Origin of the sequence: Streptomyces sp. NPDC006393, from assembly GCF_040628575.1 — a bacterium.
Taxonomy (GTDB): Bacteria; Actinomycetota; Actinomycetes; order Streptomycetales; family Streptomycetaceae; genus Streptomyces.
The window spans coordinates 114,097-224,754 of the sequence record NZ_JBEXZD010000002.1; the positions used below are offsets into that span (position 1 = coordinate 114,097).

Below are 110,658 nucleotides of genomic sequence, written 5' to 3' on the forward strand. Positions count from 1 at the left end.
GTTCGGGCGGTGCGGTGGCTGGTGAAGAAGTTGAGGGCGCCGCAGGCTGTGTCGGCGGCCGGGCCGGTGCAGGAGCGTTGGCCTATGTAGATCACCGTGCTGGATGGCTGCCAGGTCAGGTGTCCGCCGCGGGAGGTGACGGTGATGGCGTCGCCGGTCATCGGGTCGGTGGAGGCGATCACGGCGTCGGTGCCGAGCATGGCGGGGATGCCGAGGGCGTCGATCGCGCACATCGCCGACACGCTGATGCCGCTCGCCAGTCGCACTCGGTGGGGCGTGGGTACGGCGGAGAAGGGGTAGGCGGCGCGGATGCGGCCGTGGTCGTCGAGGGTGAGGAAGTCCTCCGCCGCCAGGTCGGCCAGCACATCGGCGGCGCGGCGGCCGTGCGTGGCGGCGACGGGTCCCAGCTCATCGGCCGAGGGGGCGGCTCCGTTGGCCGCGAAGTGATGCAGGACGGCGTGCTGGACGGCACGCAGCCCGCCCGCCTGCGGGGCGAGACGGCCCTGGCCGTTGCGGCCGACCGCATCCATCGGCGGGCACTCGCAGTCCCCGGCGCCGTCCGCCCCCTTCAGGGCGCGCCCGAGATCGATGAGGCTCGGCGCCCTGTCCGCGGCGCCGTCCGGGCCGCGGTAGAGGCGACAGGAGACCGAGGCCGGGGCCCCCGGTACGGCGAAGGGGTCCACGCCGTCGATCAGGACGGTGGGCGAGCCGGTCATCCCTCGCCGCGCCGCCTGCTCCTCGCTGTCCACCTCGACCAGCTCCACCTGCGCGCTACGCCCGTCGAGCGCGCGAGCGATCCGCTCCCGGACCACGGGCGCGTTGGGACAGTCGGGCACGGTCAGCACGGTGATGTGCATGGCGTTGTCCTTCCAGGTCAGTGCCGCTGCGCCCGACGCTAGACCTTCCACCGCGCTGGAAGGTCAAGCCGTAACGTGGAGGCATGCGCATCAGCGAGCTGGCCGCCGACTGCGGCGTGACGGCCAAGACGATCCGCTTCTACGAGCAGTCGGGCCTTCTGCCGCCGCCGCCCCGCACGACGGGCGGCTATCGCGACTACCCGCCCGAGGCGGCTACCCGGCTGTCCTTCATCCGCGACGCCCAGGCGGCCGGGCTCACCCTCGCGGAGATCCGCTCGATCCTCACCGTGCGGGACTCCGGCCGGGCCCCGTGCGGTCACGTCAGTGAACTGATCCAACAGCATCTCGCCGACATCGAGCAACGGATGGCCGAGCTGCGCACCACCCGCACCGCCCTGCGCAGACTGGCAGAGCGCGCTGCCGACACGGATCCGAGCACCTGCTCCGAGGCCGACATCTGCAGCGTCATCGCCGGCCCGGCAACCAGGTGACAACTAGGAACTGTCACGGTCTTGGTCGCAATCTACGGTTGTCGCACGAGCGAAGAACCCACCGTGGAGCAGCTCATCGAAGCGGCCGACGCCCGTGCGCAAGACGGCGACGAACTCGCCCCGCTGGACGCCGTCATCGCGGTGAGCGAGAACGTGTCCGCCCACGCGGACGCCGCCGTCGACCAGGTCGTACGGATGGTGCGCGCCGCCGGGCACTCTTGGACGGTGATCGGTGAGCGGCTGGGTATCTCCCGGCAGGCCGCCCGCCAGGGCTACGCCGACCGAGTCGAGGAGACACCTCCGACGGTCGGTCTGATCCGCGGCCGTGACCTGGACAGCGCCCTGACCGTCGCGCTGGAGGTTGCCGAGGCCGACCTCCTGGCCGAGGCGGGCACCGAGCATCCTCTGCTGGGTCTGCTCACCGACGGCGTGGCCTCCGCCACGCTGGTACAGCCCGGCGTCACCCGCGAGGCCGGGTCGGCCGCCCACCATCAGCGTCGATCAAGTGGAAGCGGTCGTGGTCACCACGCTGGAACAGCTGCCGAAGAACGCCACCACTGGTCGCGGGCATCGATGGCCGAGCACAGTGGTCTCCCACAGATCCCGGGCGACCGCGACGATCGTCGGCACCTCCGGTCCCGCACACGCCAGCACGATCCGCGCGCGCAGAGCCAGAGCCTGGGCCGATGTCGCCCGACGCGCCCACCGATCCAACTCCGCCCGCTCGTCATCAGACAGCAGCAACGGCTTCAGTTTGGGCCTCGATGAGGAACTGACGCACCAGCAGTAGAAGTCACATACCAACTAACGATCAACTACTGGCGCAGGACACTAGAGGGCGGCGAGTGTCCCGGGGCACCCTCCACGCGCCCGTTCGCTACTCACCTGTCCCGTGCTCCGAACGATCCTCGGCGAGAGGCTCGTTGTAGGTGATCACGACCGGCGCGTTCGCCTCCGCCCGTGCGCGGTCGGAAGCCGCCGCGATCTCCTCGTAGGTCCATTCCTTGTACAGACGCTCTCCGTGGGCATCGGTGATGTCGATGACCAGGCCGGTCCACTCCTCGGCAGGCTGTTCGGGGACGAGTCCCAGTTCGTACGTGGCGTCCTGGAGAAGGGACTCGGTGACACGTATGCCGGTGAGTCTCTCGGCCAGAGCGAGGACCGCCGCCTTGCCGTCGACGACCGGGGCGCTCTCGTCGTGCTCGCCCTCGGGAGTCAGAGGGAAGCCGACTTCCCGCAACAGGGGAACCAGTTCATCGGGGCTGTTGCCGTCGCGCGCCGAGGGGCCCTCGAACGTCGTACGGAGCTCACCGTCCTCGAACCAGTGGAAGAAGTGCATGGGCTTGCCGCCGTTGCTCGAGTGCGCCACGACCCGGCCGCCCTCCGACAGCGTCTCCACACACGGCATCCCGAGGCCACCGTCGAATCCGAGGACAACTGTCCAGTCGCCGTTCTCGCCCGGAGCCTGGAAGGCGCCCGCGACGTAGGACTCGTCCCAGTAGTCGTGATCCACCTCGGCACGGTGAGCGTCGTCCGCCTCGATCAGCCCGGCCGTGCCCTCCCCAGTGCCACGCGGTTCCGCCTCGATCGCGCGCAGCACCTCGTGCGGGCTCCGCCCCCGTATCAGTGTCAAGGTGTATCCGCTCTCCATCATGTGGCGGAAGAGCGGCGAGGTGCGGATCCAGGCGTAGTCGTGCGCGGTCACCGAGTTCATACGGCGCAGTGTGCCTGATGCCTCTGACAATGGATGACGGTTCGGGCCGGTGCCGAGTTGGCGTCGCGCGGTGCTCATGACCGGCGGAACCGGCCACCGGCTTCAGTAGCGCCTGCTCTTGCTGCTTGTCTGTCAGCTCCAGCTCGGCGAGGGCCCGTGCGGCGGGTTGTAGGGGATCGGTTGGCCTGTCTTCGCGTCCAAGAGAACGCGGTCACCCACGGGGCGATCGAGCTCTACCGTCACTTGTTGCAACTTCGCCTGTTTGGTGCAGTTGTCTCCGCCCTTCCGCTGCTTGACCCAGGACGACAGGACCACGCTGAAGGGCGTTTCCAGCACCTCCACCGCCGGGTCGTCGTCGCAGACACCGTGGAGGGCGACCACCGTCACTGATCGCCCGTCCCCGGCAACGTCGACCAGCCCGTCCCATGCCTGGACGGGTACGTCACCACTCGCTCGGCCGATCGGCGATGAAGGGAGTTTCGACGGGGTGACAGCCGCCCGCTTGAGGGGGGAGGTGTAGCCGTCCAGGGTGAAGAGCCAGGCAGGGACAGTGGCTGGTCCGCGGCTGGTGGCCAGCTTCATGGTGCTCAGCTTCGCGCCGATCACGGTCAGGTGGGGCTTGCCTCCGGCGCCGCCGTTGGACAGGGACTTGTACGCATCCTCCGCCCCCGCCAGGGGGCGCTCGAGTGACCCACCGTCGACCCAGGCCACCTCGCCATTCCTCGGCCAGGTGGCGGGCAACTCTCCTCGCAGGATGAAGCTGTGATCTCGGTACGCCTGCTCATCAGCCTTGCTCCGCAGGCCGCCACGGGGCTGTTGGGTCACCTCACCCATCGGGTGGTAGCCGGCACGCCACGCGTCGGCCGCCGTCGACCTGTCCCACGCCGCGGCTACTTGCCGGGCGTGGTGCGCCACCCCTTCCGCGTCAGCACCGGCGTCCCCGTCGCGCTGACTGCCGCAACCCGAGACAGCCAGCGCGACGACGGCCACCGCGGCCCGCAGGCCAACAGTGTTCGTGGCCCTGATGCGCATGCGACCTCCTGGAAGAACAGCGAAGCGGTGGCGGCTCGTTCTTCGGACGCAGCCGATCCGGGACAGGTTCCGCGTGCAGCGGCGGACCTCGTACTCCGCCAGGCGGCACTCGTTCTTCGCGGCCTGGTCGGGTAGGACCGCCGCATTGCTGCAGCGGTCCCCCCTCAGAACCGTGCGGGCCCGTTGTCCGAGCACACGGCTCAAGCAAGCCCAGATGGCTCGCGGGTGTATGCAGGTGCTGGCTTGTGCTTGCGACGTCGTTCGGCCCAGTAGTCGGCAAGGGTTGGGTCGTCGACAGACGACGTGCCCTTGACCATCTGATGCCGGACGATCTTGGTCCAGGAGAACTTGGCGAGGTAGCGGCCGCTGTCGCGGTCGCCGAAGACCCACCGGTCCCGCCTGGCCTTGTTGAACATGCCGAAGTAGCGGGCGGTGACCCAGTGCTTCGGCTTGTTCGGGTGTGTGTGAGTTGCCCACTTGTAGACGAGCTTCCACACGTAGGCGTCCAGGGCATGGAAGATGCGGCTGGACACCGCGCTCCGGTAGTAGGCGGCCCATCCCCGGATGATCGGGTTGAGCTTGTGGATCACCGCTTCGGCGTTGGCCCCTCGCAGGGCCTTGACTTCGGCGGCCAGCCGTTTCCGGATGCGTCGCACGGCTGCCGCGCTGGGTTTGATCAGGAGCACCGTCCCGCCGCGGTAGCGGCGGATGTTGAAGCCCAGGAAATCGCAGCCCTCGTTGAGGTGGACGATGCTCGTCTTGTCCTCGTTGAAGACCAGACCTCTGGGTTTCAACCAGGTGGCCAGCCGCGCCTGGATCTGCTCGGCCTCGACTCTGGAGTGAGCGAAGGCAAGCAGGTCGTCAGCGTATCTGATCAGCACCGGCGAGCCCGATCTTGTTTCACCGGCGTGTGATCCGCCGGCGAAATAGCGGACTCCGGCAGCCTCTTCCATTCCATGGAGAGCAATGTTGAGCAGGAGGGGACTGATCACGCCGCCTTGAGGTGTTCCTTCCTCGGTGGCGGTGAAGCACTCTTTCTCGATGACTCCGGCTTTCAGCCATAGGGTGACCATTTCCGTCGCGGGAAAGGTTCCCAGCATCTCGATGAGGTGAACGTGATCGATACGGTCGAATGCCGCTGCCAGATCCGCGTCCAGTACCCACTTCCGCTTCGGGGCCTTCCCGTGCGCGACCGTGAATATCGCCTGGATCGCATCCTGACATCCCCTGCCCGGTCTGAACCCATAGGACTTCGGCTCGAACCGGGCTTCCCATTCGGGTTCCAGTGCATTGACTGTCTTGGCTTGCAAGACTCTGTCAATGATGACGGGAATTCCGAGGGGACGCCGCTTTCCATTGCTCTTCGGAATGTAGATGCGCCGGGCGGGTTTGGGCTTCCACGGAGCTGAGCTGCGCTGGACCCAGGTGACCAGTTCGGCCTTTCCCGGGTTTGTGAGCACGACTCTGCCGTCGATGCCCGCCGTCCGGCGGCCAGCGTTGATCTCCGTCACCCGTCGCACGCTGACCAGCGTGTTACTGCGGCTGCGGAGCATCAGTTTCTGCAAGTTGCGGACCCTCTTCAGGTCCCCTGCCTGCGATGCCGCGAAGATACGCTGGCGCAGACGACGTACGTTCCCCTCGGCGGCATCCCAGTCGATCGCATACCAGTCGAGCAGCTCGTCTTCGGGTCCGTTCACCGGGCCGCTGGGCGGCACAGCGTCTAACGTGTCCTTCAGTTCCATCGTCCTTGTCATCGTTCTCTTCACAGGCTCACCTGACCCACGTCAGCACCCTTTCGGGCCGGGTCACCTGGACCCTGTCCGGCCAGTTATGCGGGACGGCTGGTGGAGTGTCCAGCTGTTGTGTCCCGGTTTCCTGTTGCCTTTCGGCCACCGGCATTCGCTTCTTGGGTCATCCTGTTCCCGCTGGGGATTTGAGCTTTCCTTGCGGTCGGCCTACCCATTGCGCGATGGCAACAGGACCCCTGCGGGGTTTCCACGTTCTGCATGAGCGAGATGCGAGTGGGGTGGGTGCCCTCTCTACCCCGGGACGGCGGTGTTCTCCCGGCTGACTGCTTCTCTCCAGCCGGCGCCTGCCGCTTCTCGGCGGCCAGTCCTGTACCCCGCTGGAACATCCCATCGGCGGGGGTCGAAGTTACGAGGCATAGCCAAGGGTTCATTCGCATTCACCCGTCCACTCATTCCCCTTGCCTGTAACTCCCGGATGGAACAGGAGTCCTTGGGCTTTCCCCCCGGGCTTCGCACCCTCCCGTTACCAGGAACGCACGCCGGGGCGGGGACAGGCCCTGAACACTGGCCCGGAACTACACCTTCCTCAACGGAACCTCCTCTCGGTGAGTTCACTCAGCTCAAGCAGCCTCGTGTCGCACGAAGCACTCCTCGATCGCCCGGCGGCCGCCGGCCATCCGGAACGGGATGGTCGCCGGTGCCGGATGCTCGGTGCCGTTCGTCGCCCTGGACCGCGCGGGCACCGCCTCTGGCGCCTGGCCGCTTGTTCCCGGCCAAGCGGCAGCCCTGCTGCTCGTCTCCCGTTCGCGTGCCGACCGCGACTGTGGGAAGCGGACTGGCGCCCGGCAGCGCTGCCCACCGCGGTGGCCGGCCTCCTTAGCGGCGTCGCCAACCTGCTGTTTCTCACCGCCGCCGGACACGGCCGACTCACCGTGGTGGCCGTGATCACCGCCCTCTGTCCCGCAGCCACGGCGCTGCTCGCCCGAGTCCTGCTCGCCGAGCGCTCGACCCGCCTCCAGGCCGCAGGCCTTCTCCCCGCAACGGCCGCAACCGCCCTCACAAGCCCCGGATGACCCACTCACGCCAGGAGAAGAGGCCGGGCGGCGGGCCGCAGGACCGGGACGGGACCGCCCGACGCCGCCGCTCGGTGCGAGGACAATGACGGACGGGCCATGCCGAGGGTGCCGGGGCGTGTGTCAGGCAGGCTGTCGGTTCCGCGCCACCACGCGCAGCGTCCGGACCGACGGGTCGGCCGCGTCCGGGACGAGAACGCCGTGATCGGCGCCGGTGCGCAGGTAGGCGAGGACCTCTTCGGTGATCACCTCGCCGGGTGCGATCACGGGAACGCCCGGAGGGTAGGGACTGATCATCTCGGCCGCGATGCGTCCCGCGGCACTCTCCGCCCGGACATGCTCGACCTCGGCGAAGAACGCCTCGCGCGGCAGCATGGCCTGTTCCAGCTCCAGAGCCGAGGGGGCGGGCAGGTGGACGAGTGGTCGCCGTTCGATGGAGTCGGCTCCGTCGACGAGCGCCCGCAGGGCGTCCAACAGGACCTTCTCGGTTTCGTCGTCGTCGGCGTGGGTGATCGAGGCGCTGATACGGCAGGTGTCGGAGCCGCCGACGTCGACGTGCCGGTGGGCCCGTAGCCACTCGGCGGCCTGCATGCCGCTGATGCCGAGCTCCCGCACGTCGATCACGATCTTCAGTGGATCGAAGGAGGCCGCGAGCCCCTCCTCGACGACCTCCTGCCCCATGGGCCGCAGACCGGGCAGGTCACCGGCCGCGCCCCGGATGCGTTCGGCGCGGCGCAGCGCGGTGTCCAGGAGGTCGTGCCCCTGTTCGACCATCTGGCGGCGCCAGCCGTCGAGGGTCGCGTACACCAGGCTGGAGGCGCTGGTGGTGCCGAGCAGGTCCTCCCGCTGCTTGAGGGCCTCCGGCGACACCCGGTCGTACTGGAGGTGGAAGACGGAACTCTGCTCGATGGCGCCGCCCATCTTGTGCACGCTGGTCACGACCAGGTCGGCTCCGGCGTCCATGCCCCAGGGCGGCAGGTCGGGGTGGAACGGCAGATGGGCGCCCCATGCCTCGTCGACGATGAGGGGCACGCCGAACTCGTGGCAGACGCGTGCCACGCCCCGGATGTCGGCGCACGTCCCCCACTCGGTGGGAGTGATCAGCAGCATGCCCTTGGCGTCCGGGTGTTCGCGCAGCCGGTCGCGTACGTCGTCGGGCTCCGGCGGGTGGGCGATGTGCCGCTCGGTGTCGAACTTGGGGTGCACCCAGATCGGTTCGACGCCGTTGACCACGACGGCCGCGATCACGGACTTGTGCGCGTTGCGGGAGAGCAGCAGCTTCTCGCCGGGACCGGCAACGGCCAGCATGGCCGTCTTCACCGACAGGGAACTGCCGCACGTGGAGAAGAACGCCTGCTCCGCGCCGACCGCGTCCGCCATGAGATCCTGGGCATGGCTGAGCACGCCCTGGGACTCACGGCGGTCGTCCAGCCCGTTGAGGGCCAGGACGTCGGAGCGGAACACGTCGAGTCCGACGACGTCCACCACCCGCGGATCCGCGCCCCGTCCCTGTTTGTGTCCGGGTGGACCGTAGACGACATCGCCGCGGCGCCGGAACTCCTGCAACGCCTCCAGCACGGGGACCCGCGCGTGGTCCATCAATTCCTCCTCGGTCGGGCCGACGCTCGGCCTGCTGCGCTCGGGGTCAGGGGTCCGAAAGTGCTGTCGGACCTGTGGCGAGCCACGGGTACCCCCGTCGCCCGGCGAGCGAACCAGCTGCCTTGGACGGGCGGACCGACGGGGGTTTCGCCTGGCGACGACGGGAAACCCGGCCACGGCGATCAAGGAGGGGGTTTCCGGTACGGCCCGCCGGACGCGGGCCATCGAGCAGAGGGCCTGGCACATGGCATCCGAGGAGACGGCGGCATCCGAGGAGACGGCGGGTACGGCCGTGGTGACCGGAGCGTCGTCCGGCATCGGCGCCGAGTACGCCACCCGGCTGGCCCGGCGGGGCTGGGACCTGGTGCTGGTCGCCCGGCGTGCCGAGCGGCTCGACGCCCTGGCGGAACGGCTGCGTGAGCAGACCGGGGTCGCGGTCGAGTCGATGGTGGCCGATCTCGCCCGGTCGCCGGACCTCGCCCGGGTCGCGGACCGGGTCGCCGCCGACGACGTGGCGCTGCTGGTGAACAACGCCGGAATCAACGGCTACGGGCCCTTCGCCGAAGCCGGTCCCGCCCTGCTCACCCAGGTGATCGACGTGAACGTCGTGGCGCCGACGGTGCTGACCCGCGCGGCCGTCCCCCGCATGGTGGCGCACGGCCGTGGCGCGGTCGTCAACGTCGCCTCGCTCCTGGCGTTCGCCGGAGCCCTGCCGCCCGGTCCCCTCCCGCACCGGGCCGTCTACGGGGGCACCAAGGGCTACATGGTGGCGTTCAGCAGGACCCTCGCCGCCGAACTGGCCGGCACGCCGGTGCACGTCCAGGTCCTCTGTCCCGGGCTCACCGCCACCGAGTTCCACCTCGGCACGGGTGAGGCGCCCGTTCCCGGGGAAGCCCGGGTCCACGACGAGGGTGGAATGCCTGCCGCCGACGTGGTCACCGCCTCCCTGGCCGCGCTGGAAACCGGGGAAGTGGTGTGCGTGCCCGGCATGTCCGACCCCGAGGCCGTGACCTGGCTGACCGACGCGGAACTCGCCCTGCGCAACGGCTCCGGTGCCACGTTGGCGCCCCGGTACGCCGCTGCGGAACGCTCGCACGACTGAACCGGAATGTGGGTCGGCCGGACCGGGATGGGTCCGCCGGACCGGGACGGGCCCGCTGAACACGGAAGTGGGCCCGCGCACGACGAACCGCTCGCCACAGGGCGCTTCCCGCACGCCCTGTCCGCGGGGATAGCCTCGGGCGGTGACGAATCGAGCGGCGACGAATCGAGCGGTGGCAGCCGGAGTAGGGCTCGCACGGGTGATGGCGCACTGCGGTGGCAGCCCAGCGGCAGCCGTCCGCTGTCTGGCGGATGCCATCGCCTCCGCGCCCGACAACCCGGAGCCCTACGAGGTACTGGCCGAGTTCTGGACGGACAAGCCGTCGGAGCTGGCCGAGGTCGTTCAGGCGTCCAGCACCTTGAGGACGGTACTGGCGCGGTCGTACGTCAGCTTCCTCGACGGCGACATGGACGGCGCGGCGCTCGCGATCGGATCGGTCACGGGTGTGCGACCCGACATCGCATGGGCCAAGGCCCCCTGGTTCGGCGATGAAAGGTTTCTCGGTGGGGTGAGTGCCGACGCCCTGGCCGAGGCCGCGATGCGGACGATGGACCACGGCCGTCCGCTGGACACCGAAAGCATGCGGGAACGGTTCCGGCCCTGGTTCCGCGTCATCGACGTGGTCTCTGCCCGCCGGCCGGTGCCGGAGGCACTGGCCAAGATGGCGATCCTGCTGCGCGCATGCGGCCGCACCGATGCGTCGTTCGCCCTGTGTGACCAGGCGGACTCCATCGAGCCGATCATGCTGACGGAAGTCGTGCGAGCCGGGACGTGGCGCAAGCTGGGCGAGCCTGAGCAGACCGTGTCGGCGTTCGAGCGCGCTCTTGCCCTGGACCCGTCCAACTGGTCCCTCCACCTCGACCTGGCCGATGTACACGCCGAACAGGGCGACTTCGCCGCCGCGGTCCGGCTGATCGAGCGGGGAATGCGGCACGAACCGGCTGAGCCCACCCTCCGCGCGGCCGGGGCCGCCTACCGGGCACGGCTCACCGGATCCCCTGCCGACCTGAGCGAACTCATCGAACTGGCGCCGAATCTGCCGAACGACTCCTACCGGGACCTGCTGGTCGACCACGCATGTGCGGGGCCCGCTCTGCCTGCCGGACTCGTGGCCGCGGCCCGCCGCTTCAGGAACGGCTGAGGCTCCGCTCCTCGACGGGCGCCAGTTCCCGTCGGGGAGCTTTCGGCAGCTGATCTGCCACTACACTGCGCCTGGCACCGCAGGACATACACCAACTGGTGGAAAGCGAACGGGGAGTGGCATGGCTACGGGGGGATGGGGGCCGGGAAACGGCCCGGGTGGGCCCGGCGGCAACGGACCGGGGGGCCACGGCAACGGACCGGGAGGCCAGGGCGGCTGGGGCGCTCCCTACGGACCGCCGCAGGGTGGCCCGTACGGTCCGCCGCAGGGCGCCCCGTACGGTCCGCCACCACCGAATCCGGGCCCGTACCCCTACCCGAACCAGCCTCCGTACCCCTACGGCCCCCAGCCCACGAGGCCCGCCGCCCGGCGCCGCCGCGGCTGCCTGTCGTTCGGCTCTCGCTTCGGGCTCGTCGGCGCGATCCTGCGCTCCGCGCACCGCGTTGCCACCAGACTCTTCGCGCAGGAGGGCGACGGCCGGATCGAGGACCGCACCGTGGACCGCGTCCAACTGGCCCGCACGGTGCTCGGTGCCGCCGCCACCATCGCCCTGATCCTCGCCTACAACGTGGACCCGAACCGCTGGGAGGACGCGGCGTACGGCGGTGCCGCCCAACTCTTCGTCGCCCCGTTCGTGCTGATCATCGCCGCGCCCCTGGTCATCATCGGATTCATCTACTACGCACCCCCACACCTGCGGCCGCATCTGCGCTCCCGGCTGCGCGCTCCGCTCAAGGCGGTCGGCTGGTACGTGCTGACATTGGTCGTGATGGGCGGAATCCTCGTCCCGACGGCCCTGCTGGTCGACGCCGACGACGGGAAGAGCTGGTGGGAGTACGTACTGGCGGTCGCCTCGCTGATCGTGATCGTGTGGGGTTTTCCCTTCTTCTTCATGGCGTCGCTGTACTCGGCCCGCAGCGCCTTCAACAGTGCCCAGGTCCACCCGATGCTGCCGCCCGTCCTCACTCTCACGCTGGTGTGGGTGTTCGCGGCCTTCAGCCTGATCGGCGACGGCATGCCGGCGGGCCCGCCCATCGTCCAGTTCTGCTCCACGCTGGGCGGGCCGCTGTCGGTGACCGCTGTCTCGCTGTGGGAACTGCGGCGGATGAGGACCCGTTTCGGCGTCACCCTGCGCTCCTGATCCGGCTACGGACCAGAGGACCGTTCCAGGTCTGCCATTTCATGACGTTGGCGTCAGGGCCACGATCACTGCGTGGCGGGGTTGTCGGTGTCGTTGAGAAGGGGGCCGTAGCGTTCGGTGAGTGGGCCGACGCCGAGATCTTCACGCATGAGCTTGCGCATCTTGGCGGCTGCCTTGCCGCGTGCCTCCCAGCGGGCGCGATCCTCCGGACTGCTGACGGCGATGCCGTCGACGTAGCCGTCGCAGATGCGTCGCAGGCAGTGGAACACGCTGTTGGAGGCCTTGACGACGGGTTGGGGCGCGATGAGCCACATCCGTTCCGACGCGATGGCTATGCCCGAATCCCGGAAGGCCTCGCGCAGCGCGAGCTTCCGTTCGTCGTCGGAAGGGTGTTCTCGCTCGGCCAAGGCCCGCAGGGTCTCACCGAGGACCTTCACGGTGGTGGTGTACTGCGTGTAGATGTCGAGCCGCAGCCGAAGAACCTCTTTGACATCCTCGTGCTTCCACCGGTTCCGATCGGCGATGAGCGTAGCGACGATGCCGATCGCGGCCCCGGCCAGGGTGGAGAGCAGTGGCAACCAATCCATGAGGGCCAGCTTGGGGTATGCCGTGACGGCGGCGCCAGGTGGGCTTCGAGGACGAACGCTCCCTCGCCACGGTCACGTCGTTCTCGCGGACTGTCCGGGAAATGAGCGGCGGAGTCCGCCTGCTATGGTGCGCCGATGTCAGTGATCAAGAAGTTCCAAGTCACCTTTGACTGCGCGGAACCTGAGCGCCTCGCTCGTTTCTGGTGCGAGGTGCTGGGGTACGTCGTACCGCCGCCACCGGAGGGGTTCGCCACCTGGGACGATTTCAACGGCACCCTGCCTCCTGAGGAGCGGGGTTCGTGGTTCGCCTGCGTCGATCCCTCAGGCGTGGGCCCGCGCCTGTACTTCCAGCGCGTCCCCGAAGGCAAGATCGTCAAGAATCGGGTGCATCTCGACGTCCGGGTCGGCACCGGGCTGGTGGGGGACGAGCGCCTCGCCACGCTCGAAGCCGAGTGCGCGCGACTGGTCGCGCTCGGCGCCACCCATGTGCGAACGCTGTACGCCGACGAGGAGAACGAGTCGTGCATCCCGATGCTGGACATCGAGGGCAACGAGTTCTGTATCGACTGAGCCTTCTGAGAGCCGGGGACCCGCCGCCGTCGCCGCCGATCCACCACTCGTCCTGTCCGGCCGGCTGGAGCAGACGGTGGTAGCGGTTCGGGTCATCGCCCGGTATCCACGGCCCGCTTCCCGCCGGGTGGACCGGCCGGCCGAAGGCCGGCCGACACGGCCCGCGTCAGCCCTCGAGGGCCATTCGAACGCCGAGGAGGAGCAGCACACCGCCGGAGACCTGCTCGAGGCGCCTGCGGACCCCGGCTCGGGAGATGACCGTCTTCAACCGGCCGACGAACCACACGTACAGCCCGTAGTAGCCGACCTCGAAGATCGCCCAGACCGCCGCCAGGGCGATCATGGTGGGGAGATGGGGTGCGCCCGAGGGCACGAACTGCGGGAGGAAGGACATCGCGAACACCGCGGCCTTGGGGTTGGCCAGGTTCAGCAGCAGGCCCGAGCGGTACGAGGTCCACCCTGGGCGCACGGACGTTGCCTCCTCGTCGTCCTCCTCTCGATGCCCTCGACGGGCGTCCAGCAGCGCCTTGACGCCGAAGGCGACCAGAGTCACGGCGCCGGCGATCCGCATGATGTCGTACGCCAACCGGGAGGCCATGAGCAGTGCGGTGAGCCCCAGTGCGGCGACCACCCCCCAGATGAACACGCCCGTCTCGTTGCCCAGCACGGTGAGAAAACCGGCGCGCCTGCTGCGCAGGGACTGCCGGATGATCAGCATGGTGCTCGGGCCCGGCGAGGCCGCGACCAGTGTGCAGGCGCCGAGAAAGGCGAGGAGGGTGCTCAGCATGCACCCCATCGTGGGTGCCGCTGTCCCCCGTGTCCATGGAATGCGCCGCCTGTGACGGCTTCCACGAGTGCGTCGGCCACAGCGATGTGCGCAACGGGCCCGGCTTCAGCGGACATCCACGTGCCGCGGTGCGGGCCACCGCGCTTGCCGTTGCCTCTGCGTGGCCTGTGCTTCGCCGCGGGGGCACGGCCATCCTGCGGCGGCGGCGCCGTGCGCGACGTCGCGCCCACGCGGGAACTCTGGTCTCGCGCCTCACGCACACGGGGCGTCGGGGGCGGCGGCCTCCAGATCGGCGATGCTGCCCGACATGATCGTCCGCACGTGCTCGGTGATGTGCTCCGCGGGCCAGTCCCACCAGGCCACGGCCAGGAGCCGGGCGATCTCCCGGGCGTCGTAGCGGGTGCGGATGAGGCCGGCCGGGTTGCCGCCGACGATGCCGTAGTCGGGTACGTCGCGGGTGACCACGGCGCCGGTGCCGATGATCGCGCCGTGTCCGATCCGTACGCCGGGCATCACCGTCGTGCCGTGGCCGAACCACACGTCGTTGCCCACGATGGTGTCCCCGCGGTGGGGCAGTCCGGTGAGCAGGTCGAAGTGTTCCGACCAGGAGCCTCCCATGGTGGGGAAGGGGAAGGTCGAGGGGCCGTCCATACGGTGGTTGGCGCCGTTCATGATGAACCGAACGCCTGTGCCCAGCGCGCAGAACTTGCCGATGATCAGCTTTTCCGGTCCGTAGTGGTAGAGCACATTGCGCGTCTCGAACGCGGTCGCGTCGTCCGGGTCGTCGTAGTAGGAGTACTCACCGACCTCGATCAGCGGGGACTTCACCAGCGGCTTGAGCAGGACCACCCGCGGCTGCTCGGGCATCGGATGGAGGACCGTGGGGTCGGCGGGCGTCGGCATGGCGGGTGATTCCTCAGCGGTTGCAGGTGGTCGGTGCACCGGCCCATGATCCCGCCACCGAGCCGTCCGCGACACCGATTTGGCGGCCGGGGCCCGGCCACGCCAGGAGGTTCGCCAGCAGTTCCGCCTGCTCGATGGCGTCGTCCAGGGCGTGGTGGGTGTGCCGGCGCCGGGACAGCAGGTGTCGTGGCATCGTGCCCTTGGCCACCGCCCGCAACGGCAGCCCGGCCTTGGTGGCGTACAGCGTCTTCATGTCGAGGCAACCGGAGTGCCCGAAGGGGCTCTCGCCGGTGAAACGGATCAGGTACCAGTACAGGAACGTCCAGTCGTACGACGCCGGATAGCCGCACATCACCGGTTGCGCGCCGACGCTCACCTCGCGCACCCATGTGCTGAACTCGGCGAGCGCGACCGCGGGTTCGGCGCCCTCGGCCGTCAGCCGGTCCCGGTCCAGGCCGCTCACCGCCAGCGCCTCCGGGACGAAGTCGGAGGAGATGGGCCGTAGTTCGCGGTAGAAGGTGTGCTCCTCCGGGTCCGCCGGCGTGAAGCCGTCGGCGTCCTGGGTGCCGGCCACGGCCGCGCCGAGGCTCAGCATCGAGTAGGGCCCCGGGATCGGCCCGTCGGCCTCGATGTCGACGGAGATGCAGCGGCTGGGCTTGACGCGTCGTGCGGTCGGTCGTGCGGGCATGGGACCGGAGCATGGCAGCCACCGGCGGCGCCCGCATCCGAATTCAGGTGCGCGGTCCGGCCTGGCAGGGGCTGAGTGCGGGCAGCCGGCCCGCGAAGTACGAGCGGGGCGGGACGCCCATCAGGGACCGGAAGTCGGACGTCATGTGCGATTGATCGAAGTAGCCGGTCGCGGCGGCGAGTTCGGACCAGCGGGCGTCCGCCGCGCGGGTGACGACCGTGCGGACGCGGTCGATACGGGCGTAGTGCTTGGGGGAGACCCCGACGCCCTCCGCGAACAGGTTCCGCAACTGCCGCTCGCTGACGGCCAGTTCGCGGGCGACGTTCCTCACCTGCACCGGTGCCCGGTCCAGCCGTACCGACAACGCGTCCACGCCCGCCCGCAGCAGCGCCGCCCGGGACGGATCCACCGCGTCGGCCAACAGGCCGGGCAGCACCTCGGCGAGGTGCGGCAGCGCCTCCCGCGGATCCAGCCACCGCAGCTCGGCCGCGAGCCGGCGGGCCGCCCCGGCCGGCAGCCCGTCCAGCGCCACCACCCGGCCGACCAGCCCGGCGGCCGGCACGCCCAGCAGGGGCAGCGCCGTACCCGGCGCGAGGCACAGCTCCACGCACGAGACGCGGGCCTTGCCCTCGTGGTACGTGGCCCGCACCCGCGGCCCGACGGCCAGCACGTCACGCCGTCCGTCCGCCGTGACCCGCAGCACCACCTTGGTCGCCGCCTCGGGCAGCCGGACGAACGTCTCCTCGGGCGGCCCGGTGAAGGACAGGGTCCGCACCCCACTGATCCAGGGGCGCAGCACCTCGGGCGCGGTCGGCGGTTGCTCGGTTGTGGTGTACGGCACGCTTCCACGGTAAGCGCCCCGCACCGCCGTTCCGGCGGGCCGGCCGTGCCGGAATTTCCAAGAGCCCGGCGCGGCGGGCGGGCCACCGTGGACGTCATGATTCTGGTGACGGGTGCCACGGGCACCATCGGGAGTGACGTCGTACGACAGCTGGCCGCGCGCGGTGAGAAGGTGCGCGCCCTCACCCGCGACCCGGCGAAGGCGCGCGTGCCCGCCGGGGTGGAGGTGGTGCGCGGGGACTACCGCGACCCGGGCTCCCTGGAAGCGGCGCTCACGGGGGTGACGGCCGCTTTCCTGCTCCGGCCGCCCGGCCCCGACGAGGGTCAGGACGCCGCGCTGGTCGCGGCGGCCGGCGCCGCGGGCGTGGGCCGGCTGGTGAAGCTGTCCGCGATCGGCACCGGCGAGGGCGCTTCCGGTCCCTCCGCGCTCTGGCACCTGAAGGGCGAGCGGGCCGTGCGGGAGAGCGGGGCCGCATGGACGGTACTGCGGCCGTCGTCGTTCGCCTCCAACACACTGAGCTGGGTCCCGGCACTCCGGGCCGGCGAGCCGGTGCCCAACCTGACCGGAGACGGGGCCTCGGGTGTGATCGACCCCCGTGACGTGGCCGCCGTCGCGGTCCGGGCCCTGGTCGAGAGCGTGCACGCGGGGCGCACGTACACCCTGACGGGGCCGGAGGCGATCAGCGTTCCCGGTCAGGCCGCCGTGCTCGCCGCGGTTCTGGGCCGCCCCGTGCCCACTCGGGACCTGTCGCCGGACGAGACCCGCGCGTTCCTTCGTACCGCCTGGGGCATGGAGGGGGATCGGGCGGACGGCGTGCTGGCCGGTGTGGCGTTCGTCCGCGACGGCGGCAACGCGGTGGTCACCGACGACGTGCCGGAGGTGCTGGGCCGGCCGGCGCGCACCTTCCGTGCCTGGGCGGAGGACAACCGGGGAATCTTCGGAGGCAGTTGAGCGATATTCCGTTGTGGGACGCGGGGCGCCGCCGTAGGGTCCCCGCATGTCCCTCCGTCTTCGCATGCGTCAAGCCCTTCCGGAAGCGATGCGCGCCCGCGACAAGGCCGCGGTGAGCGCCCTGCGCGCGACGCTCGCCGCGCTGGACAACGCGGAGGCGGTGCCGGTGGACGAAGCCGCATCGCGCGGACTGGCCCTCGAACAGTCACCGGTGGGGCCCGGCGCCACCGAGGCGGCGCGGCGTGAGCTGAGCGAGCGCGGTGTGGTGGAGATCGTGCGGGCCGAGGCCACCGAACGACTGGAAGCCGCAGCACAGTTGACGGTACCCGCGCACGCCGAGCGGGTCGCGCGGCTGCGCGCGGAGGCAGCTGTGCTGCTGCGCCTCCTCGACGGGCACGGCCCGGCGTAGAGATTTCAGTGCCCCAAATCCAGAAGTGGGAATATAGGGGGCATTTCATCAGTTGACCGGTTTGCCCGAAATGCTGGTGAACGTCCAAGAAAAGGGTCTTCGTCGTCCCCCGCTGGCCGGAATCCCCGTTGATCGGGGTGACGCAATTCACTTACGATCCGGCCTAGTGAGGGAATAGTTCCTTAACTGGCGCAACTTGCAGCGCAAATCCCCGGTCGGCACCCTTCCGCAACTATCCCGCTTAGTAAAGACGGTGATTGTCGACTTATTGATCCGCGGCTAACAATGTCCCCGCCGCAGCGCACCGCAAACGAAATGCGATGTGAATTGTCGAGGGGGATCGGCAACTGCGGGCCATGCAATCCATGGACCCAAGGACCGCACCATGCCCAGACATGCCGCCCACCGCCCGCGCCGAGCCCGTCGTCTCTCCGCCGGCAGCGCCGTCATCGCCGGCTCGTTCGCCCTGGCGTGCACGGCCACGCTCGGCTCGGCCGAGGCCGCCCAGGCCGCAGAGGCCGCTCCGGCCGTCTCGTCCACCGGCGCGACCACCTATGTCGTCCAGCCCGGCGACCACCTGGCCGCGATCGCCCGATCCCTCGACGTGCCGGGTGGCTGGCAGGCCATCGCAGCGGCCAACCACCTCGCCCGCCCCTACGTCATTTACCCGGGCCAGGTTCTGACCCTGCCCGAGGGATCTTCCACGGCCGCCAAGGCCGCATCCGCCGGGGCCGCCAAGACCGCATCCGCCGCGGCCGCCAAAACCCCGTCCGCCACCGCCGCGAAGACCGGATCTTCCACGGTCGCAAAGGCCGCGCCCGCCTCGACCAGCCAGGCGACCTACCCCGACAACCTGGACGGCTGGATCAGGCACTCGCTGGCCGTCATGGCGGCCAACGGGATCCCGGGCACGTACAACGGCATCCACCGCAACATCATGCGCGAGTCCTCCGGCAACCCGAAGGCCATCAACCTCTGGGACTCCAACGCCGCGAAGGGCACCCCGTCGAAGGGCCTCCTCCAGGTCATCGACCCGACCTTCACCGCGTACCACGTGCCGGGCACGTCGTGGGACATCTACGACCCGGTCGCCAACATCACGGCCGCGTGCAACTACGCCTACCACCGCTACGGTTCGATCGACAACGTCAACGGCCCTTACTGAGGCGACGGGCGAGCGGGGGCACGGGAACGCCAGGGCTACGCTCCGTACGGTCGCGGAGGTCGGCCGGCAACCGCCGCATCAGCTTCCCGTGCACCCCAATGGGGACGGCCGTCAGTTCGACGGGGTCCCCCTGGGTCTCCTGGGCCGCCCGGGCCACCTGGGCTGCCTCGGGGTATGGCGTGAACGGCCACCAGCCCGGCTGCGGGACGCAGCGCCGGTGTCCGGTGGCCCCCACCGTGGTGACGCCGCCGAGCAGGTCCGGGCGGTGCCGCACGGCGAGGGGGCGGGTGGTGTCGACGACGATGTCGTCCAGGCCGCCACCGGGGTGGTCGGCCTGCTCCAGGCAGTACACGAGCGGGCCGCGCTCGATCGCCACGGGGCCGTCGTACGCCTCCTCGCCGCACCGGACACGTACGTCCCGGCACCACCGCGGGATACGGAGGGACAGAGTCCAGGGCCGGTCGGCCGGGGACTCCTCGACGGTGAAGGCGAGCGTGCCGTGCCAGGGGTGGCCGGTCGCGCGGCGGACGGCGACGCCGTCGCCCAAGTAGCGGCCGGTGACGTACTGGTGGATCTGGAGACCGTCGTCGTCGGTGGTGGCGAGGTAGTGCGGCAGGGAGGCCGGCAGCCGCATGACATTGGGCGGGCAGCAGGCGCAGCGGAACCAGCGGGTGCGCCGGGCGGACTGGTCGCCGCCGGGATCGGTGTGGCCGTCACGGACCTGGAGCGGGTTGACGTACAGCCAGCGCTCGCCGTCCAGCGATACCCCGGCCAGGAAGCCGTTGTACAGGGTGCGTTCGATCAGGTCGCTGTAGCGGGCCTCGCCGGTGAGCAGGGCCATGTACCGGCTCCACTGGACGGAGGCGATGGTGGCGGCGCAGGTCTCGCCGCATCATCGTCACGGGCCGCCGCACGGACCCGCGCCTGCCGCTGACCGGTATCACGGGCCTGGAGTCGGTCCCCGTGGTCTACGCCCTCTCGCCCTCGACCGACGCCGCCGACACATCGGTCGTCACGGACGACCGGGGCGGCGCCCGGCTCGCCGTGGAGCACCTGCTGTCCACCGGGCGCACCCGCGTCGCGCACGTCACCGGGCCGGAACACCAGGCGGCGGCCCGCGACCGCGCCCGCCACGCGGTGGGACGCCTGAGCGCCGCCGGACTGTCGCCGTCCACCGGCCGGGTCCACTTCGGAGAGTGGAACGAGCCTGGGGCCGGCGCGCCGCCGACGCGGTCCTGCGCACCGCGCCCGACACCGACGCCTTCCTCTGCGGCAACGACCAGATCGCGCGCGGCGTCACCGACGCGCTGCGGGAACGCGGCGCGAGCGTGCCCGAGGACATCGCGGTCATCGGCTACGACAACTGGGACACGATGGCCCTGGCCAGCCGCCCGCCGCTCACCACGATCGACATGAACCTCGCGGAGATCGGCCGGGTGGCGGCCCTCCAACTGCTGCGGGCCATCGACGACGCCGACGCGACCCCCGGGGTGCACACCGTGCCCTGCCGACTGGTGGTACGGGAGTCGACGTGAGGGACGGGTGCTCACGGGACCCGTGAGGGCGGCGTACTCACGAACGACGCGTGAGAGGCGGTGTCCTCGGGAACGGCGAGGGCCCGCTCCTGGAGGAGGCGGGCCCGCTGGGGCCGGACGGTCAGTGGGGCAGACGTGCGAGCAGTCCCGCGAAGTCCGTCCCGGGAGGCAGCGTCCCGAAGGCGAGGCCCTGGTCGCCGGCCAGGCGGGAGGCGCAGAACGCGTCCGCGACCGCGGCCGGTGCGTGGCGTACGAGGAGGGAGCCCTGCAGGACGAGGGCCGCGCGCTCGATGACGCGGCGGGCGCGCAGTGGGGCGTCCTCGGTGAGGACCAGCTGTTCCTTCAACTCCCGCCAGGCGGCGTCGAGTCGGCGGTCCGCGCCGGACGCCGCATCGATCTCCGTGCGGAACGCCTCCAGGGACTGCGGCTCGCGGGTCAGGGCGCGCAGCATGTCGAGGGCGTTGACGTTCCCCGACCCCTCCCAGATGCCGTTGAGCGGCGCCTCGCGGTACAGGCGCGGCATCCCTGACGCCTCGTCATAACCGTTGCCGCCGAGGCACTCCAGGGCCTCGGCCACGATGGCGGGCTGGCGCTTGCACACCCAGTACTTGGAGACGGCGGTGGCCAGGCGCAGGAAGGCGCGCTCGTCGGTGTCACCGCGCTGGGCCCGGTCGGCGGCGCCGGCCAGGCGCAGGCCGAGCGTGGTCGCGGCCTCCGACTCCAGGCCCAGGTCGGCCAGGACGTTGCGCATCAGCGGCTGGTCGATCAGCTTGGCGCCGAACACCGAGCGGTGGCGGGTGTGGTGGGCGGCCTGCGCCAGGGCCTCGCGGATGTGGCCCGCCGAGCCGAGGACGCAGTCCAGGCGCGTCATCGTCACCATGTCGATGATGGTGCGCACACCCTTGCCCTCGTCGCCGACCAGCCAGGCCACGGTGTCGTCGAACTCGGGCTCGCTGGAGGCGTTCGAGCGGTTGCCGAGCTTGTCCTTCAGGCGCTGGATGCGGAAGGTGTTGCGGCTGCCGTCGGGCAGCACGCGGGGGACCAGGAAGCAGGAGAGGCCGCCGGGGGCCTGCGCCAGGACCAGGAAGAGATCGTTCATCGGGGCGCTGGTGAACCACTTGTGGCCGCGCAGCCGCCAGGTGCCGTCGGGCCGTTCGGCGGCGGTGGTGGTGTTGGCGCGTACGTCGGTGCCGCCCTGCTTCTCCGTCATGCCCATCCCGGCGAGCAGACCGCGCTTGGTGTGCGGGGCGCGCAGTCCGGGGTCGTAGACGCGGCTGGTGAGCAGCGGCTCGTACTCCTTGGCGAGTTCGGGGGAGTGGCGCAGCGCCGGGACGACGGCGTACGTCATGGAGACGGGGCACATGTGGCCCTGCTCCAGCATCGTCGCGACCATGAACGTCGCCGCGCGGGCCACGTGGGCGCCCGGCCGCTCGTCGGCCCAGGCGGAGCCGGCGGCGCCCGCGCCCACCGTGGTCCGCATCAGCGAGTGGTACGCCGGGTGGAAGTCCACCTCGTCGACGCGGTTGCCGTAGCGGTCGTGGGTGCGCAGCTCCGGCTCGAAGCGGTTGGCCTGGTCCGCCCACCGGCGGGCCTCCTCGCTGCCGACGACGCGGCCGAGGCGGTGCAGCTCGTCCACGTGCCAGGCAGCGCCCTCCCGGCGTACGCCCTCCAGCAGCACCGCGTCGTCGGCGGGGTCGTGGCCGACGAGCGGGGGCGCCTGGTTGGTGACCTCGTGGGTGCGGGCGGTGGGGTTGCTGTGCGGGGCGGGGCCGTCGGTGATGGTCATGCTCAGTCCTTCGGGTTCATCGTCGTCATCGTCGAAAACTCGGCTGAGGGCTCAGGCCGGGAGCTCGCTCGAACGCTCCGGGGCGGCGCCCGCGCAGCGCAGGGACATCGCGATCAGCTCGGCGATCAGCTGCTCGACGGAGTCGTCGTCCGGCGCGCCCAGCGGGTCGACCAGCACCTCGCCGATGGCGCCGGTCAGCGCGGCGGCGGTGACCTGTGCGTCCTGCGGCGGCAGCGCGCCCGCGGCCACCCCCTCCCGCACGACCTCGGCGAACAGCTCGCGGTAGCGGTGGCGGAACTCCAGCCGCTCCGCGCCCACGGCGGGCTCGGCCGGGGCGGCGAGCAGCGCGTACGCCAGGCCGCGCCGCTCGAAGGAGCGCCGGGCGAACACCTCGACGCCGCGGGCGAGGCGCTCCACGGGATCGCCGGGGCTGCGCAGCACCTCGCCGATCACCTCGACCTCCCGGCCGGACGCGCGCCGGAAGACCTCGACGGCCAGCGCCGCCTTGGACGGGAAGTGCTGGTACACCGAACCGGCCGCGATACCGGCCGCGGCGGCGACGGCGTTCACGGACGCCTGGGCCCAGCCCACCTCAGCCACCACGTTGGTGGCCTGCTCCACCAGATGCTCCCGGGCGCTGCTGAGGCGTTCCAGCTCGGCGGGGGTCTTGCGGTATGCCATGGAAGCAGTGAATCATCGTTCAGACCTTAGCGCCAGAGCGTCGGTGCACTGGCCAGAAACGATCATGGAGTACGGGATGCACCTCAGCGCCATGCTGGACAGCGCGGTCCGCAAGGCCCCCGGCAAGGAAGCGCTGGTCTACGGCGACCGGCGCTGGACGTACGCCCGGCTGGCGGCGGACGTGCGGCGTGCCGCGGCCGTGCTGCGCGACGCCGGCCTCGGCCCCGGCGACCGGCTCGCGGTCATGACGTACAACACGCCCGCCTTCGTCATCGCCGCCTTCGGCGCCTGGTACGCGGGAGCCACGCTGGTGCCGGTCAACCACAAGCTGCGGAGCGCGGAGGTCGCGCGGCTGCTGACCCACAGCGGCGCCACGCTCGCGCTGGCCGACGCCGGGCTCGCCGAAGTCGTACGCGGGGCGGGGACGGACATCCCGCTGCTGGTCAGCCACCCTGGCGAGCGCACGGCAGGCTCCTTCGAGGCGCTCGTGGAGGCCGCGGGGGAGTGGGAGGGCGTCCGCGGACCGGACTCCGACGTCGCCCAGATCCTGTACACCTCGGGCACCTCCGGCACCCCCAAGGGCTGCGTGCACACCCACCGCGGCATCGCCCTGACCGCCGCCTACACCGCCGCGGCCGTGCCGCTGCGGCGCGACGAGCGGTTCCTGATCTGCATGCCCATCTGGCACGCCTCCCCGCTCAACAACTGGGTCATGGGCACGGTGTTCCTCGGCGGCACGGTCGTGCTGCAGCACGAGTACGAGCCCCGCGGCATGCTCCAGGTGATCCAGGACGAGCGCGTCACCGCGGTGTTCGGGGCGCCCATCGCGTTCATCGCCCCGCCGCAGGCGGTGCCCGACTTCGCGTCGTACGACCTGACGTCCGTCCGGGCGTGGATCTACGGTGCCGGGCCCCTGGACGCGGACACCGCGCGCCGGCTGATGAAGGCGTACGGCTCGGACGACTTCCACCAGGTGTACGGGATGAGCGAGATGGGCCCGGTCGGTTCCTCGCTGTCGCCCGACGAGCAGGTGGAGAAGGCGGGTTCGATCGGGCGCGGCGGCATGCCCGGTGTCGATGTGCGGGTGGTGCGGCCCGATGGCGCGGACGCCGCCACGGGGCAGACCGGGGAGATCTGGCTGCGCTCCGACACCCGGATGGTGGGCTACCTCGACAACGAGGGGGCCACGGCTCAGGCATTCGCGGGCGACTGGTACCGCAGCGGCGACCTCGGACGGATCGACGAGGACGGCTTCGTCACGATCGTCGACCGGATGCAGGACATCATCATCACCGGCGGTGAGAACGTCGCCTCCCAGGAGGTGGAGGGCGCGTTGCGCGGTCACGAGGACGTCCTCGACGTCGCCGTGGTCGGCCGTCCGCATCCGCAGTGGGGCGAGACCGTGGTCGCCGTCGTGGTCCCGCGCGCGGGCACGGAGCCGACGCTGGAGGAGATCCGCGCCTGGCTGGAGCCCCGGATCGCCCGCTACAAGATCCCGCGCGAGCTGGTGCTGCGTCCGCAGCTGCCGCGCACGGCGTCGGGGAAGATCACCAAGCACGTGCTGCGGGCGGAGTTCGCGGGCTGAGGCCGCACGCCACCAGGAAAGGAACCACGCACAACATGAACGACCGACGTCCCCGCGCACGGCACACCAAGGGAATCGCGGCCTGCTGCGCCGCCGCAGCGCTCACGGCGCTGCTCACCGCCGCACCCCCGGCGGCGGCCGGTAACGGGACCGGCATACCCGCCGGTCCCAGAGGCACGGCCTTCTACCACCCGCCCCGCGCCCTGGCGGAGCACGGCGAGCACGGCAGCCTGATCTGGGCGCGACGCCTCACCGGCGACGCGGCCTTCGAGGACGCCGACAACTGGCGGGTGGTGTACCGCTCGGTCACGCCGCAGGGCAAGACGGTGGCCGTCTCCGGCACGGTCGCCATCCCCACGCGGAAGCCGCCCGCCGGCGGCTGGCCGGTGCTGTCCTGGCTGCACGGCACCACCGGCGTCGCCGACGCCTGCGCCCCGTCCCTGGACTCGGCCACCAGCCCGGCGCACGACTATCTGCAGGCCATGCAGCAGACCCTGGTGCCCTGGGTGCGGCGTGGCTACGCGGTGACCAAGACCGACTACCAGGGCCTGGGCACGGACGGCGCGCACAGCTATCTGATCGGCGAGGCCGAGGCGCGGGCCGCCGCCGACCTCACCCGCGCCGCGCACGAGCTCTCCGGCCGGCTGAGCGACGAGTGGGTCGCCAACGGCCACTCCCAGGGCGGCCACGCCGCCGTCTACACCGCCGAGCTCGCCGCGCGCTGGACCCCGGAGCTGCGGCTGCTCGGCGCGGTCGCCCTCGCCCCGGGCTCGCAACTGAGCACCGCCGTACCGGCGCTGCGGACCATGCCGGCCGCCGGCGTCAGCAGCTTCATCCCGCTGATCGTGCGCGGTGTCGAGACCGCGACGGACCTGACCGACGATGACCTGCTCACCCCGCGCGCCGTGGAGCTGATGGCCGACGCGGACACCGAGTGCATCGGGCAGCTGCGCGAGGCGGACTCCTGGGGCTCGCTGAAGACCGATGAGATCTTCCGCAAGGACGTCGACCTGTCGGCCTTCGACAAGGTCCTTGCCGACAACGAGCCCGGCACGCTGGCCCCGCCGGTACCGGTGCTGCTCGCGCAGGGCGGGCAGGACACGGTCATCCAGCCCGCGTGGACGGCCGCGCTGCGCCGGCAACTGGTCGCCCGGGGCGTCGACGTCACCTACCTGACGTATCCGGACGCCGACCACCGCGGAGTGCTCTCCGCCTCGCTGCCGGACGTCAGCCGGTGGGTGGACGGGCTGTTCGGCCGCGGCTGAGGAGTCTGTGTACGGCGCCGCCGCGTCCGCACGGCCGTCTCAGCCCCTCCGCACGGCCGTCTCAGCCCCTCCGCACGGCCGTCTCAGCCCCTCCGCACGGCCGTCTCCGCCCCGTCCACACGGCTTCACCCGCCGGGGCGTCCGATCCCGCCCGCCGAGGCCGTAGGACCGGCTGCCCATCAGCGGCGGGCCCTACCGCCCGCACGCCCCGAAGTGGAGGGTCGTCCCGCTCTCCCCATAGGGTCGGAGGCATGACGGTCGAGCAGGTGGGGCGGGGCAACGGGCGCGGACCCGGGCGGCCCCGGGAGGAGCGGGTCACCCGCGCGGTGCTGGACGCCGTGGTCGATCTGGTGGCGGAGCGCGGCATGAGCGCGCTGACCATGGACGCGGTGGCGGCCCGGGCCGGGGTCAGCAAGCCGGCCATGTACCGGCGCTGGTCCACCAAGCAGGACCTGATCATCGCCGCCGCTGAGTCGCGGATCGGACCGCTCACCGTGTCCGACATGGGAGACTTCCGGGCCGAGCTGCGCGCCGTGCTGACGGCGCGCATGGAGGCGTACCGGCAGCCCGGTGTCGCCCGCCTGCTGGCCGGGGTGATCGGTGCCAGCGCCGAGGCGGAGGCCGAACCCGGCGCCTACCGCGCCTACACGGCCCGGGTGATGAGCGAGACCCGGCACGTGCTCGAGCGCGGCGTCGCGCGGGGCGACGTGCGGCCGGACGCCGACGTGGGGGCCGCCGCGACGCTGGTGGCCGCGTCGCTGGTGTTCCGCATGGTCGGTGAACAGCGGATGCCGGACGAGGCGCTGGTCGAGTCCGTGGTGGACCTCATCGGCAGGGCGGTCGCCGCCCGGCCGTGACCCGCCACGCGCCACGGCGGCGCGACGCCGGCCGGACGCCCCTGCGCTGACTCCTCTCCGGCAACCCGTTACTTCGCACCGCGTGCCGTGCGGCTTCGCGCCGGCGCGCCCTTCGCCGTGCCCGCGAGACGGTCGGGCGGCCTGGAAATCCGTTGGAAACAACTGCCCTCAACCCCTTGCCCCGCCGCGAGCCAATATCGATACTGCCGGTTACGTAATCAGCGTTCGCTGCCGGGAGGAAAACCCCATGGCCGCTCTTTCGACCCCTGTCGCCCACCCCAAGCCGGTGCTGGACAAGCCCCTGATGCACTACGGAAGCCGTGTCCTGGACCGGCTCGCCCCCGGGGCGTCCCAGGCCGAGTACCGGTTGCTCGACATCACCCCCCTCACCCCGCACTTCGGCGCCGTCCTGGGCGGTGTCGACCTGAACCGGCCGATCGGCGACGACCTCGCCGAGGAGCTGCGCCAGGCGCTGCTGGAGTGGAAGGTGATCTTCTTCCGGAACCAGACCGGCTTCACCGCCGACCACCAGCTTCAGCTGGCCGGGGTCTGGGGCCCGCCGGAGCCCAACCCGTTCTTCCCCAAGACCGAGACCGTCGGCGTCTCCCGGCTCGCCAAGGACGCCAAGGCCGCCGGCAACAAGAACATCTGGCACAGCGACCACTCCTTCATGGTCAACCCGGCCCTCGGCTCGGTCCTGCGCGCCGTGGAGGTGCCCGCCGCGGGCGGGGACACGATGTGGGCGGACATGGCCGCCGCCTACGACAACCTCCCCGAGGACCTCAAGGATCGGATCGAGGGCCTCACCGCGGTCCACGACTGGGAGCCCAGCTGGGGCGCCCTGATGAACGACGAGCAGAAGGCGGCCTTCCGCAAGCAGTGGCCGCAGGTCGAGCACCCGGTCGTGGTGCGCCACCCGCGCAGCGGCCGCAAGACCCTGTACGTCAACGAGCCGTTCACCACGCGCATCAAGGGTCTGTCCGACGCGGAGAGCCGGGAACTCGTGGACATCCTCGTGCTCCAGGCCCGCATCCCCGAGTACCAGGTCCGCTTCCACTGGGAGGCCGACTCGATCGCCATCTGGGACAACATCGCCACCCAGCACTACGCGATCAACGACTACTTCCCGCAGCGGCGCGTGATGGAGCGCATCGCCATCGCCGGAGTCCCGCTGTCCTGAACCGCGCCCGTCCCGCACCACCGGCCTCCGGCCACCGGCCTCCGGTCTCCGGCCTCCGGTCTCCGGTCTCCGGTCTCCGGTCTCCGGTCTCCGGCCTCCGGCCTCCGGTCTCCGGTCTCCGGCCTCCGGCCACCGGCCCGCGGTGCGGGACGTCACCCGGCCCCGCGAGAGCACACGATGCCGCGCTCCACCCTCTCCGCCTTCCCACCCCCCTCTCCTCAGGAGGACCCATGACCGCGGCACCGACCGTGCCCCAGCAGCCCGCTGGGACCGCCGAGGCCACCGGCAGCAGCAGCGCCCGCGCCTGGACGGTGACCGCGCTGCTCGTGCTGTTCATGATGGTCAACTTCGCCGACAAGTCCGTGCTGGGTCTGGCCGCCGACGAGATCCGTGCCGACCTGCATCTGAGCGCCACCCAGTTCGGCCTCGCCAACAGCGCGTTCTTCCTGCTCTTCTCCGTCGCGGCCGTCGTCGTCGGGCTGGCCGCCGACCGGCTCTCGCCCAAGGCGCTGCTCCTGGTGATGGCCGTGCTCTGGTCCGTGGCACAGGTCCCCGCCGCGATCGGCGGAGGTCTGGCCGTGCTGGTCGTCTCACGGGTGTGCCTGGGAGCCGCGGAAGGCCCCGCGTTCCCCGTCGCCCAGCAGGCCACGCTGGCCTGGTTCCCCAACCACCGGCGCAACCTGCCCGGCGCCCTGATCACGCTCGGCGTCACCCTCGGCGTGATCGTCTCCGCTCCCGGTCTGTCCTGGGTGATCCAGCACCACGGCTGGCGGGCCGCGCTGTGGGTGCTCGCGGCCGTGGGCCTGGTGTGGGCGCTGGCATGGGCGGCACTCGGCGCGGACGGCGGGCACCGGACCGGGCCACAGGACCCCACCCGGCGGGAGGCACAGCAGACCGGGCCCCCGAGCGCTCTCCCCTACCGCAGAATCCTCGCGAGCCGCACCTGGATCGGCGTCACCCTCGCCTACTTCACCAGCTACTGGAGCGTGGCGCTGATGCTGGTCTGGCTTCCGTCCTACCTGCGCAACGCCCTCGGGTACTCGGCCGACGAGGCGGGCACCGTCGTCATCGCCCCCTGGACGATCGGCGCGGTCGCCCTGCTCGCCCAGGCCGGCATCACCGGCCGGCTGATGCGCCGCGGCGCCGGCAGCCGCCGTGCCCGCGGCTGGGTCGGCGGCTGGCTCCTCGCCCTCGGCGCCGCCTGCTGTCTGGCCGTGCCGCTCGCCGACGGCACGCCCGCCAGAACCGTCCTCGTCGCCCTCGGCTTCGGCCTCGGCGGCTCGTACGCCACCATCGCCGCGACCACGGTCGCCGAACTCGCCCCGCCGTCCCGCAGCGGCGGCGCGCTGGGCGCCATGAACGCGGTGGTGACGGCGGCGGGCCTCGCGGCGCCCGCCGTGGTCGGCGCGCTGGTCGACGCCCAGGGCGCCACCGGCTACCGCGACGCCGTATTCCTGTCCGGCCTGCTCCTGGCCGTCGGAGCCACCGCTTCCTTCCTTCTCGTCGACCCGGCACGCGACCTCGCCCGGCTGGGCCGCTGACCCGACGCGCCATCAGGCGACGTACGACCACGACCACGACCACGAACACGACCACGACCACGACCACGACCCAGGGTCCGCGCCCCTGCGGCGGACGCGAAGGACTCTGGTCGGCACAGGAGTTGCCCCGATGAACACCCAACCGGCGCTCGACACCGCCCCACTGGATCTCGCCGTCGCCGACCTGCGCGACCACGCGGAGTCCTGGACCCGGACGCCGCTGCCGGAACGGATCCGGCTGCTGGAGCGCCTGCTGCCGCGGATCGCCGACGGCGCCCGCGCGATGGTCGCCGACGCCGCCCGCGCCAAGGGCTACGAACCCACCTCGCCCTGGGCCGCCGAGGACTGGGTGACCGCCCCGTGGGCGCTGGCGCAGACCGTGAACGCCTACCTCCACGTGCTGCGCCGCCTGGCCGCCGGAAAGGACCCCCTGGCCCGCGGCGCGGTCCGCCGCCGCGACGGCCGCACCGTGGTCGACGTCTTCCCGGCCACGGCCTGGGACCGCCTGCTGCTCAACGGCTTCACCGCCGAGGTGTGGACCCGGCCCGGGACCACCCCGGAGCAGGTACGCGCCACAGCGGCCAGGGACTACCGGGTGCGCACGTGCGAGACCGGTGAGACGGGCGAGACGTGCAAGACCGGCGAGACGGCGGAGACTGCCGTGGCACTCGTGCTGGGCGCCGGCAACGTCCCGGCCATCACCCCGCTGGACGTCCTGCACAAGCTGTACGCGGAGGGGCAGGTCGTCATCGCCAAGATGAACCCGGTGAACGCCTACCTCCGCCCGCACTTCGAGAAGGTGTTCGCCGAGTTCGTCGACCGCGGCTGGGTCCGCTTCGTCGACGGCGGCGCCGCCGAGGGTGCGTACCTCAGCGCTCACAAGGACGTCGGCGCCATCCACGTCACGGGCAGCGAGCGCACGCACGACGCGATCGTCTGGGGGACGGACGAGCACGCGGCCCGGCGCCGTCGCGACGACACCCCGCTCAACGACAAGCCCTTCACCAGCGAGCTGGGCGGTGTCAGCCCCTGCATCGTGACTCCGGGCCCCTGGAGCGCGGCGGACCTCCGCTTCCAGGCCGAACACATCGTCACCAGCAAGATGAACAACTCCGGCCACAACTGCGTGGCCAGCCAGATCCTCGTCGTGCCCCGCGACTGGGACGGCACCGAACGGCTGCTCGGCGAGATCCGCCGGCTGCTGCGCGACCTCCCGCCGCGCCGCGACTACTACCCCGGCGCCGCCGAACGCCTGGACGCGGTGACGCGGACCCACCCCGAGGCGGAGACGCTCGGCGACGGCGACTGCCGCGTCCTCGTGCCGGACATCGTCGACTCCGACGACCCCCTGCTCACCGACGAGGTGTTCGCCAGCGCCCTCGGCGTCGTGCGCCTGCCGGGCTCGGACCCCGCGCGGTTCCTCCGGGCCGCGACACGGTTCGCCAACGAGAAACTGCCCGGCACCCTCGGCGCGACCCTGCTCGTCCACCCCGGAACCGAACGCGCGCACCGGGCGGCCGTGGACGAAGCCGTCGCCGCACTGCGCTACGGCACGCTCGGCGTCAACTGCTGGTCGGCGTTCGGCTTCCTCCTGGGCTACACACCGTGGGGTGCCTTCCCCGGCCACACCCGTCAGGAGATCGGCAGCGGCATCGGGTTCGTGCACAACGCGTTCATGCTGGACAGGGTGGAGAAGACCGTGCTGCGCGCGCCCTTCGCGCCGGCCCCGCGCGGCCTGTTCACCGGTTCCCCCTCCATGTCCCCCCGACCGCCGTACTTCGTCACCAACCGCACCGGCCGTACGACGATGGAGCGCCTGACGCGGTTCACGGCAGCCCCGCGGGTGACCAGGCTGCCGGGCATCTTCGCCTCGGCTCTACGAGGCTGATCACAGTTCCGTCAGGTCCGGGGGAGGGTGCGCGCCGCCGTGCGCCGGCCGTGTGACACCGACCGTTCCCTCCGACGGCGTACACCGGTCGGTACTCCCTCCAAGCTCCCTCCAACGGCGTACATCCGGTCGTGCGGGGCGCGCGGGCCGGGTGAGGGTGGCACTGGCCGTGCCGGTTCGCGCGGCCGGTCTTCGCCCGTCGCCCGCGAGGAGATCGAGATGCCCCGGAACAACGAAGCCAAGCCCGCGGAGCCTGGCATCGTGACGGCCAACGCCTCGGTGCGGCGCAGGTTCGCCTTCGACGACACGCGGGATCTGGAGGAGGCGCGGCGCGGCTTCATGGGCACGGCGCGGGAGACTGTGATCCGCGACGGCGACGGGCGCGTGGTGTGGGACCTGGGCGCCTACGGGTTCCTCGACCAGGAGTGCCCGGACACGGCGAATCCGAGCCTGTGGCGGCAGAGCCGGCTGTGCTGCGAGCACGGGCTGTTCGAGGTGACCGAGGGCATCTACCAGGTACGCGGCTTCGACCTGTCGAACATGACGATCGTCGAGGGCGAGCGCGGCGTCCTCGTCATCGACCCGCTGCTGTGCGCCGAGACCGCCGCGGCGGGACTGGCCCTGTACCGCGCCCACCGCGGGGACCGCCCGGTGACCGGCGTGCTGTACACGCACAGCCACGCCGACCACTTCGGAGGCGTGCGCGGGGTCGTCGGCGACGACGACATCGCACGTGGTGTGCCGGTGCTCGCCCCGCAGGGCTTTCTGAAGCACGCCGTCAGCGAGAACGTCTACGCCGGTACGGCCATGAACCGCCGTGCCGCCTACATGTACGGCGCCGCGCTGCCGAAGGGGGAGCGCGGGCAGCTCGGCGCGGGCCTGGGACAGACGACGTCGACCGGTACGGTCGGGCTGATCCCGCCGACGGTGGACATCACCCGCACCGGGCAGACGGAGACCGTCGACGGCATCCGGATGGTCTTCCAGCTCACGCCGGGCACCGAGGCGCCGGCGGAGCTGAACATCCACTTCCCCGACCACTCCGCGCTGTGCATGGCGGAGAACGCCACCCACAACCTGCACAACCTGCTGACCCTGCGGGGCGCCGAAGTCCGCGACCCGCGCGAGTGGGCCCGCTATCTCACCGAGGCCATCGGCCTGTTCGCAGGGTCGAGCGGCCTGGCCTTCGCCTCCCACCACTGGCCGGTCTGGGGCCGCGAGCGGGTCGTCACCTTCCTCACCGAGCAGCGCGACCTGTACGCCTACCTCCACGACCAGACGGTACGCATGCTCAACCAGGGCCTGACCGCAGCGGAGATCGCCGAGGAGATCCGGCTGCCCCCGGCGCTGGAGCGCGCCTGGCACACCCACGGCTACTACGGCTCGGTCAGCCACAACACCAAGGCGATCTACCAGCGCTATCTGGGCTGGTTCGACGGCAACCCGGCCCACCTGTGGGAGCATCCGCCGGTCGAAGCCGCGCACCGGTACGTGGAGTTCATGGGCGGCGCCGACGAGGTGGTGCGCCGGGCCCGCCGGTCCTTCGCCGACGGCGACTTCCGGTGGGTGGTACAGGTCGTCGACCACGTCCTGTTCGCCGACCCCCACCACGCCGAAGCACGCGCGCTCCAGGCCGACGCGCTGGAGCAGTTGGGATACGGCAGCGAGAACGGCACCTGGCGCAACTTCTTCCTCATGGGCGCCCTGGAGCTGCGCCACGGCTCGGTCGGCACGCCCACCGCCACCACCTCGCCCGATGTGCTGGCCGCGTTGTCGCTGGACCAGCTGTTCGACTCCCTGGCGATCCGGGTGGACGGCCCGCGCAGCTGGGACGCGGACATCACCGTCCGCTTCGACCTCACCGACGGCGAGCCGGTGACCCTCCGGCTGCGCAACGGCGTGCTCATCCACGTCACCGGCACAGGACCCGTCGCGGCCGACCCGGACGTCGAGATCACCCTCGCCGGGAGCGACCTGCGGGAGGTGCTGCTCGGTGCCGCCGACCCGGCCGGTCTGGCGGGTCGCGAGGGCGTCAAGGTCGTCGGCGACATCGGCAGGCTGACCGAACTCCTGGGGCACCTCGGCGCACCCGATCCCGACTTCGCGATCGTCACCCCGTGACGCGCGGGCCCGAGTCCTGCTGAGCGGCCCATGTTCCATTCCGGCACCCTCGTCCTGATCACGGCAGCGGCCGTCCTCGCGCCGGTCCTCGCGGAGGCGGCGGCGCGACGGATCCGTGTTCCGCTGGTCATCTTCGAGATCGCCCTCGGCATCGTGATCGGGCCCGCCGTCCTCGGCTGGGCGCGCCCGGACCACGTCATCGACGCGCTGTCCGACCTCGGCCTGGCGATGCTGATCTTCCTCGCCGGATACGAGATCGAGTTCGCCGCGGTGCGTGGGAGCACCCTGCGGCGTTCCCTCGGGGCCTGGCTGGTCTCCCTCGTCGTCGGTATCGGGCTGGGCTTCCTGGTCGGCGGCGGCGAGACCTACCCGGCGTTCGTCATCGGCACCGCCCTGACCAGTACGGCGCTGGGCACGGTGCTGCCGATCCTGCGGGATTCCGGGGACCTGCGCAGCCGCTTCGGCACCGTGATGTCGGCCTTCGGCGCGGTGGGGGAGTTCGGGCCGGTCGTGGCGATGGCGCTGCTGCTCAGCGGACGCAAGCCGGGCGTGTCGACGGCCCTGCTGGTCGTCTTCGCGGTGATCACGGCGGGCGCCGTCCTCTGGGCGCTGCGACCGCGCCGGCCCTGGTTCTCCCGGCTCATCGACACGACGCTGCACAGCAGCGGGCAGTTCGCGGTCCGCTTCGTCGTGCTGCTTTTGGCGGGCATGCTCGCCCTCGCGCAGGCGTTCGGCCTGGACATCCTGCTCGGCGCCTTCGCCGCCGGAGTCCTCACCCGGCTGGTGCTGCACGGCGCGTCGCCCGCGCACAGTGCGGAGGTCTTCGGCAAGGTCGAGGCCCTGGGCTTCGGTTTCCTCGTGCCGCTGTTCTACGTGGTCACCGGCATCGAGTTCGACCTGCGCGCCCTGCTGCACGACGGGCGCGCCCTCGTCCTGGTGCCGGTGTTCCTGCTGCTGTTCCTGCTGGTGAGGGGCGGCCCGGTGTACCTGCTCGCGCCGCGCGACCTCGGGGCCCGCGACCGTACGGCACTCACCCTGTTCGCCTCGACCTGCCTGCCGCTGGTCGTGGCGATCACGACCATCGGGGTCGACCAGAAGGTCCTCGGCAGGGACCAGGCGGCCGCACTGGTCGGCGCCGCGATGATCTCCGTACTGGTCCTGCCGCTGCCGGCGATGCGGCTGCGCGCGGACGGCGGACGCAAGCCGGTGTCAGTGTCCTCGGCGGAGTCGGAGGCGTGGTGACGGGGGGCGTCACTCCGTGAAGACCTCACGCAGCTTCGTTTCCCGCTCGCTGTTCAGGTGCCCTCCATCCCTGGGTGGAGGTGGGAGGCGGTCTCTCCATCGACCCGTGGGTGGTGGTGATCCACTGCGTGCGCGGAGCACGCTTGAGGCATGGGTTCTCTGCACTCGGCAGTCGTCGTGGTCATCGGCGTCTGCGTCGTCGTCTTCGTCGCGGCCTGGATCCTGGGCGCCGTCTACTTCGGCGTGCAGAGCCGGGCAGGTTCGCGCGCCTGGCTGCGTGGGCTGCGGGGCACCCTGCCGCGCCGGCTGCTGCTGATCGCGGGCGCCCTCGCCTTCTACGTCCTGGTGGGGCGGTCCCGGCACTTCTGGCGCCATCTGCGGTACTGGCAGCCCGAACTGGCGCTTGTGGGCGCCCTGCTCGCCGTCGCCGCCACCGCCTGGCTGCTGTGGGCCCGCTGGGTGCTGGGCACGATGTGGGCGAGCGTCCCCCTGGTCAAGGAGCATCACGAGCTACGGACGGACGGGCCCTACCGGCTGGTGCGCCACCCCATCTACACCGGGCTGCTCGGTCTGATCGCCGGTGCCACGTTGGCCTGCGGCTTCGGCGTCTGGACCGCCTTCCTGGTGGTCGCCGTCCCCTGGCTGCTGTGGCGGGTCCGGGTCGAGGACGGCCTGATGGCCCGGCGGTTCGGCGCCTCGTACGACACCTACCGCGCCGGCGTCCCGGCACTGATCCCCCGAATACGTCCCGCCCGGTTCGGCGGGCTCCACGCCGGCGGCGAGCAACGGTAGGCCGGTCCGTGTCCGGGAGGCCGGTCCCTGCGGGGGGGCGTCGCGGGAGGGCCGTCGCGGGCTTGCGCCGTGCTCAGGGCAGCAGTGACCGGAGCGCCAGGTCGGTCACGTCCGCCTCGACTCGGTCGCGCTCGGGAACGACGGCCGCGCGGAAGGACCGGCTCGCCAGCAGGGAGACCAGCCACCAGGCCGCGGTCCGCGGGTCGACGTCGTCCCGGACGTCCCCGGCGGCCTGACCACGGCGCAGCAACTGGGCGAGCGCTTCGACGAGCTGCTGGTGGACTTCGCGGAGGGCGGTCCCGAGTTCCGCGTCGTGGGCCAGTCCGGCGGCGTCCGCGAAGAGGAAGCCGTGCGAGCCGGGCTGGTGGAAGCGGTCCATGTGGGCCGGATCGAGGAAGGCCGCCAGCACGCCGGGCACCGGGCGCCCCGCGTCGGCGGCCTGGTGCAGGAGGGCGGACACCGCCTGTGTGGCGTGGTCGAGGACCGCGCGGTACAGGGCGGACTTGGAACCGAAGTTCTGGAAGACGACCGGTTCCGAGACACCCACCCGACGGGCGATCTCGGAGACCTTGCCTCGCTGGTAGCCGGTCTCGGCGAAGACCTCCGCCGCCGCGGCGAGGATCGTCGCACGGCGTTCGGCCGCGGGCAGGCGCTTGCGCGTCCGGGGACGGGAGTCGGTCACGCCTGACATCGTACGCGGCCCCTTGCCAGCTTTCTTAGTCGCGGCTAAGTTGGAATGTGCTTAGTCGTCACTAAGTTATGGAGGAGGGTCATGCCCCTCGGACATCTCATGCAGGGCAAGCCACGCGCGGACACACCGGGCGTCACGATCGCCACCCCGCGCGCGTACGAGCTGTTCGGCGGCCTCTGCTTCGCCGGCCGCCGCCGCGCGGCCTTCGCCCGCCTCGCCGGGCTCAGCGGGGCCGAGCCCGGCGACCGCGTCCTGGACGTGGGCTGCGGCACCGGCTGCCTGACCCGGCACATGGCCGCCCGGGTCGGCCCGGACGGCGCGGTGACCGGCGTGGATCCGTCGCCGCCGGTCCTGGCCTACGCCCGGCGCAGGAGGCAGCGGCCGGGCAGCGCCCTCTGCACCTACCGGGAAGGGATCGCCGAGTCCCTCGACCTGCCGGACGCCTCCTTCGACACGGTCGTCACCAGCCTGATGCTGCACCACCTCCCGGAACACCTCCGGCCGGAGGCGCTGCGGGAGATGTACCGGGTGCTGCGGCCCGGCGGGAGGCTGCTGGTCGTCGAATTCCGCCCGCCGAAGAGCCGGCTCGGCCGGCACCTGGTGCACGGCGCGACGAGCCACGCCATGTCCCACAACCGGGTCGACCTGCTCGACGGACTGATCGCGGACGCCGGCTTCGACGTGCGCGGCGGCGGCGACGTACGGCCGTGGCTGTGCTACGTGCAGGCGGTGCGACCGGGAGCGGCGGATCCGGCCCAGCGGTGACGGAACGAGCGGGGTGCGCGGCGGGGCGGTGCACGGCCTGCTCGTGTGAGCCCTGTACGCGCCCCCGCCGGGACGGCGAAGATGCGCCCTGTCGGCGGGCACCGGTACCGGTCAGCGCCCGTCCGTCCACCGTCCAACTCCCCCAGGAAGGCAGGTCGGTCGAGGTGCTGTTGCGGTTGCCCACGTCCGTGACCGAAGCGCAGGAATGCCTGGCCGAGGGCGCCGTCCCGATCGGCGGGGCGACACTCGTGTGGGCCACCTGGCAGCGCGACGGCTTCCCCGAGCGGGCCATGTCGCTGCGGGAGCTGCCGGAGGCCAACGTCATCGGGCCGGAGGCGCTGGGCGCCGCGGTGGTGCTGAACCGGATCGACGACCGAATACCGGAGGTGCTGCGCCGGGCCGCCGGCTCGGTGGGGACCGGGGCCGTGCGCCGCACCGCGACGGTCGGCGGCAACATCGTCGGCAGCACGCTGCGCTGTCTGCTGCCCGCGGCCCTGGTCCTCGACGCCCGCGCGACGGTGCTGGAGTCCGACGGGCCGCACGAGACCGATCTGACCGAGGTGCTGGCCAAGCGTCCGCTCCTGCTCGGCCTGCGCTGGCACCGGCCGATCGCCAGTGCCTACCGCAAACTGCCGGGTGAGGCGGGCGGACCGCCCCCGCTCGTCGTCGCCGCCGCGCTGCACGACGACGGCAGCGGACGGCACCGCCTCCGTGTCGCCGTCCGCGACGGGTATGACGTGCTCAGTGGCGACACCCTGTGCGACACAGGCGCAGGCACCGACGCCGAGCAGATTCTGCACGCGCTGAAGAACACGGCTCTTGGCGACCTTACCGCCGCCGCATGGGAGGTCGTCGGTCGGCAGGTCGGCAACCTCCTGAGGTGCCCCGGAAGCCACTGAGGACTCAGCAGCGGGCCGGTGGCAGCGCGCCGTCCTCTCCCTGGACGGTCACTTCCGCGGTGCCGTCGCTGCCCTGCGCGAACGCGGCCGTACACACCAGCTGACGCACCGCCGGCTTCCCGAGCGGCCGAACGGCGAGCGGGAGGACGATCCGCACCTTGCCGGGGCCGGTCGACACCCCCATCGAGCCGTTCAACTTCGGCAGCTCCGTGCGGAGCCCGGCCGCGCGGTCGTCCGCCTGCGGACCGGCGAACAGCGCGGTGATGGCCGTCGGCACGTCCACCGGTTCGGTACCGCCAGGGAGATCGTAGCCCTTACTGAACCGGACCACCGGCGTCAAGCGCTCTTCGGTCGAGAGGAAGAAGAGGAAGTACTGCCCCTTGGGATCGGCGGCCATGACAGTGGCGGGCCCACCGACCTCGATGACACCGGTCTTCTGCACTCCGCAGCCGGTGAGCAGGGTGGCCGCCGTGGCGCAGGCCGCGACGGCCCGGCCCACGGCGGTGCACGGAAACTTCACCCCGTCGCCTCCTCGCTCGTCAGGGGCATGGTCACGGTGAACACGGCGCCGCCCGCCGGGCCGTTCGCGGCCCGGACCGTGCCGCCGTGCAGCCGCACGTTCTCCAGGGTGATGGCGAGGCCGAGTCCGCTGCCTGCCGAGCGGGTACGGGCCGCGTCCGCCTTGTAGAAGCGCTCGAAGATGTGCGGCAGCGCATCCGCGGGGATACCCGGGCCGCTGTCTTCGACCTCCGTGACGAGCCAGACCGCGCCACGGTTCCCGGCTGGCCCGTTCCCGTACGACTCGGTGCGCAGCCGCACCGTGACGGGCGCGCTGCCATGCCGGAGCGCGTTGCCGACGAGGTTGGCGACGACGACGTCGAAGCGCTTGGGGTCGAGCCGTGCCCTGATGCCTTCGGGCAGGTCGGTGACGACCTGTGCGGGATCGGTCCAGTGACGGCTCGTCAGGGTCTTGCGGATGGCCTGGGCCACGTCCACCTCGTCGGCGTTCAGCTCGGCGGCCCGAGCGTCGAAGCGTGAGATCTCCATCAGGTCCTCGACGAGGACGGCCAGCTTGCCCGTCTCGGCGCTGATCAGCCGTACGGCCGCGGCGGTGTCGGGGGCGAGACGGGCGGCGTCCTCGTCCAGAACCTCGGTGACGGCGAGCATTCCGGCGAGCGGGGTGCGCAGTTCGTGGGAGACATCGGAGGCGAAGCGCCGGGCGCGCTCCTCGGCCGCGCGGAGTTCGCCGACGGTCCGCTCCAGCTCGATCGCCGACTCGTTGAAGGTGCGGGCCAGGTCCGCGAGTTCGTCGCTGCCCTTGACCGGGATCCTGGTGTCGAGCCGACCACTGCCCATGTTCCGTGCGGCCTTCCGCAGGTCGCGGACCGGGCGCAGCACGCTGCGGGCGGCCAGAAGCGCCGGGACGATTGCCACCGCGAGCCCCGGGAACGCACCGTCCCGGGCCGCGGTGACCATGGCCCGGACCTGGATCTCCTCCTGGTCCAGCCGCATCACGGCGTACACCACGAGCCCGGTGGGCCGCGCCGTCTTCCCGGCCCGGAAGACAGTCGGCATGGCGACGGTCAGATACGGGATGCCGCCCTTGTCGACCCGCTGGAAGGCGCCACGGGGGTTGGCGAGCGCGGCCTCGCGCAGTGCGGGGCTGATCACGGTGGAGACGGGGCTGGTCCCGGAGGAGACCCGGACCGATCCGTACTCGGCGAACACCACCCAGGTACGGGGCTTGCCCTGCTGGGCGATCGCAAGCAACTGCTCCCGGAGGCTCTGGGTCTCGACGGGCAGGGAGGTGCCCAGCCGCTGGACCCGGTCGCGGAGGGAGGAGACGGCCGTGTCCTGGGCCTGCTTGAGGATCGCCGTGCGCGCCGCACGGTAGGCCAGGGTCGCGGTGGTCGCGGCGCTGATGGCGGCCACCAGCAGAAAGGCGAGCACCAGTCGGGTACGCAGCCCGATTCGGGCTTTCCGGCGGCTCATCACGTGTCACAGGGGCCCGAAGCGGTAGCCGAAGCCCCGCACCGTCTGGATGTACCGGGGGCTCCCGGGCTGGTCCTCGATCTTGTTGCGCAGCCGCCGCACGCACGCGTCGACCAGGCGCGCGTCGCCGTGGTAGCTGTGCTCCCAGACCTGTTCGAGCAACTGCTGGCGGCTGAAGACCTGTTCGGGCGCGGCCGACAGGTACAGCAGCAGCTTGAGCTCGGAGGGCGCCAGCGCCATGCGTTCCCCGGCCTTGGCGACGTTCAGCCCGGCACGGTCGATCGCGAGGTCGCCGTGGAACTCCACGGCGGTGCGTCCGGCCGGTTCGTCGATGCGGCGCAGCACGGCCCGGATGCGGGCCTCGATGACCTCCGTGCGGGCGGGCTTGACGATGTAGTCGTCGGCGCCGGCCTCCAGCCCGACCACGACGTCGAAGTCGTCACCGCGAGCGGTGAGCATGATGATCGGCAGCTGACCGGCCTCGCGCACCCGCCGGCAGACCTGTACCCCGTTCATACCGGGCAGCATGAGGTCGAGGAGCAGCAGGTCCGGCCGGAACTCCCCGATGGCCGCGAGCCCGGCCTCCCCGGTGGGGGCGGTGCGCACCTCGTGCCCGCGGCGGCGCAGGCCGAGGCCGATCCCCTCCCGGACGGAGGGATCGTCTTCGATCAGCAGGACACGTGGCATATGCAGATTATTCCATTCGGTCGAACGGCGAAGGTCCACGGCCAGAAGGCAGAGGAAAGTAGCGAAAGAGAGCAAAAGCGCGAAGAAAACGGCAGGTGGTGACGGGCACAGGCAGGAAGCGCAGGCAGAAGGAGGCGTGAGGCGGTCACCGGGGCGTCGCGTCACCTTGGGCGGCGCAGTCTGCTTCGGCGGCGCAGCCTGCGCAGCACCACCCCGAGACCCGCCTCCAGCTCCGCCAGCCGCAGCGGGCGGGCCAGCAGTGCGAAGACCGTCAGGATCGCCGCGGCGCCGGCGGCCACCGCCGCGAGCGGGCCGAAGGCCGCCGCCCGCCCGGCCACGAGGTGACCGAGCAGGACGGCCGGGATCGCGGCCACCGTCAGCCGCGCCTGCGCGGTCGCGGCGTGCGAGCGCCACGGCGAACGCCGTGTCTCGCCCTCCGCCGGTGCCGCGAGCCTTCGGTCCAGTACGAACCCCGTGACCGCCCACCCCGCGAACAGCGCCACCGAGTACGCCCCCGCCATGCCGGTGACCGCCCAGCGCGCCGGGAGCAGCAGACAGGCGACCGTGGACAGGCCCGCGTTGAGGCCCGCGATGACCAGGTTCAGCAGGAAGGGCGTACGGGTGTCGGAGAGGGCGTAGAAGGCGCGCGCGAGGACGTACTGCCCGGAGAAGGCGACCAGTCCCGGCGCGAACGCCGTCAACGCCCCGGCCATGACCGTGATGTCGTCGGCGCCGGTCCTGCCGTACTGGAAGGCGACCGCCATGACCGGCCCGGCGACCGCCCCGAGCACGCACGCGGCGGGCACGACGGCGGCGGCGCTGTGGCGCAGGGCGGAGGAGACGTCCCGCCGCAGGGCCGCGGTGTCGCCGTCTGCCGCCGACCGGCTCATCCGCGGCATCAGCGCGGTGACCAGGGAGACGGTCACGATGCCGTGCGGCACGGCCCACAGCAGGTACGCGTTGCCGTACGCGCTGAATCCCGCCCCGCCGTCGATGCCCTCGGCCGCGGCGCGCTCTCCGGCCGTGGTCGCCAGGCGGGTCACCACCCAGTAGGCGAGCTGGTTGGTGAACACGAGCAGCATCAGCCAGCCGGCCGAGCGCAGCGGCCGGGACAGCCCGCTGCCCCGCCAGTCGAACCTGGGCCGCCAGCGCAGGCGCGCCGCGCGCAGGGACGGCAGCAGCGCCAGCGTCTGGGCGACGATGCCGGCCGTGGTGCCCCAGCCGAGCAGCTCGGTCTCACCGGAAGTGAGCGTCCCGCCGGTGCCGGCCGTCACCAGGTACAGGCCGAAGGCGGCGATGACGACGACGTTGTTGAGCACTGGCGCCCACATCATGGCGCCGAACCGGCTCCGGGCGTTCAGCACCTGCCCCAGCAGGGTGAACAGGCCGAGGAAGAAGATCTGCGGCAGACAGCAGCGGGCGAAGACGACCGTCGTCGCGGCCTGCGCCCCGCCGTAGTCGGTGTACGCCGCCACGATCGCGGGCGCGGCCCACACCGCCGCGGCCGTCAGCAGCAACAGCACGGCCGTGCAGAGCGTGAGCAGACGGTCGGTGTACGCGGCCCCGCCGTCCTCGTGCTCGCCCGCGGCCCTGACGAGTTCGGGGACGAACACGGCGTTGAGCGCGCCGCCGAGGAGCAGTGTGTAGACGATGGTGGGAACGGTGTTGCCGACCGCGTAGCCGTCCGCGGCCGGGCCCACGCCCAGCGCGGCGGCGACCACCGCGGAGCGTACGAACCCGGTGGCCCGCGAGACGAGGGACCCCGAGGCCATGAGCGCACCGCTGCGCAGCGTCGAGTCGGGGCGGCGGTGCGCGCGCCGCCCGGGCGCCGTGACGGTGCTCATCGGCGGGCCAGGTACATCTGGAAGGCGCGGTACAGCGTGTGGTTGGCGGTGCCGCCGAGCGGAGTCTCCCACTCGCCCAGCGTCTCCACGACCTGGCCTCCGGTGCCGAGCTTCCAGCGCAGCAGCCCGAACGGGCGGTCGCAGGGGTCGAGCGAGGCGGGCACGCCCCGCATGTCGTAGACCTCCGCGCCCCGGGCGTGGGCGTCGAGCATCATGCGCCATTGCAGGGCGTTGGACGGCCGTACCTCCCGCCGGTGGTCGGCTGAGGCCCCGGTCTGGTACCAGACCCGGCGCCCCACCGTGATCATGGTGTGCGCGGCCAGGATCTCGCCCTGGTGGCGGGCGAGGTAGAGCCGCATACGGCCCGGCTCCTCGGCGTTGAGGGCCGCGTACTGGCGCTCGTAGTACGTCAGGGAGCGGCCGAGACGGAATCCGTCGCGTTCCTCGGTGATGCGCAACAGCCGGAAGAATTCGGGGAGTTCGGCGGCGCCGCCCTCCGTCACCTCGACGCCCGACCGTTGGGCCCGGCGTATGTTGCGCCGCCACTCCTGGTTGAGCCCGGACCACAGGTCTTCGGTGCCGCGTCCGGCGAGCGGCACCTGGAACACGTAGCGGGGCTGCGCGTCGCCGTCGCCGTCGTCGCCGCCGCAGCGACGCCAGCCGCGGGCCCGCAGCCGTTCGGCCACGGCGGCGCCCAGCGGATCGACCTCGCTGGCCAGCACGTCGGTCACCCGCCGCCCGGGTCCGGTCGCCGTCTTGAGCGTGGCGGCGTCCCACCGGCGGTAGGCGGGCGAGGGCCCGATGCGCACGGCGAACGCGCCCGCGCCGCGCAGATGGCGCAGCAACGGGCCCAGCCAGGCGTCGAGGTCCGGGTCGCTCCAGTCGGCGACCGGGCCCTCGGGCAGATACGCGAAGTACTTGCGGGTGCCGGGGAGCTGACGCAGCAGCACCAGCGCCACGCCGCTCAGCTCGCCGGCACCGGATCCGGTCCTCGGCCCCCAGCCGAGCAGCCGGGCGTGCCAGCCGTCCTTGACCGCGGCCCAGGACGGGCACTGGAGAAAACCGGGGTTCAGGGCGGAGCCGGTGCGCGAGGTGAGGAAGGCCCGGTACGCCTCGGCGGAGACGGGCTCCAGCCGCATGTCCTTCCGGTCACAGCCTGCTGTCGTGAGCAGCGCGGACACTGCGCCTCCTCGGGGTGCGGTCGTGGTGGTGCGGGAAACGGGAACCGGCCGGTGCGGCACGGGATGCGCCGAAGATTCACAGGCGTCCGTGACCGCGTCGCGCGCCGAATGTGACCGGACGATGACCGTTCCTCTGCAACGGCGGTCACACGGGCAGGAGGCCGCCTTCCAGCGGGTTCTCGCCGCCTAGAGTCACCGGCGTCCCGCCGTGGACTTCCCCTTCACCCCTCTTCCGCCCCTTCCACTTCCTTCCGCCCCTTCCACTTCCTTCCAGTCCCTTTCACGGAGGCATTCGTTGAGCGAGATACCTGTCCGAGGCATACGTCCGGGCTCCGCGCGGATACGCAGGACCGGCGGCGCGGCGGCCGTGGCGCTGCTGAACACCGCGCTGCTGGCCGCGGCGCTCTCCGCCTGTTCCGCCGGGCACCCGGCCACGGCGGGGGCGGTCGCGAAAGGGGACGGCGGACGTGCCGACGACCGCCCGGCCACGGTCACGGTGACACCCCACGGCACCCGGGCCGAGCCCGGTGAGCCGGTCACCGTCACCGCGCGGGGCGGCACCCTCACCTCCGTCACCGTCACCGACGCACGGGGCGGCCACCTCACCGGCGGACTGTCGCGCGACGGCCGCAGCTGGACCTCCGACCGCAACGCCGCGCCCGGCACCGCGTACACGGTGACGGCGCGGACGCGCACCGAGGAGGGCACGACGGGCGACGCGCACGCGTCGTTCACGACGGAGGCGGCCGGCCTCGTCAACAAGGTGGACTGGCGGCCGGGCGACGCCACCACGGTCGGTGTGGCCCAGCCGATCTCCCTGGTCTTCGACCGCCCCGTCCGCGACAAGGCGGCGGTGGAGCGGCAGCTCAAGGTCACCACCTCGAACCACACGGAGGGTTCATGGGGCTGGATGAAGGACTGGTCGGGCAAGGACCGGGTGGACTGGCGACCCAAGGAGTACTGGCGGCCCGGAACCCGGGTTTCCCTGGACGCCCGGCTGAACGGCACCGACTCCGGCACGGACGGCGGCTGGTTCGTCCGCGACTACCACCTCCGCTTCACCGTCGGCGCACGGCAGATCTTCAAGGTCGACCTCGACCGCAAGCGGCTCACCGTGGAACGCGACGGCCGGACGGCACGGACCTTCCTGGTGTCCGGCGGCATCCCCGGTCCCGAGACGGGCTCCTGGCGCGGCACGGAGGTGGTGATGGCGAAGGAGGGCACGATCCGGATGAACTCCGAGACCGTGGGCCTGGGCAATGCCTACGACCAGGACGTCGACTACGCGATGCGCCTGACCTGGTCGGGTACGTACGTCCACGCCGCACCCTGGAACGCCCGCTGGTTCGGCCGGGCCAACAAGAGCCACGGCTGCATCAACCTGAGCGACGCCGACGCCCGCTGGCTCTTCGAACACGCCGGCGTCGGCGACCCGTTCGAGGTCACCGGGGCGGAGACCAAGGGCACCGTGGCCGTGAACAACGGCCTGGGCGACTGGAACGTCGGCTGGGACGACTGGCGCGCCCGCAGCGCCCTGCACTGAGGCCGGGCGCCGGGCGGGCGCGCGTCGTCGGGACGGTCGAAGGCGGCTGCTTCAGGCCGCGCTGCCGCGCAGCTCCGCCAGGGCGGCGGGGGTCAGCCGCCGGGGCACGTGATCGGCGTCGACGAGGACGACGGTGCAGTGGGCGGAGTGGGTCAGGGCGGTCGTGAGGCTGCCGTCGGCGAACTGGGCGAGAGGACCGCGCGGCGAGCGGCCGACGGCGACGGCGCGGGCACCCACCTGATCGGCGTGCCGGGCCAGGGCCCGGCCGGCGGCGGCATGGTCGCCGACGCTGGTGAGGATCTGTCCGGTGGCGGCGACGCCGTGGGCGGCCAGCCGGTCCAGGTGTGCGGTGACGGCGGCCCGGGCCTGGTCGGCGGTCTCGGTGTCGGCGGCCTGCTCTTCGATCACGGCCGTCTGCTGTATGTGGACGACCTCCAGAGGGCTGCCGGTGTCACGGGCCAGGCGGGCCGCCGCGTCGACGATGGCGGCGGCCTTGTGGTGGGCGCCGACGGCGACGACGACCGGGGGCACGTCGCCGGCGACCGGTGCGCCGACCGCGGTGAACGACGGCGTCACCGGCTCACTCTCCTCGGGATGCGTCTCGGCCCGGCGGAGCAGCCGGTGGCCGCTGGCGAGCACCGGGATGGCGAGGAGGAAGGTGGCCGCACCCAGGTAGAAGGGGACGCTGAGGTCGGTGGCGTCGGCGAGCTTGCCGGCGACGTAGGGGGCCAGGCCGCCGCCGATGAAGCGCAGGAAGCCGTAGGCGGAGGAGGCCACGGGCCGCTCGACCGGGGAGACGAGCATGACGGCCTGGGTGGTGAGCGTGTTGTTGATGCCGATGAAGGCGCCGCTGACGATGACCGCGACGATGACCACGGTGGGCGTGGCGACACCGGCGGCGATGACCGCCATCACGATGCCGAGGCCGAGGAGGTTGGCGTACAGGACCGGGGCGGTGCCGTACCGGGCCTGAAGGCGCGGGGCGAAGAAGACGCTGAACGCGGCCACCAGCAGGCCCCAGCCGGTGAAGACGAGCCCGAGCTCATGGGCGCTGAGCTTCATCGGGTACGGGGCGTAGCCGAGCATGGTGAAGAAGCCCCAGTTGTACAGCAGGGCCATGATGCCCATGGTCAGCAGGCCGCGGTGGCGCAGCGCCCTGAGCGGGGCGACGGGGGAGGTGGGGCGCTTCGGCTTGGGCAGGGAGGGCACGAAGGCGAGGGTGGCGACCAGGGCGACGGCCATGAGCACGGCGACACCGAAGAACGGGCCGCGCCAGCTGATCGCGCCCAACTCGCCGCCCAGCAGCGGGCCCACGGCGATGCCGAGCCCGAGCGCGGTCTCGTAGAGGATGATCGCGCCGCCGAAGCCGCCGCTGGCGGAGGCGACGATCACGGCCAGGGAGGTGGCGATGAACAGGGCGTTGCCCAGGCCCCAGCCGGCGCGGAAGCCGACGATGCCGTTGATGGAGCCGGTGGAGCCGGCCAGGGCGGCGAAGACCACGATGACGGCCAGGCCTATGACCAGGGTGCGCTTGGCGCCGAACCGGCTGGAGAACCAGCCGACGAACAGCATCGCGACCGCGGTGACGATCAGGTAGCTGCTGAACAGCAGGGAGACCTGGCTGGGGGAGGCGTGCAGGCTCTCCGCGAGGGCGGGCAGGATCGGGTCGACGAGACCGATGCCCATGAACGAGATCACGCAGGCGAACGCCACGGCCCAGACGGCCTTCGGTTGCCTGAACGGGCTGGCGGTCTTCCCGTGCGGTGCACTCATTACCGCTTCTACTCCAGTCATGTGACGACGGGGACGGTGGTGTGTGGAGACAGTGGGTGAGGGACGGGGGTGCGGGACGGGGGGTGCGGGGCAGAGGGTGAGGGTGAGCGGGGTGCGGTCAGGAACGCGCCCGGTGGTCCTGGACCGCGCGGGCCAGCGCGGGAAGGGCGGTCCGCACCGCCTGCCGCTCGGGTTCGGACAGTTCCTCGACGAGCTGTCGCAGGGCATGCGCGCGCTCGGCCCGCCGCTGCCGGAACACCTCCAGACCGGTGTCGGTGGCCTCCACCAGGACCCCCCGGCCGTCCGTGCGGTCGGCGGTGCGCCGTACCAGCCCGGCACGCTCCAGGCGGGTGACGAGTTGAGTCATGTTGGGCTGCGAGACGTTCTCCGCCCGGGCCAGTTCGGTCAGCCGCTGCGGCCCTTCGCGGCCCAGCCGGCCCAGTGCGGACGAGGCCGCGGTGCTCAGTCCGCCCGCCGTCGCGCTCTGCCGCACGTACCGGACCAACTGCTCGACGGCGATCATCAGGTCCTCGGCGGACGTGTCCGGAGGGACGGATCCGGGATCCATAACCCGCTTATGCATAAGCTCATTATGCATCTGCGTGTATGGCACATCAATACTTCCGCACCCACGTTCGCGATCCGCCGCGAGGGGCGCCGGACGTGGCGGACCGCTGTATGGGGCATCCCGTCAGTGATCGGCGCGGGCCCGCCGCGGACAGCGCGCGGGGCCGTGGTGGACGTACCGTAAGCAGGTGTTCTCCTTCGCCGGCATCGCGACGGCCGTGCTCGACGGGCACGGCGCCGTGCTGCGCTGGTCCCGGGCGGCGTGCGACCTGCTGGGGTGGACCGCGGAAGAGGTCCGCGGACGGCCGTTTCGGGCCCTGTTCGCCGACACGCGCCCCGACGCGGACCACGGAGGCCTTCCGGCGCGGGGCCGCGCGCGGCTGCGGCATCGCGGCGGCGCTCCGGTCGACGTCACGTTCCGGGTGCTGGACCTCCACCCCGCGGACCAGTCCGTGGTGCTCTTGGCGCCGACCCGGTGCGCGGACGACTGGGAGCAGGGCGCGAGCACGCTGCGGGCCCTGCTCGCCCAGGACCACGTGGGGATCGCCCTGCACGACCCGGACCTGACCCTCGTACGGAGCAACCTCACCTCCGGCCTGCCGGGCGGCGCCGTCCTTCCCCCGGGGAGCCGGCCGCGCGACGTACTCTCGCCGCAGGACGCGGAGGCCGGCGAGGCCGCGCTGCGCCGCGTCCTGCGGACGGGTGCGTCCTTGACCGGGAAGGCCCTGAGCCTGCGGTCGGCGCAGGACGGCCCGCCGCGGCGGGTCTCGCTCTGGGCGTTCCGCGTGGAGGACGCCGCGGGTGTCCCCGAAGGCGTCCTCGCGCTGTACGTCGACACCCTCGCGCTGCAACGGGCCCGCCGCGAACTGGATCTGCTGCAACGGGCGGCCGACCGGATCGGCGGCTCCCTCGACCCCAGGCGTGCCGCCCAGGACCTGGCGGACGTCCTCGTTCCCGCCCTCGGGGACCTGTCGTCCGTCTCGCTCGCCGAGGCCGTGCTCCACGGCGACGAGCCCCCGAGGACGCGCGGCGGAGGAGATCTGCACCTGCGGCGGGCCGCCGTGGCCTCGGCCGCCGGGCCCTTCCCCGACGTCCTGCTCCAGCCGGGCGAGACGGTGCCTCAGCTGGTGGCGACGGCCGAACTGCGGGGGCTCCAGCACGGCCGGGCCGCGGTCTTCGACCCGGCGGCCGTGGCCCTGTTGTTCGACGATCGCGCGCAGCTCAGGCGCATCGTCCCGGACGGCGGGCACTCGGCCCTGTGGGCTCCGCTGTTCGCGCGCGGCCTGGTCCTCGGCACCGTCGCGGTGTGGCGCACCGAGCAGCCGGACGCGTTCGACGAGCAGGACGTGGACATGCTCACCGAGATCGCCTCCCGCTCCGCGCTGAACGTCGACAACGCCCGCCGCTACCTGCGCGAGCGCCGCTCCGTGCTCGCCCTTCAGCAGCGCCTGCTGCCCCGGCCGACGACCGACAGCCCGGCGGCGGAGACGGCGGGCCTGTACCGGCCGGCCGGGGGCGGCTCGGGCATCAGCGGCGACTGGTACGACGTGATCCCCCTGCCCTCCTTCCGGGTCGCCCTCGCCGCCGGTGACGTCTCCGGCCAGGGGCTGTACGCCACCGCCACCATGGGCCGGCTGCGCACCGCGGTCCGCACGCTCGCCGACCTCGAGCTCGATCCGACCGAACTCCTCACCCACCTCGACGACGGTGTGCGGCAACTGGCCGGTGAGTCGGACGCGCAGAGCGACGTCGACTCCACCTGTCTGTACGCCGTCTACGACCCGATCACCTGCCTGTGCCACCTGGCGAGCGCCGGTCACCCGTCCCCGGTCGTGGTCCGGCCCGACGGCACCGTCAAGGTGGTCGACGTCTCCGCGGGGCCGCCGCTGGGCGTGGGTGGCATGCCGTTCGAGACGGCCACCGTCGACCTGGAGCCCGGCAGTGTGCTGGCCCTGTACAGCAAGGGCCTGATCGAGCGCGACGACGCCGACACCGAGAGCGGACTGCGATGGCTGACGGAGAGCCTCGCGGCCTCGTGCGGGCCCGGCCGGTCCCTGGCCGACGTGGGCCGGGGGTTGCTGGCCGACCTCCCGGACGGCCGGCAGTACGACGACATCGCCCTGCTTCTGGCCCGTACCCGGGCGGTGCCGGCCGAGTCCACGGCGAGCTGGGAGTTCACCGCGACCCCGGCCGACGTCTCCGCCGCCCGCGAGGCCGTCGCCCGGCAGCTCACCGACTGGGGGCTGGACGAGCTGGTCTTCACCACCGAGCTGATCGTCAGCGAACTGGTCACCAACGCGGTCCGGCACGCGGGCGGCCCGATCGGCCTGCGGCTCATCCGCGGCGACGTACTGGTCTGCGAGGTCACCGACCCCAGCAGCACCCAGCCCCGGCTGCGCCGGGCCCGCTGGACCGACGAGGGGGGACGCGGGCTCTTCCTCGTCGCCCAGCTCAGCCTCCGCTGGGGCAGCCGCTACGGCCGCGGCGGCAAGACCATCTGGTCCGAGCAGGCCCTGGCGCCGCCCGCGGTCGACTTCGAGACGCTCATGTGATCGGCACCCACACTCGGTACTGAATATCCGGGCAGCGGTATTCAGTACCATACGCGGGGCGAGTGATCGCCGAGGGCCGAGACAGAGAAGGACGACCGCCCATGAGCAAGCCACCCGCGCGGCTCCGACTCGCCGACGCCGCCTTCGCCCTCTTCGACGAGCGAGGATACGAGCAGACCACCGTCGACGACATCGCCGAACGGGCCGGAGTGGGACGTACGACGTTCTTCCGGCACTACCGGTCCAAGGAAGCGGTCATCTTCCCCGACCACGACCGGTTGCTGGACCTGATCCGGGACCGGCTCGCGACCTCCAGTCACAGCACCGCCCTGGTCGCCGTCTCGGACGCGGTCCGCCTGGTGCTGCTCCACTACGTCGACGAGGGCGACCTCGCACGCCGGCGATACGCCCTGACCAGCAAGGTCTCCACCCTGCGCGACCGCGAGATCGCCAGCGTGGCCCGCTACCAGCGGCTGTTCCGCGAGTTCATCGCGGACTGGATGGGCGACCCCACGCAGTCGGCGTCCCTGCGGGCCGAGATCATGGCGGCGGCCGTGGTCGCCGCCCACAACCATGTGCTGCGCCGGTGGCTGCGGGGCGAGTCCCCGGACCCCGTCCGGGAAGTGGACGAGGCGATGGCCGAGGTGCTCGCCCTCTTCCCGGCGCCCTCGGGCCACGACGACGGCGGTGCCGGCGGTACCACGGTCGTCGCGTTCCGGACCGGACAGGACCTCGACGCGCTGCTGCCGTCGCTGCGACGGCTCGTGGAGGGCGGGACCGGCGCCGGGCACCCACAGCCCGGCCGGGCGCGCCAGGGGATCGAGCCGGCTCGCTGACCGGCGGAGCCGCCACCCCGGGCGCGGCGGCTCGGCGGCCACCCCCGGCGCAGACCGAACGCCTGCGGGGGATACCGTCCCGGGGAGGAACTGTGCCGACTCGTCCCCTCTGGGGCGAAGGAGAACGATGCGCATGATCGCCGACGCGGTGACCGATCCGTCCGTGGTGGGCGTCCAGAGCATGCGGACGGCCGGGGGCCCGGCGGAGCCGACCGTCGGCCATGTCCTGTCCTCGTGGCAGCCGGACGTGCCGGCACTGGTCCTGGTGATCGTGCTGGGCGGGCTGTACGGCTGGGGTGTGCTGCGGCTGCGCCGGCAGGGCGGTTCCTGGCCGCTCGCCCGTGTCGCGGCCTTCGTGGTGCTCGGTCTCGGTGCGCTGGTGGTGGCCACGATGTCGGCGCTGGCCGTGTACGACCACGTCCTGTTCTGGCCGGCCGCGGTGCAGAACATCCTGCTCGATCTCCTGGCGCCGCTCGGTCTGGCCCTGGGCGATCCCCTGCGGCTGGCCGTCGAGGCGCTGCCCGGCGCCCGGGGGGCGCGCGTCCGGCGCGCGGTCACCGGCCGGGTGGTGCGCGTACTGACGTTTCCGCTGGTCAGTACGGCTCTGGTGCTCACCACCGAGCTGGTCGTCTACTTCACGCCGTACTTCGCCACCGCACTGCGCGTCGGCTGGCTGCACGAGCTGATGTACCTGCACCTGCTCGCGGCCGGCTGCCTCTTCGTCGTCCCGGTGCTCACCCACGAGCAGACGCTTCCCTCCTGGTGCACGCACCCGGTGAGGGCCGCGCTGGTGTTCCTGGACGGGATCGTCGACGCGGTGCCGGGGGTCGTGGTGATGACCCATGGCACCCTCATCGCGGGCGCCTGGTACCTGCACCACGCGCCCGCCTGGGCGCCCGATGTACGTCATGACCAGCAGATCGGCGGCGGCGCCATGCTGAGCATCGCCGAACTGGTCGCGCTGCCCTTCCTGCTGTCGATCCTGGTCCAGTGGGCCCGTGCCGAGCGGATCCAGAACGCGGCCCTCGACCGCCGTCTCGACAGGGAACTCCTCCGGGCCGCCCCGCCGGCCGGCGAACAGGCCGAGGACCCCGGCTCCGCCGCCACGCCGGCTCCCGAGCGCGTACGCCCCTGGTGGGAGACCGAGCAGAACGACGTCGCCGCCAGGATCCGCCGCCAGCGCTGATCGGCCCGGTCTGATCGGCCGGTCTGATCGGCCCGGTCTGATCGGCCGGTCTGATCGGCCCGGCCTGATCCGCTCGGCCTGATCCGCCCCGCCCGACGGAGCGGCGCTCACTCGATCGGGTGAGCCCCGGCGGACGGACAGGAGAACCGGACCCGGCGGGAGAGGCGAACAGTCCGGCCGCCGGGCGGTCCGGCCGCCCGGCGCGGCCGTGGTCCGCCGCGTTCGGCCCTCACCGGACCGTCGCCCCGTCCCCCTCACCCGGCCATGCCGGACCCCCTGCCCAGCCCGACACCATCGGTGCGGCGCACACGATCGCCCTACGACGCGCGCGGCGAAAACCGCCCTTGCACACTGCAAGGGCGGGTACCCGGGAAGAGTCCCGCACGCTCCAGGAAGGCGGTCGCCCCTGATGAGTCGCACAACTCCCCTCGACGCCCCGTCGGTGGACACGGTGGATCTGGCCGGGCTGGAGGCGGCGCTGCGCGCGACGGTGGACGCCGAGGTCCGCTTCGACGCCGGGAGCAGAGGCGCGTACGTCACGGACGGCTCCAACTACCGTCAGGTGCCCCTCGGCGTGGTCGTGCCGCGCAGCGTGGAGGCGGGCGCCGAGGCGGTCGGGGTGTGCGCCCGGTTCGGGGCCCCGGTGCTGTCCCGCGGCGGCGGCACCAGCCTGGCCGGCCAGTCCACCAACACCGCCGTGGTGATCGACTGGACCAAGTACTGCCACGGTCTGATCTCCGTCGACCCCGACGCCCGCACCTGCGTCGTGGAGCCGGGCATCGTCCTCGACGAGCTCAACAAGCGGCTCTCCGACCACCGTCTGCAGTTCGGGCCGAAGCCCTCCACCCACCGCCAGTGCACGCTGGGCGGAATGATCGGCAACAACTCCTGCGGCGCCTCCGCGCAGGCCTACGGCAAGACCGTCGACAACGTCCGCCGGCTCGAGGTCCTCACCTACGACGGGCTGCGCATGTGGGTCGGGCCCACCTCCGACGCCGAGCGGGCCAGGATCGCCGCCGAGGGCGGACGCAGAGCCGAGATCCATGCCGGTCTCGACCGCATCGCCACCGAGTACCTGGCCGACATCCGGCGCGGCTACCCGAAGATCCCGCGCCGGGTCTCCGGCTACAACCTCGACTCGCTGCTCCCGGAGAACGGCTTCGACGTCGCCCGCGCCCTGGTCGGCAGCGAGGGCACCCTGGTGACCGTCCTGCGGGCCGAACTCGATCTGGTGCCGGTGCCGCCGTACCAGTCGCTGCTGGTGCTCGGCTACGACGACATCTGCCGGGCCGGCGACGACGTCGCCCGGCTGCTGGAGCACTGCTCGCCCAGCCAACTGGAGGCGCTGGACGGGCGGATGGCGCAGCTGATGCGGGAGGAGGGCGTCCACCTGGACTCGCTCGACGTCCTGCCCGAGGGCGACAGCTGGCTGCTCGTGCAGTACAGCGGCGACAGCCAGGAGGACGTCGACGAGCAGGCGCACGCGCTGCTGCGCGCCATCGGCCGCGGCGAGAAGGACCCCACCGTGGCCTTCTCCGACGACCCCGCCCGCGAGGACAAGATGCTCAAGGCCCGCGAGGCCGGCCTCGGGGTGACCGCGCGCCCGCCGGACGACCGGGAGACCTGGGAGGGCTGGGAGGACTCCGCCGTCCCGCCCGAACGGCTCGGCGACTATCTGCGCGACCTGAAGAAGCTGTTCGGGGAGTTCGGCTACGACGACCCCTCGCTGTACGGGCACTTCGGGCAGGGCTGCGTCCACACCCGTATCCCCTTCGGACTGAAGACCGCCGAGGGCGTCGCCGACTTCCGGCGCTTCGTCGAGCGCGCCGCCGACCTCGTGTCCTCCTACGGCGGCTCCCTGTCCGGTGAGCACGGCGACGGCCAGTCCCGGGGCGAGCTGCTGACCCGGATGTTCGGCGAGCGGCTGGTCGGCGCGTTCGGCGAGCTGAAGAGGCTGTTCGACCCGGACAACCGGATGAACCCCGGCAAGGTCGTCGACCCCAACCCGGTCGACGGGCAGTTGCGCCTGGGCGCCTCATGGCGGCCGGCCACACCCGAGACGCACTTCGGCTACCCGGAGGACGAGCACTCCTTCACCCGCGCGGTGATGCGCTGCGTCGGCATCGGCAACTGCCGCGGCCACGAAGGCGGCGTGATGTGCCCCTCCTACCGGGCCACGCTGGAGGAGGAGCACTCCACCCGGGGCCGGGCCCGGCTGCTGTTCGAGATGCTCGGCGGCCACGCGGACTCCACCATCACCGACGGCTGGCGCTCCACCGCCGTGAAGGACGCCCTCGACCTGTGCCTGGCCTGCAAGGGCTGCAAGTCGGACTGCCCGGTGAACGTCGACATGGCCACGTACAAGGCCGAGTTCCTCTCCCACCACTACGCGGGCCGGCTGCGCCCGGCCGCCCACTACTCCCTGGGCTGGCTGCCGGTGTGGGCCCGGCTCTCCCGGCTCTCGCCGTCCCTGGTCAACACGTTGCTCCAGGCGCCGGTGCTGGCCCGGGCGGGCAAGGCGCTGGCGGGCGTGGCCGGTCAGCGGCCGGCACCGGTGTTCGCCCGGCAGTCGTTCCTCCAGTGGTGGCGGGAGCGCGGGACGCCGGAGCCGGACCCGGCCGGTCCGCGGACCGTGGTGTTGTGGCCGGACACCTTCAGCACCTACTTCCACCCGTCGATCGCGATCTCGGCCGTCCGGGTGCTCGAGGACGCGGGCTTCGACGTCGCCGTACCCACCGAGCCGGTGTGCTGCGGCCTGACGTGGATCTCCACCGGGCAGCTGACCACCGCCGAGAAGGTCCTGCGGCGCACCCTCGACGTGCTGCGCCCCTACCTGGACGCGGGCACCCCGGTCATCGGCCTGGAACCGTCCTGCACCGCCGTGTTCCGCGCCGACGCGCCCGAACTGATGCCCGCCGACCAGGACGTCAAGCGCCTGGCCGGGCAGGTGCGCACGTTCGCCGAGCAGTTGGTGCACCACGCGCCCGACGGCTGGCGACCGCCGCGGCTCGCCCGGCAGGCGACCGTGCAGACGCACTGCCACCAGCACGCGATCATGAAGTTCGAGGCCGACCGGGAACTGATGCGCCGCGCCCACCTCGACGCCGACGTCCTGGACGAGGGCTGTTGCGGGCTGGCCGGCAACTTCGGCTTCGAACGCGGCCACCACGAGGTCTCCATGGCCGTCGCGGAACAGGGCGTGCTGCCCGCCGTCCGCGCGGCGGCCCCCGACAGCCTGGTCCTCGCCGACGGCTTCAGCTGCCGCACCCAGATCGAACAGGGCCGCACCGGCCGCCGGGCCCTGCACCTGGCCGAGGTGCTTGCCCTCGGCCTCGACGGGAACCTGCCCAGTGAGCAGCCCGAGCGCCTGGCCGTCCGGCCCGCCACGCCCTCCCGCGCGGCCCGGTGGGCGGTCACCGCGGGCGCGGCGGGCACCGCCGTGCTCACGGCGGCGGCCACGACCGCCACGGGACGGCGAACCCTGCGGCGCCTGCTCCGGCCGTGACGGCGCCCTGCCGAAAACAACCCCCGAACCCCCCGAAAGGTTGTCGAACATGTCGATGAAGGTCTCCGACCACGTCCTCGAGCGCCTGCGCGACTGGGGTGTGGAGTACGTCTTCGCCTACCCCGGCGACGGCATCAACGGGCTGCTCGCGGCCTGGGGCCGGGCCGACGACAACCCGCGCTTCATCCAGTCCCGGCACGAGGAGATGTCCGCCTTCGAGGCCGTCGGCTACGCCAAGTTCTCCGGCAAGGTCGGAGTGTGCGCCGCCACCTCCGGCCCCGGCGCCATCCACCTCCTGAACGGCCTGTACGACGCCAAGCTCGACCACGTCCCCGTCGTCGCGATCGTCGGGCAGACCAACCGCAGCGCCATGGGCGGCTCCTACCAGCAGGAGGTCGACCTGCTCAACCTGTACAAGGACGTCGCGTCCGACTTCTGCGAGATGGTCACCGTCCCCGAGCAGCTGCCCAACGTGCTGGACCGGGCGATGCGCACCGCCATGGCCCGCCGCTCGGTGACGGCCGTCATCCTCCCCGCAGACGTGCAGGAACTGGACTACTCGCCGCCCGAGCACGCCTTCAAGATGGTCCCCTCCAGCCTGGGCATGCCGCAGTACGCGCCGGTGCCCTCCGACGACGACCTCGAGCGCGCCGCCGAGGTGCTCAACGCGGGCGAGAAGGTCGCCATCCTCATCGGGCAGGGCGCGCGCGGGGCCCGGCAGGAGGTCATGGCGGCCGCCGACCGGCTCGGCGCCGGCGTCGCCAAGGCACTGCTCGGCAAGGACGCCCTCGACGACGACCTGCCCTACGTCACCGGCGCCATCGGCCTGCTCGGCACCCGGCCGTCGTACGAGCTGATGGAGAACTGCGACACCCTCCTCGTCATCGGCTCGTCCTTCCCCTACACCCAGTTCCTGCCCGAGTTCGGAAAGGCGCGGGCCGTGCAGATCGACATCGACCCGCACATGGTCGGCCTGCGCTACCCGTTCGAGGTGAACCTCGTCGGCGACGCCCGCGAGACGCTGACCCGGCTGCTGCCGCTGCTGAAGGCGCACAAGAACAAGAGCTGGCGCAAGAAGATCGAGAAGGACACCGCCCGCTGGTGGCAGGTCATGGAGCGGCGCGCCGCCGTCGCCGCCGAACCGATCAACCCCGAGTACGTCGCCCACTCCCTCGACGCCCTGCTGCCCGAGGACGTCATCCTCGCCTCCGACTCCGGCTCCGCGGCCAACTGGTACGCACGCCATCTGAGGATGCGCGGCGCCATGCGCGGATCGCTGTCCGGCACGCTCGCCACCATGGGGCCCGGAGTGCCGTACGTCATCGGCGCCAAGTTCGCGCACGGCGACCGCCCGGCGATCGCCCTGGTCGGCGACGGCGCCATGCAGATGAACGGCATGGCCGAGCTGATCACCATCGCCAAGTACTGGAAGGAGTGGGAGGACCCCCGCCTGATCGTGGCCGTGCTGAACAACCAGGACCTCAACCAGGTCACCTGGGAGATGCGCGCCATGGCGGGCGCCCCGCAGTTCCTGCCCTCCCAGTCGATCCCCGACGTCGCCTACGCCGACTTCGCCCGCTCCCTCGGCCTGAACGGCGTGCGGATCGAGGAGCCGGGCGAGGTGAAGGGCGCCTGGGCGACCGCGCTGGCCGGCGACAGGCCGTGCGTGCTCGACTTCGTCACCGACCCCGCCGTACCGCCCATCCCGCCGCACGCCACCCTCGACCAGATCGAGGCCGCCGCGGAGTCCGTCCTCAAGGGCGACAGTGACCGGGCCGCCATGGTCCGCCAGGGCTTCAAGGCCAAGGTGCAGGAGTTCCTGCCCGTGGGGCGCCACCGCACGGAGCGGCCGCACGCCAGGCACGCGCCGTGAGCGGGAGCCCGGCCGTGGAGGGGGTGGGCACCGCGGTGTCCGCCACTTCCGCCCCTTCCCCGCAGACAGAGGCACCGCAGACGGAGACATCGGAGACAGAGACATCGGAGACAGAGACATCGGAGACAGAGACATCCAAGACAGAGGCACCTCCGACATGAGCACCACCACCTTCCCGCCGCACGCCCTGCACGACTACGCGCTGCTGGCCGACGGGGAGCGCGGCGCACTGATCGGACCGGACGGCGCCGTCACCTGGCTGTGCGCCCCCACCTGGCACGACGACGCCGTCTTCGCCTCCCTCATCGGCGGCCGCGGCGTCTACGCCGTCACCCCGCGCGGCCGCTACGTCCCCGGCGGCTACTACGAGGAGGGAACCCTGATCTGGCGCAGCCGCTGGGTCACCACCGACGGCGTCATCGAGTGCCGCGAGGCCCTCGCCTTCCCCGGCGAGGAGGACCACCTGGTCCTGCTGCGGCACCTGATGGCCGTCGACGGAACCGCCCATGTGCGGGTCGTCCTCGACCCGCACGCCGACTACGGGCGGGCACCGACGACCTCCCCGCACCGCGACGACGACGGCGTCTGGCACCTCAACTCCGGCCGTCACCGACTGCGCTGGCAGGGCGCACCGGCGGCGGTCGTCCGCGCCGAGGGACTGACCGCCGACCTCGTGCTGCGGCCCGGCGAGCACCACGACCTGGTCCTGGACTGCTCCGACGCCCCGCTGTCGCGCACACCGCCGCGGGCCGAGCAGTGCTGGGCCGCCACGGAGCAGGCCTGGCGGCGCGGCATGCCGACCATGGGACAGACCATCGCCCCCGGCGACGCCCGCCGCGCCTATGTGCTGCTGCGCGGCCTGACCTCGCACGGCGGTGGCATGGTCGCCGCGGCCACCACCAGCCTGCCCGAACGCGCCGAGGCGGGCCGCAACTACGACTACCGGTACGTGTGGATCCGCGACCAGAGCTACGCCGGACAGGCCGCGGCGGCCGTGGACGCCTCGGAACTCCTCGACGCCGCCGTCCGTTTCGTGGGCGAGCGGCTGCTGGCGGACGGCCCGCGGCTCGCCCCCGCGTACACCGTCCACGGCACACCCGTCCCCGACCAGCGCGAACTGGACCTGCCCGGCTACCCCGGCGGCTTCAGCCGGATCGGCAACAAGGTCTCCGGACAGTTCCAGCTGGACTGCTTCGGCGAGGCACTGCTGCTGTTCGCCACGGCCGCGCGCGCCGGCCGGCTGGACGGCGAGGGCTGGAAGGCCGCCGACCTCGCGGTCCGGGCCATAGCCGAGCGCCGGCGGGAACCCGACGCGGGCATCTGGGAACTCCACCCGGAACGATGGACCCACAGCAGGCTCATCTGCGCGGCCGGACTGCGCGCCCTGGCCCGCGTGGCACCGCACCACCCGCTCGCCGGCACGTGCGCCGAACTCGCCGACACCCTGCTGGCCGAGACCACCGCCACCAGCGTGCACGCCGACGGCCACTGGCAGCGCGCCCCGGACGACCCCAAGGTCGACGCCGCGCTGCTGCTGCCCGCCGTGCGCGGCGCGGTGCCCGCGGACGACCCGCGCACCCGCGCCACCCTCGCCCTCTGCCGCGAACAGCTGACCGAGGACCACTTCGTCTACCGCTTCCGGCACGACGACCGGCCGCTGGAACAGGCCGAGGGCGCGTTCCTGCTGTGCGGGTTCGTCATGGCGCTGGCCCAGCACCAGCAGGGCGACGACATCGACGCGCACCGCTGGTTCGAACGCAACCGCGGCGCCTGCGGTTCGTCCGGGCTGTACGCGGAGGAGTTCGACATCGCCCAGCGCCAACTGCGCGGCAACCTCCCGCAGGCCTTCGTCCACGCCCTGCTCCTGGAGACCGCCGCCCGCCTCGCCCAGGACCCCCAGCCGCCGGCGCGTAGCGCCGAGTGAGGAGCCGACCCATGCCCCAGACCGTCGTCATCACCGGAGCGAGCGCCGGCATCGGCCGCGCCACCGCGCGCGAGTTCGGCAGGCGCGGCGCCGACGTCGTCCTGATCGCCCGCGGCCGGGCAGGCCTGGACGCCGCCGCCAAGGAGGTCGAGTCGCTCGGTGGCCGGCCCCTCGTGCAGGTCGCCGACACCGCCGACGCCCGGCAGGTCGAAGCGGCCGCCGACGCCGCCGAGGAGGCGTTCGGTCCCATCGACGTCTGGATCAACTGCGCGTTCACCAGCGTCTTCGCGCCCTTCGACGAGATCACCGCCGAGGAGTTCCGGCGGGTCACCGAGGTGACCTACCTCGGCTTCGTCAACGGCACCCGCAGCGCGCTCCTGCGCATGCTGCCGCGCGACCACGGCACCATCGTGCAGGTCGGCTCGGCGCTCGGGGAGCGGGCCATCCCGCTCCAGTCGGCGTACTGCGGGGCCAAACACGCCATCAACGGCTTCACCTCCTCCCTGCGCACCGAACTGCTGCACCGCGGGAGCAAGGTACGGGTGACGATCGCCCAGATGCCGGCCGTGAACACCCCGCAGTTCTCCTGGGTGCGCTCCCGGCTGTCCCGGCATCCGCAGCCCGTCCCGCCGATCTACCAGCCGGAGGTCGCCGCCCGGGGCGTCGTGCACGCCGCCGACCATCCGGGGCGCAAGCAGTACTACATCGGCGCCAGCACCCTGGCGACCGTCTGGGCCAACCGTCTGGTCCCGGCCCTCCTCGACCGCTACCTGGCCCGGACCGGCTTCGACTCCCAGCAGACGGACCTGCGGCCCCCGAGCGGCGAGAGCAACCTGTTCGAACCCGTGGACCGGTCCGGGGGCGGCGATCACGGGGCCCACGGCATCTTCGACGACTCGGCGCACAGCCACTCCTTCGAGGCCGCTCTGGCCCGCCACCCCGCCGCCGTCGCCTCCGTGCTCGCCCTCGGCGCGGGCGTCGCCGCCACCGCGAAGGCCGCACTGAGCAGGCGCGCCCACGCCAACGCCGCATGAGGAGACTTCCATGACCGCATTCGACCGCCCGCGCCGCCTTCTCGACGAGGCGACCGACATCGTGGCCATCGTGGGCGGGGTGACCCACGACCGGGCCCGCGCCGTGCTGCGCGCGATGTCCGCGCACACGCACATCAAGGAACGGCACGTCGCCGAACTCGTCGTGGAGTGGGCGGTGTCGGGGCGGCTCCCGGCCGACCTGCGCCGGGAGCTCAGACTCCAGCTGGACACCGGCCGGACCGCACCGGCCGCCGAACCGGCCGCCCCCTGAGAAGGGGGGCGTACGGCGACCGCTGCGGACCCCGGCGGTACGGTCCCAGCGATCGGAGGTCCGGCGATTGGGGCTCCGGCGATCGGAGGTCCGGCGATCGGGAGCCCGGGCGAGCGGAGGTCCGGCCGAAGGTCCGCCGGACACGCCGTGCCGAGCGCCGTCGTCCTCTGCGATGATTCTCCGCGCCTGATCCTCCGCCCCCGCCGGGCGGAGCGGCGGAAGGGGGACACCATGGCACAGCACGACACCGGCCGAGGCCACGCCCGCCCCGGCCGGCCCGGGCAGCACCCCCTCGACCGCGAGGCCGAGGAGCTCGGCGTGGCCGTGATGGCCGCCTCCCGGCTGTTCGTGGCGATCTCCGCCCGCGCGCTCGCCTCCACCGACGACTCGCTCACCCTGCCCCAACTGCGGGCGCTGGTCGTGCTGGACACCTGCGGACCGGTCAAACTCGTCGTCCTGGCCGCCACGCTCGGGGTCAACCCCTCCACCGCGCTGCGCATGGTGGGACGGCTCGAAGCACTCGACCTGGTCGACCGCCGGACCAACCCGGCCAACCGGCGCGAGGTCGTGCTCAGCCTGACCGCCGACGGCCACGATCTGGTCACGCGGGTGCTCGCGCACCGGCGCGCGGAGATCCGCAAGCTGGTGCAGCGGCTGCCCACCGAGGAACGGGCCGTGCTCGTCCCCGCCCTGCACGCCCTGACCACGGCGGCGGCCGACGAGATGGCCGTGGACGTCTACGGGGACGCGCGCCTGGACCAGGGCATCGTGGACGATCCCATCGACCCGGCCTCCCCACCGCACCCCCAGGACGCCTAGGACGCCTAGGACGTCCAGGGCGCCCATGAGGACGCTGGTGCCGGGGGCCTTCTAACGGGCGGTGTCCTCGGGCGGGAGATCCGCGGGGTAGGGCTCACCGAAGTCGGCCGAGCGGCTGACCTTCTCCCAGGCGGTCGCCTCGGCGAGCCGGCGGCGGGAATGGTCCAGGGCCATGGCCGCCGCGTTCACACCCAGCAGGAGATGGGTCGGGACCCGGCCGCGTCGGACGGTCCGCACGATGATCTCGGCGGCGCGCCGAGGGTCGCCGGCCGCTCCGTCCACGCTCTGTCGCACCCGCCGGTTCATCGCTCCGACGGTCTCGTCGTAGGCGGCGGGGATCGGGTGGACCGTCATGGAGGAACCGGCCCAGTCGGTGGCGAAGCCGCTGGGTTCGACCACCATGACCCGCACGCCGAACGGTGCCGTCTCCGCGGCGAGGACGCGGCTGAAGCCGTCGACGGCGAACTTGGCCGCCTGGTAGGAGGCGATGCCCGGAGATCCGCCGACGTGCCCGCCGATCGAGGAGATCTGCACGACGGTGCCGGCCCCTTGACGGCGCAGGGTGGGGAGCGCGGCCCGGGTGACGTGGTAGACGCCCCAGAAGTTCGTCTCGAACTGGGCGCGGAAGTCGTCCTCGTCCGAGGTCTCGATGGGCGACACGTTCGCGTATCCCGCGTTGTTCACGAGCACGTCGATGCGCCCGAAGCGTGCGAGCGCCGCCTCGACGGCCTCGCGCGCCGCTTCGGGGCGAGTGACGTCCAGCGCGAGGGGATGAACGCGGTCGCCGTACGTACCCACTGCCTCGGCGAGGGCCTCGGGGCGGCGGGCGGTGGCCACGACGCGATCACCGGCCTCGAGGGCGGCGGTGACCAGGGCGCGGCCGAGGCCGCGCGACGAACCGGTGATGAACCAGACCTGTTGACTCATGCTTCTAGTGCAACACTGTTCTCTTATTTACGCAACACCGTTCTCTTAGGGTGTTCCTATGATGTGCGCCATGACTACGCCTGCCTTCCAGCGTGCGCGCAGTGCCCAGGCCAAGCAGGCTCGAGAAGAGGCGATCCTGGACGCGGCCCGTGCGCTCGGCGGCAGTCGCGGGATCCGGGACGTCACCCTCACCGACATCGCCGCGGCCGTGGGGATGCACAAGTCGGCCCTGCTCCGCTACTTCGAGACGCGGGAGCAGATCTTCCTCAAGCTCACCGCGGAAGGGTGGCGGGAGTGGTCGGCCGGCGTGCGCGCCGATCTCGAAGGGAGGGCGCACGCCACCGCCGGGGAGGTGGCCGAGATCATGGCGTCCACACTGGCGGCGCGACCCATGTTCTGCGATCTGCTGGCGCAGGCGCCTTTGAACCTCGAGCGCAATGTGTCGGTCGACTCGGTGCGCGCGTTCAAACTCGTGACGCTCGAGGAGATCGAGCTGATCGGCGCGGAGCTGCGGCGACTGCTGGGACTGACCGAGTTGCAGACGGTCGATCTGATTGCCACCGCGACGAGCCTGGCCGGGGCGCTGTGGCAGATGGCCACCCCCGGCCCGCGCCTGCGGGAGCTCTACCGGACCGACCCCCGGCTCGGCCACGCCGTCGTCGAGGTGGAACCCCGCCTGCGCCGCGTCCTCGCCGCCTTCCTCGCCGGACTCGGCAGGGGCTCCTCGGCGACGGACCGGCCCTCCTAGGAGGGCCGCACGGCCTTGTGCTCCTGGTCCCGGTGCTCCTGGTCCCGCTCGCACAGACCCTGATCGCAGGGGCGAGAAGGAAGGAGCCCGCCCGCCCCGGGGTGTTCAGCCGGTGGGGGAGGGCCGGTGGCGACCGAGGGCGTGGTCGCGGAGGAGTTCGTCGACGACGTGGCGGGCGACCGTGGCCATGTGCGGATTCCGGTCGCGGTAGTGGAGCAGTTCGATCAGGGCGATCGACAGGGCCCATCCGCGCCCCCGCGTCCAGGTCGCTTCGTCGGTGTCCAGCGCCGCCCGGAAGACCTCCCGGGCCCCCGCCGGCAGCACGTACCAGGCCGCGATCAGGTCCACGGCGGGATCGCCCAGGCCCAGACACCCGAAGTCGATCACCGCGCTCAGCCGGCCTCCCGTCACGAGCACGTTCCCCGGCTGCAGATCGGCGTGGATCCACACCGGCGGCCCGGTCGGAGCGGGGGCCCGCAGCGCCTCCTCCCACAGGGCGGTGGCCGCGAGGGCGTCGACGGCGCCCCGCAGCGCGCCGATGGCCTCCCGGGTCTCGCCGTCCCGCGCCGCCAGTGGCTCGCAGCGGTAGGAAGCCGGCCCGCCCGCCGGATCGATCCGGTGCAGGGCCGCGACGAAGCCCGCCAGGTCCTCGGCCAGCCGGCCGGATTCGCCGATGGTCCCGGCGGTCCCGACAGCCGGGTTCTCGCCGTCGAGCCAGCGGTAGACGGACCAGGGCCACGGCCACGCTTCGGCCGGCGCCCCCCTGCCCAGAGGCTCGGGCACGGCGACCGGCAGCAGCGGGGCGAGCCGGGGCAGCCATGTGTGCTCCTTCGCCACGTCCTCGGCGGCTCCGGCGGTACGGGGAAGACGTACCACCATGTCCTCGCCGAGCCGGTACATGGCATTGGAGGTGCCGGCGGAGGCGACCGCGGCGAGGGGGAGCCCGGCCCACCGCGGGAACCGGCCGGCGATCAGCCGGCGGACGAGTCGGGCATCGAGGGCCCGATCGCCTGGGCGCGGGATGTGGGCACGCATGAGCGGCAAGCAAACGGGACCCCGCCCGGGAGAGTCAACTCGTTTTGGGGCGCGGGCGCCCCGACCCCGAATGGTCGTCCCCGGTCCACGGGGAGACGATGAGGGCGAGGGGCTCGGCCCCCGCCGGTACCGTGCCCTTGGGCCCGGAGACGGAGACCGGCCCCGGCCGCGGACATCACGGCCGGAAGGGAGAACACCGTCATGTTGGAAGTGAAGACGGTCGACAAGCCGGACGAGCGGCGCGACTTCCCCCGGGGCCACCTCGAAGCCGTGCACCTCACCGGTCTGGACTTCGCCGTGGGCACCTTCGAACCGGGCTGGCGCTGGTCCGAGTCGGTCGGACCGATCGCCGGCACGAAGTCCTGCATGATCCACCACGACGGCTACGTCGTGCGGGGCCGGATGCACCTGGCCATGGACGACGGCGGCGAGGCCGAGGTGGGGCCCGGCGACGTCTTCGTCTGCGCACCCGGACACGACGCCTGGGTCGTGGGCGACGAACAGGTCGTCGTGTACGACTTCGCGGGAGCCATGGCCCAGCAGTACGCGAAGCCCGGCGAGGGCGGATCTCGGACCGAGGCGTGATCGAGGAGTGGTGCCGCTGCCCGGCGGGACGGCGATCCGTCCCGCCGGGCGCTGTCGGTCCCGCGCCCCGGGCGCGCCTCACACGGGCAGCAACCGGGAGACGATCTCCCCGAGTTGGCGGGCGTTGCGGCACTCGTGCATCTCGACCACGCCGGCGTAGGCGGGCGCGGCGGAGTCGCCCGTGCCCCACTGGGCGCGCGGCTCGGGGTTCAGCCAGTACAGGCGGCGGGCCCGGCCGGCGATCTCCCGCAGGGCCGGCAGGTTGGGGTCGCTCATGTTGGTGCGGGCGTCACCGAGCACGAACACGGTCGTGCGCGGGCCGACCGCGTCGCCGTAGCGTTCGGCGAACTCGCCCAGCGCCACGCCGTAGTCGCTGCTGCCGTGCCAGCCGGTCAGCCGTGCCTCCGCCTGGATCCGGGCGCCCAGGCCCTCCGGGTCGGCCGTGCCGTGCCGCAGCAGCCCGGTCACCTCGTCGATCCGGTTGACGAAGGCGAACACGCGCACCTTGCTGAACTGGTCGTGCAGCGCCTGCACGAGCAGCATGGTGAAGTCGGAGAAGCCGGAGACCGAGCCCGACACATCGCACAGCAGCACCAGTTCGGGCCGGACGGGCCGGCGCCGGCGCAGCACCGGCTTCACCGGCACACCGCCCGTCGACAGGGAGCCGCGCAGGGTGCGGCGCAGGTCGATCGTGCCGCGGGCGGCCCGGCGGCGGCGCGCGGCCAGCCGGGTGGCCAGCTTCCTGGCCAGCGGTCGCACGGTCCGGCGCAGCTCGGCCAGCCGGTCCCGCCCCGCGTACAGGAAGTCGACGCGGTCCGCGCTCGGTGCCACCGCCCGTCGCGCGATCTCCTCCCGCCCGCGCCGCTCCGCGACCCGGCGCCGCGCCTCGGTGGCGACCTGCCGGCGGAACACCTCGATACGGCGCCGGATCTCGTCGTCCAGCAGACGGTCGGTGAAGGCGGCCGTCCCGCTCCCGGCGCGGACATCCGCCCGCACCCGGGCCAGCAGCGTCTGCGGCCGCAGCCGCTCCAGCGTCTGGTACGCCGACCAGCCGTCCGAGCCGGGGGAAGCGCCGTATCCGCCGAGACCGTCGACCGCCTCGACCGCCAGCTGCCCCAGCAGGGCCGTGTCGCCCGCGGCGAGCGCGGCCGCGAGCCGGTCGCGCAGCTCCTCGCGCCCTGCCGGCTCCCCGTCCGGGGCGCCGACACCGCGCGGGAAGTACAGGTCGAAGACCGGGTCGAACACCGTCCGCTGGCCGCTGCCGTGCAGCAGCGTGGCGGCGAGCCCCTCCCGCAGCAGTTCGCGGTCGTCCATCCCCAGCACCTCGACCGCCCGGGCCGCGTCCACGGTCTCGCCGGTGCCGATCCGCAGCCCGTGCGCGCGCAGCGCGGCGACGAACCCCGTCAGCCGCTCCGCCACTCCGGCGCCGCCGGCCGGCGCGGCCGGGTTCACACGGCGTCCAGGTCGAGCTTGGCCGCCGCCTTGAGCACGTCCTCCTGGTGCTTGAGCAGCACGCCCAGAGTGTCGCGGACCATGTTCTCGTCGAGGCCGTCCGCGCCGAGCGCGAGCAGTGTGCGCGCCCAGTCGACGGTCTCGGCGACCGACGGCACCTTGCGCAGGTCCATCGCCCGCAGCGCCCCGACGACCCGGACGACGGACGCGGCCAGGGCCTCCTGGAGCCCCGGCACCTTCAGCCGTACGATGCGGCGCTCCAGCTCCTCCTCCGGGAAGCCGATGTGCAGGAAGAGGCACCGGCGGCGCAGCGCCTCCGACAGCTCGCGGGTGGCGTTGGAGGTGAGGACGACGAACGGGCGGCGGGTCGCCGTGATCGTGCCCAGCTCGGGGACCGTCACCTGGAAGTCGCTCAGCACCTCCAGCAGCAGGCCCTCCACCTCCACGTCGGCCTTGTCGGTCTCGTCGATCAGCAGCACCGTCGGCTCGTCGCCGCGGATCGCCGTCAGCAGCGGGCGGGACAGCAGGAACTCCTCGCCGAAGATGTCCGTGCGGGTCTCGTCCCAGGTCTCGTCCCGGCCGGCGCTGATGCGCAGCAGCTGCTTGGCGTGGTTCCACTCGTACAGCGCGCGGGACTCGTCCACGCCCTCGTAGCACTGCAACCGGACCAGCCGGGCCCGCGCCACCCGGGCCACGGCCTTGGCCAGCTCCGTCTTGCCGACCCCGGCGGGCCCCTCGACCAGCAGCGGCTTGCCGAGGCGGTCGGCGAGGAAGACGGACGTGGCGACCGCCGGCGAGGCCAGGTATCCGGTCTCGGCGAGGCGGGCGGAGACATCGTCGACGGACGTGAACAACAGGGCCTCCAGCGCGGGCGGGCGAATCGGTCGCGAAGCTGTCTTCCTCAAGTCGAGCACTTATATCTAAGCGCTTGTTCAGTCCCTCTGTCACGGGACTTCCTGTGTCATTAGCCTTCCAGTGTCACGGGACTTCCTCCGACTTCCACTGGTCTGTCACCGGACTCCGTCACTCGCGGCACGATGTCCGCACCACCCCGGACGGGCCACCACAGCGGGCCGCCCCCGTGCACCGCCGGTGGAATGGACGCGTGACAGCGCCCCCGGACGACTGCCTCGCCCGCAACGAGTGGATCTGCGGCGCGTATCTGAGCACGCGCCGCCACATCCTGTGGGACGCGGTGCTCCAGCACCTGCGGCTGACCGGCCTGTCGGTGCTCATCGGACTCGCCGTCGCCGTCCCGCTGGCCCTGGCCGCCCGCCGCTGGGGCTGGGCGGCCGGCCCCGTGCTCGCCGTCACGACCGTCCTCTACACCATCCCGTCCCTGGCGATGTTCTCGCTGCTCCTGCCGGTGTACGGGCTCTCGGCGACCCTCGTCGTGGCCGGACTCGTGCTGTACTCGCTGACCCTGCTGGTGCGCAACATCCTCGCGGGCCTGCGCGCCGTCCCCGAGGAGACCCGGCAGGCGGCACGCGGCATGGGCTACGGTCCCGTGCGGCTGCTGCTCACCGTCGAACTCCCGCTCGCCCTGCCCGCCGCGATGGCCGGGCTGCGCATCGCCACGGTGTCGGCGGTCTCCCTGGTGACGATCGGCGCCGTCGTCGGATTCGGCGGGCTCGGCAACCTCATCTACGCGGGCATGAACACCTACTTCAAGGCCCAGGTGCTCACCGCCTCCGTGCTGTGCGTGGTGATCGCGGTCGCCGCCGACCTGCTGCTGCTGGGCGTGCAGCGCCTGCTGACACCATGGACCCGGGCGGGCCGTACATGACGACGCTCACCGACTCCTGGCGCTGGCTCACCGACCCCGCCCACTGGAGCGGCGACGACGGCATCGCCCACCGCCTTCTTCAGCACCTGGTGCTCACGGTCGTCTGCCTGGCCGTCAGCTGCCTCATCGCCCTGCCCGTCGCCCTGGTCCTCGGCCACCTCGGCAAGGGCGGCGCACTCGCGGTCAACCTCGCCAACGTCGGCCGGGCCGTCCCCACCTTCGCCGTTCTGGTCCTGCTGCTCCTCACCCCGGTCGGACGGTGGGGCGAAGGCCCGACGGTCGTGGCCCTCGTCCTGTTCGCGGTGCCTCCGCTGCTGACCAACGCCTACGTCGGGATGCGCGAGGTCGACCGGAGCGTCGTCCGGGCGGCCCGGGGCATGGGGATGACCGGCCGGCAGACGTTGTTCCACGTGGAACTGCCCCTTTCGCTCCCGATGGTGCTGAACGGCGTGCGGATCGCCGCCGTCCAGCTCGTCGCCACGGCCACCCTCGCCGCCCTCGCGGGCGGCGGCGGCCTCGGCCGGATCATCACGGCGGGCTTCAACCTCGCCAGCACGCCCCAGGTGGTCGCCGGGGCGCTGCTCGTCGCGGTGTTCGCGCTCGTGGTCGAGGGAGTCTTCGAGATCACCGAACGGCTGGCACCGGCGTGGGCGCGGGGCGGCCGATGAGCGGGCGCCGGGCCCTGACGGCCGTCGTGCTGCTCGTACTCACCGCCTGCACCACCGGCCCGTCCCTGGAGAACCGCGGCCAGGTCACCGCGTCACCCGGCGACAGCCGGCACCTGACCATCGGGTCCGCCGGTTTCACCGAGAGCGACCTGCTCGCCCAGATGTACGCCCTGCTGCTGAACCAGGCCGGATACAAGACGGCGCTGCTGACCGTCGCCAACCGCGAACTGTACGAACCCGCCCTGGAGTCCGGCCAGATCGACGTCGTCCCCGAGTACGCGGCCACCTTCGCCGACTGGCTGAACGCCAAGGCCCACGGCGCCGACGCACCCCCGGCCGGCTCACCCGACCTCGGCGCCACCATGCGAGCCCTGCGCGAGCTCGCCGCACCGCGCGGCCTGACCGTGCTGGACCCCGGCCGCGCCGTCGACCAGAACGCCTTCGCGGTGAGCCGGTCGTACGCCCGGCGGCACGGCCTGAAGACCCTCGGCGACCTCGGCGCCTCCGGCCTGAAGGTACGGCTCGCGGCAGGCGACGAGTGCGTGCGCCGCCCGTACTGCGCCCCGGGTCTGAGGAAGACCTACGGCATCGACGTCACCGGCATCGACCCCAAGGGCGTCGGCACCACCCAGGCCAAACAGGCCGTGCGCAGCGGACGCGACCAGATGGTGCTGACCACCACGACCGACGCCACCCTCGACGCCTTCGGCCTCGTCCTCCTCGCCGACGACAGACACCTCCAGAACGCCGACTACGTGGTTCCGGTCGTCAACCGCGCCCGCGCGGGCGGCACCGGCGTGACCAAGGTGCTCGGCAGGCTCAACGACGTCCTCACCACCGCCGACCTGGCGTCACTGAACCGGCAGGTCGACAGCTGGCGCCGGCTGCCCTCGGACGTGGCCCGGACCTATCTTCGGGACAAGGGCCTGCTGAAGTGACGCCGCGACCGGGACGCCGCCGTCAAGCGTCCGCCATCGTCAGGCGTCGGCCACCGAGTCGAACCTCACCTGGTCCCGCGGCACCCCGCGCGCGTCGGCGTCCACCGAGCGGCGCAGCGCCTCGTGCAGCTTCGCCGGAGTGAGCACACCGAGGAAGCGGGCGCCGTCCAGCACCGCGACCCAGCCGGCGTCGTGCTGGAGCATCACCCCGAACGCCTGTCTGAGCGGCGCGCCCACCGGCACCCACGCCCGCATCCGGTGCGCCAGATCCCCGACAGAGCCGCCTCCGGCCAGCGCGTCCAGGCCCACCCAGCCGTGCAGATCACCGGAGGCGTCGACGACGACCGCCCAGCGGGCGCCCTCGGCGCGCAGCCGCCCGGCCACACGCTCGGCCGGCTCGTCCAGCCGGGCGACCGGCGGCTGCTCCAGATCGTCCGGCTCGATCGCGGTCACCGACAGCCGTTTCAGACCCCGGTCGGCGCCCACGAACCCGGCGACATAGGGATTCGCCGGGCTGCCCAGCACCGCCCCGGGCGTGTCGAACTGCTCGATCCGCCCCTGCCCGTACACCGCGATGCGGTCGCCGAGGCGTACCGCCTCCTCGATGTCGTGCGTGACCAGCAGCACCGTCTTGTGCACCGCCGCCTGCATCCGCAGGAACTCCTCCTGCAACTGCTCGCGCACCACCGGGTCGACGGCCCCGAACGGCTCGTCCATCAGCAGCACCGGGGGGTCCGCGGCCAGCGCACGCGCCACCCCGACCCGTTGCCGCTGCCCGCCCGACAGCTGCTCCGGATAGCGCGGCCCGTACGTCCCCGGGTCCAGACCCACCAGCTCCAGCAGCTCGGCGGCGCGCGCCCGCGCCCTCGCCTTCTTCCAGCCGAGCAGCGCGGGCACGGTCGCGGTGTTGTCGAGGACCGTGCGGTGCGGGAAGAGGCCGACCTGCTGGATGACGTAGCCGATCCGGCGGCGCAGCCGCACCGGATCGACTCCGGCCACGTCCTCGCCCCCCACGAGGATCCGGCCCGAGGTCGGTTCGATCAGCCGGTTGACCATCAGCATCGTGGTCGTCTTGCCGCACCCGGACGGGCCCACGAGGGTGACGAGTTCCCCCTCGGACACCTCGAAGCTGAGCCCGTCCACGGCCGTGGTCCCGTCCGGGTAGCGCTTGGTGACCTGCTCGAACCGGATCATTCCCTCACGCTAACCGCGCCGGTCACCCCCCGCTCACCAGCACCACCTCCAGGGTGCGCGGACCGTGCACCCCCTCCACCCGGTCCAGTTCGATGTCGCTGGTCGCCGAGGGGCCGGAGATCCACGTCAGCGGGCGCGTCGGATCGAGGCGTTCCAGGGCCTGGGGGACCGAGGAGACCACCTGGTCCGGGACGCGGACCACGCAGATGTGGTGGTCGGGGATGAGGGTGATGCGGCGGCGGCCCTGGTCGGGGGAGCCGTCCAGGACGATCGTGCCGGTCTCGGCGACGGCGACCGCGCAGCCGGTGACGACGCTGTCCACCCGGTCGAGTTCGTGTGGCGTGCTGTCCGCACGGTCCGGGACCCGCGTCACCTCCGTCTGCGCCAGCCAACTCTCGTTCAGTCCGGAAGGGACGAGCACGGTCCTGGAGCCCCGCTCGCCGAGCAGGTGGGCGATCAGCCCGGGCAGCCCCTCGGCGTCGCTGCGGTGCACGACCGCCCGGTAGTCCACCAGGTTCTCGGCCAGCAGATCCACCGTCTCCTCGACCCGCCGGCCGCCGTGGTGCCGCAGATAGTCGCGGGAAACGGCCTGTTCGTACGGAGTGTCGTCCGGTGGCACGTCCGCCAGCGCGCGCCGCACCCGGCCCAGGATCCGTTCCCTGCTGCTCACTTCGTCCCCTCCTTGCCGCCGCCCGTGCGCTGCCACCAGTCGCGGAACGGTTCCGCGGGCACCGGGGGCAGGTCCCGGGTGCCGCTCCAGGCCTTGCCGGGGCCCGGCAGCGTACGAGGATGCAGGCGGCGGGTGCGCGAGGCGAGGCGCTGGCCGGTGCGCAGGACGCCGGGGTGCGTGAACGCCCAGCGGGCCGCGCGCATCGCCGCCCGCTCGGCGGCGTGCCCCTTCGCCGGCCGCAGCACCACCTTGTTGCCGCCGCGCGTCGAATGGTCGCCCTGGGCGACCCGTTCGCGCAGGTGCACCAGCACCTCGGGGATGTCGATGGCGACCGGGCACACCTCGTAGCAGGCGCCGCACAGCGAGGACGCGTACGGCAGGGAGGCGTCGATCTCGCTGCCGGTGCCGCGCAGCTGGGGGCTGAGGATCGCGCCGATCGGCCCGGGGTACACCGAGCCGTACGCGTGCCCGCCCGCCCGCTCGTAGACCGGGCACACGTTGAGACACGCCGAGCAGCGGATGCAGCGCAGGGCCTGGCGGCCGACCTCGTCGGCGAGCGTGTCGGTGCGGCCGTTGTCCAGCAGCACCAGATGGAAGGTGCTCGGCCCGTCCTGGTCGGTGGTGCCGGTCCACATGGACGTGTACGGGTTCATCCGCTCGGCCGTCGAGGAGCGGGGCAGCGTCTGGAGGAAGACCTCCAGGTCCCGCCACGTCGGCACGATCTTCTCGATGCCGACGACCGAGATCAGCGTCTCGGGCAGCGTCAGGCACATCCGCCCGTTGCCCTCGGACTCCACGACCACCAGCGTGCCGGTCTCGGCCACGACGAAGTTGGCGCCGGAGATGCCGACCTTGGCGCGCAGGAACTTCTCCCGCAGGTGCAACCGGGCCGCCTCGGCGAGTTCGGCGGGCGTGTCGCTCAGGCCCTCGGGGGCCGGACGGCCCCACTCGCCCATCTCGGAGCGGAAGATGTCCCGGATCTCGCCGCGGTTGCGGTGGATCGCGGGCACGAGGATGTGCGAGGGCCGGTCCTTGCCCAACTGCACGATCAGCTCGGCGAGATCGGTCTCGTAGGCGCGGATGCCCTCCGCCTCCAGGGCCTCGTTGAGGCCGATCTCCTGCGTGGCCATCGACTTGACCTTGACGACCTCGCTCTGACCGGTCGCCTTGACCAGATCGGCGACGATCCGGTTGGCCTCCTCGGCGTCGACCGCCCAGTGCACGGTGCCGCCGGCCGCCGTGACCGCCTCCTCCACCTGCACCAGATAGCGGTCCAGGTGCCGCAGCGTGTGGTCCTTGATCCGCCGCCCGGCCTCGCGCAGCGCCGCCCAGTCGGACACCTCCGCCACCGCCCTGGCGCGCTTGGCGCGGATGGTGTGCGTGGCGTGGCGCAGATTGCCGCGCAGGGTCTCGTCGCGCACGGCCTCGTGCGCGGCCTCCGGAAAGGCCGGGTACGCCGGGACGCCGGGCATCCCCAGGAACGTGGCGCTCATGCGGCGGACTCCTCCTCCGTGCTGGCCAGGATCTCCGCGATGTGCACCGGCCGCATGCCGGTGCGCAGCCGGGTCATGGTCCCTCCGATGTGCATCAGACAGGAGTTGTCGGCCGCGCACAGCACCTCGGCGCCGGTCGACTCGGCGTGGCGCACCTTGTCGGCGCCCATCGCCGCCGAGACGTCCGGGTTCTTCACCGAGAAGGTGCCCCCGAAGCCGCAGCACTCCTCCGCTCCGGGCAGCTCCACCAGCTCCAGCCCCTTCACCGCCCGCAGCAGCCGCAGCGGACGGTCCCCGAGGCCCAGCACGCGCAGGCCGTGGCAGGTCGGGTGGTAGGTCACCGTGTGCGGGTAGTACGCCCCGACGTCCGTCACCCCCAGCACGTCGACCAGGAACTCCGTCAGCTCGTACGTCCGCGGCACGACCGCCGTCAGCGTCCGGGCCAGCGTGTCGCCCCGGCCCTCGGCCCGTGCCCGCTCGCCCATGCGCGGATACAGCTCCCGCACCATCGCCCCGCACGATCCGGACGGTGTCACGATCGCCTCGTAGTCCCGGAAGACCTCGGCGAACCGTCGGGCCAGCGGCTCGGCCTCGTGGCGGTACCCGGTGTTGTAGTGCGCCTGCCCGCAACATGTCTGGGCCATCGGGAAGTCCACGTCCACGCCCAGTCTGGTCAGCAGTTTCACCACGGCGCGCCCGGTGTCCGGATAGAGCGTGTCGTTGACGCAGGTCAGGAACAGAGCGACACGCATCGCGGCTCCTTGTTGTCGATCATCGGGTGGTTGAAGCCTAGTCAGGCGGAAGGTACGGGGGCAGGCCGCGGCCCGCGGCGTGGCGGCGCGCCCCGCATGGGGCGTGGCGGCGTGCCACGGATCGGGCGCGGCCGAGCACCGCGGCTCACCGTGGCGCCCCGGCGAGCCGGGCCTCGGCCGCACGCCAGGCCGCCGCGTCGCCGCTCGGTTCGTACCGCGTCAGCGGCTGCGTCCGCGCGATCAGGCGCCGCATGCCGGCCCGGTCGCCGACGAGGCCGTGCGCCCGGGCCTGCACCAGGACGTTGCCGAGGGCCGCCGCCTCGGTGGGCCCGGCCACCACCGGCAGCCCGCAGGCGTCGGCGGTCAGCCGGCACAGCAGGGCGTTGCGGGTCCCTCCGCCCACGATGTGCACGACGTCCACGGGATGGTCCGCGAGCCGCTGTGCCTCGGCGATCGCCCGGCGGTGCGCGAGGGCGAGGGAGTCGAGGATGCAGCGCGTGAACTCGCCGCGGGTCGCGGGCACCGGCTGCCCGGAGACCCGGCAGGCCTCCGCGATCCGCTCCGGCATCCGGCCCGGGGCCAGGAAGGCGGCGTCCTGCGCGTCCACGACCGACCGCAGCGAGGGCACCTCGGCCGCCTCCCGCAGCAGCTCACCCAGGTCCGGGTCGCCCCAGGCCCGCACGCACTCCTGGAGCAGCCACAGCCCCATGATGTTGCGCAGATACCGGACGGTGCCGTCCAGCCCCAGCTCGTTGGTGAAGTTGGCGGCGCGGCTCTCCTCGGTCAGCACGGGTTCGTCCAGTTCCAGACCCGCCAGCGACCAGGTGCCCGTACAGATGTACGCGAACCGCTCGCCCACGGCCGGCACCGCGGCCACCGCGGACGCCGTGTCGTGCGAGCCGACGGCCGTCACCGGCACCGGCCCGCGCAGCCCGGTCTGCTCCAGCACCTCCGCCCGCAGCACGCCCGCCGGATCGCCGGGCCGGCGCAGCGGCGCGAACAGCTCCAGGTCGATGCCCGCGCGGGCCGCGACGTCGTACGCCCAGTCGCGCGTGCGCGGGTCGACGAGCTGGGTGGTGGAGGCGTTGGTCAGTTCCGTGCCCTGCTCACCCGTCAGCCAGTACGTCAGCAGGTCGGGGATCAGCAACAGGCGCCGGGCGGCGGCGAACTGGGCGGTGGAGCGGGCCGACGCCAGCTGGTACAGCGTGTTGAACGGGGCGTACTGGATGCCGGTCGCCGCGTACAGCTCCTCGGGGGGCACGCTCGCCCACACCTTCTCGGCGACGCCCTCGGTACGGGCGTCCCGGTAGTGCACCGGGTTGCCCAGCAGGGCGCCGTCGGCGTCGAGCAGGCCGTAGTCCACGGCCCAGCTGTCGATGCCGACGGAGTCCACCCGGCCCGCGGCGCGCAGCCCGTCCAGCACCCCGGCGTACAGCCCGAGCACGTCCCAGCGCAGCCCCTCGGGCACCCGCACGGGACGGTTGGGGAAGCGGTGCGCCTCGGTCAGCTCCAGCGAGTCGGGGCCGACGCGGCCGACCATGACACGCCCGCTGGACGCGCCGAGGTCGACCGCGGCGTACGACTTCACGGCCGCGCTCACCTTGCTCACCGCGTTCACCGCAGGAAGGCGGCCGCGACGCCGGCGTCGACGGGGACGTGCAGACCGGTGGTGTGGGTCAGCTCCCCACCGGTCAGGGCGAAGACGGCGTTGGCGACATGCTCGGGCAGCACCTCGCGCTTGAGGATGGTCCGCTGGGCGTAGAACTCGCCGAGCTTCTCCTCCTCGACCCCGTACACGGCGGCCCGCTCGGCACCCCACCCACCGGCGAAGATCCCGGAGCCCCGCACCACACCGTCGGGGTTGATCCCGTTGACGCGGATCCCGTGCTCCCCCAGCTCGGCGGCGAGCAGGCGCACCTGATGGGCCTGGTCGGCCTTGGTGGCGGAGTAGGCGATGTTGTTCGGCCCGGCGAAGACGGCGTTCTTGGAGGCGATGTAGACGATGTCACCGCCCAGCCCCTGCGCGATCATCACCCGGGCGGCCTCCCGCGAGACGAGGAAGGAACCGCGGGCCATGATGTCGTGCTGGAGGTCCCAGTCCTTGGTGGTGGTCTCCAGCAGCGGCTTGGAGATGGAGATGCCGGCGTTGTTGACGACCAGGTCGACCCCGCCGAAGGCGAGCACGGCCTGGCGGAACGAGGCGGCGATCTGCTCCTCGTCCGTGACGTCCACGGTCACGGCGACCGCCTTGTCCGGCCCGCCCAGCTCCTCGGCGACGGCGGCGGCGTTCGGGGCGTTCAGATCCGCCACGACGACGCACGCGCCCTCGGCGACGAGCCGCTGCGCGATCGCCTTGCCGATCCCGCTGCCCGCGCCGGTCACCAGCGCCACCCGGGTCGCCAGCGGCTTCGGCTTCGGCATCCGCTGGAGCTTGGCCTCCTCCAGCGCCCAGTACTCGATGCGGAACTTCTCGGACTCCTCGATCGGCGCGTACGCCGAGACGGCCTCGGCCCCCCGCATCACGTTGACGGCGTTGACGTAGAACTCGCCGGCCACCCGCGCGGTCTGTTTGTCCTTGCCGAAGGAGAACATGCCCACGCCCGGGACCAGCACGATCGCCGGGTCGGCACCGCGCATCGCGGGGGAGTCCGGCGTCGCGTGCCGGTCGTAGTACGCGGCGTACTCCGCGCGGTACTCGGCGTGCAGCTCCTTCAGCCGGGCGATCGCCTCGTCCAGCGGGGCGGACGGCGGCAGGTCGAGCACCAGGGGCCGCACCTTGGTGCGCAGGAAGTGGTCCGGGCAGGAGGTGCCCAGCGCGGCCAGCCGCGGATGCTCGGCCCGGGCCAGGAAGTCGAGGACCACCTCGGAGTCGTCGAAGTGCCCGACCTGCGGCCTGTCCTGCGAGGCCACGGCCCGGACGTACGGCGCCAGGGCCGCGGCCCGCTCCCGCCGCTCGGCCTCGCCCAGCGCCTCGTACCCCTCGATCACCGGCCCGAAGGGCTCCGCCTTCCCGCGCTCGGCGAGGAACTTCTCGGCGGTCCGGATGATGTGCAGCGAGTTGCGCTCGCACTCCTCGGAGGTGGCACCCCACGCGGTGATCCCGTGCCCGCCGAGAACGCACCCGACGGCCTGCGGGTTGGCCTCCTTGATCGCGGCGATGTCCAGCCCCAGCTGGAACCCGGGCCGCCGCCACGGCACCCACACCACCGAGTCGCCGAAGCACTCGGCCGTCAGCTTCTCGCCGTCGGCCGCGCAGGCGAGCGCGATACCGGAGTCGGGGTGCAGATGGTCCACGTGCGGGGCGTCGACCAGCCCGTGCATGGCCGTGTCGATGGAGGGCGCGGCCCCGCCCTTGCCGTGCAGGCAGTAGTCGAACGCGGCGACCATCTCGTCCTCGCGCTCGACACCCGGGTACACGTCGACGAGGGCCCGCAGCCGGTCCAGCCGCAGCACGGCCAGCCCGCTCTCGGTGAGCGTCCCGAGGTCGCCCCCGGACCCCTTCACCCACATCAGCTCGACGTCTCCGCCGGTGACGGGGTCGGTGTCGGTGCCCTTGGCGGAGGCGTTGCCGCCGGCGTAGTTGGTGTTACGGGGATCGGCGCCGAGCCGATGGGAACGATCGAGCAGGGCGGAGGCTTCGGGGTGGAGTGACATGGGGGTTCCTTTTCAAGACGAGGGGATGAATCAAAGGGGCGCGGGGCTGTATCGATCAGCGGCTCCGCCGCGGGGCGCGCTCAGCCGCAACCGGCCCGCACCCCGCTACGAACAGAAGCCCGGCAGACGCTCATGCCCCCCAACCGGCCTGCTGCCCACCCACTCGCTCCGCGACGATCTTCTCGGCCCACCCGGACCGCCGGTACGCCACCAGAGGCTCGGGGTCCAGCCCCATCTCCTCCCGCACCTCGCGCAGCAGCGGACGGACGTCCGTGTTGTACGCGTCCATCAGCACGGCATTGGCCTCCAGCACCTCACCCGAGGCCTGCGCCTCCGCCAAGGCGACGCCGTCGACCAGCAGCGCCTTCGCCGTGGCCTCCTGCACGTTCATCACCGACCGGATGATCGCCGGGATCTTCGCCTCGATGTTGTGGCACTGGTCGAGCATGAACGCGACCTCCGGCGTGAACCCGCCGCCGCGTACCACCTCGTACATGATCCGGAACAGCTGGAAGGGGTCGGCCGCGCCCACCATCAGGTCGTCGTCGGCGTAGAAGCGGGAGTTGAAGTCGAACCCGCCGAGCTTCCCCTCCCGCAGCAGCGTCGCCACGATGAACTCGATGTTGGTGCCCGGCGCGTGGTGCCCGGTGTCCACCACGACCTGCGCCTTCGGCCCGAGCTTCAGGCAGTGCGCGTACGCCGTGCCCCAGTCCGGGACGTCCGTGGCGTAGAAGGCCGGCTCGAAGAACTTGTACTCCAGCAGCATCCGCTGGTCGTCGCCGAGCCGCTCGTACACCTCCGCGAGCCCCTCGGCGAGCCGGTCCTGGCGGGCGCGGATGTCGTCCTGCCCGGGGTAGTTCGTCCCGTCGGCGAACCACAGCTTCAGGTCCCGCGACCCGGTGGCGTCCATGATGTCGACGCACTCCAGCAGGTGGTCGACCGCCTTGCGGCGCACCACCGCGTCCGGGTGGCAGATGCTGCCCAGCTTGTAGTCGTCGTCCTGGAAGGTGTTGGAGTTGATCGCGCCCAGCCGCACTCCGCGTTCCTCGGCGTGCTTGGCGAGCGCGGCGTAGTCGTCGACCCGGTCCCAGGGGATGTGCAGGGCGACGGTCGGGGCGACGCCGGTGAACTCGTGCACCTTCGCCGCGTCGTCCAGCTTCTCGCGCGGCGTGCGCGGGACACCGGCCTGCGCGAACACCTTGAAACGGGTCCCCGAGTTCCCGTACGCCCACGACGGCGTCTCGACGGCCTGGGTCTTGAGCGCGGCCTTCACCGCGGCGAGCTCGGTCACTGCAGGGCTCCTGTGGCGTGGGGTGGAAAGCCTGTGAACGGCTTCTGAACGGCTTCGCTGTGAAACGATTCAGAACCGGAAGGTATGGGCCATGGGTTTGGGTGTCAACCCCCCAGGGTCGGGCTCTTCTCCGTGACCCCGCTGTGACCTTTGAGCCTCCAAATTTTTTCGATCCGTACCCATTGACGTGACATCGGCTCCATGCCTAACGTCCCGGCAACCCAGTTGAAACCTTTCACGACCCGGTACGGCTGCCGGCCGGCGTCGTCGAGGAGCCCCCAATGACCCACCCGTCCGACACGGGTCCGGCCCCGGTGCTGGCGCTCAGGGACATCTCGAAGTCCTTCGGTGCGGTGCGTGCCCTCAGGAACGTGTCCCTGGAACTGTTTCCGGGGGAGGTGCACGCCCTCGCCGGGGAGAACGGCGCGGGCAAGTCGACCCTCATCAAGACCCTCGCCGGGGTGCACCGGCCGGACGCCGGCCAGGTGCTGCTCGACGGCGAGCCCGTCGTCTTCCACGGACCCGGCGACGCCCGCGACGCCGGCATCGCCGTGATCTACCAGGAGCCCACGCTCTTCCCCGATCTGTCGATCGCCGAGAACATCTTCATGGGGCGCCAGCCCCGTCGCACCATCGGCCGGATCGACCACAAGGCCACCCACGAGGCCACCGCCGGTCTGATGCGCCGGCTCGGCGTCGACCTCGACCCCGACCGCCCCGCGCGCGGCCTGTCCATCGCCGACCAGCAGATCGTCGAGATCGCCAAGGCGCTCTCCTTCGACGCCCGCGTCCTGATCATGGACGAGCCCACCGCCGCCCTCACCGGCAGCGAGGTGGCCCGCCTGTTCGGGGTCGTCCGCACCCTGCGCGAGCAGGGCGCCGCGGTGCTCTTCATCTCGCACCGCCTGGAGGAGATCTTCGAGATCTGCCAGCGGGTGACCACCCTGCGGGACGGCGCCTGGATCGCCAGTGAGCCGCTGGACGGCATGACCGAGGACGACCTGGTGCGCCGCATGGTCGGCCGTGACCTCGACGAGCTCTACCCCAAGCAGGACGTGACACCGGGCGAGGTCGCGCTCAGCGTGCGCCGGCTGACCCGCGAGGGCGTCTTCACCGACGTCTCCTTCGAGGTGCGGTGCGGCGAGATCGTCGGCCTGGCCGGACTGGTCGGCGCCGGGCGCACGGAGGTCGCCCGGGCCGTCTTCGGCGTCGACCGCTGGGACGCCGGCGAGGTGGAGGTCGGCGGGCGCAGGCTGACCAACGGCGCCCCGTCCACCGCGATGGCCGCCGGGCTCGCCCTCGTCCCCGAGGACCGGCGCGCCCAGGGCCTGGTGATGGACATGTCCATCGAACGCAACATCGGCCTCACCGGACTGCGTACGACGAGAAGGGCCGGTCTGGTGGACCGCGGCGCCGAACGCAGCCGCTCCCTCGACTGGGCCGTCAAGCTCCAGGTGAAGTACGCCCGGATCGCGGACGCCGTCTCCACCCTCTCCGGCGGCAACCAGCAGAAGGTGGTGCTGGCCAAGTGGCTCGCCACCGGCCCCAAGGTGCTCATCGTCGACGAGCCCACCCGCGGCATCGACGTCGGCACCAAGGCCGAGGTGCACCGGCTGCTGTCCCAGCTCGCCGCCGACGGCGTCGCCGTCCTGATGATCTCCTCCGACCTGCCCGAGATCCTCGGCATGGCCGACCGCGTGCTCGTGATGCACGAGGGCCGGCTGACCGCCGAGATCCCCCGCTCCGACGCAACCGAGGAAACCGTGATGGCCGCAGCCACGGGGAGGGCCGCGTGACCGTGACCGCCCCCAACCCCGCCTCCGCCGCCGAGGCGCCCAAGTCCAGCGGCACCCGGTTCGTCGACCGGGTCTTCAAGATGCGCGAACTCGCCATCCTGGTCGTCTTCCTGGTGATGATCGCCGTCACCCAGGCCGGCAACAGCGAGTTCCTCTCCCAGCAGGGCATCAAGGACCTGCTGCTGAACGCGACCATCCTGGTGCTGGTCGCCACCGGCCAGTCGCTGGTCGTCATCACCCGCAACGTCGACCTGTCGGTCGGCTCCACGCTCGGCATCAGCGCCTTCGCCGCCGGCACCTATCTGCACGGCGGAGGCAACCCCCTGGTGGCCATCGTGCTGGCGGTGCTCCTGGGCGTCGGCTTCGGCCTGCTCAACGGCCTGCTGGTCAGCCTCGGCCAGGTGCCCGCGCTCGTCGTCACCCTCGGCACGCTCTACATCATCCGGGGCATCGACTCCATCTGGGTGGGCTCGCGCCAGATCACCGCGGCCGACCTGCCCGGCGGCTTCGTCGACTTCGGCTCCGGCGGCATCTCCGCCGTGCCCTACCTGGCGCTGATCGCGCTCGTGGTGCTCGTCGGCACGGCGTACTACCTGAAGAACTTCTCCGGCGGCCGGGAGCTGTACGCGCTCGGCTCGAACCCGGAGGCCGCCCGGCTCGCCGGCATCCCGGTGCGCAAGCGGATCCTCGCCGCGTACACCTTCTGCGGCGGCCTCGCCGGCCTCGCCGGGGCGATGTACCTGGCCCGGTTCGGCAACGTCGACTCCGGCACCGGCAACGGCTACGAACTCACCGTCGTCAGCGCGGTCGTGGTCGGTGGCGTGGTCTTCACCGGCGGCTCCGGCAGCGTCTACGGAGCGGCCCTCGGCGCCCTGCTGCTGACCTCCATCAACAGCGTGCTGCCCGCCCTCGGCGTCAGCTCCGTGTGGGTGCTCGCGATCAACGGCATCCTGCTCCTGCTCGCCATCGCGGTCGACCGGATCGTCGCGCTGCGCGTGGCCTCGGCCCTGAAGAAGAGGAACGCCCGCCATGCCTGAGTCCCTCTCCCGCGCCGTCCGCTGGGACACCGTCGTCGGCGCCCTGCTCATCGTGGTCCTGCTGTTCTCCTTCGGCTTCGTCGACGGCTTCGGCAACGCCCTGAACCTGTCGTTCCTGATCGGCAACACCCTGCCGATCGCGCTGATCGCCCTGCCGATGACGCTGCTGGTCGTCGCCGGTGAGATCGACCTGTCGGTCGCCTCCACCGCCGGTCTGTCCGGCGCGGTGATGGGCGCGCTGTGGAACCAGGGCATGACCATCGAGACGATCATCCCGCTGTGCCTGGTGCTCGGCGCGGTGTGCGGCCTGGTCAACGGCCTGCTGGTGACCCGGCTCGGGCTGCCGTCCCTGGCCGTCACCATCGGCACCCTCGCCGCCTACCGGGGCATCGCGCAGATCGTGCTCGGCTCGGACGCGGTGACCGACTTCCCCACCCAGTACCTGGACTTCGCGGCCGGACGGCTCGGCGACACCTTCCTGCCGCAGGCCTTCCTGCCCTTCCTGGTGCTGCTCGCGATCGCCGTGGTCACGCTGCACGCCACCCCGTTCGGACGGTCGCTGTTCGCGATCGGCGCGGCCGAGGAGGCGGCCCGGTTCGCCGGCATCCGGGTCAAGCGGCACAAGCTGCTCCTGTTCGTCGCCACCGGCCTGATGTCCGCGCTCACCGGCGTCTTCTGGGCCCTGCACTACGCCAGCGCCCGCTACGACAACGCCACCGGGCTGGAACTCTCCGTCGTCGCGGCCGTCCTGCTCGGCGGCATCGACTTCGACGGCGGCAAGGGCACCCTCGGCGGCGCCGTGGCCGGAGTGTTCCTGCTCGGCGCGCTCCAGAACGTGATGAGCCTGGTCAACGTCTCCGCCCAGTCGCAGATCGTCGTCACCGGCGTCCTGCTGGTCATCTCCGTGCTCGGCCCCCGCGTCGCACGCCAGGTCGCGGTGGCCCGGGCCGGGCGCCGGGCGGCCTCGGCGCCCGTGTCCAAGGCGCCCGCACCGACCCCGTAACGCGCTCGTTCTCCCTCGTCCTCGTCACCGAAGCCCGTACTCCCTCGTAAGGAACCCTCATGCGCAGAGCATCGATCCGCCGTACCTGTGCGGCCCTGGCCGCCGCCACCTCCCTCGCCCTGGCCGTCACCGCCTGCGGCGGCACCACCAAGAACGACGTGAAGAACGACGGTGGCGCGGCGGCCTCCTCGGCCGGCAAGGCGGACCCGAACGCCGCGACGAAGAAGGGCCTGACCGTCGGCTTCCTGCCCAAGCAGGTCAACAACCCCTACTTCACCTCCGCCGACAACGGCGGCAAGAAGGCCCTGGAGGCCCTCGGCGAGAAGTACAAGGAGGTCGGCCCCTCCAGCGCCACCGACACCTCCGGCCAGGTCTCCTACGTCAACACGCTCACCCAGCAGCAGGTGAACGCGATGGCCGTGTCCGCGCAGGACCCCGGCGCCCTGTGCACCGCGCTCAAGCAGGCCATGAAGAACGGCATCAAGGTCGTCACCTACGACTCCGACACCAAGCCCGACTGCCGCAACGCCTTCGTCTCCCAGGCCTCCGCCGAGGACCTCGGCCGCACCGAGGTCCAGCTGCTCGCGAAGCAGATCGGCTACAAGGGCGAGATCGCGATCCTGTCCGCCGCGCAGACCGCCACGAACCAGAACACCTGGATCGACTTCATGAAGGAGGAGCTGAAGGACCCCAAGTACAAGGACATCAAGCTGGTCAAGGTCGCCTACGGAAACGACGACGCCCAGGCGTCCTTCCAGCAGACCCAGGGCCTGCTCCAGCAGTACCCGAACCTGAAGGGGATCATCTCCCCGACCACCGTCGGCATCAAGGCCGCCGCCCAGTACCTGTCCGGCTCCAAGTACAAGGGCAAGGTCAAGCTGACCGGTCTCGGCACCCCGAACGACATGCGCAAGTACGTCAAGAACGGCACCGTCGACGCCTTCGAGCTGTGGGACCCGGCCAAGCTCGGCGAACTGGCCGCCCACACCGCCGTCGCCCTGTCCTCCGGGCAGATCACCGGCAAGGAGGGCGAGACCTTCAAGGCCGGCGACATGGGGTCGTACACCATCGGCAAGGACGGCGTGATCAACCTCGGCAAGCCGACGGTCTTCGACGCCAAGAACATCGACCAGTTCAACTTCTGAGCCCTCGGGCCTCGCTTTCCCCGTCGGGAGTGGTACTTCATGCAGCGCGTCTGTTTCCTCCTCAAGGTCCGCGAGGACCGGATCGCCGAGTACCGCGAACGCCACGCCGCCGTGTGGCCCGAGATGCGCGAGGCGCTCTCGGCCACCGGCTGGCACAACTACTCGCTCTTCCTGCGCGACGACGGCCTCCTCGTCGGCTATCTGGAGACCGAGGACTTCGAGGCCGCCAAGGCGGGCATGGAGGCCACCGAGGTCAACGCCCGCTGGCAGGCCGAGATGGCGCCGTTCTTCGAGTCGCTGGACGGCGCCCGGCCCGACGAGGCGATGAAGCCCCTCACCGAGGTCTTCCACCTCGCCTGACCCGGAGCCCGCCATGAGACCGTCGCCCACCCTCAAGGGCCCCTCGCCCAGTCATCAGGGTCCGTCGCTCACTCCCAAGGGCCGCAGCGTGCCGGACGCGCGGGCCGTCCACTTCGTCTCCTACGACGGCCTGGTCAACACCAACTCCTTCCAGAAGAGCGGCCTGCTGACCCACCAGGGCCACCAGTACGCCGCCTGGTACACCGCGAGCCGGCACGCGGTGGTGGCCCGCCGCGCCCTGGGCGACTCCACCTGGTCGACCGTCACCCTGCCCCACCGGCTCAAGGCGGACGACTCCCACAACGTCATCTGCATGGGCGTCTCCCGGGCCGACGGCCGGCTCCACCTGAACATGGACTCGCACAGCGACGGCTTCCACTACGTCAAGTCGGCCGCCGGACTCCTCGACGACCCCGTGGCCACCGCCTGGACCCCCGAGGCCTTCGGCGCCGTCCGCACGACGCTCGACGGGCTCGCGCTCACGTCCCGCTTCACCTACCCGCAGTTCGTCCCCACCCCCGAGGGCGGGCTCCAGCTGAGCTACCGCGCCGGCGTCAGCGGCGACGGCCGATGCGCCCTCGCCGAGTACGACGGTTCGGCCTGGACCTGCCTGGGGGAGTGGACCAGCTCCACCGGCACCTACACCGGCGAGCACGGGACCTCGACCGCCCGCAACATGTACCTGCACGGCATCGACTACGACGCCAACGGCCGGCTGCACGCCTTCTTCACCTGGCGCGAGCGGAACGGGGCGGTGACCGGCGGTGGCGGCCTGGCCAACCACGACACCGGCTACGTGTACTCCACCGACCGCGGCCGTACCTGGCGCAACGACGCGGGCCAGGTCGTCGGCGCCACCGGCGGCCCCGACAGGGTCGCCGTGACCGGCCCCGGACTCGTCGTCGACCCGCTCGGCCCCGGCCACTGCCTGATGAACCAGGAGAGCCAGTGGACCGACTCGGCGGGGCTCCCGCACGCGATCATCAGCCACGTCCCGGTCCGCCTCGGCCCGCGCACCGGCGACCACGTCACCGAGCGCACCGCGCACGGCCGTGCCTTCCACCTCCGCAAGGACGCCGCCGGCACCTGGCTCAAGACCGAGATCCCCGTTCCGCTGCGCGCCGGCGGGCGCACCAGACTCGTCCTGGACCGCCACGACAACGCCTACGCCGTCCTGCCGTACGGCCGGATCGCCGCCGCCTCGAAGTCCTCCGGCCACACCGACTGGACCCTGCTCTTCGACGGCGGCGGCCTGAACGCCTTCGGGGAGGTCGTGATCGACGAGACGCGCGTCGGGGCGGACAACGTCCTGTCGTTCCTCTGCCAGGAGAGATCGAGCGGCATCACGCCCTCGCCGCTCCACGTCGTCGACTTCGAACTGCCCGCCTGATCCGCTCTGGTGTGCGGCGCGGTGACGGTAATGTGAACCCCCGCCCGCCGCCCCTCGTCTTCCCGGAGGTCTCCAGCCGATGACCCAGTCGGTGGGTATCAAGGACGTCGCCCGCGCCGCAGGTGTCTCCGTGGGCACGGTCTCGAACGTCATCAACCGGCCCGAGACCGTCGCCACCGAGACCCGCGCCCGGGTGCTCTCCGCGATCGACCGCCTCGGCTACGTCCGCAGCGAGTCCGCGCGGCAGCTGCGCGCCGGCCGCAGCCGGATCATGGGACTACTCGTCCTGGACATGGGCAACCCGTTCTTCGTCGACGTCGCCCGCGGCGCCGAGCGGGCCGCCCGCGAGGCCGGGCTCGGCGTGATGGTCTGCAACAGCGCGCAGAGTGTCGGCGAGGAGGCCGAGTACCTCTCGCTCTTCGCCGAGCAGCGGGTGCGCGGCGTCCTGCTCACCCCGACCGACGCCACCGGCCGCAACATCGCGGTCTTCCGCCGGCACAACATCCCCTTCGTGCTGGTCGACCGGGTGGCCGAGGGCGCCAGCGAGTGCTCGGTCTCCGTGGACGACGTGGCGGGCGGCGCCCTGGCCGTACGGCACCTGGTCGACGCCGGGCACCGCTCCATCGCGTACGTCAGCGGCCCGCCCGGCCTGAACCAGGTCCGTGACCGCCGCACCGGCGCCCTGAACGCCCTGCGCGAGGCGGGTCTCGGCCCCGAGGTGCTGCGCGAACTGCCCACCGAACGGCTGGACGTGGCCGCCGGCCGGGACGCGGGCGCCCGTCTCCTCGGTCTCGCCGACCGGCCCACGGCCGTGTTCTGCGCCAACGACCTGCTCGCCCTGGGCGTCCTCCAGGCCATGTACGCGGCCGGGGTCGGCGTCCCCGACGACCTCGCCATCGTCGGCTACGACGACATCGAGTTCGCCGCCGCGGCGGCCGTCCCGCTCACCTCGGTTCGGCAGCCCGCCGTCACCATGGGTGCCCTCGCGGCGGAGCTGCTGCTCGAGGAGACCGAGGCACGCGAGGGAGCGGCGAGGGCGCACGAGCACCGGCGGGTGGTGCTCCAGCCCGAACTGGTGGTGCGCAGCTCCACGCTGCCCGGCCGCTGACCGCCCGTTCAGTGCCCGCTGACCTGAGATTCAGCGAAATTCATGATCCCGGGGCTCGGACGGCGGACGGACATGTGCTGAACTGGGACGCGGCCGTAGACCCTGCGTAACAGGAGATCCGTTGACCGTCAGCTACCGCCAGCCCGGCGTCGTCCTCACCGACCACTCCTTCACGGTGCCGCTCGACCACGACGACCCGGCGGGGGAGACGATCGAGCTCTACGCCCGTGAGGCCGTCGCGAGCGACAAGGCGGACAAGGGACGGCAGGACCTGCCGTGGCTGGTCTACCTCCAGGGCGGACCGGGGTTCGGGGCGAATCGTTTCGTCGGCAAGCAGGCCTGGCTCGGCCGCGCCCTGGAGGACCACCGCGTGCTGCTCCTGGACCAGCGCGGCACCGGCCGCTCCACGCCCGCCAACCGCCAGACCCTGCCGCTGCGCGGCGGGGCGGCCGAACAGGCCGACTACCTCGCGCACTTCCGCGCCGACTCGATCGTCCGCGACTGCGAGGCGATCCGCCCCGCGCTGACCGGCGGCGCCCCCTGGACGGTCCTCGGCCAGAGCTTCGGCGGCTTCTGCACGGTCAGCTACCTCTCCCTGCACCCCGAGGGCCTGGCCGGCGCCCTGATCACCGGCGGCCTGCCGGCCCTCGACGCCCACGCCGACGACGTCTACCGGGCCGCCTATCCCCGCATCGAGCGCAAGGTCGACGCCCACTACGCCCGCTACCCGCAGGACGTCGAACGCGTCCGCCGTATCGCCGACCACCTCCTCACCCACGACGTCGTGCTCCCGAACGGCTACCGGCTCACCGCCGAGGCCTTCCAGTCCCTCGGCATCCTGCTCGGCACCGGCGACGGCAGCCACCGCCTCCACTTCCTCCTGGAGCACGCCTTCGTCCGCACCCCGCAGGGCCCGGCCCTGTCCGACGCCTTCCAGGAGGAGGTCCAGGGCCTGCTCTCGTACGCCGGGCACCCGCTGTACGCCCTCGTCCACGAGGCGATCTACGGCCAGGACGCCCGCCCCACCGCCTGGTCGGCCGAGCGGGTCCGCGGGGAGTTCCCGCAGTTCGACGCGGCCAAGGCACTGGCCGGCGACGGGCCGGTGCTGTTCACCGGCGAGTCCGTGCACCCGTGGACGTTCGACTGCGACCCGGCGCTGCGCCCGCTGCGCGAGACCGCCGACCTGCTCGCCGCCCGAACCGACTGGCGGCCCCTGTACGACCCCGCCCGGCTCGCCGCCAACAAGGTCCCGGTCGCCGCGGCCGTCTACCACGACGACATGTACGTCGACACCGAGCACGCCCTGGACACCGCCCGCGCGATCCGCGGACTGCGCACCTGGGTCACCGACGAGTTCGAGCACGACGGGGTGCGGGCCGGCGGACCGCGCGTCCTGGACCGGTTGCTCGCCCTGGCGCGCGACGACGCCTGACGCGCAAGAACGGCCACCGGGCGGGCCGGCCGGGGCGACGCGCTGTCGGTGGCGGCGGTTAGTCTGCCCGCATGACCGAGCCGAAGACCCGTCAGCTCAAGCCGATGCCCGACGACTGGCGCCGCGCCCTGGCGGTCGTCGCGCACCCGGACGACCTCGAGTACGGCTGCTCGGCGGCGATCGCCCAGTGGACCGACGGCGGCCGAGAGGTCGCCTACGTCCTCGCCACCCGCGGCGAGGCGGGCATCGACACCCTCCCCCCGGACACGTGCGGCGCCGTCCGGGAGCGGGAGCAGCGGGCGAGCGCGGCCGTCGTGGGCGTGACGGCGGTGGAGTTCCTGGACCACCGGGACGGAGTGATCGAGTACGGCACGGCGCTGCGCCGCGACATCGCCGCCGCCATACGGCGCCACCGTCCCGAACTCGTCATCACCCTCAACCACCGCGACACCTGGGGCGGCGTGGTCTGGAACACCCCGGACCATGTGGCCGTCGGCCGCGCCACCCTGGACGCGGCGGGCGACGCGGGCAACCGCTGGATCTTCCCGGAACTCGCCGAGCAGGGCCTTCAGCCCTGGAACGGGGTGCGCTGGGTCGCCGTCGCCGGTTCCACCACGCCCACCCATGCCGTGGCCGCCGGGCCGGGCCTGGACCGGGCGGTCCGCTCGCTGCTCGAACACCGCAGCTACATCGAGGCGTTGACCGACGAGGACCCGGAACAGTACGCCCGCGGCTTCCTGACCATGAGCACCGAGGCGGCGGGCGAACGCTTCGGCGGGAAACCGGCCGTGGCGTTCGAATTGTTCGGCCGCTGACCGGCCCGGTGCCTACGATGATCCACACGGACCGGGACAGCTGATGCGGACGGGGGACGGGATGACCGGCATGGGTGACCAGGAGGTCCTGGCGCGGCGCTTCGAGGAGCACCGCGGTCAACTGCGGGCGGTGGCCTACCGCATGCTCGGCTCGCTGTCGGAGGCCGAGGACGCCGTGCAGGAGGCCTGGCTGAGACTGACCCGCGCGGACGCGGACGCCATCGACAACCTGGCCGCCTGGCTGACCACCGTGATCGGCCGGATCTGCCTCGATCTGCTGCGCACGCGCACCTCGCGCCGTGAGGAACCCATGGACGAGACCTTCGTCCCCGACCCCGTGCTGCGGCCGCTGACCCGGACCGACCCGGAGCAGGAGGCGCTCGAGGCCGACTCGGTGGGGCTCGCCCTGCTGGTCGTGCTGGAGACGCTGGAGCCGGACGAGCGGCTGGCGTTCGTGCTGCACGACCTGTTCGCGGTGCCGTTCGACGACATCGCCCCGATCGTGGAGCGCACCTCCGCCGCGACCCGGCAGCTCGCCAGCCGTGCCCGGCGCCGGGTCCAGGGCGCCACCCCGTCCACCGAGGCCGACCTCGGACGGCAGCGGCAGGTCCTCGACGCCTTCCTGGCGGCCTCGCGCGGCGGCGACTTCGAGGCACTGGTCGCCGTGCTCCACCCCGACGTGGTGCTGCGGGTCGACTCCGGCGCCCTGGTCCGGGGCGGCGCCGCCTCCAAGGTGGTCCACGGGGCCAGGACGGTGGCCGCGCAGGCGCTCACCTTCTCCCAGTTCGCGGGGTCGGCACGGCTCGTCCTGGTCAACGGCACGGTCGGAGTGGCCAACGCCCCCGAGGGCCGGCCGCTGTCGGTCATGGGTGTCACCATCGCCGACGGCCGGATCACCCACATGTACATCCTGGCCGACACCGAGCGGCTGGAACGGCTGGACCTGCCCGCCGTCCTGGCCGACTGACGGTTCGAGGGCCGGTCGGAGAAGCCGCCGGCCGGGCAATCCGGTTGCCCCGCCGGACCGCCCGGTGACAGGCTCCTCGCCATGCCCGCCTTCTCCGCCCACGACGGAACCCGCCTCGCCTACCACGTGAGCGGGGACGGCCCGCCGGTGATCTGCCTGCCGGGCGGTCCCGTGCGGGCCTCGGCCTATCTCGGCGACCTCGGGGGCCTGTCCGCCCACCGGCGAGCGGTGATGCTGGACCTGCGGGGCAGCGGGCGGTCGGCGATCCCACGGGACCCGGCGACCTACCGTTGCGACCGGCTCGTCGACGACGTCGAGGCGCTGCGCGAGCACCTCGGCGCGGACCGTGTGGACCTGCTGGCGCACTGCGCCGGCGCGAACCTGGCGGTCCTCTACGCCGGCCGCCACCCGCAACGCGTGGGACGGCTCGCACTGATCACGCCGAGCGTGGCGGCCGTCGGCATCACGATCACCGCGGAGGTGCGGCTGGCGACGGCGCGGTCGCGCCGCAACGAACCCTGGTTCCCGGCGGCGTACGCCACCCTGGAGGACGTGGTGGCGGGCAGGGCGGCCGACGGGCAGTGGGAGGCCATCGCCCCCTTCCTGCACGGCCGCTGGGACGAGTCCGCCCGGGCCCTGGACGCGGCGGACGCCGAGCAGAAGAACAGCGAGGCCGCGGCCGTCTACGGCAGCGACGGCGCCTACGACCCGGACGCCACGCGCTCCGCCCTCGCCCGGCTGCCCGCGCCCGTCCTGGTGCTCGCCGGCGAGGTCGACCTGAACTCCCCACCGCCCGCGATGGCCGAGTACGCCGGGCTGTTCAAGCATGCCGAACTGGTCGTCCAGCCCGGTGCCGGGCACTATCCCTGGCTCGACGACCCGGGGCGCTTCACGGCGGTCACCGCCGCCTTCCTGCGCCGACCGGGGTGGTTCGGGTCCGGCCCCGCAGGTCAGTAGGGTGGACGGCATGCCAGATCAGACAGCCGGCACGACCGGCCGGCCCGACGTGGCCCACCGGCCCGACCTGCGCGGCGACTGCGCGCGCTGCTTCGGGCTGTGCTGCGTCGCCCTGCCCTTCGCCGCCTCGGCGGACTTCGCGCTCGACAAGCCGGCCGGGAAGCCCTGCCCGAACCTCCAGGGCGACCACCGGTGCGGCATCCACGCGCGGCTGAGGCAGAAGGGCTTCACCGGCTGTACGGTCTACGACTGCTTCGGCGCCGGCCAGAAGGTCTCCCAGGTCACCTTCGCCGGCCGGGACTGGCATGACGGCTCCCGAGAGGACGCCCGGCGGATGTTCGAGGTGTTTCCGGTGGTCCGCCAGCTGCACGAATTGCTCTGGTACCTGACCGAGGCGCTGAGTCTGCCCGCCGCCCGCCCTGTCCACGCCGACCTGCGCCGGGCCCTGGAGAAGACCGAGCGGCTCACCCTGCTGCCGCCCGAGGAACTCACCGGGCTCGACGTCGGCGCCCACCGCCAGGACGTCAACGTGCTCCTGCTGCGCACCAGCGAGCTGGCCCGGTCCGCGGTGCGTGGCACGAAGGGCAAGGGCGGCAAGGGCAAGGACCGGCGGGGCGCAGACCTGATCGGCGCCCGGCTGCGGGGCGCCGATCTGCGCGGGGTCAGCCTGCGCGGCGCCTATCTGATCGCCGCCGACCTCACCGGCGCCGATCTGCGCGGTGCGGATCTGATCGGCGCCGACCTGCGGGACGCCGACCTCACGGACGCGGATCTGACCGGTGCGTTCTTCCTGACCCAGCCGCAGCTCGACGCGGCCCGTGGCAGCGAGGGCACCCGGCTGCCGGTGTCAGTCGGCCGTCCGGTGCACTGGACAGCGCGGAGCTGAGCGTCCCTCCTCGTCCGCGACAAGAACCCGGTCGTCAGAGGCCGGACTCCGGTCGTTCGGGATCGGGACCCGGTCGTCCGGGACCGCGACCCGGGCCACCCCGGATGGGCCCGATTTTGGGGCCGGCGGCGTGGCGGGGGCCGTCCGCCGCTCAAGGCGCAGCCGCAGGCCCTCCGGCATGAGGGTCAGCCGCTCGGTCACCTTCAGCCGGTAGGCCGGATCGGCGTGCAGCTCGTAGCGGCGCAGCAGCAGGCCGAGGACCAGGGTCGCCTCGTGCAGGGCGAACTGGCGGCCGATACAGGCCCGGGCCCCGGTGCCGAACGGCTTGAAGACGTGGGGCGGCCGGGCCCGTACGGCCCGCGCCTCGAACCGGTCCGGGTCGAACCGCTCCGCGTCCGCGCCCCACACCTCGGGGTCGCGGTGCAGCATCGTCGTCAGCACCAGCGTCCAGGCGCCCCGGCGCATCGGATGCTCCCCGGCCAGCACCGTGTCCCGCACGGCCTCGCGGGCGAAGGCGGGCGCGGTCGGCCAGAGCCGCAGCGACTCGTCCAGCACCCGGCGCACATAGCGCAGTTTGGCGACCTGCTCGTAGCCGGGCGCCGGCGTGTCCCCCCACACACGGTCCACCTCGGCCCGGGCGCGGGCCGCGACCTCCGGGTGCCGGGCGAGGTAGTGGAGCGCGAAGGACAGCGCGCCGGAGGTGGTCTCGTGGCCCGCGACCAGGAAGGTGATCACCTGGCGGCGCACGTTCTCGGGGGACAGCCGCTCCCCGGTCTCCGGATGGGTCGTCTCCAGCATCCGGTCGAGCAGGTCCCCGTTCCCGGCCCCGTCCGCGCCCGCCGTGCGCCTGGCGCGGACGAGGTCGTCGACCGTGCGGTTGAGGTGGGCGATGTCGGCGGTGTTGCGGCGGGTCGCACCCCGCAGCAGGTAGGGGGCCAGCGGGGCCGGGACGGTGTTGAGCCGCTGCGCGTAGGAGAGGGTGCCGACCATCGCGGTGACGAACGGGTGCGGGCGGGGGCGCTCGAAGGAGCCGAAGTCGTGCCCGAAGCCGGTGCGCGCGATGGTCTCCAGGGTCAGCTTGGTCATGTCACCGGGCACGTCCACGGTGTGGCCGGCGGCGAGCGCGCGGTCCCAGTGGTCTGTGAGCCGGGCGGCCACGTCCAGCATCATCACGTGATAGCCGGCCATCGCCTCCCGGCTGAAGCCCGGGGCCAGGACGTCGTGCGCCAGCTGCCAGTTGGGCTCGTGGTTGTACGCCGTGAACAGGCCGTCCCCGGCGACCGGCCGCAGGTTGGCCACGCCGAGGCCCACATGTTTGGCGAAGCGTGTCTCGTCCGCCAGGTCGGCGGCCAGCCGCGAGCCCCAGACGAACACGAACTCCTTGCCGAACACCCTGCGCCGGAAGATCGGGCCGAGCGCGCGGGCGTAGCGCATCGAATCCTGCACGGGCGTGCGCCGGTCGGCGCCGAGCACATCGCCGAGGAGCGGAAGCCGGTGCGGCGGATGGGGGATGCGGTGCAGCTCCGGCCAGCCCAGCTCCGCACCGCGGAATCCTTTCGGCAGTCCGACTGCCCCGACTGGCCCGACTGATCCGGCAGATCCGGCAGATCCGGCGGATCCGGTGGTTTCGGTGGATCCGACGGGTCCGGCCGGTCCGGCCGGTCCGGTTCCGGTCGTCGTCTGCCCCATGCCGCTCGTCTCCCCGCTCGCCGTTGGTGTTGTACGTGGATTCAATAGCGGTTTTCAGTCTGGTCCGGTTGTTGAACCGGCGTCAAGTAGAGTGCGGGCATGGCCGCGAACCAGGGGGAGCAGCGCACGCGCCGCCGGCTCAGCACGGAGGAACGCCGCGAGCAGCTGCTGTCGGTCGGGGCGCGGCTGTTCTCCGAGAGTCCCTACGACGACGTGTGGATCGAGCAGGTCGCCGAGATAGCGGGTGTCTCGCGGGGGCTGCTCTACCACTACTTCCCGACCAAACGGGATTTCTTCGCGGCCGTCGTGGAGCGGGAGAGCGAGCGGATGCTGCGGATGACCGCGGCCGCGCCCGGGGTGCCGGTGCGGGAGCAGCTCGCGGCGGGGCTGGACACCTACCTGGAGTACGTCCGGGCCCACGCCCACGGCTACCGCGCCTTCCACCGCGCGGACGCGGCGGGCGACCAGGCCGTGCGCCGTGTCTACCAGCGGGCTCTGGCCGCCCAGGAACGGCAGATCCTGGCCGCGCTCGCGGCGGATCCCGAGTTCGGCCCGCTCGCCGCCCGGCGCCCCGACCTCGAACTCGCGGTGCGCGGCTGGCTGGCGTTCACCACCGCCGTCTGCCTGGAGTGGCTGCGCCGTTCGGACCTGACGCGCGAACAGGTGCGGGACCTGTGCGCGCGGGCGCTGCTGGGCGTGCTCGCGCCCTGAGCGAGCGCCGGGCGCCCCTGTCCGGCCGGGGGTCGCCGCGCACGCCCTGTCCCGTCGCGGCCCGAGCCTCCGCACGCCCCCGAGGTGCTTCTGTCCACGCCCGCTGCCTGGTTGGCGTGCGCCTCGATCTTCTGTAAGTTAGGCAAGGCTTACCTAATGAGGAGGTCGGTATGGGTGACAGCCACACCTGGGCGGCGGTGCCCGGCGCGGCACAGCGGGCGCGGTCCGTGCTCGCCGCCGCGTGGTCCTGCGCGGTGACCGCCGAGGGCGGCCGGGAGGACTTCGTCGGCGCGCACACCGTGGACGAGGACGGCCGGGTGCGCCTGCGCCCGTCCGAGGGCGGCGCCCTGAGCGCGAGCGCCTTCTGCGCGCCACGCGGTGAGCTGCCCGCCGTGGTGGAGTTCGCCGACGTCGCACCCGTCCCCGTACGCAGGCGCGTCCGCGCCCGCCTGTGGCTCGCCGGACGGTTCACCGACGAGGGCGAGCACCCGGTGTTCCGCCCGACGCGCGTGGTGCTGCGGGAGCCGTCCGGCGCCGTCGCGGTCGACCCCGGGGAGTTCGCCGCCGCGGCGCCCGACCCGCTGGCCCTGGCGGAGGCCCGGCTGCTCACCCACCTCGCCGACGCCCACCCCGAGGCGGTGGAACGGCTCAGCCGGCTCGTCGGGCCCGACAGCCTGCACGGCGCGGTGCGCGTACGGCCGCTCGCCGTGGACCGGCACGCGCTGACCCTGCGCGTCGAGCGTGCCCGCACCGACGGCGACGTACGCCTGCCCTTCCACGCACCCGCCGACGACATCGCCCAGCTCACCGAGCGCATGCACGTCCTGCTCGCCCAGGCGGCCGCGGCCTCCTGCCCGCGTCCCCTACAACGGCAGCGCGCAGACGGCGACCGGTGAGGCGAACGGCTCACCCGCGAGCCGCAGCGCGCCGCTCACCCGGTCCACATGGAAGACGCTGACCGTGCTCGACTTCTGGTTCGCCGCGAACAGCAGCCCGCCGTCCGGCGAGAAGGCGATCTGGCGCGGGAAGTCACCGGCCACCGGCACGGTGTCCAGCAGCCTGAGCCGGGACCCGCCCGCCTCGACCGCGTAGCGCGCCAGGCTGTTGTCGCCCCGGTTGGCGAGGTAGGCGAACCGGCCGTCGGCGGTGACCAGGATCTGCGCTGGATAGTTCGTGCCCGGGCCGGAGCCCGTGGGCTGCGGCCGGCCGAGGGTCAGCCGCCCGGTCGGCGGATCGTAGGCGCACACGGTGACCGTGTCGTCGACCTCGTCGGCCAGGTAGGCGTACCGGCCGCCGGGGTGGAAGGTCAGGTGGCGCGGCCCGGCGCCGGGCCGGGTGTGCGCCTGGGAGGTCTCGGCGAGCCTGCCGGTGCGGGTGTCCAGGCGGTAGGTGTAGACGGTGTCGGTGCCGAGGTCGACGGAGAGGACGTGGCGGCCGTCCGGGGCCGTGACGAACTGGTGGGCGTGCGGGCCCTGCTGTCCGGGACCGGGCGGCGGGCTGGAGTGGGTGACCAGGTCGGTGCGCTCGCCGAGCGCCCCCGAGCCGTCGATCGGATGCACGGCCACGCTGCCGGACTGGTAGTTGGCGCTCAGCAGCCAGCGCCCGCCGGGGTGCACGGACAGATGGCAGGGGCCCGCACCGCCGGTGGAGCGGGTGCCGAGCACCTTGTGGTCGGCGAGCCGTACGGCGGTCACGCCGCCGTCGGGGCGCTCGTCGACGGCGTACAGTGTCCGGCCGTTCGGGTGCGCCGCGAGGTAGGAGGGGTCGGCGACCCCGGTGAGGGTCCCCCGGCCGGTCACGGCACCCGTGACCGGGTCGTACACCGCCAGGCCGATGCCCGTGCCGCCGCCCTCCACGGACGTGTAGGTGCCCAGGTACAGCGGGCGCGGCCCGGACGGCCTGCCCGCCGGTGTCCCGGAGCGCGCCGCCGGCCCGGGCGCGGCCGTCCCGTTCGGCGCCTGCCCGGCCCCGGCCTCGGATGCGGAGCCGGACCCGCGCTCGGGCCCCGGACGTGCCGGAGCCGGAACGGCCGCCATCGCCGCGACACCGCCCATGGCCCCGACGAACCGGCGTCGGCTCCAGTCTCCGCGTGCCGCCCGTGCCCCACCGTCCATGCCCGCACCCCAGGTCTCGACTGCGTCGGTCGTCACAGGCCACCTTGGCCTGGACCACCGCTGAAGTGCAAGACCGGCAACCGCGGTTGCACAGGGTGCAATGGACCGCCTCCGGGTGCCGGGCCTACCAGGTGCCGTCGTCCACGGGCTTGCCCGGGGCGTCCTTGAGCGGGGTGATCTGGTGCGGGGACGGTTCCTGCCAGGGCTCGTGGTCGTCACCGAGCCAGTCCCCGACCGGCCGCACCGAACCCAGGCCGTCCGCGGGGGCGAGGTCCTCGGCGTCCTGGTCGTAGTAGTCGAACCAGGGCAGGCCCGCGCGTGTGTACGCGGCGCGGTCCACCGGGGAGGGCGGGGGAGCCTCGCCGGTGATGCGGCGCCACTCCGGGGGCGTCACCAGATGCACGAACACCCGTCCGGCGGGTTCTTCGGCCCAGTCGCCGGGCGGCCGTTCGTCCCGGTACACCTCCTGGTGCATCGAGCCGCCGACGCCGAGCCCCATCGCGGCGCCGTACGCCCGGGGCGCAGCCCCCGGAGCGGGCGGGGCGGCGGCCGGGGCGGCCGGCAGCCGCCGCCGCAGCACCCCCTGCCGCGCCTGCTGCTCCTGCCACCTGGCCAGCGCGGCCTCGCTCAGCGGGAACGACTGCAACTGCACACCGCCCCACACCTCCTCGCCCGTGACCTGACCCTCCACGGTCGCCCCGAGGCCCAGCGGCACCGCGACGAACTGGCGCACCGTGCCCTTGCCGGAGTTGATGCCGTCCAGCCAGGGCTGGCGCGGCAGCGCCAGGTAGTTCTGCGGATCGCGCGAGAGCCGGTCGCTCCACGGCCGGCCCGAGACGGCGCACACCTTGCCCACGCCGACCTGCAACGCGGCCGGGCGGGTCGTACCGGCGAAGCTCAGCCACATCGCCTCGCGCAGATACACCGGGAGCATCACCCCGCCCCGCGCCCGCCACTGCTCCGGCACCGTGTCCGGGTAGTCCGCCACCCGCCGCAGCGGGAACTCCCCGAGCCCCGGCGGCAGCCGGTGCGTGCCCGTCTCCGGCAGCCTCAGGGTGCGTATGAACCGCACCGCCACACCGCCCGGCAGCAACAGGCTGTTCCCGTCGATCCGTACCGTCGTGTCGGCCACGTGCCCGTCCCCCTCCGTAGTCCTGTCACAGAGAACGCCCCACGGCCTCCTCACGGTTCCGCCCCAGCCTGACCGGCGCCCCCAGCCGGTCCGCGAACCGGGTCAGCCGGGACCTGCGGGCGCGCTGCGCGCGGGTGTGCAGGTCCAGCTCCTCCAGCAGCCGCTTCGAACGGTGCTCGATGTCCATCTCGTCGAGGATGCGGTCGACCTCGGTGAGCACCGCGCCGTGCAGCTGCCACTGGCTCGCGTCCCGCTGCACCTCCTCCAGCAGCAGCTGCGCCAGCTTGTCGCGGGTGGCCGCCGCCTGCCGCAGCTCGGCGGTGAGCCGGGACTCGGCCGACTCGGCGCTCACGCTCACATCGGTGGTCACCAGCACCGCATAGCTGACCACGGCGTCGGAGATCTCGGACAGCAGCTGCTGCACCAGCGGACCGGTCTGCGACGAGAAGAGGGGTTCGGGCTCGCGCGCCTTGGTCAGGTCGGTGAAGGTGCGGGCCAGCACCCGCAGCACGACCGTGCAGATCTCCAGTGTGTCCAGCCCCGTGCGCAGCACCACCCGGTGCAGCAGGCCCTCACGCACCCGGGGGTTGAGCCGCAGGCTGTCCTCGGCCTGCCGCAGTGCGGCGTCCACGTCGGCGATGTCGTGGTCCAGGCGGCGCGCCTCGTGCAGCCGGGCGGCCGTACGCTCCACCGGGGGGCGACCGGCCACCTCGTCGCCCATGTGCAGCATCAGCTGCCGCATCCGGCGCGCCAGCCCGTCGATCGACTCGCCCGCGCGTTCGGTCCACACCGGGGGAGCGAGCAGCAGATTGCACGCCATGCCGACCACCGCGCCGATCAGCGTCTCCACGATCCGCGCCCAGCCCGTGCTGCCGACGGTGGTGACCCCGAGGACCAGCATGGCGCTGATCGCCACCTCGGCCACGAACTCGTCCACCCGCACCAGGTGCCCGACGGCGAGCCCGGCCAGGATCACCAGTGCCAGGCTCCACCAGGTCAGCCCCACCAGCAGGGAGAAGGCGATGGCGACGAGCACCCCCGCCACCACCGAGTTCACCCGGCGGATGCTGGTGGTCAGCGTGGCGAACAGGGTGACCTGGACGACGAGCAGAGCCGTCAGGGGAGCGGTCAGCGGTGCCGGCTCAGGGCTCAGCTGCTTGGCGATGACGTACGCGATCGTCGCCGCGACCGTCGACCGCAGCGCCTGAACGACGACGGGGTCCCGGTGCCGGCGCACCAGTCGTAGCAGGGGTGCCGTCCACTCACGTACATCTCGCATCCCTTGCGCTGTTCCCCGTTCACCCGCGCATCGAACGTCCCGCCCTCACCGGCGCATCGGACGGACGTCCGCGCTCACCGGCGCATCGGACGCCCGGTGCCCGCCTCGGCATCGGCCCTCCCGCGCCGGTGCCCTGCGGGCCGGTCCCGGTGGTCAGGCGTCGAGCTTGTCGAGGAAGGCGGACAGATTGCCGGTCGCACGGGCGATCTGCTCCTGGACGGTCAGGCTCTCCTCGAAGCGGGCCCCGGAGTCCGGGACCTTCTTGCCCCGCACGTACAGGGAGCAGGCCAGGTCGGTGCACATGTACACACCGACCGAGTTGCCCTCGCGGCCGGCCGCGCCGGCCTTGCGGGCGGTCATCAGGGACACCCCGCCGCCGCGGTGCGTGGTCAGGCACACCGAACACATGCTGCGGTGCAGGAAGCCGCGCTGGGAGGACGGGAAGCGCAGGGCGATGCCCACCAGGCCCCCGGCCCGCTCGGTCACCAGGTAGCTGCGGTCGGGCGCGCCCGGATCCCGCCAGCCCAGGAAGTCGAGGTCGTCCCAGGGGCGCTCGTCGAGATCGCGCGGCACGGCCAGGCGCCTGGCCTCGCCCTTGGAGCAGTTGACGAAGGAGTTGCGGATGTCCTGCTCGGTGAGTGGTCTCATGGGAGGCTCCGGTGCGTCGGGGGCATCGCACGTCAGCGCGCGCGTGCCTAAAACTTTTAGTTTCACGCCTAGGGTAAACAGCTTTCGGGAGGGGATCCAATGGATATCGAGGGCGTGCGCCCCCGGCGGGCGCGGGCCGCGCTGCGGCATGTCACCGGGCTGTCGACGGGCCCGGCCGTCGATCCGGACCTGCGCATCACCCTGAACCTCCACCCGGACCGGCTCTGCGGCGGGCTGCCCGTCCTCCAGGCGCTCGCCCGCGACGGCGCGTACCACTCGCAGTTCGTGACCGGTACCAGCAACGGCGGTCTCACCGCGCACCCCGGCGGCGACCGATGGCGCTGGGAGAGCCGGATCTTCGGCGGCGCCTACGACGACGCGCCGGCGACCGAGCGGCCCGTCTACGGCGCCCTGGACTTCCGCCGCCAGGTGGTCGGCGCGGCCCCGCGGTTCGGTTCCTCGCACTTCCGGCTCACCGCGGCGGCGCTCGCCCGCGCCACCTTCTGCTACCCGGACAGCGCCGCCGAACCCGCCGACTTCGGCACCGCCGCCGCGATGCCGCTGGTCGCGCTCGCCGAGGCCGACGAGCGGGACGCCCTCGACGACTACATCGAGGCCCAGGTCCACGGCGGGGTCGACCTCGCCCGGGACGTCGAGGCGCTGGTCCTGGACGCGAGCTACCGGGGCACGTCCGTCGAGGCCGACGCCCGGAACCTGCCGTGCCCGCTCGCATGGCACCCCGGCTACCGGATCACGGTGGCCGCGCTGCGCCGCCACGCCGACTACCGCGGCCGGGAGTACGCGGACCTCGGCGCCCGGATCGCCGAGGACGGCCGGCTGGACCCGAGGATCATCGGCGAAGCGGCCCGCACCGGCCGGTACGCGGCGCAGGACCTGAAGATGGTCTGGCACACTCTCGCCCGGCACGGGGCGCCCGAGGGTGCGGGGACGGCGTGCGTGCCTCGGGTGAGCGCGGGTCACGCGCCCTGATCGGTCCCACGTCTTAATTTATTACGTGGACTAAGGGTGCGAAGAAGTCGCGCCATCATGGCTCGCAGCGGTATGTTGCAGGTCGGGATGGGTCGGGATGGATTCGGACAAGGGAGCCACATGGCGGGGCGGAACGGGCGCACGGTGCGCGATCTCAGGCGGGGCAACCGTACGGCCGTCCTGCAGAGGCTGTACTTCGACGGCCCCCTCAGCCGTTTCGAGCTCGGCCCGGCCACCGGGCTGAGTTCCGGTTCGATCAGCAACGTCGTGGCCGACCTGATCGCCGACGGCCTGGTCGAGGAGGCCGGCAGCGTCGACTCCGACGGTGGACGCCCGCGCACCCTGCTGCGCGTGGCCCCGGACAGCGGTCACATGATCGGTGTGGACGTCGGCGAGACCCGGGTGCGCATCGAGCTCTTCGACCTCACCCTCACGGAGCTGGCGCGCGCCGAGCGGCCGCTCGCGGCGCAGCGCTACGACGTCGAGGTGATCACCGGGCACATCCGGGACGGGATCGCCGAGGTCCTGGCCGCCGCCGGGCCGCCCCCCGAGCGGCTCCTCGGTGTCGGCATCGGCGTCCCCGGCATCGTCGAGCGCACCGGGGACCGGGGCGCCGTCGTGCACGGGCAGACCATCGGCTGGGACGCGGTACCCCTGGAGGCGCTGCTCCGCGGCGGCTCGCAACTGCCGGAGAACATCCCGTACTTCATCGACAACGGCGCCAAGACGCTGGGCCAGGCCGAGATGTGGTTCGGCGCGGGGCGCGGCGCGGGCAACGCGGTCGTGGTGCTCTTCGGCTCCGGCGTCGGCGCCTGCCTGGTCACGCCCGAGGTCGAACGCGGCCGGGCCGTCGAGTGGGGACACCTGACCGTCCGCGTCCGGGGCCGCCGGTGCCGGTGCGGAGCGCTCGGTTGCCTGGAGGCGTACGCCGGCGCGGAGTCGCTGCTGGCCCGCTGGCGCGAGGAAGGGGGAGAGCCGCCGCGCGGCACCGACGAGGAGACCGCGCTGACCGCCATGCTGGCCGCCGCCTACCCGCCCGAGGGCACGGCCGCCGACCCCGTGGCGCTCGCCGTGCTCGAGGAGACCGCCGAGTACCTGGGCGCCGGTCTGTCCGACCTGATCAACCTGTTCCAGCCCGAGCGCATCCTCATCGGCGGCTGGGCGGGCCTCCAGTTGGGGGCCCGCTTCCTGCCCGCCGTACGCCGCCACGCCACGGCGTACGCCCTGCGCCATCCGGCCGAGAAGGTGACCGTCGAACTGGGGCGCCTGGGTCCCGACGCGGTCACCGTCGGAGCGGCCATCCTGCCGCTCGCCGACTTCTTCGCCCGGGGCGGCCGCCGCGCCGAACCGGAGCCGGAGGACCGGCTCCCGGCCTGGCGGGCGGCGCTGGACGAGCGCGGGTCATAGGACCGCGAGAGTACCTACCCGGCGCGTCAGCGCTTGCGGGCCACGCCGCCGTGGATGTCCGTGGGCGCGGGGTCCGTGCCGGGCTCGGGGCGCCACAGCGGGCAGGAGACGATGCCCGGCTCGACCAGCTCGAGCCCCTCGTAGTAGGCGGCGAGCTGCTCCGGGCTGCGCAGGACGTACGGGATGGCGCCGGTGTCGTCGTAGCCCTGCTGGGCCTCCTTGAGCGCCTGGTCGGTGTCGGTGCTGTCGTAGTGGACGAAGCAGCTGCCGGAGGGCAGGGCGGCCTGGAGGCGGCGGACGATCGACTTCGCCTCCTCGTAGTCCTGGATGTGGCCGAGGATGCCCATGAGCATCAGGGCGACCGGCCGGTCGAAGTCCAGGGTCTTCGCGGCCCGCTCGATGATCCTCTCCGGGTCGTGCAGGTCCGCGTCGATGTACTCGGTGACACCCTCCCGGGTACTCGTGAGCAGGGCCTGGGCGTGACGCAGCACCAGCGGGTCGTTGTCGACGTACACGATGCGCGACTCGGGGGCGAGGCGCTGGGCGACCTGATGGGTGTTGTCGTAGGTCGGCAGCCCGGTGCCGATGTCGAGGAACTGGCGCATGCCGAGTTCGCCGGTCACATAGGTCACCGCGCGGATCAGGTACTGGCGGGAGGCGCGGGCCATCGTCTCGATGGTGGGCGCGTGCTCGCGGTAGGCGTCGCCCGCGATGCGGTCCACCTCGTAGTTGTCCTTGCCGCCCATCCAGTAGTTCCAGATACGGGCCGAGTGCGGCACCGTCGTGTCGATCTTGGACAACGCGTCCTGGTCGGGGGTGAGCCGCTCGTCTGCCATGGAGTTCTCCTGCTGTACGTCACACGCGGTCTGCGGTCCGTCCAAGCTACCGTCAACGTCCGTACGGATGGCTCGAGTTGGTGATTCGCTCCCTCACCGTGGGCGATGGGGGCGGAGCGGGACCACCCGCACGGCGGGAGGTGTCGTGCGGGTGGTCCCGCGTGGTCGGGCCGGCCGGCGGCCCGGGCCCGGTTCGGCCGGGGCCCGGCCGCTGTCCGGCCCTGGTCCGGTCGCGGTCCCCGGGTCAGTCGACCAGGAAGTCCGCCAGGCCCGCCTTCGCACCCTCGAGAAAGGTGATCATCTCTTCCCGGGTGTAGATGAGCGCGGGGCCGTCGGGGTCGGTGGACTGGCGCACGGCCACCCTGCCGTCGGGCAGGCGCTTGGCCTCGACGCAGGAGCCGCCGTTGGTGCCGCTCCAGGGCTTGTGCCAGCCCTCGCGGCCCAGTTCGCCGGCGGGCATGCCGTTGCGGACGGGGACGCCGGATGCCTTGGATGCCATGGATCACAACTCCTTACGCAGTTCGGCCAGGATCTCCCTGGTGCGGATGACCGGTTCCGCCTGTACGGACATCCGGTCCAGTACTTCGAGGTAGGCGACGACGTCCTCCGGACGGTCGTAGTAGACGGACCCCGCGAGGTTCTCGGTGTAGACGACGTCGGGCAGTTCGGAGAATCCGAAGCGGAAGTGGTGGAAGGGGCCGTAGGCGCCCGGGTGGGCCCCCACGGCGAAACGCATGATCTGGATCCGCACCTTCGGCACGTCCAGGGCCTCGACGAGCCGGTCCAGTTGGGCCCGCATCACCTCGGCCCCGCCGACGGGACGGCGCAGCACCGTCTCGTCCAGGATGGCCCACAGCACCGGGGCGTCCGGCTTGGCGAGCAGGTCCTGGCGCCTGACGCGCAGGTCCACACGGCGGGCGAGCCCCTCCTTCGACTCGTTGGGGAAACCCACGCGCAGCAGCGCGGAGGCGTACTCGGGCGTCTGCAACAGGCCGGGGACGTAGTGGGGTTCGTAGAGGCGGATGACGCTCGCCTCGCTCTCCAGGCTCACATAGGCCTTGAACCACTCGGGCAGTACGTCGCGGTACTTGTACCACCATCCGGGCTTGTTGGCCTCCCTGGCCATCGCGGCGAAGTCGTCGATCTCCGCGGCCGGGACCCCGTAGGCGCGCAGCAGCTCCCTGACGTACGGGATACGCAGCCCGACCTCGGCCTTCTCGATGCGGCGGACCGTCAACGGGGTGACCTCGATGGCCCGTGCCGCGTCCTCGAAGGACACTCCGGCCTGCTCCCGCAGTTGGCGCAGGCGCTTGCCGAGGACCATCCTCAGGACCGTGGGCGCGCTGCCCCCAGAGCGGTTCTCGCTCACTCCTGACCTCCTGGAACGGCCCGTCACAGCGTGCAGTGTGCCATGCCGTCCGCGCCCAGATACAGGGTGATGCGCGACTGTCTGAAATTATCAGAACGCAGGTTGCGAGCTGAGTGTGTGCCACATCATAGTGATCCGGGGAGCTGCCGCACCGGCCGCCGTGATGACGGCCAACTGGACGCGGGGGCACCGGAGCTGATGATCCGACAGGTACGGTGCCCGCCCCCCACCGCACGGGACTGCGAGGCGAGACCTGGATGACCACCGTGACCGACGGACAGCCGAACGCCGAGGACGGCCCGGTCGGCTGTGGCACACCGACCGCTCTGGTCCGGCCCCCGGGGGCCACCGGCGTCACCGGGGCACCCGAGCCCGGGGCACCCGAGTCCGGGGGACCCGCCCTGGACGACCCCGTCCCACGGGGCGGGCCCCCTCACCCCGGCCGCCTGCGCTCCACGGTGCCCGCCGACCCTTCCTGGGCGTCGGCGGTGCGACGCCTTGTGACGGAACACCTCACCGGGCTGCGACTCCCGGCCGACCAGTGCGACAGCGCGGTGCTGGCGACGGACGAGCTGTTCGCCAACGCGGTCAGACACGCGAGCACCGACCCGCGCGACACGGTCACGCTCACCGTCGAGTGGAGCGCCCGTGGCCTGCGGGTGACGCTGGCCGACCGCTCGCCGGCGCTGCCCCGGCTCCGGACGGCGGATCCCGGGGCCGAGTCGGGGCGCGGGCTGTCCATCGTGGCCGCGCTCGCCGACGACTGGGGGACGGCGCCGCCGGAGCCGGGCCGTCCGGGCAAGCGCGTGTGGTTCACCCTGCGGCGGCGAGGCGGGACGTCATGACGTACGACGAGTCGGTGCCCGGCGAGCGGGCCGCTGGCCGGGCAGGGGCCGGTGACCCCGTGCCGGGCCGTCCACCGGCCGGTGATCCGATGCCGGGCCGACGGCCGGTCGCCGGCCCGCTCCCGGGTGGCCCCGTGACCGGGGAGCGCACCTACGGCGGCCCGGTGACCGGCGATCGGGCCCACGGCGGCTCGGTGCGCGCGGAGTCGGCGACGCGCGGAGCGACGGTACCGCGTCAGGGCGGCGGCGTGGCGGGAGGTGCGGGCCCCACGGCGCCGCATCGGCGCACGGGCGCGAACGGGGGAGCGAGGGGCGTGGGAGAGCCCGCGAGCCGGGCGGCGTACCCGGACCGTGCGGTGGACACGGTCTCGGCGGCGGCCCGGACCCTGCACCCGTGCCCGGCGCCGTCCGACACACCGGGCGCGAGGGCCCCGGTGACGGTGGAGCGCCCGGCGGCCGCCTTCGTGGGGACACCTGTCACGGCCATCGTGGCGGAGGCGACGCGGCGGCGGGCCGCCCGGCCGGCGCCGGCCCGGCATCAGCGGCGGACGCCGGGGCCGTACCCCGAGGGTGGAACCGCGCAGGCACCGGCAGCCGGGATCGTGCCCGCACCCGCCCCGGACGCATGTCCGGAGGCGCACGCCGACCACTCGCCGCCCGTGGCCGGCGCCGTGGGCGACCTGCCCGCGGAGCGCGCCTCGGCGCTGGCGGCCGAGCTGGTCCGCAGGGCCGGCGAGGACCGGGAACTGACCCGGAAGGCGGGCAGCGCCCCCACTCCGGAGCGTCGGCGCCGGGTCGCCGAGTGCCACCGCGACAACGCCGAGGCCCTCGCGACGATCGTGCGGCGGCACGGCTGGCCGGCCGCGGACCTCGTGGGACCGGCTGCCTCGACCGCCGCCTTGATGATCCTGCTGCACGCCCCCGACCTGCGCTTGAGGCTGCGATGCCGGGATCTGATCGCACAGGCGGCCGCCGACGGCCGCTGTCCCGCCGTCCACCTCGCCTACATCGCCGACCACTGCGCCGTGGAACTGGGCGAGCCGCAGTACTACGGGACCCGGATCAACCCCGTGACGCTGCGCCCGTACCCGGTCCGGCGGCCGGAGACCCTCGACGAGCGCCGGCAGGACGTCGGCCTCGGCCCGCTGGAGGAGCAGATGAGGGCACTGCGGCTGCGCCGCTGACGCGGTCGAGAGGTTTCGCGGGTCACGGGAGAGGTACCCGCGCCTCGTCCTTCGAGGGACGGACGCGAAAGGAGCACGCCGTGACCGAGCACCGCCGAGAGGCCCCCGGCGAGACCGGCCGGCCGGTGCCCCGCGACATGCCGGACCAGCAGGCCCGGCCGGGCGAGGACCCCTGGGACGCGGCCCAGTCCAGCGCCCGCCGGCCCGCCCGCACCGAGTCCGGCACCGACGAGGACGTCCCCGACACCGACGAGGCGGGCACCGGCCGCAAGGGCAGCCCGAACGCGGCCACCGTGCACCCCGAACATCCCGCGCCGGACGAGCCGCCCGGCTGACGAGCCGCGCACCCGCGTCCGCCACGACGGGCGCGGCCGATCGGGGCCGGCGGCTGTCGCCCGCGTCGAGCGCCCATCGGGTGCCCGTCCGGGCATCGGGTGCCCGTCGGGCTCAGCCGACCTTGCGGCCTTGCATGGGCGCGGTGTCCAGGCCCTCACCGCGCCGCAGCCCCTGAAGGAACTCCTGGATGACCTCGGTCGCCGTGCGCTCCGGGCGCCAGCCCAGTTCGGTGTGCGCCCGTGTGCAGTCCATCAGGGGAAGGCGGAGCACCGCGTCGAAGAGCTGGGGCGAGGCGGGCAGCAGGTGCAGGCCCCAGGCGGCGGCGATCGCGGAGCGTGCCGCGGCCCGCGGCAGGCGTACGGGCCGGGTGCCCAGCAACTCGCCCAGTACCTCGGCGTCCAGCGGCGGGTCGGCGGCCAGGTTGAAGGCTCCCCGCACGTCGTGCCGCAGCGCCAGCCGGTAGGCCTCGGCGCCGTCGTCCGTGTGCAGGGCCTGCACGCGCAGGCCCGGGATGTCCGGCAGGAACGGCAGCAGCTCCGGCCGTGCCAGCGGCCCCGGCAGGAGCCGGCCGCTGAAGATGCGGCGCTGCTCGCTCGCCGACTCCGCCTTGAAGAGGAACGCCGGGCGCATGCGCACCACCCTGACGTCCGGGTGGTCCCGCTCGAAGGTGTCCAGGGCCCGCTCCAGATACGCCTTCTCCCGGGTGTACGCGGCGTCCGGCCAGCCGTGGGTCGGCCACGACTCGTCCACGGCGTGGTCCTTCGGCCCCGGGGAGTACGCGCCGACCGATGACGCGTGCACCAGCACCGGCACATGCGCGGCGGCCACCGCGTCGAACACCCGAATGCTGCCGAGCACATTGGTGCGCCAGGTCGTCGCCGGATCGTGGGTCGGCTGGAACGCCCAGGCCAGGTGGATGACGGCGTCGGCGCCCTCGAACTGCCCGGCGAGTCCGGCCTGCTCGGACGCGACGTCGACCGCCACCCACTCCGTCTTGGGCGGCGACCACCGCGGGATCCGGCGGGCGAGGCCGCGCACCGAGGCGACCTCCGGATCCTCGGAGAGGAGGCTGACGACGCTGGTCCCGACGTTGCCGGTGGCGCCCGTGACGACGACCCTGCTGCCCGACGCGCTGCTCACCTGCGGCTCCTCTCGGCGGGGCGGACGGTGCGGACCCCCGAGTACCCGGTCCGCACCGATCCACCCGACCCGGTCGACATGTCCGATCGGCCACGCCCGATCGGCCGGCGCGGTCGAACGCCCGGTCGACACATCGGATCAACCCGGTGGAACGAGGCAGCCGTTGGGCCCGACGCCGTCGGGGTCAGCCCCGGTCCCGGGACGCGAACGCGTTCACGCCGGTCAGCTCCGCTGAGAGGTCCCACAGGCGGGCCGCCTGGGCGGGGGCGACGGCCCAGTCCTTGACTCCGCCCCGCTCGTCGCCCTCCTGGGCCGGTTCGGCGATGTCACAGTCCTCCAGGTAGACGCCGCCCAGGCCGTCCAGTTGTGGGGAGGTCGCGGCCCAGACCTGGGTGGCGGCGCCCTGCTGCGGGGTCTTGAAGCCGGCGGGGTTCAGCACGGTGCCGTTCTCGTCGATCCAGCCGCGCTCGATCATCTCCTCCTTCGGGATGTGGCGCTGGAGCGGGGTGAGGATGCCGCCAGGGTGGAGGGCGAAGGCCCGGACGCCACGGTCGCGGGCGAGGGCGTCCAGGTGGACGGCGAACAGGACGTTCGCGGTCTTGGCCTGGCCGTAGGCCTGCCACTTGTCGTAGCCCCGCTGCCAGTGGAGGTCGTCCCAGCGGATGCCGGAGAAGTGGTGGGCGCGCGAGGAGACCGAGACCACGCGGGCGCCGCCCGGCTCGATCGCCGGCCACAGCCGGTTGACCAGCGCGAAGTGGCCGAGGTGGTTCGTCGCGAACTGGGCCTCCCAGCCGGGCCCCACCCGGGTCTCCGGGCAGGCCATGATGCCGGCGTTGTCGATCACGATGTCGATGGTGCGGCCAGAGGCCAGGAACCGCTCGGCGAAGGCGCGGACGCTGTCCAGGTCGCCGAGGTCGAGCTCGTCCACCTCGGCATCTTCGACGCCCTCCAGCGCCTCCCGCGCGGCGGCGGGCCGGCGGGCGGGGACGACCACGTGGGCGCCCACACGGGTCAGCGCGCGCGTGGTCTCCAGGCCGAGGCCCGAGTAGCCGCCCGTGACGATGGCCAGCTTTCCGGCGAGGTCGATGCCGTGGAGGACGTCGTCGGCGGTGCTCGTCGCGCCGAAGCCCGAACCGATCTTGTGCTGTTGCGTAGTGCTCATGCCGGGAACGCTACGAATTGGAGTGCTCTCGAAGTCAAGCGCCCACAGTTCGACGTCGGGCGCCGACGGCGTCGGCTGGGGAGAGGCGGACAAGAGGCGGACAGAGGAAAGCCCCGACCGGACGGGGGAATCACGGTCGGGGCGGTCAGGGTGTGGGCACGCATGGCGGTCGCCTCTCGGCGAGACGCTCCACAGGGCTTCAGCCGAACGATCGTCCCTGTGGGCAATAGGTGAGGCCCGGGGACACTGTCCCATCCGCACCCACGCTCGGTACAACGGGGCACGCCGGTCCGGTGTTCCGGCATCTGCGAGGTTATGTGGTGATCTGTATCACTCCGATGTGATCCGATGCGGCGCGATGTGATCCGATGCGGCGCGCGCGGCATGGTCAACCGGTGCCGCCGAAGGGGCCGGCCGGGAGGGACGACAGGAGGTGGGCGGGGTCGTCGTAGACGGCGTGCGCCCCGGCCCCTTCCAGATCGTCGCGCGGGATGCCGCCGCACAGAACCCCCACGCAGCGCACCCCGGCCCGGCGGCCGGCCCGCATGTCCCAGACGGTGTCGCCGACGAACACCGCCCGTTCGGCGGGCACCCCGGCCAGTTCGAGGGCGTGCTCGACCGGCTCGGGCGCGGGTTTGCCCTCTTCGACGTCGTCGGCGCTCGCCGTGGCGGCGATGGCGTCGTCCGCGTCGATCGCGCGGCGCAGCGCGCTCAGCTCCGGGCCGCTCGCCGAGGTGGCCAGCACCACGGTCCAGCCGTCCTGGTGCAGGCGCCGCAGCAGCCGCCCGGCGTCGGCGAGGGCGGGCAGCCGGTCGAAGTACTGGGCGTACAGCGTGGTGTGCGCCGCACTGAGCCGGGCGTCCTGGTCCTCGTCGCGGTCGTCGCCGAGCAGGTGTGCGATCAGGTCGGTGGAGCCGAGCCCCACGGACCGGTGGATGGCGTGCATGGGCACCCGGTGACCCGCCTGCCGGAAGGCCTCCCACCAGGTCGTGACGTGGAGATGGTTGGTGTCGACGAGCGTTCCGTCGACGTCGAACACGGCGGCACGGTCCACCATCGGCGCATCCCCTCGCTCACGTCGGTTGCCAAGGAGGCCCGGGTACCACGTCAGGCGCTCGCCACTCCGGACGGCGTCCGGCGCTCCCGCGCCCAGGCGAGCAGTTCCTCCCGTGACCAGGTGGTCACCACGCGCTCGGGCGGCACCCCGCACTCCTCGGCCCGCGCACAGCCGTGGATCTGCCAGTCCAGCTGGCCCGGCGCGTGCGCGTCGGTGTCGACGGCGAACAGCACGCCCGCCTCGACCGCGCGGCGCAGCAGTCGCCGCGGCGGGTCCAGCCGCTCCGGGCGGCTGTTGATCTCCAGGGCCGTACCGGTCTCGGCGCAGGCCGCGAACACCTCGTCCGCGTCGAACTCCGACTCCGGCCGCCCCCGCCCGGTCACCAGCCGTCCGGTGCAGTGGCCGAGCACGTCGGAGTGCGGATCGCGGACGGCGGCCACCATCCGGCGGGTCATCGAGCGGGCGTCCATCCGCAGCTTGGAGTGGACCGACACGACGACCACGTCCAACCGCGCCAGCAGTTCCGGATCCTGGTCGAGCGAGCCGTCCTCGAGGATGTCGCACTCGATCCCGGTCAGCAGCCGGAACGGGGCCCAGGTCTCGTTCAGCGCGGCCACCACCTCCAGCTGCTCGCGCAGCCGTTCCGAGGACAGTCCGCGGGCCACCGTCAGCCGCGGTGAGTGGTCGGTGAGCACCGCCCACTCGTGCCCGAGGCCCGCCGCGGCCCGGCCCATCTCGTCGATGGGGCTGCCGCCGTCCGACCAGTCGGAGTGCACATGGCAGTCCCCGCGCAGCCGCGCCAGCAGCTCCCGGCCGCCGTCGGCCAATGGCTCCCGCGCCTCGTCCTCCAGTTTCCGCAGATAGCCGGGCACGGTTCCGGCCAGCGCCTCCCGCACCACCTGCGCGGTCTTCGGGCCGATGCCCCTGAGCGACTCCAGCGTGCCGGCCGAGGCGCGCTGCGCGACCTCCTCGGCCGGCATGTCCGACAGCGTGCGCGACGCCGTACGGAAGGCGCGCACGCGGTACGTCGGCGCCCGCGACCGCTCCAGCAGGAAGGCGATCCGGTCCAGTGCCTCGACGGGGTCCATCACCACCTCCGTCACCAGGGTTCCCCACGTTTGCCCGGGACGCCCCTCGGGTACTGCGATGCCTCGTCCAGGAGGCTGCGCAGGGACGCAGCGCGGGAGGAGTGCGCCATGTCCGCTTCCACGTCCACGCCGGCCGTCGCCAAGGTGGCCGTGATCACCGGATCGGATTCCGGCATCGGCCGTGCCACCGCCGTCCGGCTGGCCGAGGCGGGGCTGGACATCGGCATCACCTGGCACAGCGACGAGAAGGGCGCCGAGGAGACCGCCGAGGAGGTCCGGGGGAAAGGGCGGCGGGCCGCCGTCACCCGGATGGACCTCACCCGGCTGCCCGCCGCCGCGGGCGCCCTCGACGAGCTGGCCGCGGAGCT

The 110,658-nt window shown here is 72.5% G+C and carries 100 protein-coding genes and 2 pseudogenes (1 of these 102 only partly in view); 56 read left to right on the forward strand and 46 right to left on the reverse strand.

Annotated elements, in window-relative coordinates; all coding sequences use genetic code 11:
- Positions 1-857, reverse strand: the 5' portion of a protein-coding gene (locus ABZ484_RS01530; protein WP_358863860.1) for an alkylmercury lyase family protein. Its footprint begins 112 nt before the window's first position; the window shows 857 of its 969 coding nt (coding positions 1-857); the start codon lies at positions 855-857; the stop codon falls past the left edge of the window.
- A gap of 83 nt (positions 858-940) precedes the next feature.
- On the opposite strand from ABZ484_RS01530, the gene ABZ484_RS01535 reads away from it, so the two are divergent.
- Entirely contained in the window at positions 941-1,348 is a 408-nt protein-coding gene (locus tag ABZ484_RS01535; RefSeq protein WP_358863861.1) for a heavy metal-responsive transcriptional regulator, read from the forward strand.
- 3 nt (positions 1,349-1,351) lie between these two features.
- On the opposite strand, the gene ABZ484_RS01540 is transcribed toward ABZ484_RS01535, so the two are convergent.
- The 5 genes and pseudogenes from ABZ484_RS01540 to ltrA all read right to left on the reverse strand — a co-directional run bounded on the left by ABZ484_RS01540 (position 1,352) and on the right by ltrA (position 5,836).
- Entirely contained in the window at positions 1,352-1,750 is a 399-nt protein-coding gene (locus tag ABZ484_RS01540) for a hypothetical protein (RefSeq protein ID WP_358863862.1), read from the reverse strand.
- A gap of 237 nt (positions 1,751-1,987) precedes the next feature.
- Positions 1,988-2,101, reverse strand: a pseudogene (locus ABZ484_RS01545) (IS630 family transposase); the annotation flags it as partial.
- A 124-nt stretch (positions 2,102-2,225) separates the two neighbouring features.
- Positions 2,226-3,062: a DUF6461 domain-containing protein gene (locus ABZ484_RS01550; RefSeq protein ID WP_358863863.1), complete on the reverse strand. Its 837-nt coding sequence runs from the start codon at positions 3,060-3,062 to the stop codon at positions 2,226-2,228.
- A 132-nt stretch (positions 3,063-3,194) separates the two neighbouring features.
- Entirely contained in the window at positions 3,195-4,094 is a 900-nt protein-coding gene (locus ABZ484_RS01555) for a hypothetical protein (protein WP_358863864.1), read from the reverse strand.
- Positions 4,095-4,294: 200 nt separating this feature from the next.
- Positions 4,295-5,836, reverse strand: a complete 1,542-nt coding sequence (gene ltrA, locus ABZ484_RS01560; protein ID WP_358863865.1) for a group II intron reverse transcriptase/maturase — start codon at positions 5,834-5,836, stop codon at positions 4,295-4,297.
- 710 nt (positions 5,837-6,546) lie between these two features.
- On the opposite strand from ltrA, the gene ABZ484_RS01565 reads away from it, so the two are divergent.
- Entirely contained in the window at positions 6,547-6,915 is a 369-nt protein-coding gene (locus ABZ484_RS01565) for an EamA family transporter (protein ID WP_358863954.1), read from the forward strand.
- A gap of 123 nt (positions 6,916-7,038) precedes the next feature.
- On the opposite strand, the gene ABZ484_RS01570 is transcribed toward ABZ484_RS01565, so the two are convergent.
- Positions 7,039-8,514 carry an ornithine decarboxylase gene (locus ABZ484_RS01570; RefSeq protein ID WP_358863866.1) on the reverse strand — a complete coding sequence of 492 codons (1,476 nt, stop codon included), beginning with the start codon at positions 8,512-8,514 and terminating at the stop codon, positions 7,039-7,041.
- A 244-nt stretch (positions 8,515-8,758) separates the two neighbouring features.
- On the opposite strand from ABZ484_RS01570, the gene ABZ484_RS01575 reads away from it, so the two are divergent.
- The 3 genes from ABZ484_RS01575 (at position 8,759) to ABZ484_RS01585 (ending at position 11,898) form a co-directional block, all read left to right on the forward strand.
- On the forward strand, positions 8,759-9,616 hold the full coding sequence (locus ABZ484_RS01575) for an SDR family oxidoreductase (protein ID WP_358863867.1): 858 nt from the start codon (positions 8,759-8,761) through the stop codon (positions 9,614-9,616).
- A 172-nt stretch (positions 9,617-9,788) separates the two neighbouring features.
- Positions 9,789-10,757 (forward strand): tetratricopeptide repeat protein, encoded by a 969-nt coding sequence (locus tag ABZ484_RS01580; RefSeq protein WP_358863868.1) that lies wholly within the window; start codon positions 9,789-9,791, stop codon positions 10,755-10,757.
- 121 nt (positions 10,758-10,878) lie between these two features.
- Entirely contained in the window at positions 10,879-11,898 is a 1,020-nt protein-coding gene (locus ABZ484_RS01585) for a hypothetical protein (protein WP_358863869.1), read from the forward strand.
- A gap of 65 nt (positions 11,899-11,963) precedes the next feature.
- Here the strand turns inward: ABZ484_RS01585 and ABZ484_RS01590 are convergent, their stop codons facing one another.
- Complete coding sequence (locus tag ABZ484_RS01590; RefSeq protein WP_358863870.1) at positions 11,964-12,485, reverse strand: hypothetical protein; 522 nt, start codon at positions 12,483-12,485, stop codon at positions 11,964-11,966.
- 135 nt (positions 12,486-12,620) lie between these two features.
- Between ABZ484_RS01590 and ABZ484_RS01595 the strand changes: the two genes are divergently transcribed.
- Positions 12,621-13,055, forward strand: a complete 435-nt coding sequence (locus ABZ484_RS01595) for a VOC family protein (protein ID WP_358863871.1) — start codon at positions 12,621-12,623, stop codon at positions 13,053-13,055.
- Between the two features lie 166 nt (positions 13,056-13,221).
- Here the strand turns inward: ABZ484_RS01595 and ABZ484_RS01600 are convergent, their stop codons facing one another.
- The 4 genes from ABZ484_RS01600 to ABZ484_RS01615 all read right to left on the reverse strand — a co-directional run bounded on the left by ABZ484_RS01600 (position 13,222) and on the right by ABZ484_RS01615 (position 16,274).
- On the reverse strand, positions 13,222-13,842 hold the full coding sequence (locus ABZ484_RS01600) for a LysE family translocator (RefSeq protein ID WP_358863872.1): 621 nt from the start codon (positions 13,840-13,842) through the stop codon (positions 13,222-13,224).
- A 252-nt stretch (positions 13,843-14,094) separates the two neighbouring features.
- Positions 14,095-14,745: a CatB-related O-acetyltransferase gene (locus tag ABZ484_RS01605; protein WP_358863873.1), complete on the reverse strand. Its 651-nt coding sequence runs from the start codon at positions 14,743-14,745 to the stop codon at positions 14,095-14,097.
- Positions 14,746-14,758: 13 nt separating this feature from the next.
- Entirely contained in the window at positions 14,759-15,433 is a 675-nt protein-coding gene (locus ABZ484_RS01610; RefSeq protein WP_358863874.1) for a 3'-5' exoribonuclease, read from the reverse strand.
- 43 nt (positions 15,434-15,476) lie between these two features.
- Positions 15,477-16,274, reverse strand: a complete 798-nt coding sequence (locus ABZ484_RS01615) for a helix-turn-helix domain-containing protein (protein ID WP_358863875.1) — start codon at positions 16,272-16,274, stop codon at positions 15,477-15,479.
- An 87-nt stretch (positions 16,275-16,361) separates the two neighbouring features.
- On the opposite strand from ABZ484_RS01615, the gene ABZ484_RS01620 reads away from it, so the two are divergent.
- The 3 genes from ABZ484_RS01620 (at position 16,362) to ABZ484_RS01630 (ending at position 18,799) form a co-directional block, all read left to right on the forward strand.
- Entirely contained in the window at positions 16,362-17,225 is an 864-nt protein-coding gene (locus tag ABZ484_RS01620) for an NAD(P)H-binding protein (protein ID WP_358863876.1), read from the forward strand.
- Between the two features lie 88 nt (positions 17,226-17,313).
- On the forward strand, positions 17,314-17,634 hold the full coding sequence (locus ABZ484_RS01625; RefSeq protein WP_358863955.1) for a hypothetical protein: 321 nt from the start codon (positions 17,314-17,316) through the stop codon (positions 17,632-17,634).
- Between the two features lie 385 nt (positions 17,635-18,019).
- A complete protein-coding gene (locus ABZ484_RS01630) occupies positions 18,020-18,799 on the forward strand; it encodes a LysM peptidoglycan-binding domain-containing protein (protein ID WP_358863877.1) in 780 nt (259 codons plus the stop codon).
- On the opposite strand, the pseudogene ABZ484_RS01635 reads toward ABZ484_RS01630, so the two are convergent.
- A pseudogene (locus ABZ484_RS01635) lies at positions 18,783-19,685 on the reverse strand (beta-L-arabinofuranosidase domain-containing protein); the annotation flags it as partial. The gene ABZ484_RS01630 and the pseudogene ABZ484_RS01635 sit on opposite strands and share 17 nt — an antisense overlap.
- 310 nt (positions 19,686-19,995) lie before the next feature.
- Between ABZ484_RS01635 and ABZ484_RS01640 the strand changes: the two are divergent.
- Positions 19,996-20,334, forward strand: coding sequence for a substrate-binding domain-containing protein (locus tag ABZ484_RS01640; RefSeq protein WP_358863878.1), 339 nt, complete (start codon positions 19,996-19,998; stop codon positions 20,332-20,334).
- 121 nt (positions 20,335-20,455) lie between these two features.
- Here the strand turns inward: ABZ484_RS01640 and ABZ484_RS01645 are convergent, their stop codons facing one another.
- Both ABZ484_RS01645 and ABZ484_RS01650 read right to left on the reverse strand, forming a co-directional pair.
- A complete protein-coding gene (locus tag ABZ484_RS01645) occupies positions 20,456-22,120 on the reverse strand; it encodes an acyl-CoA dehydrogenase family protein (RefSeq protein ID WP_358863879.1) in 1,665 nt (554 codons plus the stop codon).
- Between the two features lie 51 nt (positions 22,121-22,171).
- Positions 22,172-22,801, reverse strand: coding sequence for a TetR family transcriptional regulator (locus ABZ484_RS01650; protein WP_358863880.1), 630 nt, complete (start codon positions 22,799-22,801; stop codon positions 22,172-22,174).
- Between the two features lie 76 nt (positions 22,802-22,877).
- Here ABZ484_RS01650 and ABZ484_RS01655 point away from each other — a divergent pair, with 76 nt between their 5' ends.
- From ABZ484_RS01655 to ABZ484_RS01695, 9 genes are all read left to right on the forward strand, one after another.
- Complete coding sequence (locus tag ABZ484_RS01655) at positions 22,878-24,386, forward strand: AMP-binding protein (protein ID WP_358863881.1); 1,509 nt, start codon at positions 22,878-22,880, stop codon at positions 24,384-24,386.
- A 35-nt stretch (positions 24,387-24,421) separates the two neighbouring features.
- Entirely contained in the window at positions 24,422-25,651 is a 1,230-nt protein-coding gene (locus ABZ484_RS01660; protein WP_358863882.1) for a lipase family protein, read from the forward strand.
- A 251-nt stretch (positions 25,652-25,902) separates the two neighbouring features.
- A complete protein-coding gene (locus tag ABZ484_RS01665) occupies positions 25,903-26,508 on the forward strand; it encodes a TetR/AcrR family transcriptional regulator (RefSeq protein ID WP_358863883.1) in 606 nt (201 codons plus the stop codon).
- 247 nt (positions 26,509-26,755) lie between these two features.
- Positions 26,756-27,688 (forward strand): TauD/TfdA family dioxygenase, encoded by a 933-nt coding sequence (locus ABZ484_RS01670; protein ID WP_358863884.1) that lies wholly within the window; start codon positions 26,756-26,758, stop codon positions 27,686-27,688.
- Positions 27,689-27,918: 230 nt separating this feature from the next.
- Entirely contained in the window at positions 27,919-29,229 is a 1,311-nt protein-coding gene (locus ABZ484_RS01675; RefSeq protein ID WP_358863885.1) for an MFS transporter, read from the forward strand.
- A 130-nt stretch (positions 29,230-29,359) separates the two neighbouring features.
- Positions 29,360-31,117 (forward strand): aldehyde dehydrogenase family protein, encoded by a 1,758-nt coding sequence (locus ABZ484_RS01680; protein WP_358863886.1) that lies wholly within the window; start codon positions 29,360-29,362, stop codon positions 31,115-31,117.
- A gap of 219 nt (positions 31,118-31,336) precedes the next feature.
- Positions 31,337-33,238, forward strand: a complete 1,902-nt coding sequence (locus ABZ484_RS01685; protein WP_358863887.1) for an alkyl sulfatase dimerization domain-containing protein — start codon at positions 31,337-31,339, stop codon at positions 33,236-33,238.
- A gap of 30 nt (positions 33,239-33,268) precedes the next feature.
- On the forward strand, positions 33,269-34,480 hold the full coding sequence (locus ABZ484_RS01690) for a cation:proton antiporter (protein WP_358863888.1): 1,212 nt from the start codon (positions 33,269-33,271) through the stop codon (positions 34,478-34,480).
- A 150-nt stretch (positions 34,481-34,630) separates the two neighbouring features.
- A complete protein-coding gene (locus ABZ484_RS01695; RefSeq protein ID WP_358863889.1) occupies positions 34,631-35,272 on the forward strand; it encodes an isoprenylcysteine carboxylmethyltransferase family protein in 642 nt (213 codons plus the stop codon).
- Between the two features lie 73 nt (positions 35,273-35,345).
- On the opposite strand, the gene ABZ484_RS01700 is transcribed toward ABZ484_RS01695, so the two are convergent.
- Entirely contained in the window at positions 35,346-35,954 is a 609-nt protein-coding gene (locus ABZ484_RS01700) for a TetR/AcrR family transcriptional regulator (protein ID WP_358863890.1), read from the reverse strand.
- Between the two features lie 90 nt (positions 35,955-36,044).
- Between ABZ484_RS01700 and ABZ484_RS01705 the strand changes: the two genes are divergently transcribed.
- A complete protein-coding gene (locus tag ABZ484_RS01705) occupies positions 36,045-36,728 on the forward strand; it encodes a methyltransferase domain-containing protein (protein ID WP_358863891.1) in 684 nt (227 codons plus the stop codon).
- A 164-nt stretch (positions 36,729-36,892) separates the two neighbouring features.
- A complete protein-coding gene (locus ABZ484_RS01710; RefSeq protein WP_358863892.1) occupies positions 36,893-37,627 on the forward strand; it encodes an FAD binding domain-containing protein in 735 nt (244 codons plus the stop codon).
- Between the two features lie 4 nt (positions 37,628-37,631).
- On the opposite strand, the gene ABZ484_RS01715 is transcribed toward ABZ484_RS01710, so the two are convergent.
- The 5 genes from ABZ484_RS01715 to ABZ484_RS01735 all read right to left on the reverse strand — a co-directional run bounded on the left by ABZ484_RS01715 (position 37,632) and on the right by ABZ484_RS01735 (position 43,289).
- The gene (locus ABZ484_RS01715) at positions 37,632-38,147 is read right to left on the reverse strand and encodes a hypothetical protein (protein ID WP_358863893.1); all 516 of its coding nucleotides are present in this window, start codon (positions 38,145-38,147) and stop codon (positions 37,632-37,634) included.
- Positions 38,144-39,619 carry a HAMP domain-containing sensor histidine kinase gene (locus ABZ484_RS01720; protein ID WP_358863894.1) on the reverse strand — a complete coding sequence of 492 codons (1,476 nt, stop codon included), beginning with the start codon at positions 39,617-39,619 and terminating at the stop codon, positions 38,144-38,146. Before ABZ484_RS01720 ends, ABZ484_RS01715 begins: the two co-directional genes overlap by 4 nt.
- 6 nt (positions 39,620-39,625) lie before the next feature.
- A complete protein-coding gene (locus ABZ484_RS01725) occupies positions 39,626-40,306 on the reverse strand; it encodes a response regulator transcription factor (RefSeq protein WP_358863895.1) in 681 nt (226 codons plus the stop codon).
- Between the two features lie 161 nt (positions 40,307-40,467).
- Positions 40,468-42,150 (reverse strand): murein biosynthesis integral membrane protein MurJ, encoded by a 1,683-nt coding sequence (gene murJ / locus ABZ484_RS01730; RefSeq protein WP_358863896.1) that lies wholly within the window; start codon positions 42,148-42,150, stop codon positions 40,468-40,470.
- Entirely contained in the window at positions 42,147-43,289 is a 1,143-nt protein-coding gene (locus tag ABZ484_RS01735) for a peptidoglycan bridge formation glycyltransferase FemA/FemB family protein (RefSeq protein ID WP_358863956.1), read from the reverse strand. Before ABZ484_RS01735 ends, murJ begins: the two co-directional genes overlap by 4 nt.
- A gap of 382 nt (positions 43,290-43,671) precedes the next feature.
- On the opposite strand from ABZ484_RS01735, the gene ABZ484_RS01740 reads away from it, so the two are divergent.
- Positions 43,672-44,874, forward strand: coding sequence for an Ig-like domain-containing protein (locus ABZ484_RS01740; RefSeq protein ID WP_358863957.1), 1,203 nt, complete (start codon positions 43,672-43,674; stop codon positions 44,872-44,874).
- 51 nt (positions 44,875-44,925) lie between these two features.
- On the opposite strand, the gene ABZ484_RS01745 is transcribed toward ABZ484_RS01740, so the two are convergent.
- Entirely contained in the window at positions 44,926-46,647 is a 1,722-nt protein-coding gene (locus ABZ484_RS01745; protein ID WP_358863897.1) for an MFS transporter, read from the reverse strand.
- Positions 46,648-46,765: 118 nt separating this feature from the next.
- The gene (locus ABZ484_RS01750; protein WP_358863898.1) at positions 46,766-47,230 is read right to left on the reverse strand and encodes a MarR family transcriptional regulator; all 465 of its coding nucleotides are present in this window, start codon (positions 47,228-47,230) and stop codon (positions 46,766-46,768) included.
- Between the two features lie 172 nt (positions 47,231-47,402).
- Between ABZ484_RS01750 and ABZ484_RS01755 the strand changes: the two genes are divergently transcribed.
- The 9 genes from ABZ484_RS01755 (at position 47,403) to ABZ484_RS01795 (ending at position 61,214) form a co-directional block, all read left to right on the forward strand.
- Positions 47,403-49,766 (forward strand): SpoIIE family protein phosphatase, encoded by a 2,364-nt coding sequence (locus ABZ484_RS01755; protein WP_358863899.1) that lies wholly within the window; start codon positions 47,403-47,405, stop codon positions 49,764-49,766.
- A 101-nt stretch (positions 49,767-49,867) separates the two neighbouring features.
- On the forward strand, positions 49,868-50,602 hold the full coding sequence (locus ABZ484_RS01760; RefSeq protein ID WP_358863900.1) for a TetR/AcrR family transcriptional regulator: 735 nt from the start codon (positions 49,868-49,870) through the stop codon (positions 50,600-50,602).
- Positions 50,603-50,729: 127 nt separating this feature from the next.
- Positions 50,730-51,788 (forward strand): cytochrome c oxidase assembly protein, encoded by a 1,059-nt coding sequence (locus tag ABZ484_RS01765; RefSeq protein ID WP_358863901.1) that lies wholly within the window; start codon positions 50,730-50,732, stop codon positions 51,786-51,788.
- A 409-nt stretch (positions 51,789-52,197) separates the two neighbouring features.
- Positions 52,198-55,293 (forward strand): FAD-linked oxidase C-terminal domain-containing protein, encoded by a 3,096-nt coding sequence (locus ABZ484_RS01770; protein WP_358863902.1) that lies wholly within the window; start codon positions 52,198-52,200, stop codon positions 55,291-55,293.
- A 49-nt stretch (positions 55,294-55,342) separates the two neighbouring features.
- Positions 55,343-57,166 carry a thiamine pyrophosphate-requiring protein gene (locus ABZ484_RS01775; RefSeq protein ID WP_358863903.1) on the forward strand — a complete coding sequence of 608 codons (1,824 nt, stop codon included), beginning with the start codon at positions 55,343-55,345 and terminating at the stop codon, positions 57,164-57,166.
- A gap of 157 nt (positions 57,167-57,323) precedes the next feature.
- A complete protein-coding gene (locus ABZ484_RS01780; protein ID WP_358863904.1) occupies positions 57,324-59,090 on the forward strand; it encodes a glycoside hydrolase family 15 protein in 1,767 nt (588 codons plus the stop codon).
- Positions 59,091-59,101: 11 nt separating this feature from the next.
- Positions 59,102-60,124 carry an SDR family oxidoreductase gene (locus tag ABZ484_RS01785; RefSeq protein WP_358863905.1) on the forward strand — a complete coding sequence of 341 codons (1,023 nt, stop codon included), beginning with the start codon at positions 59,102-59,104 and terminating at the stop codon, positions 60,122-60,124.
- Positions 60,125-60,134: 10 nt separating this feature from the next.
- Entirely contained in the window at positions 60,135-60,395 is a 261-nt protein-coding gene (locus ABZ484_RS01790; protein WP_358863906.1) for an ANTAR domain-containing protein, read from the forward strand.
- 231 nt (positions 60,396-60,626) lie between these two features.
- Positions 60,627-61,214: a MarR family winged helix-turn-helix transcriptional regulator gene (locus tag ABZ484_RS01795; RefSeq protein WP_358863907.1), complete on the forward strand. Its 588-nt coding sequence runs from the start codon at positions 60,627-60,629 to the stop codon at positions 61,212-61,214.
- A 51-nt stretch (positions 61,215-61,265) separates the two neighbouring features.
- Here ABZ484_RS01795 and ABZ484_RS01800 read toward each other — a convergent pair whose 3' ends face one another.
- Complete coding sequence (locus tag ABZ484_RS01800) at positions 61,266-62,141, reverse strand: SDR family NAD(P)-dependent oxidoreductase (protein WP_358863908.1); 876 nt, start codon at positions 62,139-62,141, stop codon at positions 61,266-61,268.
- A gap of 70 nt (positions 62,142-62,211) precedes the next feature.
- On the opposite strand from ABZ484_RS01800, the gene ABZ484_RS01805 reads away from it, so the two are divergent.
- Positions 62,212-62,889: a TetR family transcriptional regulator gene (locus ABZ484_RS01805; RefSeq protein WP_358863909.1), complete on the forward strand. Its 678-nt coding sequence runs from the start codon at positions 62,212-62,214 to the stop codon at positions 62,887-62,889.
- A 105-nt stretch (positions 62,890-62,994) separates the two neighbouring features.
- On the opposite strand, the gene ABZ484_RS01810 is transcribed toward ABZ484_RS01805, so the two are convergent.
- Complete coding sequence (locus tag ABZ484_RS01810) at positions 62,995-63,924, reverse strand: aminoglycoside phosphotransferase family protein (protein ID WP_358863910.1); 930 nt, start codon at positions 63,922-63,924, stop codon at positions 62,995-62,997.
- 201 nt (positions 63,925-64,125) lie between these two features.
- Between ABZ484_RS01810 and ABZ484_RS01815 the strand changes: the two genes are divergently transcribed.
- Positions 64,126-64,509 (forward strand): cupin domain-containing protein, encoded by a 384-nt coding sequence (locus tag ABZ484_RS01815; protein WP_358863911.1) that lies wholly within the window; start codon positions 64,126-64,128, stop codon positions 64,507-64,509.
- Positions 64,510-64,587: 78 nt separating this feature from the next.
- Here the strand turns inward: ABZ484_RS01815 and ABZ484_RS01820 are convergent, their stop codons facing one another.
- The gene (locus tag ABZ484_RS01820; RefSeq protein WP_358863912.1) at positions 64,588-65,961 is read right to left on the reverse strand and encodes a VWA domain-containing protein; all 1,374 of its coding nucleotides are present in this window, start codon (positions 65,959-65,961) and stop codon (positions 64,588-64,590) included.
- The gene (locus ABZ484_RS01825; RefSeq protein ID WP_358863913.1) at positions 65,958-66,815 is read right to left on the reverse strand and encodes a MoxR family ATPase; all 858 of its coding nucleotides are present in this window, start codon (positions 66,813-66,815) and stop codon (positions 65,958-65,960) included. The genes ABZ484_RS01820 and ABZ484_RS01825 overlap by 4 nt, the downstream gene beginning before the upstream one ends.
- Before the next feature lie 251 nt (positions 66,816-67,066).
- Here ABZ484_RS01825 and ABZ484_RS01830 point away from each other — a divergent pair, with 251 nt between their 5' ends.
- Genes ABZ484_RS01830 through ABZ484_RS01840 form a run of 3 tightly spaced genes read left to right on the forward strand, consistent with a single transcriptional unit; the run spans position 67,067 to position 69,353 of the window.
- Positions 67,067-67,747, forward strand: a complete 681-nt coding sequence (locus ABZ484_RS01830; protein ID WP_358863914.1) for an ABC transporter permease — start codon at positions 67,067-67,069, stop codon at positions 67,745-67,747.
- Positions 67,744-68,415, forward strand: coding sequence for an ABC transporter permease (locus ABZ484_RS01835; RefSeq protein WP_358863915.1), 672 nt, complete (start codon positions 67,744-67,746; stop codon positions 68,413-68,415). Before ABZ484_RS01830 ends, ABZ484_RS01835 begins: the two co-directional genes overlap by 4 nt.
- A complete protein-coding gene (locus ABZ484_RS01840) occupies positions 68,412-69,353 on the forward strand; it encodes an ABC transporter substrate-binding protein (RefSeq protein ID WP_358863916.1) in 942 nt (313 codons plus the stop codon). Before ABZ484_RS01835 ends, ABZ484_RS01840 begins: the two co-directional genes overlap by 4 nt.
- A 39-nt stretch (positions 69,354-69,392) precedes the next feature.
- Here the strand turns inward: ABZ484_RS01840 and ABZ484_RS01845 are convergent, their stop codons facing one another.
- The 7 genes from ABZ484_RS01845 to rhaI all read right to left on the reverse strand — a co-directional run bounded on the left by ABZ484_RS01845 (position 69,393) and on the right by rhaI (position 78,407).
- A complete protein-coding gene (locus tag ABZ484_RS01845) occupies positions 69,393-70,547 on the reverse strand; it encodes an ATP-binding cassette domain-containing protein (protein WP_358863917.1) in 1,155 nt (384 codons plus the stop codon).
- Positions 70,548-70,569: 22 nt separating this feature from the next.
- Positions 70,570-71,217 (reverse strand): lactate utilization protein C, encoded by a 648-nt coding sequence (locus ABZ484_RS01850; protein WP_358863918.1) that lies wholly within the window; start codon positions 71,215-71,217, stop codon positions 70,570-70,572.
- On the reverse strand, positions 71,214-72,710 hold the full coding sequence (locus ABZ484_RS01855) for a LutB/LldF family L-lactate oxidation iron-sulfur protein (protein ID WP_358863919.1): 1,497 nt from the start codon (positions 72,708-72,710) through the stop codon (positions 71,214-71,216). Before ABZ484_RS01855 ends, ABZ484_RS01850 begins: the two co-directional genes overlap by 4 nt.
- Positions 72,707-73,462 (reverse strand): (Fe-S)-binding protein, encoded by a 756-nt coding sequence (locus ABZ484_RS01860; RefSeq protein WP_358863920.1) that lies wholly within the window; start codon positions 73,460-73,462, stop codon positions 72,707-72,709. Before ABZ484_RS01860 ends, ABZ484_RS01855 begins: the two co-directional genes overlap by 4 nt.
- A gap of 145 nt (positions 73,463-73,607) precedes the next feature.
- Positions 73,608-75,050 (reverse strand): rhamnulokinase family protein, encoded by a 1,443-nt coding sequence (locus ABZ484_RS01865; protein ID WP_358863958.1) that lies wholly within the window; start codon positions 75,048-75,050, stop codon positions 73,608-73,610.
- A gap of 26 nt (positions 75,051-75,076) precedes the next feature.
- Positions 75,077-77,116 (reverse strand): bifunctional aldolase/short-chain dehydrogenase, encoded by a 2,040-nt coding sequence (locus ABZ484_RS01870; protein WP_358863921.1) that lies wholly within the window; start codon positions 77,114-77,116, stop codon positions 75,077-75,079.
- A 130-nt stretch (positions 77,117-77,246) separates the two neighbouring features.
- Positions 77,247-78,407: an L-rhamnose isomerase gene (gene rhaI, locus ABZ484_RS01875; protein ID WP_358863922.1), complete on the reverse strand. Its 1,161-nt coding sequence runs from the start codon at positions 78,405-78,407 to the stop codon at positions 77,247-77,249.
- A 281-nt stretch (positions 78,408-78,688) separates the two neighbouring features.
- On the opposite strand from rhaI, the gene ABZ484_RS01880 reads away from it, so the two are divergent.
- The 12 genes from ABZ484_RS01880 to ABZ484_RS01935 all read left to right on the forward strand — a co-directional run bounded on the left by ABZ484_RS01880 (position 78,689) and on the right by ABZ484_RS01935 (position 91,303).
- Entirely contained in the window at positions 78,689-80,203 is a 1,515-nt protein-coding gene (locus ABZ484_RS01880) for a sugar ABC transporter ATP-binding protein (protein WP_358863923.1), read from the forward strand.
- Entirely contained in the window at positions 80,200-81,240 is a 1,041-nt protein-coding gene (locus ABZ484_RS01885; RefSeq protein ID WP_358863924.1) for an ABC transporter permease, read from the forward strand. The genes ABZ484_RS01880 and ABZ484_RS01885 overlap by 4 nt, the downstream gene beginning before the upstream one ends.
- The gene (locus tag ABZ484_RS01890) at positions 81,233-82,243 is read left to right on the forward strand and encodes an ABC transporter permease (protein WP_358863925.1); all 1,011 of its coding nucleotides are present in this window, start codon (positions 81,233-81,235) and stop codon (positions 82,241-82,243) included. Before ABZ484_RS01885 ends, ABZ484_RS01890 begins: the two co-directional genes overlap by 8 nt.
- Before the next feature lie 59 nt (positions 82,244-82,302).
- Positions 82,303-83,388, forward strand: coding sequence for a rhamnose ABC transporter substrate-binding protein (rhaS, locus tag ABZ484_RS01895; RefSeq protein ID WP_358863926.1), 1,086 nt, complete (start codon positions 82,303-82,305; stop codon positions 83,386-83,388).
- Positions 83,389-83,427: 39 nt separating this feature from the next.
- Positions 83,428-83,748 carry an L-rhamnose mutarotase gene (locus ABZ484_RS01900; protein WP_358863927.1) on the forward strand — a complete coding sequence of 107 codons (321 nt, stop codon included), beginning with the start codon at positions 83,428-83,430 and terminating at the stop codon, positions 83,746-83,748.
- A gap of 13 nt (positions 83,749-83,761) precedes the next feature.
- Entirely contained in the window at positions 83,762-85,138 is a 1,377-nt protein-coding gene (locus ABZ484_RS01905; protein WP_358863928.1) for a BNR repeat-containing protein, read from the forward strand.
- 79 nt (positions 85,139-85,217) lie between these two features.
- Positions 85,218-86,246 (forward strand): LacI family DNA-binding transcriptional regulator, encoded by a 1,029-nt coding sequence (locus tag ABZ484_RS01910; protein ID WP_358863929.1) that lies wholly within the window; start codon positions 85,218-85,220, stop codon positions 86,244-86,246.
- A gap of 121 nt (positions 86,247-86,367) precedes the next feature.
- Positions 86,368-87,678, forward strand: coding sequence for an alpha/beta fold hydrolase (locus ABZ484_RS01915; RefSeq protein WP_358863930.1), 1,311 nt, complete (start codon positions 86,368-86,370; stop codon positions 87,676-87,678).
- Positions 87,679-87,749: 71 nt separating this feature from the next.
- On the forward strand, positions 87,750-88,493 hold the full coding sequence (locus ABZ484_RS01920) for a PIG-L deacetylase family protein (protein WP_358863931.1): 744 nt from the start codon (positions 87,750-87,752) through the stop codon (positions 88,491-88,493).
- A gap of 70 nt (positions 88,494-88,563) precedes the next feature.
- Positions 88,564-89,460 (forward strand): sigma-70 family RNA polymerase sigma factor, encoded by an 897-nt coding sequence (locus tag ABZ484_RS01925; RefSeq protein WP_358863932.1) that lies wholly within the window; start codon positions 88,564-88,566, stop codon positions 89,458-89,460.
- Positions 89,461-89,541: 81 nt separating this feature from the next.
- Positions 89,542-90,417 carry an alpha/beta hydrolase gene (locus ABZ484_RS01930; protein ID WP_358863933.1) on the forward strand — a complete coding sequence of 292 codons (876 nt, stop codon included), beginning with the start codon at positions 89,542-89,544 and terminating at the stop codon, positions 90,415-90,417.
- 10 nt (positions 90,418-90,427) lie between these two features.
- Positions 90,428-91,303: a pentapeptide repeat-containing protein gene (locus tag ABZ484_RS01935; protein ID WP_358863934.1), complete on the forward strand. Its 876-nt coding sequence runs from the start codon at positions 90,428-90,430 to the stop codon at positions 91,301-91,303.
- Here ABZ484_RS01935 and ABZ484_RS01940 read toward each other — a convergent pair.
- Positions 91,265-92,866: a cytochrome P450 gene (locus tag ABZ484_RS01940; RefSeq protein WP_358863959.1), complete on the reverse strand. Its 1,602-nt coding sequence runs from the start codon at positions 92,864-92,866 to the stop codon at positions 91,265-91,267. The two genes, ABZ484_RS01935 and ABZ484_RS01940, sit on opposite strands and share 39 nt — an antisense overlap.
- Before the next feature lie 225 nt (positions 92,867-93,091).
- Between ABZ484_RS01940 and ABZ484_RS01945 the strand changes: the two genes are divergently transcribed.
- Entirely contained in the window at positions 93,092-93,703 is a 612-nt protein-coding gene (locus ABZ484_RS01945) for a TetR/AcrR family transcriptional regulator (RefSeq protein WP_358863935.1), read from the forward strand.
- A gap of 170 nt (positions 93,704-93,873) precedes the next feature.
- A complete protein-coding gene (locus tag ABZ484_RS01950; protein WP_358863936.1) occupies positions 93,874-94,599 on the forward strand; it encodes a DUF2470 domain-containing protein in 726 nt (241 codons plus the stop codon).
- Here the strand turns inward: ABZ484_RS01950 and ABZ484_RS01955 are convergent.
- The 4 genes from ABZ484_RS01955 to ABZ484_RS01970 form a co-directional block, all read right to left on the reverse strand.
- Complete coding sequence (locus ABZ484_RS01955; RefSeq protein WP_358863960.1) at positions 94,567-95,817, reverse strand: lactonase family protein; 1,251 nt, start codon at positions 95,815-95,817, stop codon at positions 94,567-94,569. The two genes, ABZ484_RS01950 and ABZ484_RS01955, sit on opposite strands and share 33 nt — an antisense overlap.
- 124 nt (positions 95,818-95,941) lie before the next feature.
- A complete protein-coding gene (locus ABZ484_RS01960) occupies positions 95,942-96,949 on the reverse strand; it encodes a hypothetical protein (RefSeq protein ID WP_358863937.1) in 1,008 nt (335 codons plus the stop codon).
- Positions 96,950-96,974: 25 nt separating this feature from the next.
- Positions 96,975-98,228 carry an aromatic acid exporter family protein gene (locus ABZ484_RS01965; RefSeq protein WP_358863938.1) on the reverse strand — a complete coding sequence of 418 codons (1,254 nt, stop codon included), beginning with the start codon at positions 98,226-98,228 and terminating at the stop codon, positions 96,975-96,977.
- 153 nt (positions 98,229-98,381) lie between these two features.
- Positions 98,382-98,876 (reverse strand): FBP domain-containing protein, encoded by a 495-nt coding sequence (locus ABZ484_RS01970; RefSeq protein ID WP_358863939.1) that lies wholly within the window; start codon positions 98,874-98,876, stop codon positions 98,382-98,384.
- 99 nt (positions 98,877-98,975) lie between these two features.
- On the opposite strand from ABZ484_RS01970, the gene ABZ484_RS01975 reads away from it, so the two are divergent.
- Both ABZ484_RS01975 and ABZ484_RS01980 read left to right on the forward strand, forming a co-directional pair.
- Positions 98,976-99,866 carry a DUF3626 domain-containing protein gene (locus ABZ484_RS01975; RefSeq protein ID WP_358863940.1) on the forward strand — a complete coding sequence of 297 codons (891 nt, stop codon included), beginning with the start codon at positions 98,976-98,978 and terminating at the stop codon, positions 99,864-99,866.
- Between the two features lie 120 nt (positions 99,867-99,986).
- On the forward strand, positions 99,987-101,273 hold the full coding sequence (locus tag ABZ484_RS01980; RefSeq protein ID WP_358863941.1) for an ROK family protein: 1,287 nt from the start codon (positions 99,987-99,989) through the stop codon (positions 101,271-101,273).
- A gap of 26 nt (positions 101,274-101,299) precedes the next feature.
- Here the strand turns inward: ABZ484_RS01980 and ABZ484_RS01985 are convergent, their stop codons facing one another.
- From ABZ484_RS01985 to ABZ484_RS01995, 3 genes are all read right to left on the reverse strand, one after another.
- A complete protein-coding gene (locus ABZ484_RS01985; RefSeq protein WP_358863942.1) occupies positions 101,300-102,109 on the reverse strand; it encodes an SAM-dependent methyltransferase in 810 nt (269 codons plus the stop codon).
- A 244-nt stretch (positions 102,110-102,353) separates the two neighbouring features.
- The gene (locus tag ABZ484_RS01990) at positions 102,354-102,608 is read right to left on the reverse strand and encodes a DUF397 domain-containing protein (RefSeq protein WP_358863943.1); all 255 of its coding nucleotides are present in this window, start codon (positions 102,606-102,608) and stop codon (positions 102,354-102,356) included.
- 3 nt (positions 102,609-102,611) lie between these two features.
- Complete coding sequence (locus ABZ484_RS01995; RefSeq protein WP_358863944.1) at positions 102,612-103,478, reverse strand: helix-turn-helix transcriptional regulator; 867 nt, start codon at positions 103,476-103,478, stop codon at positions 102,612-102,614.
- A 257-nt stretch (positions 103,479-103,735) separates the two neighbouring features.
- Here ABZ484_RS01995 and ABZ484_RS02000 point away from each other — a divergent pair, with 257 nt between their 5' ends.
- The 3 genes from ABZ484_RS02000 (at position 103,736) to ABZ484_RS02010 (ending at position 105,842) form a co-directional block, all read left to right on the forward strand.
- Positions 103,736-104,323, forward strand: a complete 588-nt coding sequence (locus ABZ484_RS02000) for an ATP-binding protein (protein WP_358863945.1) — start codon at positions 103,736-103,738, stop codon at positions 104,321-104,323.
- Between the two features lie 314 nt (positions 104,324-104,637).
- Positions 104,638-105,507: a DUF6624 domain-containing protein gene (locus ABZ484_RS02005; protein WP_358863946.1), complete on the forward strand. Its 870-nt coding sequence runs from the start codon at positions 104,638-104,640 to the stop codon at positions 105,505-105,507.
- 80 nt (positions 105,508-105,587) lie between these two features.
- A complete protein-coding gene (locus ABZ484_RS02010; protein WP_358863947.1) occupies positions 105,588-105,842 on the forward strand; it encodes a hypothetical protein in 255 nt (84 codons plus the stop codon).
- A 112-nt stretch (positions 105,843-105,954) separates the two neighbouring features.
- Here ABZ484_RS02010 and ABZ484_RS02015 read toward each other — a convergent pair whose 3' ends face one another.
- The 4 genes from ABZ484_RS02015 to ABZ484_RS02030 form a co-directional block, all read right to left on the reverse strand.
- Positions 105,955-106,983: an SDR family oxidoreductase gene (locus tag ABZ484_RS02015; RefSeq protein ID WP_358863948.1), complete on the reverse strand. Its 1,029-nt coding sequence runs from the start codon at positions 106,981-106,983 to the stop codon at positions 105,955-105,957.
- Between the two features lie 184 nt (positions 106,984-107,167).
- Positions 107,168-108,145, reverse strand: a complete 978-nt coding sequence (locus ABZ484_RS02020; protein ID WP_358863949.1) for an SDR family NAD(P)-dependent oxidoreductase — start codon at positions 108,143-108,145, stop codon at positions 107,168-107,170.
- 388 nt (positions 108,146-108,533) lie between these two features.
- Positions 108,534-109,199 carry an HAD family hydrolase gene (locus ABZ484_RS02025; RefSeq protein ID WP_358863961.1) on the reverse strand — a complete coding sequence of 222 codons (666 nt, stop codon included), beginning with the start codon at positions 109,197-109,199 and terminating at the stop codon, positions 108,534-108,536.
- A 53-nt stretch (positions 109,200-109,252) separates the two neighbouring features.
- Complete coding sequence (locus ABZ484_RS02030) at positions 109,253-110,290, reverse strand: PHP domain-containing protein (protein WP_358863962.1); 1,038 nt, start codon at positions 110,288-110,290, stop codon at positions 109,253-109,255.
- A 108-nt stretch (positions 110,291-110,398) separates the two neighbouring features.
- Here ABZ484_RS02030 and ABZ484_RS02035 point away from each other — a divergent pair.
- Positions 110,399-110,658 (forward strand): SDR family NAD(P)-dependent oxidoreductase (locus ABZ484_RS02035; RefSeq protein WP_358863950.1); only part of this gene is annotated, 260 nt, incomplete at its 3' end.

Excerpts from the sequence above, each read along its gene's own strand:
- ABZ484_RS01745 (WP_358863897.1), bottom strand. The coding sequence starts at position 46,647 with ATGAGTGCACCGCACGGGAAGACCGCCAGCCCGTTCAGGCAACCGAAG.
- ABZ484_RS01575 (WP_358863867.1), top strand. The coding sequence starts at position 8,759 with ATGGCATCCGAGGAGACGGCGGCATCCGAGGAGACGGCGGGTACGGCC.
- ltrA (WP_358863865.1), bottom strand. The coding sequence starts at position 5,836 with ATGGAACTGAAGGACACGTTAGACGCTGTGCCGCCCAGCGGCCCGGTG.
- ABZ484_RS01565 (WP_358863954.1), top strand. The coding sequence starts at position 6,547 with ATGCTCGGTGCCGTTCGTCGCCCTGGACCGCGCGGGCACCGCCTCTGG.
- ABZ484_RS01835 (WP_358863915.1), top strand. The coding sequence starts at position 67,744 with ATGACGACGCTCACCGACTCCTGGCGCTGGCTCACCGACCCCGCCCAC.
- ABZ484_RS01985 (WP_358863942.1), bottom strand. The coding sequence starts at position 102,109 with ATGGCAGACGAGCGGCTCACCCCCGACCAGGACGCGTTGTCCAAGATC.
- ABZ484_RS01930 (WP_358863933.1), top strand. The coding sequence starts at position 89,542 with ATGCCCGCCTTCTCCGCCCACGACGGAACCCGCCTCGCCTACCACGTG.
- ABZ484_RS01550 (WP_358863863.1), bottom strand. The coding sequence starts at position 3,062 with ATGAACTCGGTGACCGCGCACGACTACGCCTGGATCCGCACCTCGCCG.
- ABZ484_RS01555 (WP_358863864.1), bottom strand. The coding sequence starts at position 4,094 with ATGCGCATCAGGGCCACGAACACTGTTGGCCTGCGGGCCGCGGTGGCC.
- ABZ484_RS01660 (WP_358863882.1), top strand. The coding sequence starts at position 24,422 with ATGAACGACCGACGTCCCCGCGCACGGCACACCAAGGGAATCGCGGCC.
- ABZ484_RS01855 (WP_358863919.1), bottom strand. The coding sequence starts at position 72,710 with ATGAGCGCCACGTTCCTGGGGATGCCCGGCGTCCCGGCGTACCCGGCC.
- ABZ484_RS01675 (WP_358863885.1), top strand. The coding sequence starts at position 27,919 with ATGACCGCGGCACCGACCGTGCCCCAGCAGCCCGCTGGGACCGCCGAG.
- ABZ484_RS01735 (WP_358863956.1), bottom strand. The coding sequence starts at position 43,289 with ATGCGGCTGGAGCCCGTCTCCGCCGAGGCGTACCGGGCCTTCCTCACC.
- ABZ484_RS01840 (WP_358863916.1), top strand. The coding sequence starts at position 68,412 with ATGAGCGGGCGCCGGGCCCTGACGGCCGTCGTGCTGCTCGTACTCACC.
- ABZ484_RS01785 (WP_358863905.1), top strand. The coding sequence starts at position 59,102 with ATGCCCCAGACCGTCGTCATCACCGGAGCGAGCGCCGGCATCGGCCGC.
- ABZ484_RS01950 (WP_358863936.1), top strand. The coding sequence starts at position 93,874 with ATGGGTGACAGCCACACCTGGGCGGCGGTGCCCGGCGCGGCACAGCGG.
- ABZ484_RS01630 (WP_358863877.1), top strand. The coding sequence starts at position 18,020 with ATGCCCAGACATGCCGCCCACCGCCCGCGCCGAGCCCGTCGTCTCTCC.
- ABZ484_RS01925 (WP_358863932.1), top strand. The coding sequence starts at position 88,564 with ATGGGTGACCAGGAGGTCCTGGCGCGGCGCTTCGAGGAGCACCGCGGT.
- ABZ484_RS01945 (WP_358863935.1), top strand. The coding sequence starts at position 93,092 with ATGGCCGCGAACCAGGGGGAGCAGCGCACGCGCCGCCGGCTCAGCACG.
- ABZ484_RS01975 (WP_358863940.1), top strand. The coding sequence starts at position 98,976 with ATGGATATCGAGGGCGTGCGCCCCCGGCGGGCGCGGGCCGCGCTGCGG.
- ABZ484_RS01605 (WP_358863873.1), bottom strand. The coding sequence starts at position 14,745 with ATGCCGACGCCCGCCGACCCCACGGTCCTCCATCCGATGCCCGAGCAG.
- ABZ484_RS01685 (WP_358863887.1), top strand. The coding sequence starts at position 31,337 with ATGCCCCGGAACAACGAAGCCAAGCCCGCGGAGCCTGGCATCGTGACG.
- ABZ484_RS01920 (WP_358863931.1), top strand. The coding sequence starts at position 87,750 with ATGACCGAGCCGAAGACCCGTCAGCTCAAGCCGATGCCCGACGACTGG.
- rhaS (WP_358863926.1), top strand. The coding sequence starts at position 82,303 with ATGCGCAGAGCATCGATCCGCCGTACCTGTGCGGCCCTGGCCGCCGCC.
- ABZ484_RS01810 (WP_358863910.1), bottom strand. The coding sequence starts at position 63,924 with ATGCGTGCCCACATCCCGCGCCCAGGCGATCGGGCCCTCGATGCCCGA.
- ABZ484_RS01860 (WP_358863920.1), bottom strand. The coding sequence starts at position 73,462 with ATGCGTGTCGCTCTGTTCCTGACCTGCGTCAACGACACGCTCTATCCG.
- ABZ484_RS02020 (WP_358863949.1), bottom strand. The coding sequence starts at position 108,145 with ATGAGCACTACGCAACAGCACAAGATCGGTTCGGGCTTCGGCGCGACG.
- ABZ484_RS01760 (WP_358863900.1), top strand. The coding sequence starts at position 49,868 with ATGAGCAAGCCACCCGCGCGGCTCCGACTCGCCGACGCCGCCTTCGCC.
- ABZ484_RS01595 (WP_358863871.1), top strand. The coding sequence starts at position 12,621 with ATGTCAGTGATCAAGAAGTTCCAAGTCACCTTTGACTGCGCGGAACCT.
- ABZ484_RS01815 (WP_358863911.1), top strand. The coding sequence starts at position 64,126 with ATGTTGGAAGTGAAGACGGTCGACAAGCCGGACGAGCGGCGCGACTTC.
- ABZ484_RS01845 (WP_358863917.1), bottom strand. The coding sequence starts at position 70,547 with ATGATCCGGTTCGAGCAGGTCACCAAGCGCTACCCGGACGGGACCACG.
- murJ (WP_358863896.1), bottom strand. The coding sequence starts at position 42,150 with ATGAGCACCGTCACGGCGCCCGGGCGGCGCGCGCACCGCCGCCCCGAC.
- ABZ484_RS01535 (WP_358863861.1), top strand. The coding sequence starts at position 941 with ATGCGCATCAGCGAGCTGGCCGCCGACTGCGGCGTGACGGCCAAGACG.
- ABZ484_RS02030 (WP_358863962.1), bottom strand. The coding sequence starts at position 110,290 with ATGGACCCCGTCGAGGCACTGGACCGGATCGCCTTCCTGCTGGAGCGG.
- ABZ484_RS01970 (WP_358863939.1), bottom strand. The coding sequence starts at position 98,876 with ATGAGACCACTCACCGAGCAGGACATCCGCAACTCCTTCGTCAACTGC.
- ABZ484_RS01890 (WP_358863925.1), top strand. The coding sequence starts at position 81,233 with ATGCCTGAGTCCCTCTCCCGCGCCGTCCGCTGGGACACCGTCGTCGGC.
- ABZ484_RS01680 (WP_358863886.1), top strand. The coding sequence starts at position 29,360 with ATGAACACCCAACCGGCGCTCGACACCGCCCCACTGGATCTCGCCGTC.
- ABZ484_RS01770 (WP_358863902.1), top strand. The coding sequence starts at position 52,198 with ATGAGTCGCACAACTCCCCTCGACGCCCCGTCGGTGGACACGGTGGAT.
- ABZ484_RS01570 (WP_358863866.1), bottom strand. The coding sequence starts at position 8,514 with ATGGACCACGCGCGGGTCCCCGTGCTGGAGGCGTTGCAGGAGTTCCGG.
- ABZ484_RS01765 (WP_358863901.1), top strand. The coding sequence starts at position 50,730 with ATGCGCATGATCGCCGACGCGGTGACCGATCCGTCCGTGGTGGGCGTC.
- ABZ484_RS01625 (WP_358863955.1), top strand. The coding sequence starts at position 17,314 with ATGCGCGCCCGCGACAAGGCCGCGGTGAGCGCCCTGCGCGCGACGCTC.
- ABZ484_RS01705 (WP_358863891.1), top strand. The coding sequence starts at position 36,045 with ATGCCCCTCGGACATCTCATGCAGGGCAAGCCACGCGCGGACACACCG.
- ABZ484_RS01695 (WP_358863889.1), top strand. The coding sequence starts at position 34,631 with ATGGGTTCTCTGCACTCGGCAGTCGTCGTGGTCATCGGCGTCTGCGTC.
- ABZ484_RS01665 (WP_358863883.1), top strand. The coding sequence starts at position 25,903 with ATGACGGTCGAGCAGGTGGGGCGGGGCAACGGGCGCGGACCCGGGCGG.
- ABZ484_RS01645 (WP_358863879.1), bottom strand. The coding sequence starts at position 22,120 with ATGACCATCACCGACGGCCCCGCCCCGCACAGCAACCCCACCGCCCGC.
- ABZ484_RS01655 (WP_358863881.1), top strand. The coding sequence starts at position 22,878 with ATGCACCTCAGCGCCATGCTGGACAGCGCGGTCCGCAAGGCCCCCGGC.
- ABZ484_RS01880 (WP_358863923.1), top strand. The coding sequence starts at position 78,689 with ATGACCCACCCGTCCGACACGGGTCCGGCCCCGGTGCTGGCGCTCAGG.
- ABZ484_RS01585 (WP_358863869.1), top strand. The coding sequence starts at position 10,879 with ATGGCTACGGGGGGATGGGGGCCGGGAAACGGCCCGGGTGGGCCCGGC.
- ABZ484_RS01795 (WP_358863907.1), top strand. The coding sequence starts at position 60,627 with ATGGCACAGCACGACACCGGCCGAGGCCACGCCCGCCCCGGCCGGCCC.
- ABZ484_RS01965 (WP_358863938.1), bottom strand. The coding sequence starts at position 98,228 with ATGCGAGATGTACGTGAGTGGACGGCACCCCTGCTACGACTGGTGCGC.
- ABZ484_RS01910 (WP_358863929.1), top strand. The coding sequence starts at position 85,218 with ATGACCCAGTCGGTGGGTATCAAGGACGTCGCCCGCGCCGCAGGTGTC.
- ABZ484_RS01935 (WP_358863934.1), top strand. The coding sequence starts at position 90,428 with ATGCCAGATCAGACAGCCGGCACGACCGGCCGGCCCGACGTGGCCCAC.
- ABZ484_RS01900 (WP_358863927.1), top strand. The coding sequence starts at position 83,428 with ATGCAGCGCGTCTGTTTCCTCCTCAAGGTCCGCGAGGACCGGATCGCC.
- ABZ484_RS01610 (WP_358863874.1), bottom strand. The coding sequence starts at position 15,433 with ATGCCCGCACGACCGACCGCACGACGCGTCAAGCCCAGCCGCTGCATC.
- ABZ484_RS01670 (WP_358863884.1), top strand. The coding sequence starts at position 26,756 with ATGGCCGCTCTTTCGACCCCTGTCGCCCACCCCAAGCCGGTGCTGGAC.
- ABZ484_RS01790 (WP_358863906.1), top strand. The coding sequence starts at position 60,135 with ATGACCGCATTCGACCGCCCGCGCCGCCTTCTCGACGAGGCGACCGAC.
- ABZ484_RS01955 (WP_358863960.1), bottom strand. The coding sequence starts at position 95,817 with ATGGACGGTGGGGCACGGGCGGCACGCGGAGACTGGAGCCGACGCCGG.
- ABZ484_RS01870 (WP_358863921.1), bottom strand. The coding sequence starts at position 77,116 with ATGTCACTCCACCCCGAAGCCTCCGCCCTGCTCGATCGTTCCCATCGG.
- ABZ484_RS01800 (WP_358863908.1), bottom strand. The coding sequence starts at position 62,141 with ATGAGTCAACAGGTCTGGTTCATCACCGGTTCGTCGCGCGGCCTCGGC.
- ABZ484_RS01780 (WP_358863904.1), top strand. The coding sequence starts at position 57,324 with ATGAGCACCACCACCTTCCCGCCGCACGCCCTGCACGACTACGCGCTG.
- ABZ484_RS01725 (WP_358863895.1), bottom strand. The coding sequence starts at position 40,306 with ATGCCACGTGTCCTGCTGATCGAAGACGATCCCTCCGTCCGGGAGGGG.
- ABZ484_RS01750 (WP_358863898.1), bottom strand. The coding sequence starts at position 47,230 with ATGCATAAGCGGGTTATGGATCCCGGATCCGTCCCTCCGGACACGTCC.
- ABZ484_RS01775 (WP_358863903.1), top strand. The coding sequence starts at position 55,343 with ATGTCGATGAAGGTCTCCGACCACGTCCTCGAGCGCCTGCGCGACTGG.
- ABZ484_RS01990 (WP_358863943.1), bottom strand. The coding sequence starts at position 102,608 with ATGGCATCCAAGGCATCCGGCGTCCCCGTCCGCAACGGCATGCCCGCC.
- ABZ484_RS01905 (WP_358863928.1), top strand. The coding sequence starts at position 83,762 with ATGAGACCGTCGCCCACCCTCAAGGGCCCCTCGCCCAGTCATCAGGGT.
- ABZ484_RS01540 (WP_358863862.1), bottom strand. The coding sequence starts at position 1,750 with ATGCTCGGTGCCCGCCTCGGCCAGGAGGTCGGCCTCGGCAACCTCCAG.
- ABZ484_RS01650 (WP_358863880.1), bottom strand. The coding sequence starts at position 22,801 with ATGGCATACCGCAAGACCCCCGCCGAGCTGGAACGCCTCAGCAGCGCC.
- ABZ484_RS01720 (WP_358863894.1), bottom strand. The coding sequence starts at position 39,619 with ATGAGCCGCCGGAAAGCCCGAATCGGGCTGCGTACCCGACTGGTGCTC.
- ABZ484_RS01980 (WP_358863941.1), top strand. The coding sequence starts at position 99,987 with ATGGCGGGGCGGAACGGGCGCACGGTGCGCGATCTCAGGCGGGGCAAC.
- ABZ484_RS02000 (WP_358863945.1), top strand. The coding sequence starts at position 103,736 with ATGACCACCGTGACCGACGGACAGCCGAACGCCGAGGACGGCCCGGTC.
- ABZ484_RS01600 (WP_358863872.1), bottom strand. The coding sequence starts at position 13,842 with ATGCTGAGCACCCTCCTCGCCTTTCTCGGCGCCTGCACACTGGTCGCG.
- ABZ484_RS01805 (WP_358863909.1), top strand. The coding sequence starts at position 62,212 with ATGACTACGCCTGCCTTCCAGCGTGCGCGCAGTGCCCAGGCCAAGCAG.
- ABZ484_RS01590 (WP_358863870.1), bottom strand. The coding sequence starts at position 12,485 with ATGGATTGGTTGCCACTGCTCTCCACCCTGGCCGGGGCCGCGATCGGC.
- ABZ484_RS01690 (WP_358863888.1), top strand. The coding sequence starts at position 33,269 with ATGTTCCATTCCGGCACCCTCGTCCTGATCACGGCAGCGGCCGTCCTC.